Annotated in this window: 99 protein-coding genes and 3 pseudogenes (2 of these 102 running past the window's edge); 50 read left to right on the top strand and 52 right to left on the bottom strand. The window is 61.8% G+C overall.

All coding sequences use genetic code 11. The features are described 5' to 3' along the window. Positions 1-209, bottom strand: partial view of a hypothetical protein gene (locus tag IWX87_RS04910; protein WP_196862394.1) — the 5' portion only. Its footprint begins 694 nt before the window's first position; only the first 209 of its 903 coding nucleotides appear in the window; its start codon is at positions 207-209; its stop codon lies beyond the left edge, outside the window. A 913-nt stretch (positions 210-1,122) separates the two neighbouring features. After that, a complete protein-coding gene (gene mutL, locus IWX87_RS04905; RefSeq protein ID WP_196862393.1) occupies positions 1,123-3,051 on the bottom strand; it encodes a DNA mismatch repair endonuclease MutL in 1,929 nt (642 codons plus the stop codon). A gap of 270 nt (positions 3,052-3,321) precedes the next feature. Between mutL and IWX87_RS04900 the strand changes: the two genes are divergently transcribed. Both IWX87_RS04900 and IWX87_RS04895 read left to right on the top strand, forming a co-directional pair. Next, the gene (locus IWX87_RS04900) at positions 3,322-3,981 is read left to right on the top strand and encodes a DedA family protein (protein ID WP_196862392.1); all 660 of its coding nucleotides are present in this window, start codon (positions 3,322-3,324) and stop codon (positions 3,979-3,981) included. A gap of 102 nt (positions 3,982-4,083) precedes the next feature. Continuing rightward, positions 4,084-4,314, top strand: coding sequence for a hypothetical protein (locus IWX87_RS04895; RefSeq protein WP_196862391.1), 231 nt, complete (start codon positions 4,084-4,086; stop codon positions 4,312-4,314). Positions 4,315-4,705: 391 nt separating this feature from the next. Here the strand turns inward: IWX87_RS04895 and IWX87_RS04890 are convergent, their stop codons facing one another. From IWX87_RS04890 to tsaE, 3 genes are all read right to left on the bottom strand, one after another. Beyond that, positions 4,706-4,918, bottom strand: coding sequence for a glycine zipper 2TM domain-containing protein (locus IWX87_RS04890; protein WP_196862460.1), 213 nt, complete (start codon positions 4,916-4,918; stop codon positions 4,706-4,708). Between the two features lie 169 nt (positions 4,919-5,087). Next, on the bottom strand, positions 5,088-6,608 hold the full coding sequence (locus tag IWX87_RS04885) for an N-acetylmuramoyl-L-alanine amidase (protein ID WP_196862390.1): 1,521 nt from the start codon (positions 6,606-6,608) through the stop codon (positions 5,088-5,090). After that, positions 6,605-7,123 carry a tRNA (adenosine(37)-N6)-threonylcarbamoyltransferase complex ATPase subunit type 1 TsaE gene (gene tsaE, locus IWX87_RS04880; protein WP_196862389.1) on the bottom strand — a complete coding sequence of 173 codons (519 nt, stop codon included), beginning with the start codon at positions 7,121-7,123 and terminating at the stop codon, positions 6,605-6,607. The genes IWX87_RS04885 and tsaE overlap by 4 nt, the downstream gene beginning before the upstream one ends. Between tsaE and queG the strand changes: the two genes are divergently transcribed. Continuing rightward, positions 7,094-8,197 (top strand): tRNA epoxyqueuosine(34) reductase QueG, encoded by a 1,104-nt coding sequence (gene queG, locus IWX87_RS04875; RefSeq protein WP_196862388.1) that lies wholly within the window; start codon positions 7,094-7,096, stop codon positions 8,195-8,197. The two genes, tsaE and queG, sit on opposite strands and share 30 nt — an antisense overlap. A gap of 120 nt (positions 8,198-8,317) precedes the next feature. Here the strand turns inward: queG and IWX87_RS04870 are convergent, their stop codons facing one another. Further along, complete coding sequence (locus IWX87_RS04870; RefSeq protein WP_196862387.1) at positions 8,318-9,247, bottom strand: AEC family transporter; 930 nt, start codon at positions 9,245-9,247, stop codon at positions 8,318-8,320. An 87-nt stretch (positions 9,248-9,334) separates the two neighbouring features. Here IWX87_RS04870 and IWX87_RS04865 point away from each other — a divergent pair, with 87 nt between their 5' ends. Together IWX87_RS04865 and xerD are read left to right on the top strand one after the other, a co-directional pair. Beyond that, the gene (locus IWX87_RS04865) at positions 9,335-10,306 is read left to right on the top strand and encodes a tripartite tricarboxylate transporter substrate binding protein BugE (RefSeq protein WP_196862386.1); all 972 of its coding nucleotides are present in this window, start codon (positions 9,335-9,337) and stop codon (positions 10,304-10,306) included. A gap of 98 nt (positions 10,307-10,404) precedes the next feature. After that, on the top strand, positions 10,405-11,307 hold the full coding sequence (xerD, locus tag IWX87_RS04860) for a site-specific tyrosine recombinase XerD (RefSeq protein ID WP_196862385.1): 903 nt from the start codon (positions 10,405-10,407) through the stop codon (positions 11,305-11,307). 11 nt (positions 11,308-11,318) lie between these two features. Here xerD and IWX87_RS04855 read toward each other — a convergent pair whose 3' ends face one another. From IWX87_RS04855 to IWX87_RS04845, 3 genes are all read right to left on the bottom strand, one after another. After that, positions 11,319-12,602 carry a cyclopropane-fatty-acyl-phospholipid synthase family protein gene (locus IWX87_RS04855; protein ID WP_196862384.1) on the bottom strand — a complete coding sequence of 428 codons (1,284 nt, stop codon included), beginning with the start codon at positions 12,600-12,602 and terminating at the stop codon, positions 11,319-11,321. 122 nt (positions 12,603-12,724) lie between these two features. Further along, complete coding sequence (locus IWX87_RS04850) at positions 12,725-12,988, bottom strand: hypothetical protein (protein WP_196862383.1); 264 nt, start codon at positions 12,986-12,988, stop codon at positions 12,725-12,727. Positions 12,989-13,106: 118 nt separating this feature from the next. Next, positions 13,107-13,928, bottom strand: coding sequence for a ferritin-like domain-containing protein (locus tag IWX87_RS04845; protein WP_196862382.1), 822 nt, complete (start codon positions 13,926-13,928; stop codon positions 13,107-13,109). Positions 13,929-14,049: 121 nt separating this feature from the next. Between IWX87_RS04845 and IWX87_RS04840 the strand changes: the two genes are divergently transcribed. Further along, positions 14,050-14,574, top strand: coding sequence for a gamma carbonic anhydrase family protein (locus IWX87_RS04840; protein WP_196862381.1), 525 nt, complete (start codon positions 14,050-14,052; stop codon positions 14,572-14,574). Between the two features lie 237 nt (positions 14,575-14,811). Next, positions 14,812-15,780: an Hsp33 family molecular chaperone HslO gene (locus IWX87_RS04835; protein ID WP_196862380.1), complete on the top strand. Its 969-nt coding sequence runs from the start codon at positions 14,812-14,814 to the stop codon at positions 15,778-15,780. Here IWX87_RS04835 and IWX87_RS04830 read toward each other — a convergent pair. From IWX87_RS04830 to IWX87_RS04815, 4 genes are all read right to left on the bottom strand, one after another. Then, positions 15,774-16,286, bottom strand: coding sequence for a hypothetical protein (locus IWX87_RS04830; RefSeq protein ID WP_196862379.1), 513 nt, complete (start codon positions 16,284-16,286; stop codon positions 15,774-15,776). The two genes, IWX87_RS04835 and IWX87_RS04830, sit on opposite strands and share 7 nt — an antisense overlap. Positions 16,287-16,352: 66 nt before the next feature. Continuing rightward, on the bottom strand, positions 16,353-16,631 hold the full coding sequence (locus tag IWX87_RS04825; protein ID WP_196862378.1) for a septum formation initiator family protein: 279 nt from the start codon (positions 16,629-16,631) through the stop codon (positions 16,353-16,355). Positions 16,632-16,646: 15 nt separating this feature from the next. Next, positions 16,647-17,930 (bottom strand): phosphopyruvate hydratase, encoded by a 1,284-nt coding sequence (gene eno / locus IWX87_RS04820; protein WP_196862377.1) that lies wholly within the window; start codon positions 17,928-17,930, stop codon positions 16,647-16,649. 127 nt (positions 17,931-18,057) lie between these two features. After that, positions 18,058-19,758 (bottom strand): CTP synthase, encoded by a 1,701-nt coding sequence (locus tag IWX87_RS04815; protein ID WP_196862376.1) that lies wholly within the window; start codon positions 19,756-19,758, stop codon positions 18,058-18,060. Positions 19,759-19,906: 148 nt separating this feature from the next. On the opposite strand from IWX87_RS04815, the gene IWX87_RS04810 reads away from it, so the two are divergent. Both IWX87_RS04810 and IWX87_RS04805 read left to right on the top strand, forming a co-directional pair. Continuing rightward, positions 19,907-20,905 (top strand): XdhC family protein, encoded by a 999-nt coding sequence (locus tag IWX87_RS04810; RefSeq protein WP_196862375.1) that lies wholly within the window; start codon positions 19,907-19,909, stop codon positions 20,903-20,905. A 4-nt stretch (positions 20,906-20,909) separates the two neighbouring features. Then, positions 20,910-21,491 carry an NTP transferase domain-containing protein gene (locus IWX87_RS04805; protein ID WP_196862374.1) on the top strand — a complete coding sequence of 194 codons (582 nt, stop codon included), beginning with the start codon at positions 20,910-20,912 and terminating at the stop codon, positions 21,489-21,491. Between the two features lie 84 nt (positions 21,492-21,575). Here IWX87_RS04805 and IWX87_RS04800 read toward each other — a convergent pair whose 3' ends face one another. The 3 genes from IWX87_RS04800 to IWX87_RS04790 are packed head-to-tail and all read right to left on the bottom strand — an operon-like array spanning position 21,576 to position 25,497. Further along, positions 21,576-23,861 carry a xanthine dehydrogenase family protein molybdopterin-binding subunit gene (locus tag IWX87_RS04800; protein ID WP_196862373.1) on the bottom strand — a complete coding sequence of 762 codons (2,286 nt, stop codon included), beginning with the start codon at positions 23,859-23,861 and terminating at the stop codon, positions 21,576-21,578. Then, a complete protein-coding gene (locus IWX87_RS04795) occupies positions 23,858-24,928 on the bottom strand; it encodes a xanthine dehydrogenase family protein subunit M (protein WP_196862372.1) in 1,071 nt (356 codons plus the stop codon). The genes IWX87_RS04800 and IWX87_RS04795 overlap by 4 nt, the downstream gene beginning before the upstream one ends. Further along, entirely contained in the window at positions 24,925-25,497 is a 573-nt protein-coding gene (locus IWX87_RS04790; protein WP_196862371.1) for a (2Fe-2S)-binding protein, read from the bottom strand. Before IWX87_RS04790 ends, IWX87_RS04795 begins: the two co-directional genes overlap by 4 nt. Before the next feature lie 166 nt (positions 25,498-25,663). Between IWX87_RS04790 and coaBC the strand changes: the two genes are divergently transcribed. The 4 genes from coaBC to IWX87_RS04770 all read left to right on the top strand — a co-directional run bounded on the left by coaBC (position 25,664) and on the right by IWX87_RS04770 (position 28,570). After that, positions 25,664-26,947, top strand: coding sequence for a bifunctional phosphopantothenoylcysteine decarboxylase/phosphopantothenate--cysteine ligase CoaBC (gene coaBC / locus IWX87_RS04785; protein ID WP_196862370.1), 1,284 nt, complete (start codon positions 25,664-25,666; stop codon positions 26,945-26,947). Then, positions 26,947-27,351 carry a hypothetical protein gene (locus IWX87_RS04780; protein ID WP_196862369.1) on the top strand — a complete coding sequence of 135 codons (405 nt, stop codon included), beginning with the start codon at positions 26,947-26,949 and terminating at the stop codon, positions 27,349-27,351. The genes coaBC and IWX87_RS04780 overlap by 1 nt, the downstream gene beginning before the upstream one ends. Next, positions 27,348-27,794, top strand: a complete 447-nt coding sequence (dut, locus tag IWX87_RS04775) for a dUTP diphosphatase (protein WP_196862368.1) — start codon at positions 27,348-27,350, stop codon at positions 27,792-27,794. The genes IWX87_RS04780 and dut overlap by 4 nt, the downstream gene beginning before the upstream one ends. A gap of 206 nt (positions 27,795-28,000) precedes the next feature. Beyond that, a complete protein-coding gene (locus IWX87_RS04770) occupies positions 28,001-28,570 on the top strand; it encodes a glycine zipper 2TM domain-containing protein (RefSeq protein WP_196862367.1) in 570 nt (189 codons plus the stop codon). Between the two features lie 87 nt (positions 28,571-28,657). On the opposite strand, the gene IWX87_RS04765 is transcribed toward IWX87_RS04770, so the two are convergent. Further along, a complete protein-coding gene (locus IWX87_RS04765; RefSeq protein WP_196862366.1) occupies positions 28,658-29,182 on the bottom strand; it encodes a peptidylprolyl isomerase in 525 nt (174 codons plus the stop codon). A gap of 14 nt (positions 29,183-29,196) precedes the next feature. Between IWX87_RS04765 and IWX87_RS04760 the strand changes: the two genes are divergently transcribed. The 3 genes from IWX87_RS04760 to IWX87_RS04750 all read left to right on the top strand — a co-directional run bounded on the left by IWX87_RS04760 (position 29,197) and on the right by IWX87_RS04750 (position 31,468). After that, positions 29,197-30,402 (top strand): cupin domain-containing protein, encoded by a 1,206-nt coding sequence (locus IWX87_RS04760; protein WP_196862365.1) that lies wholly within the window; start codon positions 29,197-29,199, stop codon positions 30,400-30,402. 62 nt (positions 30,403-30,464) lie between these two features. Then, a complete protein-coding gene (locus IWX87_RS04755) occupies positions 30,465-30,977 on the top strand; it encodes a hypothetical protein (protein ID WP_196862364.1) in 513 nt (170 codons plus the stop codon). A 215-nt stretch (positions 30,978-31,192) separates the two neighbouring features. Continuing rightward, positions 31,193-31,468, top strand: a complete 276-nt coding sequence (locus IWX87_RS04750; protein WP_196862363.1) for a hypothetical protein — start codon at positions 31,193-31,195, stop codon at positions 31,466-31,468. A 51-nt stretch (positions 31,469-31,519) separates the two neighbouring features. Here the strand turns inward: IWX87_RS04750 and IWX87_RS04745 are convergent, their stop codons facing one another. From IWX87_RS04745 to IWX87_RS04725, 5 genes are all read right to left on the bottom strand, one after another. Then, positions 31,520-32,293, bottom strand: coding sequence for an MBL fold metallo-hydrolase (locus tag IWX87_RS04745; RefSeq protein ID WP_196862362.1), 774 nt, complete (start codon positions 32,291-32,293; stop codon positions 31,520-31,522). Positions 32,294-32,333: 40 nt separating this feature from the next. Then, positions 32,334-33,494, bottom strand: a complete 1,161-nt coding sequence (bamC, locus tag IWX87_RS04740) for an outer membrane protein assembly factor BamC (protein ID WP_370583764.1) — start codon at positions 33,492-33,494, stop codon at positions 32,334-32,336. A gap of 17 nt (positions 33,495-33,511) precedes the next feature. After that, on the bottom strand, positions 33,512-34,396 hold the full coding sequence (gene dapA, locus IWX87_RS04735) for a 4-hydroxy-tetrahydrodipicolinate synthase (RefSeq protein WP_196862361.1): 885 nt from the start codon (positions 34,394-34,396) through the stop codon (positions 33,512-33,514). A gap of 92 nt (positions 34,397-34,488) precedes the next feature. After that, the gene (locus IWX87_RS04730) at positions 34,489-35,118 is read right to left on the bottom strand and encodes a bifunctional 2-polyprenyl-6-hydroxyphenol methylase/3-demethylubiquinol 3-O-methyltransferase UbiG (protein WP_196862360.1); all 630 of its coding nucleotides are present in this window, start codon (positions 35,116-35,118) and stop codon (positions 34,489-34,491) included. A 189-nt stretch (positions 35,119-35,307) separates the two neighbouring features. Next, positions 35,308-36,549 (bottom strand): MFS transporter, encoded by a 1,242-nt coding sequence (locus IWX87_RS04725; RefSeq protein WP_196862359.1) that lies wholly within the window; start codon positions 36,547-36,549, stop codon positions 35,308-35,310. A gap of 158 nt (positions 36,550-36,707) precedes the next feature. On the opposite strand from IWX87_RS04725, the gene IWX87_RS04720 reads away from it, so the two are divergent. From IWX87_RS04720 to parC, 3 genes are all read left to right on the top strand, one after another. Further along, a complete protein-coding gene (locus IWX87_RS04720; protein ID WP_196862358.1) occupies positions 36,708-38,687 on the top strand; it encodes a DNA topoisomerase IV subunit B in 1,980 nt (659 codons plus the stop codon). Further along, positions 38,687-39,583, top strand: coding sequence for a lytic transglycosylase domain-containing protein (locus tag IWX87_RS04715; RefSeq protein WP_196862357.1), 897 nt, complete (start codon positions 38,687-38,689; stop codon positions 39,581-39,583). Before IWX87_RS04720 ends, IWX87_RS04715 begins: the two co-directional genes overlap by 1 nt. 325 nt (positions 39,584-39,908) lie before the next feature. Then, positions 39,909-42,275, top strand: coding sequence for a DNA topoisomerase IV subunit A (gene parC / locus IWX87_RS04710; RefSeq protein ID WP_196862356.1), 2,367 nt, complete (start codon positions 39,909-39,911; stop codon positions 42,273-42,275). Positions 42,276-42,398: 123 nt separating this feature from the next. Here the strand turns inward: parC and IWX87_RS04705 are convergent, their stop codons facing one another. From IWX87_RS04705 to IWX87_RS04695, 3 genes are all read right to left on the bottom strand, one after another. Then, a complete protein-coding gene (locus IWX87_RS04705) occupies positions 42,399-44,333 on the bottom strand; it encodes a hypothetical protein (protein WP_196862355.1) in 1,935 nt (644 codons plus the stop codon). Next, positions 44,333-47,281 (bottom strand): caspase family protein, encoded by a 2,949-nt coding sequence (locus IWX87_RS04700; protein WP_196862354.1) that lies wholly within the window; start codon positions 47,279-47,281, stop codon positions 44,333-44,335. The genes IWX87_RS04705 and IWX87_RS04700 overlap by 1 nt, the downstream gene beginning before the upstream one ends. A 96-nt stretch (positions 47,282-47,377) precedes the next feature. Further along, positions 47,378-47,851, bottom strand: coding sequence for a RidA family protein (locus IWX87_RS04695; RefSeq protein WP_196862353.1), 474 nt, complete (start codon positions 47,849-47,851; stop codon positions 47,378-47,380). A gap of 279 nt (positions 47,852-48,130) precedes the next feature. On the opposite strand from IWX87_RS04695, the gene IWX87_RS04690 reads away from it, so the two are divergent. The 4 genes from IWX87_RS04690 (at position 48,131) to IWX87_RS04675 (ending at position 54,113) form a co-directional block, all read left to right on the top strand. Continuing rightward, the gene (locus IWX87_RS04690) at positions 48,131-50,662 is read left to right on the top strand and encodes a DNA internalization-related competence protein ComEC/Rec2 (RefSeq protein WP_231374586.1); all 2,532 of its coding nucleotides are present in this window, start codon (positions 48,131-48,133) and stop codon (positions 50,660-50,662) included. 91 nt (positions 50,663-50,753) lie between these two features. Beyond that, complete coding sequence (locus tag IWX87_RS04685) at positions 50,754-52,280, top strand: circularly permuted type 2 ATP-grasp protein (RefSeq protein WP_196862352.1); 1,527 nt, start codon at positions 50,754-50,756, stop codon at positions 52,278-52,280. 2 nt (positions 52,281-52,282) lie between these two features. Next, entirely contained in the window at positions 52,283-53,245 is a 963-nt protein-coding gene (locus IWX87_RS04680) for an alpha-E domain-containing protein (RefSeq protein ID WP_196862351.1), read from the top strand. A 46-nt stretch (positions 53,246-53,291) separates the two neighbouring features. Beyond that, complete coding sequence (locus IWX87_RS04675; RefSeq protein WP_196862350.1) at positions 53,292-54,113, top strand: transglutaminase family protein; 822 nt, start codon at positions 53,292-53,294, stop codon at positions 54,111-54,113. A gap of 124 nt (positions 54,114-54,237) precedes the next feature. On the opposite strand, the gene IWX87_RS04670 is transcribed toward IWX87_RS04675, so the two are convergent. Then, positions 54,238-55,224 carry an MDR family oxidoreductase gene (locus tag IWX87_RS04670; protein WP_196862349.1) on the bottom strand — a complete coding sequence of 329 codons (987 nt, stop codon included), beginning with the start codon at positions 55,222-55,224 and terminating at the stop codon, positions 54,238-54,240. Between the two features lie 151 nt (positions 55,225-55,375). Between IWX87_RS04670 and IWX87_RS04665 the strand changes: the two genes are divergently transcribed. The 3 genes from IWX87_RS04665 to IWX87_RS04655 all read left to right on the top strand — a co-directional run bounded on the left by IWX87_RS04665 (position 55,376) and on the right by IWX87_RS04655 (position 57,649). Beyond that, positions 55,376-55,657, top strand: coding sequence for a hypothetical protein (locus IWX87_RS04665; RefSeq protein WP_196862348.1), 282 nt, complete (start codon positions 55,376-55,378; stop codon positions 55,655-55,657). A gap of 213 nt (positions 55,658-55,870) precedes the next feature. Continuing rightward, positions 55,871-56,209 (top strand): transposase, encoded by a 339-nt coding sequence (locus IWX87_RS04660; RefSeq protein WP_196862347.1) that lies wholly within the window; start codon positions 55,871-55,873, stop codon positions 56,207-56,209. A gap of 48 nt (positions 56,210-56,257) precedes the next feature. Further along, entirely contained in the window at positions 56,258-57,649 is a 1,392-nt protein-coding gene (locus IWX87_RS04655) for a mercuric reductase (RefSeq protein ID WP_196862346.1), read from the top strand. A gap of 396 nt (positions 57,650-58,045) precedes the next feature. Here IWX87_RS04655 and IWX87_RS04650 read toward each other — a convergent pair whose 3' ends face one another. The 5 genes and pseudogenes from IWX87_RS04650 to IWX87_RS04630 form a co-directional block, all read right to left on the bottom strand. Next, positions 58,046-59,023 (bottom strand): NADPH:quinone reductase, encoded by a 978-nt coding sequence (locus IWX87_RS04650; protein ID WP_196862345.1) that lies wholly within the window; start codon positions 59,021-59,023, stop codon positions 58,046-58,048. A 52-nt stretch (positions 59,024-59,075) separates the two neighbouring features. Further along, positions 59,076-59,441, bottom strand: coding sequence for a nitrile hydratase accessory protein (locus IWX87_RS04645; RefSeq protein WP_196862344.1), 366 nt, complete (start codon positions 59,439-59,441; stop codon positions 59,076-59,078). Continuing rightward, entirely contained in the window at positions 59,438-60,100 is a 663-nt protein-coding gene (nthB, locus tag IWX87_RS04640; RefSeq protein WP_196862343.1) for a nitrile hydratase subunit beta, read from the bottom strand. Before nthB ends, IWX87_RS04645 begins: the two co-directional genes overlap by 4 nt. Continuing rightward, on the bottom strand, positions 60,097-60,741 hold the full coding sequence (nthA, locus tag IWX87_RS04635; RefSeq protein ID WP_196862342.1) for a nitrile hydratase subunit alpha: 645 nt from the start codon (positions 60,739-60,741) through the stop codon (positions 60,097-60,099). Before nthA ends, nthB begins: the two co-directional genes overlap by 4 nt. A 130-nt stretch (positions 60,742-60,871) precedes the next feature. After that, positions 60,872-60,985, bottom strand: a pseudogene (locus tag IWX87_RS04630) (IS1595 family transposase); the annotation flags it as partial. A 171-nt stretch (positions 60,986-61,156) separates the two neighbouring features. On the opposite strand from IWX87_RS04630, the pseudogene IWX87_RS04625 reads away from it, so the two are divergent. Further along, positions 61,157-61,705 (top strand): annotated as a pseudogene (locus IWX87_RS04625) (IS6 family transposase); the annotation flags it as partial. Positions 61,706-61,903: 198 nt separating this feature from the next. Here IWX87_RS04625 and IWX87_RS04620 read toward each other — a convergent pair. From IWX87_RS04620 to IWX87_RS04600, 5 genes are all read right to left on the bottom strand, one after another. Beyond that, positions 61,904-63,922: an ATP-binding protein gene (locus IWX87_RS04620; RefSeq protein ID WP_196862341.1), complete on the bottom strand. Its 2,019-nt coding sequence runs from the start codon at positions 63,920-63,922 to the stop codon at positions 61,904-61,906. A 157-nt stretch (positions 63,923-64,079) separates the two neighbouring features. Beyond that, positions 64,080-65,183, bottom strand: coding sequence for a lytic murein transglycosylase B (gene mltB, locus IWX87_RS04615; RefSeq protein WP_196862340.1), 1,104 nt, complete (start codon positions 65,181-65,183; stop codon positions 64,080-64,082). Between the two features lie 30 nt (positions 65,184-65,213). Next, entirely contained in the window at positions 65,214-67,280 is a 2,067-nt protein-coding gene (locus IWX87_RS04610) for a DUF3488 and transglutaminase-like domain-containing protein (RefSeq protein WP_231374584.1), read from the bottom strand. Further along, entirely contained in the window at positions 67,274-68,302 is a 1,029-nt protein-coding gene (locus IWX87_RS04605; protein ID WP_196862339.1) for a DUF58 domain-containing protein, read from the bottom strand. Before IWX87_RS04605 ends, IWX87_RS04610 begins: the two co-directional genes overlap by 7 nt. 20 nt (positions 68,303-68,322) lie before the next feature. Then, complete coding sequence (locus IWX87_RS04600; protein ID WP_196862338.1) at positions 68,323-69,243, bottom strand: MoxR family ATPase; 921 nt, start codon at positions 69,241-69,243, stop codon at positions 68,323-68,325. A 41-nt stretch (positions 69,244-69,284) separates the two neighbouring features. On the opposite strand from IWX87_RS04600, the gene IWX87_RS04595 reads away from it, so the two are divergent. The 13 genes and pseudogenes from IWX87_RS04595 to IWX87_RS04535 all read left to right on the top strand — a co-directional run bounded on the left by IWX87_RS04595 (position 69,285) and on the right by IWX87_RS04535 (position 86,606). Continuing rightward, entirely contained in the window at positions 69,285-70,238 is a 954-nt protein-coding gene (locus IWX87_RS04595) for a histone deacetylase family protein (RefSeq protein ID WP_196862337.1), read from the top strand. 9 nt (positions 70,239-70,247) lie between these two features. Next, entirely contained in the window at positions 70,248-71,063 is an 816-nt protein-coding gene (locus IWX87_RS04590) for an enoyl-CoA hydratase (RefSeq protein ID WP_196862336.1), read from the top strand. Positions 71,064-71,164: 101 nt separating this feature from the next. Further along, positions 71,165-72,451, top strand: a complete 1,287-nt coding sequence (locus tag IWX87_RS04585; RefSeq protein ID WP_196862456.1) for a mechanosensitive ion channel family protein — start codon at positions 71,165-71,167, stop codon at positions 72,449-72,451. A gap of 196 nt (positions 72,452-72,647) precedes the next feature. Further along, entirely contained in the window at positions 72,648-73,397 is a 750-nt protein-coding gene (locus IWX87_RS04580; protein ID WP_196862335.1) for an electron transfer flavoprotein subunit beta/FixA family protein, read from the top strand. Positions 73,398-73,429: 32 nt separating this feature from the next. Continuing rightward, positions 73,430-74,362, top strand: a complete 933-nt coding sequence (locus IWX87_RS04575) for an electron transfer flavoprotein subunit alpha/FixB family protein (protein ID WP_196862334.1) — start codon at positions 73,430-73,432, stop codon at positions 74,360-74,362. 95 nt (positions 74,363-74,457) lie between these two features. Then, the gene (locus tag IWX87_RS04570; protein WP_196862333.1) at positions 74,458-76,248 is read left to right on the top strand and encodes an acyl-CoA dehydrogenase; all 1,791 of its coding nucleotides are present in this window, start codon (positions 74,458-74,460) and stop codon (positions 76,246-76,248) included. A gap of 321 nt (positions 76,249-76,569) precedes the next feature. Next, positions 76,570-77,523 carry a nitronate monooxygenase family protein gene (locus IWX87_RS04565; protein WP_196862332.1) on the top strand — a complete coding sequence of 318 codons (954 nt, stop codon included), beginning with the start codon at positions 76,570-76,572 and terminating at the stop codon, positions 77,521-77,523. A 128-nt stretch (positions 77,524-77,651) separates the two neighbouring features. Next, positions 77,652-78,137: an acyl-CoA thioesterase gene (locus IWX87_RS04560; protein WP_196862331.1), complete on the top strand. Its 486-nt coding sequence runs from the start codon at positions 77,652-77,654 to the stop codon at positions 78,135-78,137. 64 nt (positions 78,138-78,201) lie between these two features. Next, the gene (locus tag IWX87_RS04555) at positions 78,202-79,293 is read left to right on the top strand and encodes an acyltransferase (protein ID WP_196862330.1); all 1,092 of its coding nucleotides are present in this window, start codon (positions 78,202-78,204) and stop codon (positions 79,291-79,293) included. Between the two features lie 543 nt (positions 79,294-79,836). Beyond that, positions 79,837-81,021, top strand: a complete 1,185-nt coding sequence (locus IWX87_RS04550; protein WP_370583771.1) for an efflux RND transporter periplasmic adaptor subunit — start codon at positions 79,837-79,839, stop codon at positions 81,019-81,021. Positions 81,022-81,034: 13 nt separating this feature from the next. Then, positions 81,035-84,149: pseudogene (locus IWX87_RS04545) on the top strand (efflux RND transporter permease subunit). Then, positions 84,146-85,663: an efflux transporter outer membrane subunit gene (locus IWX87_RS04540; RefSeq protein WP_196862329.1), complete on the top strand. Its 1,518-nt coding sequence runs from the start codon at positions 84,146-84,148 to the stop codon at positions 85,661-85,663. Before IWX87_RS04545 ends, IWX87_RS04540 begins: the two are co-directional and overlap by 4 nt. 337 nt (positions 85,664-86,000) lie before the next feature. Next, entirely contained in the window at positions 86,001-86,606 is a 606-nt protein-coding gene (locus IWX87_RS04535) for a hypothetical protein (protein ID WP_196862328.1), read from the top strand. Positions 86,607-86,616: 10 nt separating this feature from the next. On the opposite strand, the gene IWX87_RS04530 is transcribed toward IWX87_RS04535, so the two are convergent. The 6 genes from IWX87_RS04530 to IWX87_RS04505 all read right to left on the bottom strand — a co-directional run bounded on the left by IWX87_RS04530 (position 86,617) and on the right by IWX87_RS04505 (position 93,185). Next, complete coding sequence (locus IWX87_RS04530; RefSeq protein ID WP_196862327.1) at positions 86,617-87,285, bottom strand: amino acid ABC transporter permease; 669 nt, start codon at positions 87,283-87,285, stop codon at positions 86,617-86,619. 87 nt (positions 87,286-87,372) lie between these two features. Then, positions 87,373-88,155 carry a transporter substrate-binding domain-containing protein gene (locus IWX87_RS04525; RefSeq protein WP_196862326.1) on the bottom strand — a complete coding sequence of 261 codons (783 nt, stop codon included), beginning with the start codon at positions 88,153-88,155 and terminating at the stop codon, positions 87,373-87,375. 124 nt (positions 88,156-88,279) lie between these two features. Beyond that, positions 88,280-89,896 (bottom strand): phosphoethanolamine transferase, encoded by a 1,617-nt coding sequence (locus IWX87_RS04520; RefSeq protein WP_231374583.1) that lies wholly within the window; start codon positions 89,894-89,896, stop codon positions 88,280-88,282. 126 nt (positions 89,897-90,022) lie between these two features. Further along, a complete protein-coding gene (gene fghA / locus IWX87_RS04515) occupies positions 90,023-90,880 on the bottom strand; it encodes an S-formylglutathione hydrolase (protein ID WP_196862324.1) in 858 nt (285 codons plus the stop codon). Positions 90,881-91,024: 144 nt separating this feature from the next. Continuing rightward, positions 91,025-92,143, bottom strand: a complete 1,119-nt coding sequence (locus tag IWX87_RS04510) for an S-(hydroxymethyl)glutathione dehydrogenase/class III alcohol dehydrogenase (protein WP_196862323.1) — start codon at positions 92,141-92,143, stop codon at positions 91,025-91,027. A 106-nt stretch (positions 92,144-92,249) separates the two neighbouring features. Beyond that, positions 92,250-93,185 (bottom strand): beta-1,6-N-acetylglucosaminyltransferase, encoded by a 936-nt coding sequence (locus IWX87_RS04505; RefSeq protein ID WP_196862322.1) that lies wholly within the window; start codon positions 93,183-93,185, stop codon positions 92,250-92,252. Between the two features lie 486 nt (positions 93,186-93,671). On the opposite strand from IWX87_RS04505, the gene IWX87_RS04500 reads away from it, so the two are divergent. Then, on the top strand, positions 93,672-94,556 hold the full coding sequence (locus IWX87_RS04500; protein ID WP_196862321.1) for a transporter substrate-binding domain-containing protein: 885 nt from the start codon (positions 93,672-93,674) through the stop codon (positions 94,554-94,556). A 287-nt stretch (positions 94,557-94,843) separates the two neighbouring features. On the opposite strand, the gene IWX87_RS04495 is transcribed toward IWX87_RS04500, so the two are convergent. From IWX87_RS04495 to IWX87_RS04485, 3 genes are all read right to left on the bottom strand, one after another. Continuing rightward, on the bottom strand, positions 94,844-95,260 hold the full coding sequence (locus tag IWX87_RS04495) for an RNA-binding S4 domain-containing protein (protein ID WP_196862320.1): 417 nt from the start codon (positions 95,258-95,260) through the stop codon (positions 94,844-94,846). Then, positions 95,261-96,670: a sensor histidine kinase gene (locus IWX87_RS04490; RefSeq protein WP_196862454.1), complete on the bottom strand. Its 1,410-nt coding sequence runs from the start codon at positions 96,668-96,670 to the stop codon at positions 95,261-95,263. 149 nt (positions 96,671-96,819) lie between these two features. Continuing rightward, the gene (locus IWX87_RS04485; protein ID WP_196862319.1) at positions 96,820-97,512 is read right to left on the bottom strand and encodes a response regulator transcription factor; all 693 of its coding nucleotides are present in this window, start codon (positions 97,510-97,512) and stop codon (positions 96,820-96,822) included. A gap of 98 nt (positions 97,513-97,610) precedes the next feature. Here IWX87_RS04485 and IWX87_RS04480 point away from each other — a divergent pair, with 98 nt between their 5' ends. The 3 genes from IWX87_RS04480 (at position 97,611) to IWX87_RS04470 (ending at position 100,786) form a co-directional block, all read left to right on the top strand. Next, the gene (locus IWX87_RS04480) at positions 97,611-98,570 is read left to right on the top strand and encodes a tripartite tricarboxylate transporter substrate binding protein (protein WP_196862318.1); all 960 of its coding nucleotides are present in this window, start codon (positions 97,611-97,613) and stop codon (positions 98,568-98,570) included. 200 nt (positions 98,571-98,770) lie between these two features. Next, positions 98,771-99,283 carry a tripartite tricarboxylate transporter TctB family protein gene (locus tag IWX87_RS04475; RefSeq protein WP_196862317.1) on the top strand — a complete coding sequence of 171 codons (513 nt, stop codon included), beginning with the start codon at positions 98,771-98,773 and terminating at the stop codon, positions 99,281-99,283. Continuing rightward, positions 99,284-100,786, top strand: a complete 1,503-nt coding sequence (locus IWX87_RS04470; RefSeq protein ID WP_196862316.1) for a tripartite tricarboxylate transporter permease — start codon at positions 99,284-99,286, stop codon at positions 100,784-100,786. A gap of 447 nt (positions 100,787-101,233) precedes the next feature. On the opposite strand, the gene IWX87_RS04465 is transcribed toward IWX87_RS04470, so the two are convergent. The 3 genes from IWX87_RS04465 to IWX87_RS04455 form a co-directional block, all read right to left on the bottom strand. After that, the gene (locus tag IWX87_RS04465) at positions 101,234-101,869 is read right to left on the bottom strand and encodes a LysE family translocator (protein ID WP_196862315.1); all 636 of its coding nucleotides are present in this window, start codon (positions 101,867-101,869) and stop codon (positions 101,234-101,236) included. A gap of 38 nt (positions 101,870-101,907) precedes the next feature. Continuing rightward, positions 101,908-103,380, bottom strand: a complete 1,473-nt coding sequence (locus tag IWX87_RS04460) for an amidase (protein WP_196862314.1) — start codon at positions 103,378-103,380, stop codon at positions 101,908-101,910. An 82-nt stretch (positions 103,381-103,462) separates the two neighbouring features. After that, a complete protein-coding gene (locus IWX87_RS04455) occupies positions 103,463-104,215 on the bottom strand; it encodes a DUF4386 family protein (RefSeq protein ID WP_196862313.1) in 753 nt (250 codons plus the stop codon). Between the two features lie 126 nt (positions 104,216-104,341). Between IWX87_RS04455 and IWX87_RS20010 the strand changes: the two genes are divergently transcribed. Further along, positions 104,342-104,632 (top strand): AraC family transcriptional regulator ligand-binding domain-containing protein, encoded by a 291-nt coding sequence (locus IWX87_RS20010; protein WP_370583761.1) that lies wholly within the window; start codon positions 104,342-104,344, stop codon positions 104,630-104,632. Continuing rightward, the gene (locus tag IWX87_RS20005) at positions 104,553-105,362 is read left to right on the top strand and encodes an AraC family transcriptional regulator (RefSeq protein WP_196862311.1); all 810 of its coding nucleotides are present in this window, start codon (positions 104,553-104,555) and stop codon (positions 105,360-105,362) included. Before IWX87_RS20010 ends, IWX87_RS20005 begins: the two co-directional genes overlap by 80 nt. 519 nt (positions 105,363-105,881) lie before the next feature. Here the strand turns inward: IWX87_RS20005 and hemH are convergent. After that, positions 105,882-106,985, bottom strand: coding sequence for a ferrochelatase (gene hemH / locus IWX87_RS04440; RefSeq protein ID WP_196862310.1), 1,104 nt, complete (start codon positions 106,983-106,985; stop codon positions 105,882-105,884). A 20-nt stretch (positions 106,986-107,005) separates the two neighbouring features. Between hemH and IWX87_RS04435 the strand changes: the two genes are divergently transcribed. Continuing rightward, entirely contained in the window at positions 107,006-107,710 is a 705-nt protein-coding gene (locus IWX87_RS04435; protein WP_196862309.1) for an HAD family hydrolase, read from the top strand. An 8-nt stretch (positions 107,711-107,718) separates the two neighbouring features. Beyond that, positions 107,719-108,351: a glutathione S-transferase family protein gene (locus IWX87_RS04430; protein ID WP_196862308.1), complete on the top strand. Its 633-nt coding sequence runs from the start codon at positions 107,719-107,721 to the stop codon at positions 108,349-108,351. 64 nt (positions 108,352-108,415) lie between these two features. On the opposite strand, the gene hpnE is transcribed toward IWX87_RS04430, so the two are convergent. The 3 genes from hpnE to hpnC form a co-directional block, all read right to left on the bottom strand. Further along, positions 108,416-109,678, bottom strand: coding sequence for a hydroxysqualene dehydroxylase HpnE (gene hpnE / locus IWX87_RS04425; RefSeq protein WP_196862307.1), 1,263 nt, complete (start codon positions 109,676-109,678; stop codon positions 108,416-108,418). Between the two features lie 135 nt (positions 109,679-109,813). Then, positions 109,814-110,656 carry a presqualene diphosphate synthase HpnD gene (hpnD, locus tag IWX87_RS04420; RefSeq protein WP_196862306.1) on the bottom strand — a complete coding sequence of 281 codons (843 nt, stop codon included), beginning with the start codon at positions 110,654-110,656 and terminating at the stop codon, positions 109,814-109,816. Between the two features lie 78 nt (positions 110,657-110,734). Beyond that, the gene (hpnC, locus tag IWX87_RS04415; RefSeq protein WP_231374581.1) at positions 110,735-111,598 is read right to left on the bottom strand and encodes a squalene synthase HpnC; all 864 of its coding nucleotides are present in this window, start codon (positions 111,596-111,598) and stop codon (positions 110,735-110,737) included. A 132-nt stretch (positions 111,599-111,730) separates the two neighbouring features. Between hpnC and IWX87_RS04410 the strand changes: the two genes are divergently transcribed. After that, positions 111,731-112,894 carry an efflux RND transporter periplasmic adaptor subunit gene (locus tag IWX87_RS04410; RefSeq protein ID WP_196862304.1) on the top strand — a complete coding sequence of 388 codons (1,164 nt, stop codon included), beginning with the start codon at positions 111,731-111,733 and terminating at the stop codon, positions 112,892-112,894. A gap of 7 nt (positions 112,895-112,901) precedes the next feature. Then, positions 112,902-114,883, top strand: the 5' portion of a protein-coding gene (locus IWX87_RS04405) for an efflux RND transporter permease subunit (RefSeq protein WP_196862303.1). Its footprint extends 1,243 nt past the window's final position; only the first 1,982 of its 3,225 coding nucleotides appear in the window; its start codon is at positions 112,902-112,904; its stop codon lies beyond the right edge, outside the window.

Raw genomic sequence — 114,883 nt, 5'->3', positions numbered from 1 at the left:
TTTTCAGGGATAGGCTGCTGCGTCACTATTTTCACTTCCAGACTTTGCTCGGTCGGTAGTGTTTTTAAATCATTAAATGAATTACTATCTAAAATGGCTTGCGGTTTTGTGTTCTGGTTTGAATCAACGAATTCACTAGCAACTGACCAAAGCAATAAAACAGAGCATGTGGCGATGATAAACTTAGAAGCACTTTCAATATGTTTCATTTTTCAATATGCTTATTAATAAATTATAAATATTTTAAGATGCAGGATAAGTGCTTTTAACTGCGGTATATTTTTGATGGCAGCCTGTTGATATATTTTTTCGAGAGTTACGAATAATATTCCTCTGCATCTTTCTTTGTTAGCTTAGCTTCTTCAGCCAAAAAGCTATACGTAACAATACGTACATTCAGGTTTTTGCGTTGCCTAGAGTTTATTCTCATACATCCTAAGCTTTTCCTGCGATGAGTATCGCGGTGAACTAGATCGAAGTCATTTTTTTCTGTGTACACCCAATCTTTCAGGCTTGGCTAATGGGCAGCGAAAAAAGTGCTGCTTGGAGAAAACGTGTAACTTAGAATCCGCATATAAATAATGGCTTGGGCGTTCTTGCCAGTTGAACCTCAGCAGTTTTTATTTGAGAAATCTCGTACAACGCTTATCTATTGCTTTAAAACAAAATTATGCTAAGTCCGCATAACTCTTCCTCAAGACGCACCAGCCGGTTGGTCTTTCAATAAAGGTGAAGCGGATCAGTTTTAGTGTCAGTACCTTCTATATTTCCAACAAGGAAATGCGCAAGGGCGTTTATCTCTATGAGATGGGTGTCTTGGTGCCCCGGGCGGAGCTGGTCGGGCTGATCCAGTCGCATCCGCCCTCTGGCAAAATTTTCACGCCTCCTCTAGCGTGGAAACCTGCTACAAGTCCATTTCATGCAGCAATGGTTCCCTCTTTCGGACTCCACTGTCAATCAGGCTTTGCACAGCCCGCTGCTTTGTCGTGAGTTTCCGCGGCTCTATCCGGCCGCCCCCCTGAGAGCACCAGTTTGAGAGTTGGCGGCTTGCGCAAAGAAAAATGATTTGGCTCTGTGCAGCTCGGGCGTAATGCGCTTATTAACGCAGGTTGTTTCTTTGTACTAGCGCCCGCGCAAGAACAGCGCGTCCAGGTTTTTGATGCTGACCTGCCGCCACGTCGGCCGGCCGTGGTTGCACTGGTCGGAGCGGTCAGTGGCTTCCATCTGGCGCAGCAGGGCGTTCATTTCTTCAATCGTCAGGTACCGGTTGGCGCGCACCGCGCCGTGGCAGGCCATGGTGCCCAGCAGTTCGTGGTGCGCCCGCTCGACCACGGTGCTGGCTTCCATCTGCGCCAGTTCGGCGAGCACGCTTCTTGCCAGTTCCACTGCATCGCCGGTTGCCAGGCTTGTCGGCACCGCCCGTACCGCCAGCGTTTTGGGTGAAAACGGCGTGATTTCCAGACCCAGCAGGGCCAGTGTGTCGCTGCAGGCCTCGGCGGTCGCCACTTCATGCGGCGTGGCGGCAAACGTTGCCGGAATCAGCAAGGGCTGGCTGGCGATGCGCGAGGCTTCAAACTGGCTTTTCAGCCGTTCATAGACGATGCGCTCGTGGGCCGCATGCATGTCAACAACGATCAGGCCCTGGCTGTTTTCGGCCAGGATGTAAATGCCCCGCAACTGCGCTAAAGCGCGGCCCAGCGGCCAGTCGCCGTGGGGCAGGGCGACCTCTTGCGGCGGACTGGATGGCTGGGGTTCGGGCGTGGCAGCGAAGGAGCTGTTGAGTGGACGGTCAGGCGCAGCGGGTGTGAGCGTGCCGGGCGGCACCGGCCACAGCGCTTCGAAGTCCGAAACGCGATTTCCGTCGTTTGCTCCGAATTTAATAGCTGGCTGCGCCCATCCCTGTTGCGCAAAAGCCTGTTTTGGATTCAAACTGAAATTCAGCGAGGGTTGGGGGGTGGCCTCGGCGGGCGTGGCGTTTGCGCTGGCTACGCCGGCGCGGGGCGCAGCCAAGGCGTCCTGCACGCCATGGCGCATTGCCTGGTGCACTTCACGGCTGTCGCGAAAACGCACCTCTATCTTGGTCGGGTGGACGTTCACATCGACCCGCGCCGGGTCGATCTCGACATACAGCGCATACACCGGCTGGCGGTGGCCGTGCAGTACGTCCTCGTAGGCGCTGCGGGCGGCATGCGCCAGCACCTTGTCGCGCACAAAACGGCCGTTGACATAGGCAAACTGCTGGTCGGCGCGTGAGCGGGCGGCGTCTGGAATGCCAGCCCGACCCCAAACGCGCACCGCTGGCTGGCCATTGGCCCGCAGCGCGCTGCTTTCGTAATGCACTGTCACCGACTGCCGGGCGAATTCGGCGCCCAGCACATCGGCCAGGCGCTGGGTGTGGGCTTCAAAACCGTCGGTGCCCTTTGGCCCTACGCAGGCGCGCCATTGCTCGACCAGTTTGCCTTCGTGCCAGATCGCAAAGCCGACATCGGGCCGCACCAGGGCATGGCGGCGTACGGCTTCAATACAGTGCGCCAGCTCGGTGGCGTCGGTTTTCAGGAACTTGCGCCGCGCCGGCGTGGCATAGAACAACTCGCGCACCTCGACGCTGGTGCCGAGCGCACGTGGCGCTGGCTTGAGTTCGCCAGTGCGGCCGTCAAGCTGCCAGGCGTGTTCGGTGTCCGGCGTGCGCGAGATCAGGCTCATGTCGGCAATCGAATTGATCGCCGCCAGCGCCTCGCCCCGAAAACCCATGGTCCCGACGGCTTCCAGGTCTTGTAGCGACGCGATCTTGCTGGTGGCATGGCGGCGCAGCGCCACAGGCAGTTCTTCCCGGGCAATGCCCAGGCCGTCGTCTTCCACCAGAATCAGCCGCACGCCACCCGCAGACAGGCGCACCGTGACCTGCGTCGCTCCGGCGTCCAGCGCGTTGTCGAGCAGTTCGCGCACCACCGAAGCCGGTCGTTCCACCACCTCGCCAGCGGCGATCTGGCTGATCAGTTCATCGGGAAGGTCACGGATGGGTCGGCGCGCGGCCAGGTCTTTAAGCGTCATGAAGCGCCAATTCTAGGCGCAGCCCAAGCTTGCATGGCCGTTCTGCCGAGGCTGAGGCCCTTAGGCGGTGTCTCGTGGAACCCTCGTCAAGAAGCGTACATAAGAGGAACATGAACGCCAACCAATGCAAACAAGTCTGATCAAAAAGCTAAATCCCTGAAGCTGTTTTTCAGAATGTCGCGCTAGTTTGTGTAGGACGGCTCTGGCCTGCGCCGCATGGCAATGTGGGCATCGAGAAAAACGGCTTGCTGACCTGTCAAAATCCTGCCCATGGAACTAGCTGCCTTTCTCATCGATTTCATCCTGCATGTCGACAAGCATCTCGAAACCTTCGTGGCCAGCTATGGCCTGTGGGTTTATGCGCTGCTTTTCCTGATCATTTTTGTCGAGACCGGCGTGGTCGTGATGCCGTTCTTGCCCGGCGATTCACTGCTGTTTGTGGTGGGCGCAATGTGCGGCGTCGGCCTGATGAGCTATCCGCTGGCCGTGGGCCTGTTGTTTGTCGCGGCGGTGCTGGGCGACCAGTGCAATTATTCGATTGGCCGGTACATCGGGCCCAAGGTGTTCCAATGGGAAGACTCGCGCTTTTTCAACAAGAGGGCGTTCAACCAGGCGCATGCGTTTTACGAGCGCTATGGCGGCGTGACCATCATCGCGGCGCGCTTCATGCCATTTTTACGCACCTTCGCGCCCTTTGTTGCCGGTATTTCGCACATGAGCCGCGGCAAGTTCTCACTGTTCAACGTCGTCGGCGCGGCCTTGTGGGTCGGCGGCATCGTCACGGCTGGCTATGCCTTTGGCAACGTGCCTTTTGTCAAGACGCACCTGGACAAGATCATCTGGGCCATGATTCTGGTGCCTGGCCTGTTCGTGCTCTTCGGTGCCTGGCGGGCACGGCGCCAGGCTGGCCGCGCGCCGGTGCAGTCTTGAGCACTGCGCGACTTTCCAGTCACCACTGGTATTGGCAGGCAGCAGACAATTCATCGCTTCGCACGCTGTTCACGGACGTTCGCGCTGCTGGCCGAAGACATCATGGCGGTGCGGACTACAGTGCTGATCTCGGTTCCGCGCATCCATGAGCGGGAGTTCGGCAAATTGCAGGAATCGCTGGCTGGCTCGGCCTTGAAGTTGCGCCTTTTCCAGGCCGCGCAGGCCGTCGGCTGGCGGCGTTTTTGCAAGGTGCAACAGGTGACGCTGGCCGACGGCAAAGGCAGCGCCTGGCCGCTTCGCTGGGGCTGGATGCCCAAGCCGACGCCAGCCTGAACCTGCCAGCCGTCCGCCGTGCGGCGCTGGACCGTGTGGCCACCCAGACACGGGACTTTGCGCTACGCCACACCCCGCGCAATCTTCCTGACGAGAGCGCCCTGGACGCTGGAAAATGCTTTGATGACGCTTACTCTTAAGCGCAAGCGAAAAAACCTGACGGCGCACCATGCCACCGAGATGGAGTCGATGTGCCCCCCTGAAAGGGGACACGGAAAGGCAGGCAGATAAACCTTTTTGGAATTACCCGTGCTTGCGGAGAAGCTTGAGCAAAAAAAGACGACTCACTGACATAGATCAGGAATCGTCTTTTTTGCTCGAGTCGCTTGGACTGCAAGCTGTTTTTGCAGCGTTACCCGAACGGGTCAGCGCTGTACTGGATTCGAAAGTCTTATTTGCGCTTGCCGACCTCATTGCCGATCAACGCACCGGCAGCCGCGCCGCCAACGGTTCCGAGAGTGCCGCCAAAGACGGCATTTCCGGCTACACCGCCCAAGACTGCGCCTGCGCCCGTGCCGATTTGTGCATTGGTGGGGTTGGTTCCACAGCCAGTCAGGGCAATCAGGGAGACGGCAGCGGCTGAGATTAAGATTTTCTTGATCATGGTTTTCACCTTTTATATTTGGATTCAGGCTGATTCACCGGGTTTTTTCGCATCGTCACATCCCGGCGCAGCCTGTGCATTGAGTTTATTCCATGCATCCAAGCCGAACTGTAGGAAGAAGCCGCCGGCCCGTGTCGTATGTAAGGTCTTCAAGCAAGTCAGCCTGTTTTTACAGGGCGCGGTTGCGCGCCAGCGGAGGATTCTTGGCAAAGTAGCGTGAAATGCCCCTCATAAGCGCATCGGCCAGCTCGATCTGGTAACTTTCGCTGCGCAACCGGACTTCTTCGGCCGGGTTGCTGATGAAAGCAGTCTCGACCAGGACACTTGGAATATCAGGCGCCTTCAGTACGGCGAAGCTGGCCTGCTCGACCCGGGGCTTGTGCAGCTTGCCGACGTTGCCGATCTCGCCCAGCATGGCGCTGCCCAGCTTCATGCTGTCGTTGATCTGCGCTGTTGTGCTCATGTCGAACATGGCCCGCATCACCTGTGCATCCTTGGCCTTGACATTGATGCCGCCCACCAGGTCGGCCGAGTTTTCCTTGTTGGCAATCCAGCGCGCTGCGCTGCTTGAGGCGCCTTTTTCGCTCAGTGCAAAGACGCTGGCGCCCTGCGGTGTTTCGGTAAAAAAAGCGTCGGCATGCAGGCTGATGAACAAGTCGGCCTTCACGCTGCGCGCCTTTTGTACACGGACATGCAAGGGCACGAAAAAATCAGCATCGCGCGTCAGGTAGGCGCGCATGTTGGGCTGCTGGTTGATGCGGTCGCGCAGGCGGTGCGCAATTTGCAGCACCACGTCTTTCTCACGCGTGCCGCCCGGGCCAATGGCGCCGGGGTCTTCGCCGCCATGACCGGGGTCGAGGGCGACGATGACCAGGCGGTCGGTCTTGTTTTCAAAATCGGGCGCGGTGTCACCCCTTGAAAAAGGTGTGGCGTCGGCCTGTGGCCTGATGGCGGGCGGCTCCACGGACGCGACCACCGGGGGCCTGACGGGGGCCGCCGGCCGCACGGCGTTGCCTGCAACACTGGTTGTCGGCGCGGCAGGCGCTACTACGGAAGGCGCGGAGGCGGCCTTGCCCGATTGCTGCGCCATCAGATTGCCCAGCGGGTCGTTGGCCTGTGCGGCAGCCTTGCCCGGTGGAGTCAGTGGCGCGGTGTTGACAGGTGCGGCAGCCACGGAGGCGGCTGGCGCGGCTGGCTTGACCGGGTCAGACAGACGTTCGGCGATCAGCGCTTCGAGCGGGTCCACCGGCTGCGCCGGGTACAGGTCCAGCACCAGCCGGTGCTGGTAGGCGGCTACGGGTGCCAGGCTGAAGACCTGCGGAAGTATCTGTTTTTTAAGGTCCATGACCAGCCGCACCACGCCGGGCGCATTCTGGCCAACGCGAATGCCCGAGATGTTCGGGTCGTCTGACTTGACCTTGGCGACCAGCTCGCGCAGCGCCGGAATCAGGTCGATGCCTTCAATGTCCACCGCCAGCCTGGGTGGCTCGTCAATGAAGAACTGGCGTGCCTTGATCTCGGTGTCGGACTCGATGGTCAGGCGGGTGTAGTCTTTCGACGGCCAGACGCGCACTGCGACGATCGAGGCGCCCCGGGCGATGTGCTGGGTGCCCAGCAACAGCACGATGCCACCCATTTGCAGCGCATGGCGGCGACTCGGACCTGCGGAGAATTTTTTCTTGTTGTTCATGCGAGTAACTCCGCCCCCGTGGGGGTATGGGCCGTCAGGGTAATGCGCCGCGATTCGTCGGGCTGCATCTCGATGGCAATCACCAGGTCGGGCCGGGGCAAATGATTTCCGGCCTTTTCCGGCCACTCGACCAGCTTGAGCCCGGGACTGGCGAATGTCTCCCGGAACCCGGCTTCTTCCCACTCATGGGGGTCATTGAAACGGTAAAAGTCAAAATGCCAGATTGACAATTCCAGATTGTGGCCCGAGTCAAGGCTTGATGCCTTCAATGTGTAAGGTTCTACAACCGCATAAGTGGGGCTTTTGATGCGCCCCTGCACGCCCAGACTGACGAGCAGGTGACGCACAAACGTCGTCTTGCCGGCACCCAGGTCGCCGTGCAGTTCAATCAGCGCCTGGCGAATTGCCGGCTTGGCGGCCAGCGCCTGAGCAAGGGATTGCGTTGCCGCCTCGTCTGGCCAGGTGATGTTTTTTACAATCAGCGGATGCCGACCTGCAATCAGTGGAACAGTCATCAATTCGTTTCTCAAATTCAAACCTGGGGGCGCGAGCTTGGATTTTCGCAAATCGGCATTGCGGATGTTGACTTGTCGTCAGCCGAAGCCGGATTATCGGCCTGGCTGGCTGCCGGATTTCATGGCAGCATGCATTACATGGCATCCCATGGCCTTAAAAGAGCGCGTCCTGCCGAATTGGTTCCGGGAACAGTCAGTGTAATCACTGCGCGAATGGACTACTTGCCAGCTGCCACCCCGCGCCAGCCCGGCCAATGGCAGGCGATGGAACTCAACCGGCTGCAGCGGCCGGGCGAAGGCATTGTCTCGGTCTATGCGCGGGGACGCGACTACCACAAGGTATTGCGCAGCCGGCTGCAAAAGCTGGCCGAGCGCATCGGCGAGCAGATGGGCCCTTTTGGCCACCGCGCCTTCACCGACTCGGCGCCGGTGCTCGAAGCCGAACTGGCGTCGCGCAGCGGCCAGGGATGGCGCGGCAAGCACACGCTGCTGCTGAACCGCGAAGCGGGCTCAATGTTTTTTCTCGGAGAAATCTATGTCGACATTGCCCTGCCGCCCAGCGCGCCGGTTACGTCCCATTGCGGCAGCTGCCAGGCGTGCATCGACATCTGCCCTACGCAGGCCATCATTGCGCCCGGCAAGCTCGATGCGCGGCGTTGCATTTCTTACCTGACCATAGAACACGCCGGCCCGATTCCGTTGGAACTTCGCCACTTGGTGGGCAACCGCATCTACGGCTGCGACGACTGCCAGCTGGCGTGCCCCTGGAACAAGTTTGCCCAGCGCAGCAGCTTGAGCGATTTCGACGAACGCCAGGGCTTGACAGGGCAGCAGCTCGTCACGCTGTTCGGCTGGAGCGAAGACGCTTTCCTGCGCCTGACCGAAGGCAGTCCGATTCGCCGCATCGGGCATGAACGCTGGCTGCGCAACATCGCGCTGGCGATGGGCAATGCTTTGAGGGGTGGCAGGGTCAGTTCGGCGGACCAGGCCAGCCTGCGCACCAGCCTGCAGGGCCGCGCCGATCACCCGAGCGACGTGGTGCGCGAGCAGGTGGCCTGGGCGTTGGGCCAATGAGTCTGCTGAAACGCCGAATAATGATAGAAAATGACGTTAGCGCAAATCAGGTATTTGTTTCTAGCTATTAAATTAATAGCGGCGAGTGTGTCTCACCCGCTAAGCTCAGTTCAGCTCAGTTCAGTTCAGCAAGCCCAGCGCGAACGGCAAGCTTGCCACACCCAGCAGCGTGGACAGCGTGACAAGGCCGGCGATGTAGCCGCCGTTGTAGCCCATGCGCGCCGCCAGCACATACGCGCTGGACGCGGTCGGCAGGCCGGAAAACGCCAGCAAAATGGTGCTTTGCACAGTGTCCAGGCCAAATGCCCGGGCCAGTCCCAGCGCCACCAGTGGCATCAGGCAATGCCTGATCGACAGCACTGCCACCGACAGGGTTTTGGCCTGTGACAGGTGGCCCAACTGCATGCCGGCGCCTGCCGTCATCAGGCCCAGCACAATGGCCGAGGCACCGAGGCGCGACAGCGTCGGCACCGACCAGTCAGGCAGGCTGAAACCCAGCAGATTTGCCGCCAGGCCCGCGGCCGTGGCCAGGATCAGCGGATTGCGTACCAGTTCACGCAAAAAGCCGCTCCCCGAATGGCGCGCCATTGGCCACACCGCCGCCATGTTGAGCAAGGGCACGCTCACGCCGATCAGTACGGCAATGAGCTGCAGCCCATGGCTGCCCGCCAGACGCTCGGCCAGTGCCAGGCCGATGAAGGAGTTAAAGCGAAAAGCCACCTGGGCGCTGGCGGCATGCTCGCGGAGGTCGATATGCTGGCGCAATCCGGGTATGTAAGGCAGGCTATAGACCAGAACAACGCCGGCCAGCCCCAGCGCCAAGCCAGCGCCAATCAGGTTGGATGTCGCCGCCAGGTCCAGCGGGCTTTTCACTATGGACTGAAACAGCAGCAGCGGAAACAAAAAATAATAAACCAGGCTTTCCACCGGACCCCATACCGTGCGATCAAGCGGCGTGTGGCGGCACAGCAGGTAACCGCACAAGATGAGTGAAAAGTCGGGCAGAAGCAGTTGGGCGTAAATCACCGGGCGAAGAATAACCGCAATCATGGGGTTTGCCCTTATGTGTATTCCACAGGTGCCTGCGCCCACGGCAGCGTTTACGATGCAGCACTGTCTTCTTCCAAGGAACTGATCATGAAACGTCGCTGTCTGCTGGCTTTTTCTGCACTTGCCCTGAGCGCTGCCTCGGGCGCCGTGCTGGCCCAGGGTTATCCGAGCAAGGTCATCAAGCTGCAGATTCCGTTCGCGCCTGGCGGCACGACCGACATCATCGGCCGGGTCATGGCCGAGCCATTGGGCAAGGCGCTGGGCCAAGTGGTGATAGTTGAAAACAAGTCCGGCGGCGGCGGCGTGATCGGTGCCACCGAAACTGCGCGTGCAGTGCCCGACGGCTATTCGCTGGGCATTGCCACGGTGTCCACCACCGCCGCCAACCCAGCCATCAACCCGAAAATCCCCTACAACCCGCTGACCGACTTCACGCCGATCATCAACATTGCCGCCACGCCCAACATCATTGCTGTGCATCCGAGCTTTCCGGCGCGCAACTACAAGGAATTCATTGCCGAGCTGAAGAAAAATCCGGGCAAATACTCGTTTGCCTCGTCCGGCACCGGCTCGATTGCCCACCTGCAGATGGAGCTCTACAAAAACCTGAGCGGCACCTTCATCACGCACATTCCCTACCGCGGCTCGGGTCCGGCACTCAATGACACGGTGGCAGGCCAGGTGCTGATCATTTTTGACAACCTGCCTTCAACCTTGCCGTTTGCCCTGCAAAAGCGGCTGATTCCCATCGTCGTGGCCGCGCCGCAGCGGCTGGCGGCCCTGCCGGATGTGCCGACCTTCAAGGAAGTCGGGCTGGAGCCGGTCAACCGCATGGCGTATTACGGCATCATCGGCCCCAAGGACCTGCCCAAAGAGGTCGTGGACAAGGTCAACGCCGGCGTGAAAAAGGCGCTCGAAGACCCGGCAGTCCGCAAGCGCATCGAGGACACCGGTTCGCTGATCGTGGCCAACACGCCCGAGCAGTTCGCCGCCCAGATCAAGGCCGAGTACGACGTGTATAAAAAAGTGGTCGAAACCTCGAACCTCAAGCTGGAATAAATCGCTTTGGCCGCCGAAACAAGCGGCTGCCTCACTGCTTGGCTGCCGACTCACGCTGTCGCGCAAGCCAGATTTCCTTTTTTTACGATCTCCACACCATGCACCCGCAAAGCCAGTCGGCTATCGACACGTTCATCGACGCCTTGTGGCTGGAGGACGGCCTGTCCCGCAATACCCTGGCGGCCTACCGGCGCGACCTGTCGCTGTATGCCGTCTGGCTCAACAGCGACGAGCAGCAGCACCGAGCGCTTGACAATTCGGATGAAGACGCTGTCAAGGCCTACTTTGCGTTCCGCCATGCGGTGACCAAGGCCACCTCGGCGAACCGCTGCCTGACGGTCTTCAAGCGCTACTTTCGCTGGGCGCTGCGTGAAAACCTGGTGGCGGTTGATCCCACGCTCAAGCTGGCGTCGGCCAAGCAGGCGCTGCGCGTTCCCAAGGTGATGTCCGAGCCGCAAGTCGAAGCACTGCTGTCAGCGCCCGACGATGACACGCCGCTCGGGTTGCGCGACCGTGCCATGCTGGAAACGATGTACGCCAGCGGCCTGCGCGTCAGTGAACTGGTCGGGCTCAAGACGTTTCATGTTGGCCTGAACGAAGGCGTGTTGCGCGTTCTGGGCAAGGGCAGCACCGAACGGTTGGTGCCGTTTGGCCAGGTGGCTCGCGAATGGATTGTTCGCTACATCGCCGAAGCGCGGCCTGCCATTTTGGGTGGCCAGCAGACCGATGACCTGTTTGTGACCAGCCACGGCCACGGCATGAGCCGGGTGATGTTCTGGAAGCTGGTGAAAAAATATGCACAACTGGCCGGCATCCATTCGCCGCTGTCGCCGCATACGTTGCGCCATGCCTTCGCCACGCATTTGCTGAACCACGGCGCCGACTTGCGCGCGGTGCAGATGCTGCTCGGCCATGCCGACATTTCCACCACCACGATCTACACCCATGTGGCGCGCGAGCGCCTGAAGGCGATTCATGCGGAGCATCATCCGCGCGGCTGAACGGCACAGGCTCAGTCGCAAGCCGGGTACATGAATTCACGGTTGAAGGGATAGGCCGACTTCGCACCCCGGATGGACTCGCCCCGAAACGGCGCTGCCGGCCGCGTCGCCAGCACCTGGTGCAGCGCAATCCAGCCCTGCTCGAAGCTCATGGCGCTGCCTGCCAGGTAGAGCCGGTAGGCGCGCAGTATCTTTTCAGCGCGTTCGGGCGGGCTGCCGGCTGCCAGCGCCTGACGCGCGTCGTCCAGGCGCGCTTCCAGCGCATCCGACCAGTCCCACAGCGTGCGGCCGTAATGGGGCCGCAGGTTTTCGGTGTCAACCATTTCCAGGCCTGAATTCGCCAGGTGGCCGAGCACTGCGCTGACATGCATCAGCTCGCCGCCCGGAAAAATGTATTTCTCAATGAAGTCGCCCATGCCCGCGCCTATTTGCCGGTGCTGCAGGTCGCCTGCGGTGATGCCATGGTTCAGCACCAGCCCGCCCGGTACCAGCAAGTGCATGATCTTGTCAAAGTAAGCGTCCATGTTGGCCTGGCCGACATGCTCAAACATGCCGACCGACGATATCTTGTCGAAGGGCTGCGTTTCGGGAAGGTCGCGGTAGTCGCGAAGTTCGATGCGCACTCGGCCTTCCAGGCCCTTGTCGGCGATTCGCTGGCGCACATGCCGGTGCTGGTTTTCCGACAGCGTGATGCCGGTTGCCTCGACGCCGTGATGCTCGGCAGCCCACAGCAGCAGGGCGCCCCAGCCCGCGCCGATGTCCAGCAGGCGCTCGCCGGGCCTGAGCATCAGCTTGCGGCAGATGTGTTCCAGCTTGGCTTCCTGCGCCTGTGCCAGGGTCATGCCGCTTTCGCGGTAATAGGCGCAGGAATAAACCCGGCGCGGGTCCAGCCACAGCCCATAGAAAGCATCTGAAACATCGTAATGGAACTGTATCTGCGCCGAATCCCGGGCGCGTGTATGGGTCGATGCAGAGTGTGCTCGGGTCATCAGGCGGGACCACCAGCGGGTGTCGCTTTGCAACGGACTGCCGGGCAGCAGCTTGAGCATGACGCCCATCACATCGCGCATGGAGCCCTCGAACTGCAGCTTGCCCTCGACATACTCTTCAGCCAGCGCGCCGATCTGCCCCGCCCTGAGACGCGCAATGCTTGACCATCGGGACAGCAACAGCCTGACCGGCGCGTCCACTGCCCCCAACTGCTGGCCCTGCGGCAAGCGCACGGCCATCTCTTCGGGCAGGCCGGCAAGAGCCGCAAGCGAGGACAAAGGACCGGATGCCAGGAACTGGGACATGAGCAACTCCTCGGGGTTGCAAAAAGTCTAGCGCGCGCCCAAGCAGGCTGCCATCACCTGAAATGCACAGGCTGCGGCTTGCGGACGCCTTCCTGCGCGTGCTTACCTGCCGAAGCAGTGCCTCAGTCGGTCAGCAGGTCGCGCATTTCATGCGCAAAGCAGCGTGACGAATTTTTCCACCGGGCCACGTCAGCGCGCAACTGCTGTATCTGGTTTTCGAGGGACTGGATGCGTTGCTGCTCGGCGCTTGTCTGGTCAAGGGTCAGCGGCCAGCTTGACAAGTCTGACTGCAACGGCGCCGCCATGCGACGCACACTGGGCCCGCTGACTTCATCGGGTTCAAAAAACCTGATTTTTGCCTTTTGGATCAGTTGCTTCATCATCATTGCGAGTCTCCCGTTTTCATTCGTCCCGTGGTTTTGCGCCGTACATTTCAAATGTATCGCGCTCCAGTCGAGCTGTGCAAAAAGCCGGTTAAGCCGTTTGGACTATGGTTGTGCACCTTCAGGCGCTGGCGTTCAACGCGTCCAGTTCAGCTTCGCTGAAACCGGCTTGACGCCTGGCCTGCAGGTTCAGCGGCCCTTTCAGGCGGGGCGCGCCGTATTGCGTTGCCAGCAGCGCATAGGTGGCCAGCGGCTCCAGTCCGCGCTGGGCGCACAGGGTGCGGTACCAGTGGTTGCCGATGGCGACGTGGCCAATTTCATCGCGCAGAATGACGTCCAGGATGCTAACTGCGCGCAGGGCCTGCGGCGTGCCGACCTTGCGCAGTTTGGCCTGCATCGGCGGCGTGGCGTCCAGCCCGCGCGCTTCCAGCGTGCGCGGCACCAGCGCCATGCGCGCCAGCACATCGCCTTCGGTTTTCCGGGTCATGTCCCACAAGCCGGTGTGCGCCGCAAAGTCGCCGTAGTCGCAGCCCAGGGTTTGCAGGTGGCCGCGCAGCAGGCTGAAGTGTTCAGCCTCTTCAGCTGCCACCCCGAGCCAGTCGAGGTAATAGGCGCGCGGCATGCCGGCAAAGCGCCAGACCGCATCGAGCGCCAGGTTGATGGCGTTGAATTCGATGTGCGTCACTGCATGCAGCAATGCGGCCAGCCCGTCCGGTGTGAAGGGCGAGCGCCGGGGCATGTTCAGGTGCAAGCGCAATTCGGGCCGCAACGGGCAACCCGGCACACCGGCAGGCGCGCTGAAGGCTTGATCGGTTGCTATTAAAAGTGTAGCTGCTTGCGAATGCAGCGCTTGCGTCAGAAGCACTTTTTGCTGTGGATCAGGCTGCAGGAGCGCTTGCAGGGCAAGCTGGCGCAGTTCGGGCGCAGGTGGCGTGGCGGTCATGCCGGGATTGTCGTTGATACGGGCAGAAGGCCAGAACCCCGGCCTGAACACGCCGCTTGTCGCTTGCCTACAATCAAAAGCCGTTTTCAACCCCGCCAAACCGCTATTGACAAGGAACCCCATGGCCATTTACCAGCTGGACGATCTGCAACCTTCCATCCACGCATCGGCCTGGGTGGCCGACAGCGCGCAGGTCATGGGCCATGTGACGCTGGCCGAGGGCAGCAGCGTCTGGTTTGGCGTGGTGGCCCGGGGCGACACCGCCACCATCACTGTGGGCAAAGGCTCCAATATTCAGGACAACAGTGTGCTGCATGCCGACGAAGGCCTGCCGCTGGTGATCGGCGAGAACGTCACCGTCGGCCACCAGGTCATGCTGCACGGCTGCACGATTGGCGACGGCTCGCTCATCGGCATCCAGGCGGTGGTGCTCAATGGCGCGAAAATCGGCAAGAACTGTTTGGTCGGCGCCGGCTCGCTGGTCACCGAGGGCAAGGAGTTTCCCGATGGCTGCATGATCCTGGGCAGCCCGGCCAAGGCGGTCAGGCAACTCTCGCCCGAACAGATCGAGGGTTTAAAAATGAGCGCCCAGCACTATATGGACAATGCCCGGCGCTACAAAGCCGGACTCAAGAAACTGGCCTGAACGGCCTCCAGAATGACATCGAGAGCGACATCCAGAACATGAATCAATTGAAAACAAGGCTATTTCCGAGCCCTTGCAGATCAGCAGGGGTTGCGAGCAGCTACAGCATATGCAGTGGCAATCAAGAGCGCGGCATCCTCATCAGCAGGGGCCGCGGAACCGGCTTTGCCGGGCCGCAGGCGCAGCGGCCCCCTCGGGGGGCCGCGCAGTACGCGAAGCGACAAGCGTGGGGGCTCCATGTCTGAACTGCATAAATTTATTTTCGACGGCCTGCCAGTTCGCGGCATGATCGTGCGCCTGACCGACTCATGGCAGGAAATCCTCAAGCGCCGCGAGGCAGCGGGTGGCTACCCGGCCGAAGTCATGCAGCTGCTGGGCGAAATGACGGCGGCCGGTGCCCTGATGCAAAGCAGCATCAGCTTCAACGGCGCGCTGATCCTGCAGATTTTTGGTGACGGCCCGGTTAAGCTGGCCGTGGCCGAAGTGCAGCCCGACCTGAGCCTGCGCGCCACCGCCACCGTGACCGGCGACGTGCCCGAGGGCAGTTCACTGAGCCAGCTGGTCAACGTGAAGAACGAAGGGCGTTGCGCCATCACGCTCGATCCGACGACCAAGTTTCCGGGTCAGCAGCCTTACCAGGGTGTGGTGCCGCTGTTTGGCGACCAGCATGAAAAAATCGAAAAACTCAGCGAGGTGCTGGAGCACTACATGCTGCAAAGCGAGCAGCTTGACACGCGTTTGATTCTGGCTGCCGATGGCAATGTGGCCGCTGGCTTGCTGATTCAGCGCCTCCCGGTACAGGGCGAGGGCAACCTCGAAGGCCAGAGGGACCGCCAGGCCAATGAAGACCAGATTGGCGTGAACGAAGACTACCAACGCATCGCGCTGCTGGCAGGAACGCTCAAGCGCGAAGAGTTGTTGACTCTGGATGTCGACACGATCCTGCGCCGGTTGTTCTGGGAAGAACCCGTTACGCGATTTGAACCGCTCAGGCCGAGCTTTGCCTGCAGTTGCTCGCGTGAACGCGTCGGCAACATGCTGCGCGGGCTGGGAACCGGGGAAATTGAAAGCATCATCGCCGAGCGTGGCCAGGTCGATGTGGCCTGCGAGTTCTGCGGCGCGCAATACGAATTCGATCCGGTCGATGCCGCGCAGCTTTTCACCAACCCGCTCCAGCAACCGCCGCCGACGTCAACAGTTCAATAAGGAAGCGCCTGCTCGCCAGACGTATCGCGGCTGGCGAGCAAGGCCGTCAGCAGCCGGTGTTCGCACTGCGGGTCACTGCACTTGTCGCACATCCAGACCCAGGGCTGGTTTTTCAAGCCGACCGGGCGTGTGGCTTGCCTGGATCGACTGGCTGCCGGCAGCAGGCTTTCCACTGCCTGCTGTGCATGGGCATGCCGCTCGTCAGCGGTGCCATACAGCACACGGTAAGAAATGGCAGCCTGTGCCAGCGCGTTGCGAATCGAACGATCGACTGTTTCATGGTTGGCTACAGGGCACGGCCCTGTCGTGCAATTCGCCAAAAAGCGTGCTTCAAGCCCTGACAGCAACACCAGGTCGAAGCCGGACAAACCTGTGGGCAGGGCATCGGCGGTGCCAGCTGTCACCAGCGTGATTTGACCGTCCAGGGCTTTTCCCGCCGGGTTCATGGCGGCGGCGAGTTCGGACAGCTGAGCCGGGCAGGCGCCCAACAGCGCAATTTTCAGCATGGCGAGGAATGTGGACGGCGCCGCCGATGAACGCAGACACCGCCCAACAGGCGTTGGCCGGGCGGCTTACTCGGTGAGCTGGACAAACATTTCATTGGGCTTGACCATGCCGAGTTCGCTGCGGGCTTTTTCCTCGACCATCCCCAAGCCTTCCTGCAGATCCTTGATCTCGGTACCCAGCTGCTCGTTGGCCGCCTGGCGCAGCTTGTTGTTCTCCAACTGATCTTCCAGGCGCTGCTGCATCTCGCGCACGCTGGGAATGCTGCCGCGGCCCATCCACAGCTGGGCCTGGAACAGCCCGAGCAGCAGGACCAGTACGGCAGGAACCAATAAGCGCTTGCCCATGGGCTGACAAATGCCTTAGCGCAGGTTGTAGAAAGCGGCGCGGCCGGGGTACACAGCGACTTCGCCCAGGTCTTCCTCGATGCGCAGCAATTGGTTGTACTTGGCCATGCGGTCCGAGCGCGACAGCGAACCGGTCTTGATCTGGCCGGCATTGGTGCCGACTGCGATGTCGGCAATCGTCGAGTCTTCGGTTTCGCCAGAACGGTGCGAGATCACGGCGGTGTAACCAGCGCGCTTGGCCATTTCGATGGCGGCGAAGGTCTCGGTCAGCGTGCCGATCTGGTTGATCTTGATCAGGATCGAATTGCCAATGCCCTTGTCAATGCCTTCCTTCAAGATCTTGGTGTTGGTGACGAACAGGTCGTCGCCGACAATCTGCACATTCTTGCCGAGGCGGTCGGTCAGGATTTTCCAGCCGTCCCAGTCGCCTTCGGCCATGCCGTCCTCGATGCTGATGATCGGGTACTTGTCAACCCAGGTGGCCAGCATGTCGGTCCATTCCTGTGCGGTGAGGCTCAGGCCTTCGCCGCTCAGTTCGTACTTTCCGTCCTTGTAGAACTCGGAAGCAGCGCAGTCCAGACCCAACGCGATTTGTTCGCCAGCGACAAAACCGGCCTTGTCGATGGCCTCCAGGATCATCTGGATTGCGGCTTCATGGTTGGTCACGTTGGGCGCAAATCCGCCTTCGTCCCCGACGGCGGTGCTGATGCCCTTGTCGTGCAGGATTTTCTTCAGCGCGTGGAACACCTCGGCGCCGTAGCGCAGGGCTTCGCGAAAGCTTGGCGCGCCCAGCGGAATAATCATGAATTCCTGGATGTCCAGGTTGTTGTTGGCATGCTCGCCGCCGTTGATGACGTTCATCATGGGCACAGGCATTTGCACCGCCGCCATGCCGCCAAAGTAGCGGTAGAGCGGCAGGCCGGCTTCCTCGGCGGCGGCACGGGCCACGGCCATGGAAACGGCCAGCATGGCGTTGGCGCCCAGGCGCGACTTGTTGTCGGTGCCGTCGAGTTCGATCAGCGTGTGGTCCAGGAAAGCCTGCTCGCTGGCATCCAGGCCGAGCACGGCCTCAGAGATTTCATTGTTGATATGGCCCACGGCCTTGAGCACGCCCTTGCCAAGGTAGCGCGACTTGTCGCCGTCGCGCAACTCGATGGCTTCACGCGAGCCGGTGGAGGCGCCTGACGGCACGGCTGCCCGGCCCATCACGCCGGACTCCAGCAGCACGTCGCATTCGACGGTGGGGTTGCCACGGCTGTCGAGAATCTCGCGGCCGACGATATCAACAATTGCGCTCATTTTTTTCCTTGGGAAGTAAAAAGAAGAAGTTTTTTCAGACAGGTTTTGGCCTACCTGAACCAAACGGCATTCGGGGCAGCGACCGGTGCTGGCGATTGCGCCCGCGCGGTCCCGCGTCCGCAGGGGTTCATGCCGATGCCACCACTTTGAGGGGTGTGGCCGCGTTTGCCGTTTGCGCCAGGCTGGCCGCATCGCGGTGTGCCAGGGTGGCAGCAATATAGGCATTGAACAGCGGATGGCCGTTCCATGGTGTCGAATTGAATTCGGGATGGAACTGCACGCCGATGAACCAAGGGTGTACCGCCTGCGGCAACTCGACGATTTCGGTCAGGTTCTCGCGCTGCGTCAGCGCTGAAATCACCAGGCCGGATTTGCGCAGCGCCTCCAGGTAGTTGACGTTGGCTTCATAGCGGTGGCGATGCCGCTCGGTCACCACGTTGCCGTAGATCTGGTGCGCCAGGGTGTTCGGCGCCACGTCGGAGCTTTGCGCGCCCAGGCGCATCGTGCCGCCCAGGTCGGACTTGGCATGGCGCGTCTTGATGGTGCCATCGGCGTCCTTCCATTCGGTGATCAGGGCAATCACCGGATGCTTGGTGGCCGGGTCAAACTCGGTGCTGTTGGCGTCCTTCAGTCCGGCGACATGGCGTGCAAACTCGATGGTCGCCACCTGCATGCCCAGGCAGATGCCGAGATAGGGAATCTTGTTTTCGCGGGCAAAGCGCGCCGCGCAGATCTTGCCTTCGACGCCGCGGATGCCAAAGCCGCCGGGCACCAGGATGCCGTCGAACGCGGCGAGGCACGACACGGTGTCGGGGTTCAGGGTTTCAGAATCGAGGTAGGTGATGCGCACCTTGGCATGGTTTTTCATGCCGGCGTGGCGCAGGGCTTCGTTCAGCGACTTGTAGCTGTCGCTCAGTTCGACGTACTTGCCGACCATGGCAATGCTGACCTCGGACTGCGGGTGCTCGGTTTCATACACCAGGTCGTCCCAGCGCTTGAGGTTGGCCGGTGGCGTGTTCAGCCGCAGCTTGTCGCAGATCAGACCGTCCAGGCCCTGCTCGTGCAGCATGCGCGGCACCTTGTAGATGGTGTCCACGTCCCACATCGAGATCACGCCCCACTCGGGCACATTGGAGAACAGCGAGATTTTCTCGCGCTCCTCATTGGGAATGCGGCGGTCGGCGCGGCACAGCAGCACATCGGCTTGGATACCGATCTCGCGCAGCTGCTTGGCGGTGTGCTGCGTCGGCTTGGTCTTGAGTTCGCCGGCAGCGGCAATCCACGGCACGTAGCTGAGGTGCACAAAGGCAGTGTTGTTCGGGCCCATGCGCAGGCTCATCTGGCGAACCGCCTCGAGGAAGGGCAGGGACTCGATGTCGCCCACCGTTCCGCCGATCTCGACAATCGCCACATCCACAGCGTCTGGCTTGTCATAACGCGCGCCGCGCTTGATGAAGTCCTGGATTTCATTGGTGATGTGCGGGATCACCTGGACCGTCTTGCCGAGGTAGTCGCCGCGGCGTTCCTTTTCCAGCACGCTCTGGTAAATCTGGCCGGTGGTGAAGTTGTTGGCCTTGCGCATCCGCGTTTCGACAAAACGCTCGTAATGGCCCAGGTCCAGGTCGGTTTCAGCGCCGTCTTCGGTCACGAACACCTCGCCGTGCTGGAAAGGCGACATGGTTCCCGGGTCCACATTGATGTAGGGGTCGAGCTTGATGAGGGTGACCTTGAGGCCGCGCGATTCAAGGATGGCAGCCAGTGAGGCTGAGGCGATTCCCTTGCCCAGGGAAGACACTACACCGCCGGTAACGAAGACAAATTTGGTCATGCCATGTACGAACCTGCAAGTTCGCTAAGGTGGTAAACGGAGATTATAGGGGTTGGCTGTCCGGCGGAGTCGGCCGCGTCCTTCACACAAAAACATCCCGCTTTGGACACACTGGAGCGCTTGTATTTGCCGAACTTTGGAGCATCAAATGGAAAGTCTGGATTTGCGCGTGCTGGCCGAGGCTCTGGACTGGCACCGCGCCGGCTGGCCGGTCACGCTGGTCACGGTGGTGCAAACCTGGGGCAGCGCGCCCCGTCCGCCCGGTGCGCTGCTGGCCGTACGCGGTGACGGCGCGGTGAGCGGTTCGGTTTCGGGCGGCTGCGTCGAGGACGACCTGATTGCACGCATCCGCTCAGGCGAGGGCGCCCACAGTGACTTCAACCGCAAGCCGTCCATGATGGCGTATGGCGTCAGCCGCGAGGAAGCGGCGCGCTTTGGCCTGCCTTGCGGCGGCACGCTGCGGCTGGTGCAGGAGTCGCTTGAAGTGACCGCCTGGGTCGAAGACGTGCTGCAGCGCACGGCCCGGCATCAACTGGTGGCGCGCACCCTGACGCTGGCCACTGGCGAGGTCACGCTCAGCGATGCCGCACGCGGCGCAGGTTTGCAGTTTGACGGCCTCACCTTGACCACGGTGTTTGGCCCGCGATGGCGCTTGCTCTTGATTGGCGCCGGCCAGCTGAGCCAGGCGGTGGCCAGCATCGCGCTGATGCTCGACTTCGAGGTGCTGGTGTGCGATCCACGCGATGCTTATCTGGTCACGCAAGACCTGCCGGGCGTGACGCGCCTGCCCGGCATGCCCGATGACGTGGTGCGCGAACTTCTGCCCGACGCACACACCGCCATCGTCGCGCTGACGCACGACCCCAAGCTGGACGACATGGCACTGCTGGAGGCGCTGACCTCTGACGCGTTTTATGTGGGCGCACTCGGTTCGGCGCGCAACCAGGCCACGCGCAAGCAGCGCCTGGCCGAGCATTTCGAACTCAGTGCGCTGGAACTGGACCGCTTGCATGGGCCGGTGGGATTGCGCATCGGCGCCCGCACGCCTGCGGAAATTGCCGTGTCGGTCATGGCGCAGATCATCGAGGTCAAGAACGCGCAGCCATTGGTGGCCCGTCCCGTCAGCGCGGCAGCGGTGCAGGGCTGAAGCCATGACCGGGCAACCCATGGTGGTCGTGCTGGCCTCCGGGCGCGGCAAACGTTTCGTGACCAGCGGCGGGAATGGCTCAAAGCTGCAGGCCCGGCTCGGCGACTGCACCGTGCTGGATCACACGCTGAGGGCAGTGCAGGCCTCGGGGCTGCCTTGGCATCTTGAAGCGGCCAGCCACCCCGGCATGGGCGACTCGATTGCCGCCGGTGTTCGCGCCACGGCAGGCAGCCCGGCCTGGCTTATCTTGCCGGGTGACCTGCCACTGGTGCAGCCGCAAACGCTGCGCCAGATCGCGCAGGCCCCGCAGTCGCTGGACGTGGTGGTGCCACTGGTGAGGACGACCCATGGAAATGGTTCGGTCAATGGCCTGCAGCGCGGCCACCCGGTGCGGTTCTCGGCGCGCTGCGGGCCTGAATTAATGCAGCTTGCCGGCCCGCAGGGCGCTGCTGCCCTGGTGCGCGCCTGGGGCGAAACGCTTTGGCCGGTACAGGACACGGGTTGCATTCTGGACATCGACACGCTGGAAGACTTGCGTCGTGCCGAGCAGTTGCTGGGTTTGAGAAAGGGTCCGTTGGCCGTCTGAATGTAATGCGGTATTTATTTTTTTGACTAAATATGCCTTTAGCGCAAGCTGCATATATGCAAGCAGCTATTAAAAAAGAAGCATTTAGTCTGGGGTCATGACCTTGTCGGGCGTCATTGGGGTGCTGCGAACACGCCGGCCGGTGGCGTGATAAATCGCATTGCAAACTGCCGCCGACACGCCAACCAGGCCGATTTCGCCCACACCCTTGGCGCCCAGGCGGCTGACGATGCGGTCGTCTTCGTCGACAAAGATCACATCAATGTCATGGATGTCGGCGTTCACCGGCACATGGTATTCGGCCAGGTTGTGGTTCATGAAGCGGCCCAGCGCGTGATCGCTGTGGGTTTCCTCATGCAGCGCCTGGCTGATGCCCCAGACCACGCCGCCCACGATCTGGCTTCGCGCCGTCTTGGCGCTGATGATCCGGCCCGCCGCGATCGCGCTGACCACCCGCGTCACGCGCACGGTGCCAAAGGCCTCGTCCACCCGCACCTCGCAAAATACCGCTGAATGCGTGGCGCGCACATAGTTTCTTTGTTTCAGGGCATTGGGCAGCATCAGGTATTTTTCATCGATGTGACTGAGCCCGGCGTGCGCCAGGATGGCGGCGAATGGCACGGCCGAGCCTGGCATCTTGATCAGTTGCAGGCACCCGTTGACACATTCGACTTCATGCGAGGCTGTCACTTCAAACGGGGAATCAGGCATGGCCCGGGCCAGTTTCCAGAGCTTTTTCTGCAGTTTCTCGCACACGCCCTCGACCGCAGAGCCAACAGTGGCGACATGCGAAGAGCCGCCTTCGACCGGCGCGAACGGCAGCGTTGAGTCGCCAAGACGAAACGTTACCTGCTCCAGCGGCAGACCCATGGCGGCGGCAGCGATCTGGCTCATCACGGTGTAGGTTCCCGTGCCAATGTCGCTGGCCGCGCTGCTGACCACGAGCCGGCCGTCCGCGTGCAGCACGGCGCCCGCGCGCGCCAGCATCTGCAGCGCATCCCAGGTGCCGGTGGCCATGCCCCAGCCGATCAGTTCATTGCCCGCTTTCATTGAGCGCGGTGCAGCCGGACGGCTGGCCCAGCCAAAGCGCTCAGCGCCCTGGGCGTAGCAGGCGCGCAGTTCCTTGCTGGAGTAGGGCAGGTTCCTTGCCGCGTCGCGCTCGGCGTAGTTTTTAAGCCGCAGCGCCAGCGGGTCCATGCCCAGGGCATACGACAACTCGTCCATCGCCACCTCCAGGGCATGCACACCGTGCGCTGCGCCGGGCGCCCGCATGTCCATTGGGCTGTACTGGTCAAGCGCGACCAGCTTGTAGTCCAGCCGCACGTTGTCGCACTGGTAGAGCTGGCCTGACCAGTTGACGACCACTTCCACGTAGTCTTCAAGCCGTGACGTTTCGGCTACCGCTTCATGCACCACGGCCTTGAGCGTGCCGTCGCGTTCGGCGGCAAGTTTTACCCGCTGCCAGGTTTCGGGCCGGTGGCCAAAGGTGAACATCTGCTGGCGCGTGAGCACCACGCGCACCGAACGCTTGAGTTGCAATGCGCCCATCACCGCCAGAATCAGCTGATACTGCGGCCGCAGGCCCGAGCCGAAAGCGCCGCCGACAAACGGGTTTTTCACTGTCACCTTGTCCTTGGACAGGCCAAACACCTGCGACACCATCCAGCGGCTGTTTTGCGCGCCTTGCGTCTTGTCGTAGATGGTCAGGTGGCCATCGTCCGAACGAATCACGGTGCTGGCGTGCATTTCCATCGGGTTGTGGTGCTCTACGCCACTGTAGAAGTCAGTGTGGATGCGCACCGGCGCGGCTTCATAGGCCGCATCGGCATCGCCCGTGGGCTTGGGCGGCGGCGAAAAGCCCGCCTTCAGCCGGCTCGGCTTGTGGCTGCGGTAGAGGTTGGCCAGCAAATTTGTATCGTGCGGCTCTTCGTCGTAGGTCACTTTCACCAGAGCAGCGGCATAGCGCGCCGCCTCGAAGGTTTCGGCCAGCACCAGCGCCACCGGTTGCCCGCTGTAAAGCACGCCATCGCTGTAAAACGGCTTGAAGGGCGAGCCAGCCGGCGCGGTCATGTCTTTGTAGAACAGGTCCAGCTTGCGCGTCTTGGGCCGGTGCTGGTGCGACAGGATGTCGAGCACGCCGGGTACGGCGCGCGCTTCGTCCAGGTGCAGGGCGGTGATGCGCCCCTTGGCAATGGTGCTGTTCACCACCACGCCATACGCCATGTCGGGAGCGCTGTGTTCGGCGGCATAACGCGCCTGGCCCGTCACCTTGGCCGGGCCATCGATGCGCGAAATCGAATCGCCCTTGGCCACCAGACCTGTGCCGGGTTCGGCCACCGGCTGTACGTCTTCCTGTAGCACTGCGTTCATGGCACATCCTTCGGGTTGTCGTTATGGCCTGTATTTGTCACGGTGCCCGCAAGCGCCGTTTCCAGCGCCCGCACCACGGCACGCTGTGCCATCGGAATCTTGAAGGCATTGCTGCCCGGCCCGACACCCTGCGCCTTGGCGCCGCGCAGCAGATGGTCAGCAGCCTGTGCAAATGCAGCCGGACTGGCGGGCTGGCCCACCAGCAGCGCCTCGGCTTGCGGGTCTCTCCAGGGTTTGTGCGCCACGCCGCCCAAGGCAATGCGTGCCTCTTTTACCAAACCGTCAGCATCAATGTCCAGCGCCGCAGCCACTGACACCAGCGCAAACGCATAGGAGGCCCGGTCGCGCAGCTTGAGGTAGGCTGAATGCGCCACAAAGCCCGGTGAAGGCGCGGGCAGGTCTATCGAGGTGATCAGCTCGTCGTGCGCCAGCGTGGTATCCCTGTCGGGCTGCTCGCCCGGCAGGCGGTGAAATTCGGCCATGGGAATAGCGCGGCCGCCGCGCGGCGACTGCACCTGCACCACGGCATCCAGCGCGCGCAGCGCCACGCACATGTCCGACGGGTGCGTGGCAATGCACTGATCGCTGGCTCCCAAAATTGCATGCAGGCGCGCCAGCCCGCTGATGGCCGGGCAACCGCTGCCGGGCTCGCGCTTGTTGCACGGTACGCCGGTGTCATAAAAATAATAGCAACGCGTGCGCTGCAGCAGGTTGCCGCCGTTGCTGGCCATGTTGCGGATCTGCGCCGAAGCACCGGCCAGAATGGCTGCGCTGAGAAGCGGGTAGCGACTGGCGACCAGCGGGTGGTAGGCGGTGTCGGCATTTCGTGCCAGTGCACCCAGGCGCAGGCCGCCGTCTGGCAGGGCGTCGATGCCGCTTAGCGACAGCGGATTGATGTCCACCAGCCGCGCCGGACGCATCACGTTTTCCTTCATCAGGTCGAGCAGATTGGTGCCGCCGGCAATAAATTTGGCAAAGCCTGCCGCCGTGGTGGAACCGGGGCCAGAGCCAATCTGTTCCAGTGCAGCATCGACGGCATTGGCGGAAGAAAAAGAAAAGTTGTTCATGCTGGCACCGCCCCGACCACGATAGGTGTCTTCGCCGTGGCGGGTGCACTGGCCGGCCGAGCGCCCAGCGCGACGACGCTCACAGCCTGTACGATTTGCGGATACGCGCCGCATCGGCAAATGTTTCCGCTCATCAATTCGCGAACCTGGTCCGGCGTCTTGGCGTGACCTTCGTTGACAAGACCCACAGCCGAGCACAGCTGGCCCGGCGTGCAATAGCCGCACTGAAAGGCATCATGGTCAATGAAAGCCTGCTGCAGCGGATGCAACTCCGGACCGGCCACCAAGCTGGCCAGGCCTTCGACGGTGGTGACCTCGCGGCCGTTTTGCATCACCGCCAGTGTCAGGCAGGCATTGATGCGCCGGCCATCGACCAGCACCGTGCAGGCGCCGCACTGGCCGTGGTCGCAGCCTTTCTTGGTGCCGGTGAGCTGCAGCTTGTCGCGCAACAGGTCCAGCAATGACACCCAGGCCTGCACTTCCAGCTGGTGATCCTGCCCATTGATGCGCAACCCGACGGTGTGCTGGGAAGGTCCGGCCAGCGCGGCCGAAGGGGGGTTGTCAGCCATGGCAGGCTCCTTGTGGTGGGGTTTTAACCGCAATGAAGATCATGAAAATGAATGCTAGAGCGCTGCCATCGGCCCGATTGAAAGCTGTGATACCGCCCGGATGTCAGACAAGGCCGCATGGGACAGGGCGCTTTGGCGCTCTGCGGGAACTGCTACATTGCCTGCCATGACATATCAAGCCAATACGCCGGGCAGCCACGAATCCACTGAGCTGGTCGGCAAACATATCGTGCTCGGGCTGTCGGGCGGCATTGCCTGCTACAAATCGGCCGAATTGTGCCGGCTGCTGGTCAAGGCGGGTGCCACGGTCCAGGTGGTGATGACCGAGGCGGCTGCCCAGTTCATCACGCCGGTCACGATGCAGGCCCTCAGCGGCCGGCCGGTCTATATGAACCAGTGGGACGGTCGCGAGCCGAACAGCATGGCGCACATCAACCTGTCGCGCGAAGCCGATGCGGTCCTGATTGCGCCGTGCAGCGCCGACTTTATCGCCCGGCTGGTCCAGGGCCGGGCCGACGAACTGCTGAGCCTGATGTGCCTGGCACGGCCTATCGGCACCGTGCCATTGCTGGTCGCACCGGCCATGAACCGCGAGATGTACGCGCATCCGGCCACACAGCGCAACCTGGCGCAACTGGTGCAGGACGGCGCCACGGTGCTGGGCGTCGGCACGGGTTTTCAGGCTTGTGGCGAAACCGGCGACGGCCGAATGCTGGAGCCGGGCGAACTGCTTGAAGACCTGATTGCCTTTTTCACACCCAAGGTCTTGTGGGGACAGCGCGTGCTGGTCACGGCCGGACCGACCTACGAAGCGATTGACCCGGTGCGCGGCATCACCAACCTGTCGAGCGGCAAGATGGGTTTTGCCATCGCCCGCGCAGCGCGCGAAGCCGGCGCCGAGGTCACGCTTGTGGCCGGGCCGGTCAGCCTGGCCACGCCGCGCGGTGTCACGCGAATCGATGTGAAATCTGCATCAAATATGCACTCTGCGGTTACTGGGCATTTGCAGTCAGCTAGTATTTTCATAGCAACGGCGGCGGTGGCTGACTGGCGGCCGACCGACCCTTCGTTGCAGAAAATCAAGAAGGACGGCTCCGGCCAGACGCCGCAGCTGGTTTTCATCGAAAACACCGACATCCTGGCCAGCGTGGCCTGCTCGCCAGCAGCGCAAGCGGGCCAGCTGTTTTGCGTCGGCTTTGCGGCCGAAAGCCATGACCTGCTGGAAAACGCGCAGGCCAAGCGCTTGCGCAAGCAGGTGCCGCTGCTGGTAGGCAACATCGGCCCCGACACTTTTGGACAGGACGACAATGCCCTCCTGCTGGTCGACGCGCAGGGCAGCATTGAATTGCCACGGGCGTCCAAGCGCTCGCTGGCGCGGCAGCTGATCATCGAAATAGCCCGACGGATGCAAACCCATGTGTCCGCCGGGCAGCACATCACGGCCCCGTGATGCAGCCCTCGAATACTCCGCCTGACGGAGACTTTGTTCGCTACATCGACCGCCTGACGGCCGCCCAGGCGGTGGCCAGGAGTAGGCCAGTGGCTGGCGCGCCTGTAGCGGTTCCGGGTTTGCCGCCAGTGGTGCAGGGGCTGAAATCCGGTACGCGTATTCCTTTTATGCGGCATGTCAGATGGGCCTTCGTCCTGTGGGTTGCCACACAAATCCTGGGCCGTTTCGTTCCCGGTGCCGGCTTTTTGTTCATTCCGATGCTGGCGGCGTATGCCGCCTGGCTTATCTATCGCTTGCGATCACAGCCGCCGGGCACTTTCGTCAACAAAATGGCTGCGCTGGCCAGGCGCGCTGCCGAAGACGCCCGAAAAGCACCCTCAACCTTTCCCAAAAACAAGCCATGAACATCGACATCAAGATCCTCGACCCGCGCCTGCAAGGCAATTTGCCCGCCTACGCCACCCCCGGCAGCGCCGGCCTGGACCTGCGTGCCTGCCTGGACGCGCCCCTGACTTTGGGCGCCAACCAATGGCAGCTGATTCCAGCCGGAATGGCGATTTACCTGCACAACTCCGGCTATGCCGCAATGATCCTGCCGCGTTCCGGGCTGGGCCACAAGCACGGCATCGTGCTGGGCAACCTGGTCGGGTTGATCGACAGCGACTACCAGGGCCAGCTCATGGTCAGTGCCTGGAACCGCAGCGACGTGCCCTTCACCATCGAGCCCATGGAGCGCATCGCCCAACTGGTGATCGTTCCGGTGGTGCAGGCGCAATTCAGGGTGGTGAGCGAATTCGTCGCCACCGAGCGGGGTGAGGGCGGTTATGGCTCAACAGGTAAAGCTTGATCAGGCGCTGCAACTAATCCAGCGCATGCGGGTCTGTCCTATTCAAGTTGATTGTCTTGCCCGACGCAGGTTAAGGTTTGGACCTGACCTGAAACACAAGCACTTTCATTTCAAATCAATACTGCAGATTCCTTTACGCTTGGCTGAATTCAAAAACAAAAGCCTAGTCAGGAAGAAAAATCAATGACACTTTCCAGGAGAATTTTATGCAACGTACATCCCGCTTTGTTTCAATAACCGCTTCAGTGCTTGTTCTCGCCGGTCTGGCCGCCTGCGGCACCGTACCCATGGACAATCAGGGCCAGGTGTCGTCGTATCCGGCACCAACATACCCCGGACAAACCCAGTACCCCGGACAGAGCCAGTACCCCGCGCAAACCCAGTATCCGGGGCAAACCCAGTACCCAGCTCAAAACCAGCAAGGCAATTACTCGGAATATGGCCGTGTCAACAACATCGAGGTGTTCCAGGGACAAGCGCAAGCGCAAACTCCCGGCCTCGGCGCAGTTCTGGGTGGTGTGGCCGGCGCGGTAGTTGGCAGCCGGTTCGGCGGCGGCAGCGGCCGCGACTTTGCCGCGATCGCTGGCGCTGTCGGCGGTGCGGTGGCCGGCAATGCCATCCAGAACAACAACCGAAGCCCCAACGTCAGCCAGACCTACCGAGTCACTGTCCAGCTGGACAACGGCGGCGCGCGCGCCTATGACGTGCCAGCCACCGGCGAGTTGCGCATTGGCGACCGTGTCAGGATCCAGAACAACCAGCTGTTCCGTTACTGATCCGCAGGCGTCCTGACGCAAAAGCGGCGCTGCAGTCTGATCTGCAGCGCCGCTTTTTTTTAGGCGAGTAGAGCGCTGCGGTGCTTTTCAATGCAGCGTGTCATTGCCGGATGCCGTGGGCTCCAGCTTGAAGAAACCGGTGCCCAGCGAACCCTGGCCGATTTCTGACGCAGTGGCTTCGCGCACCGATTCGACCTTCAGCGCCAGCCGGATGGCAATGCCGCCCAGTGGGTGGTTGCCGTCCAGCACCACATGCTCGGGGTAGATGTCGGTCACGGTATAAATGTGTTCGGCTGGAATCTGCGCGGTGGCGCCTGACGGCATGGCCGCGCCGTCAAACGTCATGCCTTCTTCGAGTTCGACCGGAAAAATGCTGCGCGGCTCAAGAAACACCCGGTTTTCGTCGTAGTCGCCAAAGGCGTTTTCTGGCTCCAGGTGCAGCTCCAGAGTGTCGCCGGTCACATGGCCAAGCAGGGCTTCCTCGATGCTGGCCAGCAGGTCATTGCCGCCGAGCAGGAACTCGACCGGCTCATCGAGTTCGTCCAGCACATCGCCCAAAGTATCTTTCAGCGTCCAGGTCAGGGCAACGACGCATTGCGGGGTGATTTTCATCCGACAATTGTCCCATGGATGTCAATCAGCCCCTCTCCCTTCTCGCCGGCCTTACGCCGGCCCAGTTCATGCGCCGCCACTGGCAGAAAAAGCCCCTGCTGGTGCGTCAGGCCATTGCCGGCTATCAGCCTTTTCTCAGCCGCGCGGCGCTGGCCAAACTCGCTGCCCGGGAAGAGGTCGAGTCGCGCCTGATCGTCCAGAAGGATCAGGGCTGGACATTGAAAAAAGGACCGTTTGCCACCCGGAGTCTGCCTCCGCTTGGCCAGCCAGGCTGGACTTTGCTGGTTCAGGGGGTGGATTTGCATGAGCCTGCCGGACATGCGTTATTGCAGCAGTTTCGTTTCGTTCCCGATGCGCGCATGGATGACCTGATGGTCTCGTTTGCCACCCCGGGCGGCGGTGTGGGGCCGCATTTCGACAGTTACGACGTATTTTTATTTCAGGCCAGCGGCCGCCGGCGCTGGAAAATCGGCAAGCAGAAAGACTTTTCACTGCAGCCGGGCATGCCGCTCAAAGTCCTGCAAAACTTTGAAGCGGACGAGGAATTCGTGCTGGAAGCCGGCGACATGCTCTACCTGCCGCCGCGTTATGCCCATGACGGCATTGCCGAGGCCAGCATCGGGCTGGACGGAAAACCCGATGAGTGCATGACCTATTCAATCGGTTTTCGCTGTCCGGTGCAGGGCGAGCTGACCTCTGACCTGCTGCACCGGCTGGCTGAAATGCGAGAAGACGCCGCCCAATCGGTTGACGAAGAAAACCAGAGCGCGCGCGCTGTACCCCCGCGCATGTACCGCGACCCCGCGCAGCCTGCCACCGAAACGCCAGCTGCCATGCCCGTCGGCTTGGCGGATTTTGCCCGCCAGGCGGTGCTTGAAGCTTTGAAGGACCCGATAGCGCTGGCGTGCGCGCTGGGCGAATCCATGTCCGAGCCGAAACCGGGCATCTGGTTTGACGAGCCCGAACAGGCCTGGGATGGTGAAGCCGCCAAGGCCGGCCAGACTGGCATTGCGCTGGATGCGCGTACCCGCATGATGTACGACATTGATCACATCTTCATCAATGGCGAAAGCTACCGGGCCAAAGGCGCCGATGCTGCCTTGATGCAGCGCTTGGCGAACCAGCGCCAACTGGCGGCAACCGATTTGCGCAAGGCAAGTCGAAGCGCCATTGCCTTGCTGGGCGACTGGCATGACGCAGGCTGGCTTGAGCAGAAATAACAATCGGTTTCAGGCAAGGGTTGAAGACTTGAATTTCTGCTGAACACAAGGAGCCAGTCAGCATGACATCTGCACAAGCAGGCGCAGCACCTTTACTGCTGCACGAAGGCCGCTTCAGTGGCCGCAGCGAATTCGCAGAACTGGTTCGCCAGGCCCTGGCGGCGGCGGCGGCGCATGGCTGGCGTGAAATGATCTGGTGTGATCCGGACTTTGCCGACTGGCCACTGGGCGAGCGGGTGGTGGCGCAGGCGCTGAATGACTGGGCAGGAAGCGGCCGCAAGCTCACCTTGCTGGCTGATCATTACGATGCCATTGTGCGCAAGCATGCGCGCTTCGTCACTTGGCGGCGGACCTGGGCGCATGTGGTCGAGTGCCGCAAGAGTGGTGCGGCTTCGGCAGGCCACCTGCCCAGCGTGTTGTGGAGTCCGGTATGGGTGTTTGAACGGCTGGACAGCCCGCACTGCACAGGCGTTGCCGGGGTGGACCTAACCCGTCGCAGCACTTTGAAAGAGCGCATCAACGAACACCTTTTGGCCAGTTCAGCGGGATTTCCCGCAACTTGTCTGGGTTTGTGAGTGTGGTTTTCCAGTTGCAGGCCGACATCTGTCCGCTTATTTTGAGCGATTAAGGGTTTTCATGCTTGTGCTCTGCAGCATATAATTTGAGGCTGGGTAGAAAGAGCTCGAGTCCTTTCCTCACAGGTCAGGACATTGCTTGAATTTTTTGTTTGAGCCTGAGTTTTGACAATTTCCGGAAATTGTTTTCTTAAATATCATCAAGGATCGTAAAAATGAACAAGTCCCTCGTACTGGCCGCCATCGTTGCAGCTGTCGCACTGGCCGCCTGCGGTAAAAAAGAAGAAGTCGTTGCTCCTGCACCTGCTCCTTCCGTCGTTGTGGTTCCTGCAGAGGCTCCTTCTGCTGCCGCCGCCGCTGCAGCCGCCACCGGCGCCGCTTCCGCCGCTGCTGACTCTGCCAATGCAGCTGTGAGCGCTGCTACCGACGCTGCTTCTGCTGCAGGCAGCGCTGCTATGTCTGCCGATACTGCTGCATCCGCTGCAAAGTAAGACTTCCTGATTTCTAAAAAGCCGCCTCCGGGCGGCTTTTTTCATGGCGCATCAAAACTGCAGCCAAGGTGTGCCACTGGCCGGATCGGCCACCAGAATGTCGCCCGGCAGGCAGCCCAAAGCGCTTGAAAGCACGTCTTGGACCAGGCAAGGATGGTTGTTTTTGGCACTCAGATGCGCCGCTACCAAATGCTTTAAACCGCCATGGGTCACGGCACTGGCAATGGCGGCTGCGGCTGTATTCGACAAATGACCATAGTCGCCGCTCACGCGCCGCTTCAAAAAATGGGGATACGCCGACTGGTCCAGCAGTTCGGTATCGTGGTTTGATTCCAGCAGCAAAGCATGGCAGGTTTGCAGGTGCGCGATCACATGCGGCGTTGCATGGCCCAAGTCGGTCAGGATGCCCAGCTTTGACGAGCCATCGTTACAGCTGAGCTGCAGCGGCTCGCGGGCGTCATGCGGAACAGTGAACGGCATGACTTGCAGGCCGCCCATGTCAATCGCCCTGGCATCCCGCGCAATATGCAGCAAGCCGTCAAAGTCAGGGGAACCGATGGCCGAATACGTGCCCTGACTCATCCATACCGGTATCCTGTAGCGCAGCGCAAGTGCGTGTGCGCAGCCAATGTGATCACCATGCTCATGGGTGATGAACACCGCATTGATGTCTTCGGGCTGCAATCCGGACTGGGCCAGGCGAAAGGTGAGTTGCCGGATCCCCAGGCCGCAGTCCACCAGCAGGCGAAAGGGCAGCAATCCGCCAGACTCCACCACCGTGGCGTTGCCGCCGCTGCCGCTGCCCAGACTCTTGAATCGCAACACTGCCGGTCAGCTGCCTGCGGGTTCGCCGTTTTGACCGTTCTTACTTCAGGTCGTCGGCAATCACGCGGACGATGCGCTGGGCATTGGCGGATGAGTCGGGTGTTCCCTGTTCATTGAGCACAGAAACCGTGGACTTTTCACCTTCGCCCTTGACCGAAATACGGTATTTCAAGGGCATGACGGCTGCAGGCGAGCCGCTGAAGAGCTTGCTGAAAAAGCCAGGTTCGCTCTTGTTGGCGGTCGGCTCGACATAACGCACGAAGTAGGTGCCCTGGCTGCGGTCACGGTCTTCGACGGTAAAGCCGGTGCGGTCCAGCGCCAGACCGACCCGGCGCCAGGCGCGCTCAAAGCCTTCATCGATCTGCACCACGGGCAGGTTGTTGACCATGGCAATACGCGAGGTCTGTCTGGTGGCACCGGCGGCAACCAGTGCCTTGGACTGCTCCTGCGTCACGCCCAGCTTGACCATCAGGCGGCGCAAGAACTCTGCTTCGAGTTCAGGATCGCTCTCGCGCGGCTGCCAGATTGTTCCGTCGCCGCCAGCCGAATTGCCGCCGGCCTTGGCGCCCGTGACAATTTCTTCCATGCCGCGGTGGCTGACATAGATTTCGGTTCCGCCGTCGGGGCGGCGCTCCAGGCGGGTGCGAAATTTGTCGCGCTCGCCGGTCGAGTACAGACTGTCAAAAACTTTTCCCAAGGCATTGCGGATGAAGTCCTGCGGAAGCTTGGCACGGTTTTCCGCATAGTCGGTTTCCATGATGCCGAGGTTTTCCTGGTCTTGTGCCAGCAGGAATCCGTTTTCAAGCCAGAAATCGCGCACCGGCGTCCAGAGCTTGTCTGCCGAGCGGTTGACCACCAGCCAGCGCTGATTGCCGGCTCGCTCAATACGCACATCGCCCACTGCGGCGGCCGCCGTGGTGACGCTCTGCGTCGGCTGGGCGATCTGGTAGCTGCTGGCGCTGACGGCCGTGCCCGGCACCACATAGCGGGTGTCACGGCTGAGTTGCGTCAGGTCGGGCGGTATGTCGAGCGAAGGGCCTTTGGTACCACTGGTCTTGTAATCGATGCGTTCGCCTTCCATGGTGTCGCGGATGGTCGAACAGCCTGCCAGCAGGCTGGCGGCAACCAGCGCGGAAAGAGCAGCTGCGCTGCGGGCTTTGCGCAGGGCTGGGCGCTGGGGGAATCTCGGCAATGTCTTCACGTGGGGTCCCTTAAAAATCAGATCAGGCCGCAAGCGCGCAAGGCGTTCTCGACGGCAGCTTCGTTGCTGGATTCAAGCGGTGTCATGGGCAGGCGCAGCGTGTTGCCACACAGGCCCATGCGGGCCATGGCCCATTTGACCGGGATCGGATTGGCTTCGACGAACAGGTTGCGGTGCATTGGCAAGAGCCTGAACTGCAACTCCATGGCCAGCCTGACGTTGCCAGCGATGGCCGCCATGCACAACTCGTGCATGAGCCGGGGCGCGATGTTGGCGGTCACGCTGATATTGCCCTGGCCACCGCAAAGCATCAGCGCCACGGCTGTCGGGTCGTCGCCAGAGTACACGGAAAAGCCCTTGGGTACTTCCTTGATCAGCCACTGGGCACGCTCGATGTTGCCGGTGGCTTCCTTGATGCCGACAATGCCGGGCACTTCGGCCAGGCGCAGTACGGTGGCATGCGCCATGTCGGCGACGCTGCGGCCGGGCACGTTGTAGAGCACCGTCGGCAGGTCGCCCACGGCCTCGGCAATCGCCTTGAAGTGCAGGTACTGGCCTTGCTGCGTCGGCTTGTTGTAATACGGAACCACCTGCAACTGGCAGTCGGCGCCCACCTGTTTGGCGAACTTTGCCAATTCGATGGCTTCAGCGGTGGAGTTGGCGCCGCAACCCGCCATGATCGGCACCCGCTTGGCGGCCTGCTCGACCGAAACGCGGATGATCTCGCAATGCTCCTGAACGTTCACTGTTGGCGATTCGCCGGTGGTGCCGACCACGCCGATGCAGTCGGTGCCCTCGGCGATGTGCCAGTCAACGAGTTTGCGCAGCGTGGGGTAGTCAACGCTTCCGTCTTCATGCAAGGGGGTTGCCAGAGCAACAATGCTGCCAGTAATGGGGTTCATGTCGTGCTTGTAACGTCGTGGCTGGTGTGATGAAGCGGCTTCAAGGCGCTCAAGGCCGACCCAAAAAGCCAAATATGCATTCTACCCAGAGCTCAGGAAAGTGGGTACCTGGGCGGGCCGGACGCTGTCACCGGCAGCACCCCGCCTGAATACATTGCATCCATCACTTCCCGGACAGCGGCGATGCGCTGAACAAAACGCGGCTTTTCCCCGTTGGGGCCTTCGAGAAAGCCCTCTTCAAAGGCGACGATACGCAGCGTGCGACAGGTCTCCAGCAGTTCGCCAGGACGCAGCAGAAAGTCAGGCCTTGAGGGTTTTCCCACCGTCTCGTTGCCCTGCGTAAAGGTTTCGTAAATCAGCACACCGCCGGGCGCCAGGCTGTCCAGCAGGGTCGGCATCAGCGGACGCCACAGGTAATTGGCCACCACCACCGCATCGAACTGGCGGCCCGCAAAAGGCCAGGGACCATTTTCAATATCGGCCACCATGGCTTCACAGGCATGCGAAGGAATTGCTATGGATTCAATCGCGGCCTGCGACCGGTCCACCAGCACGACCGGGTGATTTTGCTGATGAAACCAGCGCGCATGGCGGCCATGGCCACAGGCCACGTCAAGCACCACACCGCCCGGAGTGACCAGATGCGACCAGCGCTGCACCCAGGAAGACGGCGCTGCTGCGTCTGCATGAAAAGTGTCGGAATCCGGTTTTTTTACTATCATTTATGTAGCTGTAAACGCATGTCCTGCTTTCGCAAAAGGCTTAAAAAGCTTGAAATTTTAAAAAAGCCTTAAAAACACGACCATACCTGGTCGGCCAGTGAGATCAGGAACTCTGGCCGCGTGTAGAGAGAAAACACGCCCAGCGATACCGCGATGGCCAGGCTCCACAGCACGGCTTTGCGCAGCATCTCAAGCGCCCTGCACCAGGCCACCCGGGCTGACCCGGTGAATCGGTGTTTCCCGGACCGGCAGGTTGATGAGCGCGGCGAGCACGCCCAGCACGATGGCGATGTACCAGACAATGTCGTAGCTGCCGGTGCGGTCATACAGAAAGCCGCCCAGCCACACGCCCATGAAGGAGCCAATCTGGTGGCTGAAGAAGATAAAGCCGCTGAGCATTGACATGTGCTGGATGCCGAAAATCTGCGCCACCACCGCGTTGGTCGGCGGAATCGTCGAGAGCCACAGCAAACCCATCAGGCTGGAAAAAATATAGACGCTGGCCGGGCTCAGCGGCGCGGCGATGAACACGCTGATCACGATGGCGCGCGAGAAATAGATCGTCGCCAGGATCTTGCGCTTGGCGATTCGCTGGCCGAGCACGCCCGCCGCGTAGGTGCCAAACACGTTGAACAGGCCGATCAATGCCAGCGCGTAGCCGGCCACCTGCGGCGACAGCCCCTTGTCCTTCAAATAGCTGGGCATGTGGACGCCGATGAAGACCACCTGGAAGCCGCAGACAAAGTAGCCCGCCATCAGCATCTGGAAGCTCGGGTACTTCAGCGCCTCGCGCAGCGCCTGGCCGATGCTCTGGTCACGCCTGGCAGGCACGCCGCCTGAAAAACCGTTTTCGCGCAAGCCCAGCGCCACGGGCACGATCAGCAGCACGGCGCCGCCCAGCACCAGCAGGGCCGTCTGCCAGCCCAGTGTGCTGATCAAAAAACCCTCGGTGGGCACCATCAGGAACTGGCCGAACGAGCCTGCAGCTGCCGCCACGCCCATGGCCCATGAGCGCTTGTCCGCCGAAATATTGCGGCCGATCACGCCGTAGATCACCGCATAGGTGGTGCCCGCCTGGGCCGCGCCAATCAGCACGCCGGCGGTCAGCGTGAACAGCAGGCCGGTTGGCGACAGCGCCATGCCGACCAGGCCCAGGGCGTACAGCACCGCGCCGCCGGCAATCACCCGGAACGCGCCGAAACGGTCGGCCACCATGCCGGCAAAGATACCGAAGATGCCCCAAGACAGGTTCTGCACCGCAATCGCAAAGGCAAAGGTTTCGCGTGTCCAGCCCTGCGCCTGGGTGATGGGCTGCAGCCACAGGCCAAAGCCATGCCGGATGCCCATCGACAGCGTGACGATGGCCGCGCCACACGCCAGAACCTGGAACATCGACAGTTTTTGGGGGGACGAAAGCGCGCTTGAAGTCATGAACAGACTTTAACGACAATGCCTTACAGAGACTGTCGCCTGAGCAAAATTTGACCGGTTCAATCTTTGGGCACGGAAATGGCCGGACTCAAAGGCTGTATGTTCGTACAGCTGATCAAGCCTTCCCCGTCTACAATTCAGACAACACCTGAACACCCATGGCCGACAAAAACATCATTGCTCCTCCCGCTTATTCCGAAAGCTCGATCCGCGTCCTGAAGGGCCTGGAGCCCGTCAAGCAGCGCCCGGGCATGTACACCCGCACCGACAATCCGCTGCACATCATCCAGGAAGTGCTCGACAACTCGGCCGACGAGGCGCTCGCCGGGCACGGCAAGAAAATCAAGGTCACGCTGCACACCGACGGCTCGGTGACCATCGAGGACGACGGGCGCGGCATTCCTTTTGGCTTGCACCCCGAAGAGCAGGCGCCGGTGGTCGAGCTGGTGTTCACCCGACTGCATGCCGGCGGCAAGTTCGACAAGGGCAAGGGCGGCGCCTACAGCTTTTCCGGCGGCCTGCACGGCGTCGGCGTCAGCGTGACGAACGCGCTGTCGACCCGGCTTGAAGTGACGTCCTACCGCGAAGGAAAGGTCGCCAGCCTGGCGTTTTCCGGCGGCGACGTGATCGAGCCGCTGGTGCTGCGCAAAAACGAAGGCGGCGACCGTAAATCCGGCACCACGGTGCGCGCCTGGCCCGACGCCAAATACTTTGAATCGCCGGCGCTGCCAATGGCCGAGCTGACGCACCTGCTGCGCAGCAAGGCGGTGTTGATGCCCGGCGTGACCGTCACGCTGACGAACGAGAAAACCAGGGACGTTCAAACCTGGGTTTTCAAGGGCGGCCTGCGCGACTACCTGATGCAGACCCTCACCGCCGATCCGGTGATCCCGATGTTCGAGAACGAAGGCTTTGCCGACAATGCGCACGAAACCTTTGCCGAAGGCGAGGGCGCCAGCTGGTGCGTCGCTTTCACTGAAGATGGTGCGCCGGTGCGCGAAAGCTATGTCAACCTGATCCCGACCAGCGCCGGCGGCACGCATGAAAGCGGGTTGCGCGACGGCCTGTTCACCGCGGTCAAGAGTTTCATTGAATTCCATTCGCTGCTGCCCAAGGGCGTGAAATTGCTGCCCGAGGACGTGTTTGCCCGCGCCAGTTATGTGTTGAGCGCCAAGGTGCTGGACCCGCAGTTCCAGGGCCAGATCAAGGAACGGCTGAATTCGCGCGATGCGGTGCGGCTGGTCTCCAGCTTCGTGCGCCCGTCGCTCGAACTCTGGCTGAACCAGCATGTCGATTACGGCAAGAAGCTGGCCGAACTTGCCATCAAGGCCGCGCAGACGCGCCAGAAGGCCGGCCAGAAGGTGGAAAAACGCAAGGGCTCCGGCGTGGCCGTGCTGCCTGGCAAACTGACCGATTGCGAAAGCAAGGACCTGGCGAACAACGAAGTCTTTCTGGTCGAGGGAGATTCGGCTGGCGGCAGCGCCAAGATGGGCCGCAACAAGGAAAGCCAGGCGGTGCTGCCACTGCGCGGCAAGGTGCTCAACACCTGGGAAGTGGACCGCGACCGGCTGTTTGCCAACACCGAAATCCACGACATTGCAGTCGCCATCGGCGTCGACCCGCATGGACCGAACGACACGCCGGACCTGAGCGGCCTGCGCTACGGCAAGGTCTGCATCCTGTCAGACGCCGACGTGGACGGCTCGCACATCCAGGTGCTGCTGCTGACGCTGTTTTTCCGGCATTTCCCCAAGCTCATTGAAACCGGCCATGTGTATGTGGCGCGCCCGCCGCTGTACCGCGTCGATGCGCCGGCGCGCGGCAAGAAGCCGGCGTCCAAGGTTTATGCGCTGGACGAAGGCGAGTTGACCGCCATCCTGGACAAGCTGCGCAAGGACGGTGTGCGCGAAAACGCCTGGAGCATCAGCCGCTTCAAGGGCCTGGGCGAAATGAGCGCCGAGCAGCTCTGGGACACCACGCTCAACCCCGACACGCGGCGCCTGCTGCCGGTGCAACTGGGTAACCAGGATTTCTTGCAGACCGAAAGCCTCATCACTAAACTCATGGGCAAGGGAGAAGCCGCAGCGCGTCGCGAGTTGATGGAACTGCATGGAGACGCTGTGGATATTGATATTTAATGACCACTGATCCGTTACCTGACGCATTTCCCGCTGCTACAGCACCACCCCGAAAAACGCTGCGCACGCGTGCGAGTCTCCTGGCAACGCTGGTGCTGCTGGCCTTGTATGCCGCTCCGGCGCAGGCTGACATCTGGGGTTATGTGGACGAGGACCGGATTCCGCATTTCGCCTCCAGCCGCCTGGACGAGCGCTACGAGATTTTCCTGCGCGACAGCATCGAGCCGTACCGCGTGATGGCGGCCCCTCGCAAGGCGCAGGAGAGCGCAGTGGAGCCGATTGCCGCACCTGCGGTGGCCAACGTGGTGGTGCTTTCGCCCAAGATGGAGGCTTTTTTCGAACGGTCGCCCAGCTACAAAGCAGTGAGTCCGCTCTTGCGCGAAGCCTCCAGCAAGCATGGCATCGACTATTCACTGCTCAAGGCGCTGATTGCCACCGAGTCCGGCTTCAACACCTTTGCGGTGTCGCCCAAGGGCGCCGTGGGCCTGATGCAGCTGATACCGCCGACCGCCCAGCGCTATGGCGTCACCGCTGGCAAGGATGGCTCGATTGAGAAAAAGCTGACCGATCCAAAAACCAACATCCGGGCGGGCGCGCGTTACCTGGCCTATCTGATCAACATGTTTCCGGGTCGGCTCGAATTGGCGCTGGCTGCCTACAACGCCGGTGAAGGCGCCGTGCAACGGGCAGGCAACCGGATTCCCAATTACCCCGAAACCCAGAACTATGTGAAGACCGTCATGCAGCTCTACAGCGGCTTGACGCCGCCTGCGTTGAAAGCACCGCTTGGGCGGGTGCATGTGGAGCTGACGGGTACAAATGGCGGACGCGCCAGCCTGCCAACGCTGGGCGAGTCAGCTTACCCGCTGTCGCGCGTTGGGCTTCCCCGCGAGTAGCCGCTGGTGTCAGCGCACGAATCAGGTTTCCTGCCGGAAGATCGCAGGCTTAAAAAAAAGCCGTGCAATTTCACACATCAAGCCTTCACAATTAGCGTCAGGTTACTTTTGTTGCATTAAGTGGCTGGCTGGAAATTCCGGCCTTGCCACCCATCTCTATTCCTGTTTTTCCATTTCCACATCATCTGGCCCGGACGTTCTTTTGCCTGGCTTTTAATGCCTTGTTTGCGGCTTCGCGTCTAATCCCGGATGGATCTGAAAAGGACCATGCTTGCGCCTGGTCCTTTTCCAATGCTTGACCACTCACTGACTGATTACAAAAACCATGGATCTTTTCACGCCTGATGCTGAACTGCCGACGCCTGCCGCGCCTGACGAAGACTCGCTGGCGTCCTATGCCCAGCGCGCCTACCTTGAATATGCCCTGAGCGTCGTCAAGGGCCGGGCGCTGCCCGATGTCTGCGACGGCCAGAAGCCGGTCCAGCGGCGAATTCTCTACAGCATGGCGCGCATGGGCCTGGCCTTTGGCGGTCCGAACGGCGCGACCGGCGCCCGGCCTGTCAAGTGCGCGCGTGTGGTCGGCGACGTGCTGGGCCGCTTTCACCCGCACGGCGACCAGGCCGCGTATGACGCGCTGGTGCGCATGGCGCAGGACTTTTCGCAGCGCTACCCGCTGATCGACGGCCAGGGCAATTTCGGCTCGCGCGATGGCGACGGCGCCGCCGCGATGCGCTACACCGAAGCCCGGCTGGCACGCATCACCACGCTGCTGATGGACGAGATCGACGAAGGCACGGTCGATTTCATCCCCAACTACGACGGCTCGACCGAGGAGCCGCGCCAGTTGCCGGCGCGTCTGCCGTTCACATTGCTCAACGGCGCCAGCGGCATTGCCGTCGGACTGGCGACCGAAATCCCCAGCCACAACCTGCGCGAGGTGGCCGATGCCTGCGTCGCCCTGATCAAAAACCCCAAGCTGACCGAAGAAGAGTTGTATGCCTTGATCGCCGGCCCCGACTACCCCGGCGGAGGCCAGATCATCTCCAGCAGCGCCGAGATTGCGGCGGCCTACCGCACCGGACGCGGCTCGCTAAAAGTGCGCGCGCGCTGGAAGATCGAGGAACTGGCACGCGGCCAGTGGCAGCTCGTCGTGCAGGAACTGCCGCCCGGCGTCAGCACCCAGCGCGTGCTTGAAGAAATCGAGGACATCACCAACCCCAAGATCAAGCTTGGCAAGAAGGCGCTCAGCCTGGACCAGGTTCAGCTCAAGCAGGCCGTGCTGGCGGTGCTTGACGTGGTGCGCGACGAATCGAGCAAGGACGCCGCCGTGCGCCTGGTGTTCGAGCCCAAGACCAGCCGCACGCCCCAGGCCGAACTCATCAACACACTGCTGGCGCACACCAGCCTGGAGAGTTCTTCGCCCATCAACATGACCATGATCGGTCTGGACGGCCGGCCGACGCAAAAGTCGTTGCGCCAGATGCTCAACGAGTGGATCGCCTATCGCCAGACGACGATTGAAAAGCGCTCGCAGCACCGGCTCGACAAGGTGCTGGCGCGCATCCACATTCTTGAGGGACGACAGATCGTCCTGCTGAACATTGACGAGGTCATCGCCATCATCCGCCAGTCGGACGAGCCCAAGTCGGCGCTGATCGAGCGTTTCGCTTTGAGCGACCGGCAGGCCGAGGACATCCTGGAAATCCGTCTGCGCCAGCTGGCGCGGCTCGAAGCCATCAAGATCGAGCAGGAACTGAAAACCTTGCGCGACGAGCAGGGCAAACTCCAAGACATCCTGGGGAATCCGACAGCGCTGCGCCGGCTGATGACCAAGGAAATTGAAGCGGATGCGAAACAGTTCGCCGACCCACGCCGCACGCTGATCCAGGCCGAGAAAAAATCGGTGCTGGAAGTCAAGGTAGTGGACGAGCCGGTCACGGTGGTGGTCAGCAGCAAGGGCTGGGTGCGCGCGCGTGGCGGCCACGGCCATGCGCCCGCCAGCTTTGCCTTCAAGGCCGGCGATGCGCTGTATGGCACGTTTGAATGCCGCACGGTTGACATGCTGCTGGCCTTTGGCAGCAATGGCCGGCTGTATTCGGTGCCGGTGGCGCTGCTGCCCGGTGCGCGCGGCGACGGCCAGCCGGTCACGACGCTGATCGAACTGGAGTCAGGCACGCAGTTGCTGCACTACTTTGCCGGTCCCCTTTCGGCCATGCTGCTGCTGTCGAGTTCGGGCGGCTATGGTTTCCTGGCGACGGTGGAAAACATGGTGTCGCGCAACAAGAGCGGCAAGGCTTTCCTCACGCTGAATGAGCGTGAGGGTGGGAGCGAGACGATCTGCCGTCCGTCGCACGTCAAGGGCACGTCGGGCAGCCAGCCGGTGACGCCCGCCACGCACGTGGCCTGCGCCTCGACGGGCCAGCGCATCCTGACCTTCGACATCGCCGAGATCAAACAGATGGAAAAGGGCGGACGCGGCCTGATGCTGATTGACCTGGAGGGCACGGACGCGCTCGCTGGCGCTGCGGCTTACACCCGCAGTGTGCGCATTGAAGGCATCGGGCGCGGTGCCAAGGCACGCGAGGAAACGCTGGAAATCCGCAGCCTGAACAACGCGCGCAGCGTGCGCGCGCGCAAAGGCAAGTCGGCCGACCTGGGCTTCAAGCCGACGGGAATTGTCCGGGTTGAGTGATGAAATAGCCTGTTTGCGCAATAGGGGCGGGCGCAAGCAGCTATTTATTTAATAGCGAATGTCGCGCTGGGCGTTGCAACGCCGCCAGCGCTTGCCGGAAAACGCGTGTCCGTTGGCGCCAGATCAATGCCCGCCATGCACCAATGCAAAAATCCCCGGAAGCGGCAGCCAGCGGTTGCCTGCCAGTTGCCAGTATTTCTGACCGCAGGTGGTGGCGAAAAACGCCCGCCGCCGTTCCAGCCGGCCGGCGCCGACAACGTTCTTCAGCACCACGTAGCGAATATCGCCGGTCGGCCCGAGGATCACCGTCGAGCCGCCGTAATAAGTAAAGGCCGGCCCTTCTGCCGAGGCGCGCACATGGCGTTCCTGGGTGATTTCGGCGATCAGGTCAAAGACGATCTGCCCGTTCGGCCCGGCGCGCCGTGCCGAACGGATCGATTCGACGCAGGGCAGGCCGACCGTGTCGCCATCCAGGCGCGCATCGTCATTGGCCACCAGTCCGAACTCTTCCAGCCGGCCGGGGCGCGTGACGTAGTGGCCGAGCATGCAGGCCTGGCGGTGCAATTCGTCCAGCCCGGCGGCATTGGCCGGGTCGCCGCTGAAGCGCAGCGCCGCGAAATCGAGCCCGGCTACCGGCGGCAGTTCCATCCGGGGCCGGCGCCAGAGCAGCGCGTCCTGCGACAGGTGGTTCGCCGTGCGCGGGTAGATGTCGCGCCGCCAGAAGGCGTCGATCAGTGCGCCCCGGTAGTCCCACGGGTCGTCGGGCACCAGGTCGTAGTCGGCGGTGATCATGGCGCGCAGGTAGTCGCCGAAGGTCATGCCGACCGGCGGGCAGTAGTCGATGGCGCGGATGCAGATGCCCAGGAACTGGCTGGCGAGCTTGCTGGCGCGCTCGGCCAGGATGGTCTGCAGGTCGTGCGGGAGTTCCCCCGGCGGCAGCACGCCGCTGCCGCCGGTGGCCAGGCGCACGAAGCGCTCGGTGCGGCGCTGGTAGACCTGCACGAACGCGTCGAACACGGCACTGACCAGCACCGTGCCGAGCTGGTGTGCCTCCAGCCCGGGCTGGTAGCGGGTCGGGTTGCCGGTGTCTTTCTCGACCGCGCTGCGCAGCGGGCCGTTCTGTCCGGTGGTGTGGCCGAACTCGCCAGCCAGCTCGGTCAGCAGATCGGCATGCTGCAAAGCGCCCTTGCTGCGCCGGATCGCGGCCAGCACGACTTCGGCATAACTGAAATGCTGGAAGATGGCGACCAGGTCGGCGAAGGCTTCATGGAATGCGACCACGTCGGCGTTGGTCGGCACGATGAAGTGCGCGCGCAGCCCGTCGAGCAGCGCATGCGTCACCTCGTGCACCACGATGTCGTGCGACAGGCAGGTGAAGACATAGCCGCCCGGCATGGTGCGCTTGGTCGGCCTGTCACTGGCCGGGAAATAGCCAAAACGCAGCTCGCCGGTGGTGATGCCGTTTTCATAGTAGGCGTTTTTCGCCTGGCCGTGGTGCGGCCTGAGCACCAGCCGGGCCGGCGTTTTGCCGTCGCCAAAGCCCCAGCCCAGGTTGCGGCCCAGCGCCGTCTTGAAGGTCGAATAGACATTGCTGCAGACGGCATAAACCATCTGGTGGTGAAAGCCCGGGTCCGAGGGCGAGGGGTCGTAGCCGTCGGTCATGAGCACCTTGCGGTCTTCCAAGTCCGCTTCCCGGTAGTGAATGCCCAGCTGTCCGTCGTTGGGATCGACCTCGAACAGCTTGCCCACCGGACCGGGCGCCAGCGGTTCATACGGGACGTTGAGCGTCGCGATCGAGCCTTCAAGCCGCGACACCGACGGATCGACCGTGTAGATGCGCAGCGGACGGTAGAGCGGGTCGCCGTGCTGGCGTTCATAGGGCGTGACCAGCGGCTGGCGCACGCCGGTTCCGATGGCATAGTCCTGGCCTTCGCCGGGATGGCGGCTGGCGGCCTGCGGTACGGCCAGGCCACCGCCTTCGTCGCGGCTGGCGGCATCGGCGGCGACGGCCTCGGTGGTCGTTGCCGTTGCCGCTGCCGCTGCAGGCTCGGACGCCATCAGCGCCGGCCCGGCGGGAGCGCTTTCACGGCCTGGGCCAGCTCGTTCACGGCTTGCAGCAAGGCGCTGTCGCCGAGGGCTGCCGCCATGGACGATGGTCCGCTGGCGGGCGCACGGCTGCCTGCGGCCAGCGGCTGAAGGAAGGCGCCCTGGCGTGCGCCTTCGGCGCAGTCCAGCATCGGTGCCTGGCGCGCCGCGCTGCCAAACTCGGCCAGCACGCGGCGCAGGAATTCCCCGTTGCTCAGGCCCTCGATGCCGGCGGCCAGCACCTTGGTGGCGCGCTGGGTGAAATCGCCGTTGCCGCCGCTTTCCAGCGCGACCTGGTGGTCCAGGCAGGCTGAGAACTTCACGTCGCGCATCGCTTGCGGGCCGCCGCTGCTCAGCGCCCGGGTGGCGCTGCGCGACTGCCGGCGAAAGCGCTGGTGCGCCTCGGCGATGTCGGGCGTCATCCTGACGAAGCGCGCCTTGGTGTCGGGCGGCATGGCGGTTTCGCCGGGCGACAAGCCGACGGCGAAACGGCTGTTGGTGCCGGAATGGCAGCAGTCCATGAAGCAGGTCATGTTCACGCCGTCGGGAATGCGGCCGAACAGCCCGGCAATGTCGTCGTCGATGTACAGCGCCCCGCTGGCAAAGTCCACCGGGCACAGCGCCTCGTCGATGGCGTCGTCCTCGTCGCCGTTCAGGTCGGGCACCTGCGTGCCGTGGCCAGCGTACTGGAAGACGATCACGTCGCCCGGGCGGCATTCGCCGACCAGCCGGTTCAGTTCGCGGTCCAGCGCGGCGCGGCTCGCGTCAAGGTTGACCAGCAGCCGGGTCTCGAAACCGAGACCGGCCAGGGTGCGCGACCAGTTGCGGGCATCGTTGACGCAGCCGGCGAGCCGGTGCTCGGGTGCCGGGTAGTCGTCAATGCCGACGCACAGCGCCACGCGCCGGCTGCCAATACTGGTGCTGGTGCTGCCAGCCGGGGTGGCCGGCACCGGCGTAGCCGTGGGCAGCATGGCGTAGGCAGCGCCGGACGCCCCGGGCAGTGCGCTGAAACCGAACTCGGCCGGCCAATCCACCTCTTCTATCCAGGGCCGCGATGGGCTGCGGGTGACCGGGAACGCGGCGATGTCGGCCGCGTCGGGCTGGTCCAGGATGCGCCGCACGACGCTGTTCATCGTCGGCGCGTCGTCGTCGAAGCCGCCGTGCGACAGCGACTGGCTGGCTGAGAGGCCGGTGTCGCCCGGCGTGGGCGACCAGACCACGGCCGAAGGCGTTGGCGATGCGCCTGCCAGGCCAAACAGGCGTTTCAGGTCGGCATCGCCGCGCAGGCTTTCCTCCAGCCCGAGGATTGGCGTGGCGCGCCGGTCTTCCAGCGCGTTGAAGATCAGGTAGAGCAACGACTTGCGGTAGATCTGCGCGCAGTTGTCCTTGCGCTCGAAGTCCCTCTGCATGGTGTAGAGCGTCAGCGACTCGGCCGCGCGGCCCGGACCGACGTGCTGCAACAGGTGCTGGCGGAAGGTGTCCACGCGCACTGCCGGCGCCAGGAAGTGCGCGGTCTTGAAGCCCGGCACGCCCAGGCCGTGCGCCAACGGCAGGAAGTGGCTGTGAAAGATCGAGCCTGCGCTGTGGCCGACGGCATGCAGTTCGATCCGGTCAGCATGGTCGTCACACAGCGCCTTGAGCTTGGTGGCGACGTAATGCGCGCCGCCGCCGGTGTCATCGCTGGCCACCGGCGCGTCCATCGCATGCTCGGCGCTGGACTTCATGCCGCCCCAGATGCGTGGCCCCTGCAGTGCGCGCGCGCCGATCTCGACCAGCGGGTCGGTGGTGAAGTCGGCCAAGTCCCGCGCAAGGGCGCGGCTGCCCTGCCGCGCGCGGCCGAGCAACTGGCCGATGGTCTCGAAAAAGCCGGTTTCCCAGATGAAGTAGACGGGATAGATGCCGTTGCGCCGCCACCAGTCGATGTGCTTGTGGGCAATCTGCAGGCCGCTGGATTCGGACACCAGCCCGCCATGCGCGTAGAACAGCAGGCGCAGCTTTTGGCCGGCCGGCAGTTCGCTGATCGCCTGCGGCAGGTGCTGCTCGAAGATCGCGTCGATGTCCCCGGGCGTCGAGGCCGCCTCGCCTTCGCCCGACAGGCGGCCGGCGCGCAGGTTCACCAGGTGAGGCCGCATGGCGTTGAGCGCCGCCGTGCCCAGGCCCGCGTCACGGCTTTGCCGGACAGGGCCCGATGCGTCCCCGGCATCGCCACGGGCCCCCGCGCGGCCTGCGGCGGCGGCCTGGCCGGTTTCCTCCTCGTCATGCGACAGCTCGGCATCGCCGGGCTCGCCGGCATTGTCAAGGGTGCGCGACAGCGAGCGGATGGCCTCGGCGACGAAGCGGTCGGTTTCATCGGGGAAGGGCTGGGGCTGGTCGGCGCCGCGCGTGGCACTGGCCTGCATGTCCTGACGGATGGCCTCGACCTCGGCCAGGATGTCGGCAAAGACCAGCGAACCGCCGGGGCATGACTTGGGCGACATCGAGTTGTGAAAGCGCAGCGTGCTGGCCGGCAGGTGAAAGCGCGACTGGACCCCCGCCACGACCCGCAGCGCGGTGTCCTTTTGCGCGCCAGCGAACGGGTCGCGCCCCGGGTCGAAGTCGCCGATCATCTCGAACATGAACGGGCCGAAGGCCTTGTTGCCGTTGTGCCCGGCGGCGCTGGCCGGCGGCAGGTTCCAGTTGCGCCCCAGCCAGACCATGCCGTCGGGGTCGATGGTGATGTGCTGGGCAATGTCGCTCCAGCCGTTGACCTGCGTGTGGTGGCGCCACATCGAGACAATCGTGTCGTGACCGCGAAAGTCGGCATGCCGGGGCCGCCAGGTGTGGTGCATGTGCACCGCGTCGATTTTCCGGGTGAAGGGAAATTTCTGGAGAAGCTGCTCGAACTGGTCCGGCGACAAGCGCTGGAAAGTGGGTGTCGGCATGGCGCGCCCCTTTAACGAGTGGGCAACCACTCTACACCCGCAGGGGTGCGCTTTCAAGCTGGACAGGCGCCGCCGGCGCGGCGAATGGGCGGCGGGTCAGTCCACCTCGGCAATCAGCTCGATCTCGACGCAGGCGCCGAGCGGAATCTGCGCCACGCCAAAGGCGCTGCGCGCATGCTGGCCGGCGTCGCCGAACACCTCGGCCAGCAGTTCGCTGCAGCCGTTGGTGACCAGGTGCTGTTCGGTGAAGTCGCCGGTCGAGTTGACCAGGCTCATGACCTTGACGATGCGCCTGACCTTGCCTAGGTCGCCCCCCACGGCGGCCTGCAGCGTACCCATCAGGTCGATGGCGATCAGGCGGGCGGCCGCCTTGCCTTCGGCGGTCGTCACGTTCTTACCCAATTGGCCGACGATGACCTGGCCGTCCCGCTTGGGCAGATGGCCGCTCAGGAACACCAGGTTGCCGGTGCGCACGAAAGGCACATAGGCGGCGGCCGGCGCGGCGACATCAGGCAGCGTGATGCCCAGGGACTTGAGCTTGGCATAGACGGGATGGGTGCTGTTGGTCATGGTGATGGGTTTGTAGGTGGATGAAGGGGAAAAACAAGGCGGGTGCTTCGCCTGCGCGGAAAATTCGGGGTTCTCAATCCTGCGAATGAAATAACAGGTCAAAAAGGGTGTTTGCGCCCTTTCCATAAGCATATGTTGCTATGAATAGAAAAGCACTGGCGGCCCCGTTGTCTTGGCATGTTAACGCACTGGAGTTGCGCCCTTGAAGCGATGTAATCTCTGCCATGGGCCGGATTTTTCAAGCTGGCGCTTGCCTGCCGTCCGTCCAGAAAGACACCCTTGCGTTCTTCTATTGCCACCGGCCGTGCAGGCTTCGGGCCTGCGCTGGCGGGTCTGGTTGCGGGCGTGGCCTGGCAGTTGCAGCAATCCGCGCTGTGGCCTGCCGACCGTTATGCCGCATTGGTGGCACTGGCGCTGGTGTTGGCCGCTGGCGGGTACGCCTTCAAGGCAAGACGGCTTGAACGACCAGTTCATCGCATGGCCGGGGTGCTGGTGTTTTGCATGGCTGTTCTATTGGGCTTTGGCCTGACCGGCTGGCGAGCCTGCGCGTTCCAGGCAACGGCGCTGAATCCGTCGCTGGAAGGCCGCGACATTGACGTGACCGGCACCGTGCTGGCCATGCCGCAGATTGGCGAGGATGCGGTTCGGTTTCGTCTGGAGGTTGATGCGGCCCGTCTTGGCGGCCAGACGGTGACGTTGCCGCCGCAGATCATGCTCGGCTGGTATTCGGGTTTTGCCGGACGCGAGACGAAAACATCGTCGGCAGAAATCAGCGATCCTTCAGAACAGATGCTGGAGCTGCAACGCCAGCCGCAGCCCTTGCGCGCCGGCGAGCGCTGGCAGATGACGGTGCGACTCAAGGCGCCCCATGGCAATAGCAACCCGCACGGTTTCGACTACGAACTCTGGCTCTGGGAGCAAGGCATCCAGGCGACCGGCTACGTACGCGCCGGGCCGCACGATGCGCCACCGCTCAGGCTGTCCAGCGACTGGCGCCATCCGGTGGAACGCGCCCGCCAGTCGGTTCGCGAGGCGATTTACCGGCAAGTGGACAACCGGCAACTGGCCGGCGTGCTGGCCGCGCTGGTGGTCGGCGACCAGAACGCCATCGAGCGCGCCGACTGGGACGTGTTTCGCGCCACCGGCGTGGCCCATCTCATGAGTATCTCGGGGCTGCATATCACGATGTTCGCCTGGGTGGCGTCACTCCTGATCGGCAAGCTGTGGCGCAGTTCGGTGCGGCTGACGCCGCGTCTGTGCCTGGGGCTTCCGGCCAGCAGCGCCGGCGCGCTGGGCGGGCTGCTGCTGGCAGCGCTGTATGCCCTGTTTTCGGGGTGGGGCGTGCCGGCACAGCGGACCATCTGGATGCTGGCCACGGTGGTGGTGCTGCTGCGCCAGGGCAGCCGGCAGTGGCCCTGGACGCACACCTGGCTGCTGGCCATGGCGGTGGTCGTCATGCTTGACCCGTGGGCCTTGCTGCAGGCGGGATTCTGGCTGTCGTTTGTGGCTGTTGGGGTTCTGTTTGCTACAGATTCAGGGAGTAAAGGGGCAGGCCATGAAAGCGGAGAACCCGCTTTTCATTCAAGATTCCTGCCCTGGTGGCTGCACCGGACACTCTCAAGCCTGTGGCGCGGCGCGCGTGAACAGTGGGTGGTCACGCTGGCGCTCACGCCCTTGTCGCTGCTGCTGTTCAACCAGGTGTCGCTGGTTGGCCTGCTGGCCAATGCCGTCGCCATTCCATGGGTGACGCTGGTCGTCACACCGCTGGCGTTGGCGGGTGTCATTTATGCACCAATATGGGAGGTGGCTGCCTGGGCGGTCGGGCTGCTGGCCTTGTTTCTTCAGGGACTGGCTGGCTGGCCGATGGCCTCGGTCAGCGTTGCCGCAGCGCCCTTGTGGTGCGCGCTGGCTGGCGTGCTGGGCGGCGCGTTGATCGCCCTGCGCCTGCCCTGGCACTGGCGCCTGCTCGGCGTTCCGCTGCTGCTGCCGGTGCTCCTGTGGCAGCCGGCCCGCGTCGCGCCGGGCCAGTTCGAATTGCTCGGGGCCGACATCGGCCAGGGCAATGCCGTGCTGGTGCGCACCGCCAGCCACAGCCTGCTGTACGACACCGGTCCGCGGTTTTCACGCGAAAGCGATGCCGGCCACCGGGTGCTGGTGCCGCTGCTGCGGGCGCTGGGCGAACGCATCGACATGCTGGTGCTCAGCCACCGTGACAGCGACCACACCGGCGGTGCCCCGGCCGTTCTGGCAATGCAGCCGCAGGCCAGTCTGCTGTCTTCCATCGAGGACGGCCATGAACTGCAGGCCCTGCGCCCGTCAACGCGCTGCATCGCCGGCCAGCGCTGGACGTGGAGCGGCGTCGATTTCGAGGTGCTGGCGCCAGCGGCTGGCGACTACGAGGTGAAAAACAAGTCCAACGCCATGAGCTGCGTGCTGCGCATTTCCAACGGCGTGCAGACGGCCCTGCTGGCCGGCGACATCGAAGCGCCGCAAGAAGCCCGGCTGGTGGCCGGCGATCCGGCGCGGCTGAAGGCCGATTTCCTGCTGGTGCCGCACCATGGCAGCAAGACCTCGTCCAGCCCGGCCTTCCTGGATGCCGTGCAGCCCCGGCTGGCGCTGGCCCAGGCGGGCTACCGCAACCGCTTCGGCCATCCGGTGGCCATGGTGGCGGCGCGCTACGACGAACGCGGCATCCGGCTGGTGCGCTCGGCGGCGTGCGGTGCAGCGACCTGGCAGAGCTGGGAGCCAGCGCTGCTGACCTGCCAGCGGCAGGCGCAAAAACGCTATTGGCAGCCCCAGGAGGGGATTTAAATATCTTCCGGCCTACATTGGCGTGGCGCATTACTTGCTAAGCTATAAAAAAATATTTCATCATTGCAAACCCAGACGGAAATTCAAGTTTATGAGCCCACCGATGTTTGACGAGATGAATGCCAGCCCGACCAGCGTGCGCAAACATTACCAGGGTTACCAGCGCTGGCTGGCGCAGCAACCGGCCGACGTCATGCAGGCACGCCGCGCCGAAGCAGAAATGATTTTTCGCCGGGTCGGCATCACATTTGCCGTGTATGGCGACAAGGACGAGGACGGCTCGGGCACCGAGAGGTTGATCCCCTTCGACCTGATTCCCCGCATCATTCCGGCGCACGAATGGGCGTCGATGGAAAAGGGCCTGGTCCAGCGTGTCACCGCACTCAACCGCTTCATCCACGATGTCTACCATGACCAGGAAATCATCAAGGCCGGTCACATTCCATCCGAGCAGATTTTTCAGAATGCGCAGTTCCGCCCTGAAATGATCGGTGTCAACGTGCCAGGCAATATCTACTCGCACATCAGCGGCGTCGACATCGTCCGCGCCCCCAATGCCCAGGATGAGGGCGAATACTACGTGCTGGAGGACAACCTGCGGGTGCCCAGCGGCGTCAGCTACATGCTCGAAGACCGCAAGATGATGATGCGGCTGTTCCCCGAGTTGTTCAGCAAGAACCGTGTTGCGCCGGTCGAGCATTACCCCGATTTGCTGCTGGAAACCCTGCGCGCCATGGCGCCGCCGGCCACCGCCGAACCGACGGTGGTGGTGCTGACGCCCGGCATGCACAACTCGGCCTATTTCGAGCATGCCTTCCTTGCCCAGCAGATGGGGGTTGAGCTGGTCGAGGGCCTGGACCTGTTCGTCAAGGACAATTTCGTTTACATGCGCACCACGCGCGGTCCGCTCCGTGTCGATGTCATCTACCGCCGCGTGGATGACGACTTCCTCGACCCGCTGGCCTTTCGCCCCAATTCGACGCTCGGCTGCGCCGGCCTGCTCAATGTGTACCGCAGCGGCAACGTCGCCATTTGCAACGCAATCGGCACCGGCGTCGCCGACGACAAGTCGATCTACCCGTACGTGCCCAAGATGATCGAGTTCTACCTGGGCGAAAAGCCCATCCTGAAAAACGTGCCGACCTTCATGTGCCGCAAGCCGGAAGACCTGAAATACACCCTGGCCAACCTAAAAGACCTGGTGGTCAAGGAAGTCCATGGCGCTGGCGGCTACGGCATGCTGGTGGGGCCGGCGGCGACCAAGGCTGAAATCGAGGATTTCCGGCGCGCCATCATCGCCAATCCGTCGGGCTACATTGCCCAGCCGACGCTGAGTCTGTCCACCTGCCCGACTTATGTCGAAAGCGGCGTGGCGCCGCGCCACATCGACCTGCGTCCTTACGTGCTGAGCGGCAAGGACGTGCAGATGGTGCCCGGCGGCCTGACGCGTGTCGCGCTCAAAGACGGCTCGCTGGTGGTCAATTCGTCGCAGGGCGGCGGCACCAAGGACACGTGGATTCTGGAGGCCGAAGCCAGCGCTTTCTTGCCGCCAGAGACGCCCTCCCAATCGCAGTCTCAATCGCAATCCGTCACCGTCACTGTCGCCGAAGGAAGCTGAACATGCTGTCACGAACTGCCGACCACCTGTTCTGGATGTCCCGCTACACCGAACGCGCTGAAAACACCGCCCGTCTGCTCGACGTGAATTACCAGACCTCGCTGCTGCCGCAGTCCACCGCCGATGTGCAGACCGGCTGGCGCGGCCTGCTCAGCATCAGCGAACTCAAGCCCGCCTATGCGGCGCGTTATGGCGAGAGCATCAATGCCCAGGATGTCATGGACTTCATGGTGCGTGACGAAAAAAACCCCTCCAGCATCGTTTCATGCCTGAAGAACACGCGCGAGAACGCCCGTGCCGTGCGTGGCACGCTGACGACCGAAGTCTGGGAAACGCAGAACCAGACCTACCTCGAAGTCATCCGCATGCTGCGCGCCGGCGACTTCGAGCGCGACCCGGGCAAGTTCTTTGAATGGGTGAAGTTTCGCTCGCACCTGTCGCGCGGCGTGACCACCGGCACCATGCTGCAAGACGAGGCATACCATTTCTTGCGCGTCGGTACCTTTTTGGAGCGCGCCGACAACACGGCCCGGCTGATCGATGTGAAATTCCACGCCATCCAGAGCGACTTTCCCACCGTGGCCGGCGAGGAGGAGCAAGAGCATGATTTCTACCACTGGAGCGCCATCCTGCGCAGCGTTTCGGCTTTCGAGGTGTACCGCAAGGTGTACCGCGACGTGATCAAGCCCGAACGGGTGGCGGAACTGCTGATCCTGCGCCCGGACATGCCGCGCTCGCTGCTGGCCTGCCTGAACGAGTTGATCACCAACCTGTCGATGGTCACCAGCGACCCGCTCAGCGAAACCCAGCGCCGCGCCGGCAAGCTGCGCTCGGACCTGCAGTACGCCCGCATCGACGAAATTCTGTCCGCTGGCCTGCATGCCTTTTTGATGCAGTTCCTGGACCGCGTGAACGAACTTGGCGCGCACATCAGCCGCGAATTCCTGGTTCCGGTGACACGTTGAGCACGCTGACCACGGCGCCTGCCGCAACCCCAGAAAAGGCCTTGGCATGAAGCTGCACATCAAGCACACCACCGACTACCGCTACACCGAGCCGCTGCGTTATGCCCTGCAGACGCTGTGGCTCACGCCGCTGACCGGCCCGGCGCAAACCGTTGACTTCTGGAGCCTGGGCGCGCCCGAGGAACTGTTTCCCCAGACCGACGCGTTTGGCAACAGCATCCATTCCTATACGTTTGTCGGCGAGGTGGCGGACAACGTGCGCTGGAGCCTGGTGAACGCCGCCGGCGTGGTCGAGACCCTGGGTGTTGCCGAATTCACCGACGCGCAGACCATGCCGCTGCCACAGCTTTACCTGCGCGAGTCGCCTCTGGCCCGTCCGCATCCCAGCCTGGCCGAGTTCGGCCGCCGCTTCATCACGTCCCCGGCGCCTGAAGGAAAAACCGATTTACAAGCGATTTTGGCCTTGGCCGCAGGCGTGGCGGGCGCTGTCAGCTATCAAAAAAATAGCACCAACGTTAACACCACCGCACTGGAGGCTTTCGAGGCTGGCGCTGGCGTGTGCCAGGACCAGGCGCATGTGATGGTGGCCATCTGTCGCAGCCTGGGCATTCCGGCGCGCTATGTCAGCGGCTATTTCTACGCCGCCAACGAGCCCGATCTGGCCAGCCATGCCTGGGCCGATGTCTGCCTGGACGTGGCGGGGCGGCGCTGGGTCAGCATTGACGTAACCCACAGTTGCGTGATTGACAAGCGCCATGTGCGACTGGCGATGGGCACCGACTACAGCGCCTGCCCGCCGATCAAGGGCGTGCGGCACGGCGGCGGCGAGGAATCCATGACCGTCAGCATCACCATCGAGCCGGCCTGAGCCTGGCCCTTGCACAAACTCCGCTTACACGCATGTTCCTGGGGATGAGAAAAAGATGGTTATGCCAGCGGCTGATGCAGGCCGTCAACAGCTGATAACGCCGCAGGCTGAGCCCGTCAAACGGTCAGGCCGCCAGATCGACCCGCACCCGTCCGCGCACCTGGCCCGCCAGCAGGCGCGGCGCCAGGGCAGCCACCGCCTCCAGGGCAATGGTTTCGGTATTGGCTTCAAGCACATCGGCAGGCAATTCGCGCGCCAGCCGTTCCCAGGCCATCAGGCGCTTAACCATGGGCGCCTGGACGCTGTCAACGCCGGCCAGCGTGATGCTTCGCAAAATGAAGGGCGCCACACTGGCCGGAAAATCCATGCCCTGCGCCAGACCACACGCCGCCACGGTGCCGCCATATTTCAGGCTGGCGCAGACGTTCGCCAGCGTGTGGCTGCCGACGCTGTCCACGGCGGCGGCCCAGCGTTCCTTTTGCAGCGGCTTGCCGGGTGCGCTGAACGTGGCGCGGTCGATTATTTCGCTGGCGCCGAGCTGTTTCAAATGCCCGGCCTCGCCCATCCGGCCGGTCGAAGCATGCACTTCAAAGCCCAGGCCGGCAAGCAGCGCGATGGCAATGCTGCCCACGCCGCCGTTCGCGCCGGTCACCAGCACCGGGCCGGCTGCCGGCGTGACGCCCCGTTCCTGCAAGGCCATGACGCACAGCATGGCCGTGTAGCCGGCCGTACCGATGGCCATGGCCTGGCGCGCCTCCATGCCGGGCGGCATCGGCACCAGCCAGTCGGCCTTGACGCACGCCTTTTGCGCCAGCCCGCCCCAATGGCTTTCGCCGACGCCCCAGCCGTTGAGGATGACCGCGTCACCCGGCTTGAATCGCGCATCCCGGCTTTCGGCCACAGTGCCGGCAAAGTCAATTCCCGGCACCATCGGGAACTTGCGCACCACCGGCGACTGGCCGGTGACGGCCAATGCGTCCTTGTAGTTGACGGTCGAATACGCCACGTTGACCAGCACCTCGCCTTCGGGCAATTGCGCCTCGTCCAGTGAAGTGATGTCGGCGAGGGTGGCGCCTTCAGGGGTTTTGGTCAGCAACAGGGCTTTGAACATGCGATTTCCTTTGTCTGGGTGATTGAATTCTTGGCTTGAACGCACAAACATCGTAGCGCGTCAAATAGAGCGGCTCCGTGCTGACGAGCAAAAGCGCTGAGGGAACCCGTGCGAAAAAGTGTGGTCTAGGCGCGATTTGGAGGCAAGCATCATGTCTTGGCGAAAAGGGCAAGCGTATGGGCAGGATCTGCGGGATCGGGTTCTTGCCGCACCGGGATGGCTTCGGGAGGTTGCTGAACGCTTTGGCGTCAGCGCTTCCTATGTCTCACGAGCGCGTTCGCGCCTGAGCCGGCCAGGCCAGGCCAGGCCAGGCCAGGCCAGTGCGGGCGCACAGCGCAATCATGTCCCGCTGCGCTTGGGCGCGCTGAAGGCGTCGCTGCTGGCGCAGGTGGCCTTGGTGCCCGAGCAGACGCTGGTGCAGTTGTGCCAGTGAGTCAAGGCCTAGCACGGCATTGCAGTCGGGCCGACGACCATGGGCAAGACTTTGGTCCGGTCGGGGCTGACGCTAAAAAAAACACGCTGCACGCTAGAAGAGCAAGAACGTGCCGACGCAGCCCAGGCCCGCGCGGACTGGCGCGCACAACAATCTGCGCTGGCGACGGCCGGGCGGCTGGTTTTTCACGATGAGACATGGGCGACAACGAACATGGCCCCGACGCGGGGCCGTTCGCCCCGGGGAGAACGCTGCCTGGGGCATGCGCCATTTGGCCACTGGGACACCACGACGTTTGTCTGCGCGCTGAGCCAGGACGGGCTGCTGGCGCCGCTGGTGCTGGACGGGCCGATCAACGGGGCGGCATTTGTGGCCTGGGTGGAACAGTTTTTGGCACCCGAACTGCGCGCCGGCGACAGCGTGGTGATGGATAACCTGCGCTCGCACAGGTGGCAGGTGTCAAAGCGGCCATTGAGGGCGCGGGCGCTGCGCTGCGTTACCCGCCGCCGTACTGAGGTTGCCCCATCACGCGATAACCTTAACCTGTACTGAGCGAAAGCTGGATTTTTTGTTTTAAAGTCAAGGCTTTGGGAGCATTGCATGAACAAGAACAAGCCCGTCATCGAGTTCGACGTCGTTGTGATCGGCGCCGGCCAAGCAGGTCCTAACCTTGCCATGACGCTGGCTGGACGCGGCGAGAAGGTTGCCTTGATAGAAGGGGGACTGGTCGGTGGTTCTTGCGTCAATCACGGCTGCACGCCGACCAAGACCCTACGCAAAAGCGCCCGGGTCGCGTATCTGGCAGGTCGTGCTGGCGACTTTGGTATCCAGGCCGGAAAAATCGAAATCGGCTTCGCGGCCGCTATGGAGCGGATGCAGCAGCGGGTCGACGAATCGCGAGCCGGGCTGGAAAAATCGATCACCGGGCAAGACGGCCTGACCTTGTTGCGGGGCTGGGGCGCCTTTGTGGGCCAAGCCGGTGACCGGTTCGAGCTGACTGCCGGGGACCAAGCGCTGCGGGCCGCGCGGGTTTTCCTCAACACCGGCACCCGCGCGCTCATTCCGCCGCTTCCGGGCATCGATGACGTGCCGCATCTGGACAACGTCAGCTTGCTCCAGCTTCGCGAGCTTCCGCGCCATCTTGTCATCATCGGCGGCAGTTACATCGGTCTCGAAATGGGGCAAATTTTTCGCCGGCTCGGCAGCGAAGTCACCGTGATTGAGGCCGGTCCGCGCATCACCCGCCATGAAAACGAGGCTGTTTCAAAGGCGATCACCGAAATGCTGCTGGAAGAAGGCATCAATTTTCACACCGGCAACGAGGTTGAGCAGGTGGAAAACACTTCCGATGCCGGAATCGCCGTGACAGTGGGCGGACAGCGGATCGCAGGCTCGCACCTTCTGGTTGCCACCGGGCGCAGCCCGAACACCGAGCGCCTTAACTTGGCGGCGGTCGGGGTCAAGACCGACGAACGCGGCTTTGTACCCACCGATGGCAAGCTTCAAACCAATGTGCCAGGCATCTGGGCGGTGGGGGACATCAACAAGCGCGGTGCTTTCACACACACCAGCTACCAGGATGGACAAATCGTGCTGGCCAATCTTATGGGCGGCGCACGCTCCGTTGACAGCCGGGTATCGACCTACGCGATGTACACCGATCCGCCGCTGGGCCGGGTCGGCCTGTCGGAGGACGAAGCTAGAAAGTCGGGCCGCGCTACGCTGGCAGCGAATTATCAGATGAAGGACGTCAGCCGGGCCAAGGAGGAGGGGGAGACCGCGGGTTTGATGCAGATATTGGTGGACGAGCAAAGCGAAAAGATCGTCGGTGCGTCGCTGCTGGGGTTCGGCTGCGACGAGGTAATTCAGGTGATCAGCAGTTTCATGGCCACCGGCGCCCGTTACCAGCTACTGCGCGATGCCTTGCCAATCCATCCCACGGTCGCCGAATTTCTGCCCTTCCTGCTGGACAAGCTCGAGCCGCTGAAATAGTGTCCCGAGACTGATGCTCTGAACATGAGCAGCACCGCCTGTATGGATTTTGTTGTCATAAATGCCCAAAAGCAGGACTTTCTCTTGCACGGCTGATGCGGTTGGATTGTGGTTTCGCATCAACCCAAAGCAAAGCAGGTAGATGGCGCAGATGCGCTATCTCGAACGCGTTTACCCATCCACGCAGAGCTGAGTCAGGTCTGGGAAACTCTGCTGAGGATGAGCATAAGCCACACTGCGAGCAACAAATTGCGACTGTTCGTTATGTAGTGACCAGCACTGGGAAAAATGGCAAACTGGGCAGCCGTTGTTGGGGCCTTGAGTTGTCGTGGCTGTGAGAAATTCACGTATTTTCCCAAAGGCGATGCTAAATTTGATCAGGCTGCAAGCCCCTCGTCACATCACAATTTGCACGCTTCCAATGGTCGCACCGTTCTCAACTGCTTCGTGCGCCAAAGCGATTTCATCCAGACTGAAGGTGGCCCCGATTTTGTGTGCCAGCGAGTTCGACTCCAACATTGCCATCAATTTTGCTGTGATGATTTCACGGTCTGCGTCCTTCAGGTCGTAGACGAGAAATGCATTGATTTCAAAGGAGCCGAACAGCATGGCGCGAAAGTCGACTGGAATTGCGCCAACGCTATTCGAGCCGTAGGTGACCAGCGTGCCATGAGCCTTCAGTACGCCCTGGCCTAAAAGCCCAGCCGTTGAAGCAAAGTCCATATCAATAATTCCATCAACGCCATAGTCGGCTGTAATTTGCTTGATCCTCTGCGCGATGGCTTCGGTTTTGTAATCCAGAACGTGGGCCGCACCGCCCTCGCTGGCATGCGACTTTCGGTGGGCTGAACCGGCTGTTCCAATCACGGTTGCGCCATGCAATACAGCCAATTGCGTGATGTAGTTCCCGACCACGTTGCCTGCGCCGGTAACCAGCACGGTTTTACCCTTCAGCGAACCCGCCAGATGCACTGCCTGCAAGGCTGTCAATACCGGGATGCCAAGGCATGCTGCCACTTCAAAGTCAACCTCCGGTGGGAGCGCAACAGCCTGTGACTGGGGAAGGGCGATGAATTCAGCCGCAGTACCCATGGGCCGCTGCCATTGACCATTCCATAGCCATACGCGCTGGCCAACCCGTTCCTGGGCAACTCCCTCCCCCACTGAATGGATAACACCCCCGCCGTCGCTGTGCGGGACAATGAGTTCAGCATTCACAGGGCGACCCTGGCGGGACTTCACATCGGACGGATTGATGCCGGATCGGTATATCTTCACCAACACTTCACCGGGACCAGGTTTTGGCGTGGGCAATTCACCTACCACCAGCACGTCGCGTGCCGTCCCATTCTTCGTGTACCAGGCTGCCTTCATTTGATATCCTTTGTCGGTGTGATCAGAGTTCGGTCAAGGGCATGACCCGCATTCAGGACTTGAAGTCCAGTTCCCGTAATTCAATCGGTCGTCCATGCGGTGTCCGGTCTGCCGCATGGTCCCAAGCCTGCTGGTAACGCTTAAGTTCGGCATCAGTGCTGAGTTGCTTCGTCGTCACCAGGCTTTCCAATGCCGCCAGCCAATGGTGGTAATAGGTGTCACCCAGATCTGGATCGCCTTGGGCCTGCGCGAGCGCAATATGCTGCGACAGGGCCTGCGCCCACTCGCTCCAGGTGAATAGACCTCGTTCATGGAGCGAGATCGTCATTGCAAAGGCTTGGGCTTCCCACGGTTCGCGAAACACCGGGCCGTTGACATCCTTGGGCTGCCCGGACAGAAGGTGGGTTGGCGCATTCATTGCGTCCGCTCCAGGTAGGGTTCCCATGCATCGACGTACACCGTCAAGCCAGGATCGGCCTCCTGCCCCCACAAAGTAGTGCCTTCAAAAGCGACGCTGTAGAGCCACTGCGGCTGTTCACCCAAGCCCTGGGCGTTGGTGTCTGGAAAGACATGCACGGCCCGAACGGCCGCGATGCGCCCCGCTTTGCCTCGCGCATAGGCGGGTAGCCGTGTGTGGTGATCTGCCAGACCTTCAGAAGTGCGCACACAGTCACCTACAGAAAAACTGGCAGGACTTGCCGCAGACCGCTCGGTAGGCGCACCTCTGGCCAGCACACCGGCCACCATTGGTGCGACGAGAACCTTTTTTACTGGAAGTGCAGGGGACAGCATGTGGCCTGCCTGGATTTCTTCGGCGGTGACAAGCCCTCGCTCTGTCAAGAGTTTGCACAGGCCATTGAGCCATATCTGGTAGTAGCTCAGCGAAAGGTAGTTTGGCAGTGTTTCCCTTGCGCTACGGCTCATGTCAATGTTCCATGAACCCGTAGAGCCCATGGCCAAGGTCAGGGCAAACGCACTGGCTTCCCAAGTGCCATGAAACATAGGCTCGTTTGATTCCTTCAGAACAGGTCCCATGCCGGTTTGACCACCCAGATCAGCAAAGCTTTGGTAGTTCATGGTTTGACTGCCGGTGCCGCAGGCAATCCAGTGCCGATCATGGCGTCTCGAGTTACCCACGCCGCCAGCTCGTCTTCTTGCAGGTGAACAGTTTCGGCAGGGCGTAGAGGAACGACCAGGTAACGTATTTCCGCCGTGGAATCCCAGACACGGATTTCAGTCGATTCGAGGAGCGTGACGCCAAAGTCTGACAAGACGCCGCGTGGATCTTTGACCGCCCGCGAGCGGTAGGGCGCACTCTTGTACCAAACCGGCGGCAGTCCTAAAACGGTTACTGGATAACAGCTGCAAAGGGTGCAAACCACCATGTTGTGGACACTAGACGTGTTTTCAACCGCAACCATGTGCTCGCCTTGGCGGCCTGTGTATCCAAGTGAGGCGATAGCCGCCGTGGCGTCTTCCAGCAGCCATTCGCGGTAAGCTGGATCCATCCATGCCCTTGCCACCACGCGAGCACCATTGCGCGGACCAATCTTGTTTTGGTAAGTGTCGATCAGGACATCCAGGGCGTCAGGATCTACATACCCCTTTTGGGACAGCACCGTTTTCAATGCAAGCACCCGGGTTTCGGTTTCGCTGAGATCGCTGTGATCATCGGCGTTATGGTCGTGGTCGTGGTCGTGGTCGTGGTCGTGAGTCATCTCGAAATGCTATACGAATTCGCGATGTTCGTCTCAGATTATGCCAAGCCGGCTTTGCCACCGAAGCAACATCAATGATATGGCTTCTAGCCGCCAGCTTGTATAAACGCCAAGCCGTCCACAGCAAAGGCTATGTCACCGTTAAATGTGGAAATTTCTCCAGGGCCATCGCCAGAATGCCTTCCCGTGAGTTGGCATGATGAGTGTCCAAGCAGCGGAACCACCCCGGGTAGTTGTCCGTATGCGGTCAATTAACCGCGTACCTTGCGCCATCGGCGCGGGTGTAATTGGAACGGCGAAAGTGCGTTGGCTGACCGCTGCTCAGCGGCCGGGCAATGCGAGTCGCCAGGGCAGTAGCGCCTCGTAGTCCTCTGCCGTTTGCGCGCCAGGCAAGGCGGTGAGCAATGCAGTATTTGTCGACCATTCTTCGATCAACCGCTGGGGAATCGGATTTCTGCCCTTGCTGGAAAAACTTTTTCGCAAACACAAACGCCCGGTGGACGCCAGTTGGCGCATGGACGAAACTTATAACAAGGTCAAAGGCGCCTGGAAATACCTGTATCGTGCGGTGGACAAGGAGGGGAAAACGGCCGACTTCCTACTGACGGTCCGGCGCGACAATGCCGCAGCCCTGCGGTTTTTTGACAAAGCCATGAAGGCCAGCGGTGTTCCCGAAAAGGTCACGATGGACAAGAGCGGCGCCAACAAGGCGGCCATGGATGAGATCAATGCTGGAAGTGAAACGCCGGTCATCGTGCGGCAAGTCAAATGCCTGAACAACATCGCCGGGCAGGACTGCCAACAGATGCTCAACTTCAAGTCATTTCGGGCTGCCAGAAATGTCCTGGCCGGCATCGAACTCATGCACAAGATCCGCAATGGTCAGCTCTTGCTGGAAGGCTGCAGCGAGCTGTCTTTTGCCGACCAGTTTTATGCATTGGCAGGACAAATCAGTTCCGTTTGAGGAATTGGCATGCGTTCCTGCGCCAAGCTCGTTCATCAGCCGGCAACGCGACAGATGGCCTGGTCGTCCCACCTACACCGCTGGTGTTGACGTGAGGCAACAACCCATCTCAGGGTGGGACCTCGCAGCAACGGCATCAATGTGCCAAAGTGGAGATTGTTCGCAACCACTTCAAACCTGGAGGCCCCGCCATGAAATCTACCGCACAACTGCCTGTACCCTGGGCAGGGAAAAGAAAAAAATCGCCCCCAAATCGGGCGCTGACTCAGCCCAGATGTTTCCTCCGTGGCGCACGATGATGCGGTTCACCGTGGCCAGCCCGATACCTGTTCCGGGAAAGTCCACCACTTCATGCAAACGCTGAAATGGCTGGAAGAGCTTTTCGGCATAGGCCATGTCAAAGCCAGCGCCGTTGTCCTGCACAAAAAAAACCGTGTTTCCTGCGGCATCCAGTTTTTGGCCGATGCTGATCTGGGCTTCGGCTAGTTTCGAGCTGTACTTCCATGCGTTGTTCATCAGGTTTTCCAGCACCAACCGCAGCAATCCAGCATCGCCGTGCGTCTGCAGGCCCGACTCAATGTTGAACGTTGTCTTGCGCTCCGGCTGACGCGCCTGCAAGTCCTTGGTAATGCTGCTGGCCAGCGCCGACAAATTCACCGGCTCATACCGAATTTGCGTATTCGCGACCTGCGCCAGCATCAGCAGGTCGGCAATCAAGCGCTCCATCTGCGCTGCACCATCCTGGATTCGCGACAGGAAATACAGCGCTTTGTCGTTGTCGCTGCCCGTCAGCTCTTTGGCCAGCAACCGGCTGAAGCCGTCAATGGTGTTGAGTGGTGAGCGCAGGTCATGCGACACCGTATAAGAAAACGTTTCGAGTTCCCGGTTTGCCGCGAGCAAAACAGCTTCGTGGTTCTTGATATCGGTGATGTCGGAAATATGGCCGTGCCACAGGGTGCTGCCATCGTCCATTTTTTCGGGCTGCGCGTGACCTGCCAGCCAACGTACGCCTCGGTGTGGGTGGTTGAGCCGGAACTCATGCTGCCAAGGTTGCAGGGTGCGGGCAGATTCAGCGATGGAGGCATCTATCGCCTGTTGATCCTCCGGGTGCAGGTTGACAAGCAATGCTTTTGCATTTTCACGAACCTGCGTCACTGTGACGCCGTAAGTATTCAGAACACCTTGGCTGGCATAAGGCACCGCCGAGTGGCCATCCGCAAACAGGCGGTACTGGTAAATCATGCCCGGTACATGCTGAGAGAGTTTTTCCAGCAGTTCATGGCTGGCGCGCAGGCGCATCTGGTTTTCAAAAAGCGCCTGTAACGCCTCTTCCTTTTTCCTTGTGGTACCCAGCAGGCTCCACCCCATGAGCAGTGTCACCAGTGTCACCGCACTGGCCATGAGCAGTATCTGGCGCTGCTGCTGGTGCACTGATTCCAGCATTTCAGCAACACTGGGGCCAATGACGACGCTCAGCCCGTAGTTTGGTAAACGAACGTAGCTGAGCAAGCGCTCGACACCATCGGCTTGGGAAATGCGACGAAAGTTGCCCTGCAGGGGGGCGCCGGGATCTGCATAGGGTGAAGGATTGATGGTCTTGCCAACGTACTGGTCCTGCTTGCTGGAGCGCAGCATGACCTCGCCCGAGTCACGCACCATGCTCGCCACGCCATAATTTCCCAATCTGGCCTGTTCATAGAAGTTAACGAAATAATCGGGGTTGACCGAAATCACCATCACACCGACAAACCGATCCTTGTCGAATATTGGCCGGCTCAACTGGATGGACCATTTGCCGGACACCCGGCCCTTGACCGGACTGCTGACAAAGAGCTTGTCCTGAAGGCCAGCCAGATGCACCTTGAAATGTTCACGGTCACCCAAAAAAGACGGTGCCTTGGGCATTCCCAGGCTGCTGTAGCTCAACCATCCCTGGGCATCAATAATGGCGATCTGGAGGATCATTTCGCCCAGAAAATCACGGTACGCCTTGACATCTTCTTGCAGTTCAGCGGGATGACCGGTCGAAATTTTGCGCAGTTTAAGCAGGGCGTGGTCTACGCTGCGAAAGGTGGCTGTCGTGTGCTGCGCGAACAGCAAAGCCAGTGTGTCAGTCTGCTGGCGACTGTTTTCGATTTGCCGGTTTTCGGAGCGGGCGTGGTTCCAGGCCACTGCTGACCAGAGCACCGCCAGCAAACACGCTAGCAGTAAGGCCAATTTGGGGCGGAGACTTGATTTTTTCCATGAATTCAATTTTTCACCATATTTGTTACTACGGTGATGATATTTTACAAAATTGAGTGAAATTTTCCTGAAAGCATCACCATGCGCACAATGTGAGCAAAAAGTCGCAATTACCGGCCCGCCTAAAAGCTTAGCGACCGGTGCCCCTGTCCATCGCCTGCGCCACTTCGCGCCCCAGTTCGATCACCGACATCGCGTAATAACTGCTCCAGTTGTAGCGTGTGATGACGTAGAAGTTCTCGGTGCCCGCCACATAGCTCGGGGCGTCGGGGCCGTTGAGCAACTCGACCAGCGCCAGCGGGCCTGGGTGCTGCAGCGCCGGGCCTTCGAGCACCGCGCCCTTGGCCGTGAAGCTGGCCACGCCGAAGGTCGGCAGGATGTCTGGCGCCATCAGCGCGTCCATGTCAAGGCGGGATGCGTCAAAATTCACCGGGTAGTGCGTCGGCATGCCGGGCTGCCAGCCGTAGGCCTTGAAGTAACTGGCGACCGAGCCGATCACGTCGGCCGGGCTGTTCCACAGGTCGATGCTGCCGTCGCCGTCGAAGTCCACGGCGTACTTGGCCTGGCTGGACGGCATGAACTGGGGCATGCCCATGGCGCCGGCATAGCTGCCCAGGGGTTGGAAGGGGTCGGCATCGCGGCGGCTCTCCATGGTCAGGAATTGCTCGATCTCGCCCTTGAAATAGTCGCTGCGCTCCTTCGCGCGCGCATGGCTGGACGGGTAATCGAAGGCCAGCGTGGCCAGCGAATCCATCACCCGGAAGCTGCCGGTGTTGCGGCCGTAAATGGTTTCCACGCCGATGATGCCGACGATGATCTCGGCCGGAACGCCGTACTCGGCTTCGGCGCGCGCCAGGGTGCGGCGGTTGGCCTGCCAGAAATCGACCCCGGCGCGAATCCGGACCGGGTCGATGAAGCGGCTGCGGTAGGCGCGCCAGTTTTTCACGAAGGTTTTCGTCGGCGGCTGCATCAGCCGCGACACGGTCGGGTTGAAGCGCGACTGGCCGATGGCTTGCCGCACCCACGCGGGGTCGAGGTTGCGGCGGCTCGCCAGGTCGTCGGCAAACAGCATCGCGTCCTCGCGGGTGGCGTACAGCGCGCCCTGCGCCTGCGCGGCTCTGGCGGGAGGTTTGTTTTTAGAGGATTTTGCAGCTTCAGCGCTTGTCAGGCATGCGCTTGCAGCTATGAAAAAAATAGCAAGCCTGAATTGGGGAGAACGGGTTTGAATGGACATGCGGGAAAGTGAATAGGCTGAAGGCGGATTTTAGGCAGGCCAGCGCAGACGGCTGTATTGCTGGCGGAGCTGGCCCAGCTGGCGGTGCAGCGTCTGGACCGGGGCTGGCGTTGTTGCAATCGGCTTCGTGGTGGCACCGGGCAAAGGGCTGCTGGCGGCATAGCGCTGCATTTCCAGCTGCATCAGCCAGTCATGCAGCGCTTGCCCCGAGGGGCCGTATTTTTGCAGCACCTGCCGGGCTAACTGGCGCGGCGACGTGGCCGGCGTGCTGTCGATGCCGGCGCGGGCCAGCCGCTTGCGCGCCTGCTCCAGCAGCCGGAGCCACGGGTCGTGCTGGCTGCGTTCCCACCACGTCCAGCCGACGCCGGCCAGGCTGGCCAGCACCACGGCGCCGATCAGCAGCGTGGCCAGGTCTTCCCAGCCGGGGGTTTCAAAGCCGATGTCTTTGAGCAAGTTCAGCTGCCGGCCCTGGGTGTAGTTGAGCACCCACTGGGACCAGCCGTTGTTGACCGCTTCCCAGGTGGCGCGCACGCGGGCCGACAGGTTGGGGCTGAAATTGCCGATTGCCTGCGCAACCGCGCTGCGGGGCGGGGTCAGTCGCTGGAAGGTGCCGGTGCGTCCGGGCGCCACGGCCGAGGTCGGATCGACGCGCGTCCAGCCGCGTCCGGCCTGCCAGACTTCGGCCCAGGCATGGGCGTCGCTTTGCCGCACTACCCAAAAACCGTCCACGGCGTTCATCTCGCCGCCCTGGTAGCCGGTGACGAGGCGCGCCGGTATGTCGAGCGCGCGCATCAAAATCACAAAACTCGACGCAATGTGCTCGCAAAAGCCTTCCTTGCGGTCAAACCAGAACTCGTCGGCGGTGTCCCGGCCATAAATACCAGGGTCCAGCGTGTAGCTGTAGCCGCCCGTGCGCAGCCGGTCCATCGCCACCTGCACCAGTGCAGCGGCGTCGGCCTGGGCATAGCGCGGGTCGCGCCGCAGTTCAGCCGCCAGCGCCAGCGTGCGCGGGTTGAAGCCCGGCGGCAGGTCTAAAAACTCCTGCAGCCCCAGCACCTGCTGCGCCGGCCCATGGCTGAAGTTCGGGTAACTGACGGCCTTGTAACGAACCAGGTCGGTGATGGGCCGGTTTGTCAGCCACTGCAGGTCGTCCTGCATCACCGTGCGGTAGCCGGGCAGCACCGGGCTTTGCGCCGCCGCTTCGAGCAGGAACAGCCAGGGCCGGTTGGTCGGCTGCAGCGTGACTTCATAGGGCACGGGCTGGCCGGACACCGCCAGATCGGCGGGCAGGGCGTAGCGCTCCGGCAGGCTGGCGCGCAAGGGCAGCCACTGCCGGCCGTCAAAGCTGGACAGCACCGGGCCCCGAAGGTACAAATCACGCTGCGGCGGCGTCTCGCCCTCGAACTTGATGCGCATCGCCACGCTGTCGTCCAGCGCCAGCGTGGCGATGCTGCCGACTTCCATGCTGGCGCTCAGGCCGCTGCGCCCGGTCATGGTATCGCTGGGCATGCCCCACAGCGGCGCCATGCGCGGAAACAGCACAAACAACACCACCATGATGGGCGCGCCCAGCAGCGCCATGGTGCCAGCTGTCCTGGCGGCCTGCACCAGCGGCGGCTTGCCGACCGGCATGTGGGCATTCACCAGCGCCGTCAGCAGGCCGAGCAGGCCAATCACCATGCTGACGGCGGTCAGCAGCGACTGCGAATAAAAGAAGTTGCTCAGCATGCAGAAAAAGCCGAGGAAAAAGACCACGAAGGCGTCGCGCCGGGCGCGCAGCTCCAGGGTCTTGAGCGTGATCAGCACCACCAGCAATGTCACGCCGGCGTCGCGGCCCAGCAGCGTGCCATGGCTGACATAAGTCGCGCCCAGCGTCAGCGCCAGCAGCAGCAGCAGCCAGCGCTTGGCGGGCAGGGCGCGGGCATCCAGCGCCAGCCAGCCGCGCCACAGCAGCACCGCGCCACTGCCCAGGCTGCACCACAGCGGCAGGCGGCCGGCCTGCGGCAACAGTACCCAGGCAATCACGGCCAGCAGGAACAGCGTGTCCCGTCCGTCGCGCGGCAGGCTTCGCAGTGTGGCCAGCCCGGGCATCAGCATGTGGCCAGCGCTTCCAGGCAATGCCGCTTGTGCGCTTCGCCGCTGGCTGGCCGGATGTCGCCAGCGGTCAAGCGCAGGCCATACTGCATGCCCAGCCGGTCGGCCTGCAGCACCCAGGCGCAGAGCCGCGACAACTGGCGTTCCAGGTCGGGCGGTCCGGCCTGGCGGATGTCGAGCCACAGTTCATGGCGCTGCGCCTGCTGGGTGTCGCGTACCACCATCCCAACGTTTTCACTGGCCTGGTCGCCGGCCTTGGCGGCTTTTTTCCAGAGCACGTTTTTCAGCGGATCGCCACGCCTGTAACCACGCACGCCGTCGAATTCGCCGCTGCTTTGCGCGCGCGCTGCATCGCCTGCGCCCTGGGCGCGCGGCTCACCGGGCGGCAAGGGCGGCGGGCTGGCCTCGGGCGCGGGGTAGACCATGACCTGCGCGGCGGGTCGCCAGACCGTCCAGACCCGGAAGGTGCCCAGCGGAAAACGCGTTTCGGCCGTCAGCGTCGGCAGGCGGTGCAGGCCGCGCCGCTGTGGCGTGAAGGCCACCTGCACCAGGCTGCTGCCCTGCGCCGGCACGTCGGTCCAGGCCCAGTGCCGCCCGGCGCCTGGCTGGCCGTCAACCGCCTGCGGGTCCAGCAAGCTCAGGCCGATGCCGTGGCGAACGGATCGCCGCGTATTCGTGAGTTTGATGTCAAAAGCGGTGCTGGCGCCCGCGTAGTGTGCGTTAGGCGCTATCAAATTCATGGCAAGGCCACGCAGCGTACCGTGGCACACATGCATGCCGACCAGCGCCGTGCCGGCCAGCAGAAAAGTCAGCAAGTAGCCCAGGTTGAGCTGGTAGTTGATCGAGGCGACCAGCAGCACCGCCAGTGTCAAAAACAGCAGCATGCCGGCGCGCGTCGGCAAAATATAGACGGTTCGCTGCGTCAGCGTCACGCTGTCGGCCAGCGGCAGGCGGGATTCAAACCAATGTCGAAGGCGTGTCCTGACAAACGACAGCGGCTTGGGAAGAGCGGCGAACGCGGCCATGAAAAGATCCAGCCTCCGCGTCAAGGCAGCGGCACGGCGTCGAGCATGGCGCGCACCTGTTCGACCGCGCCCCGCCCGGCACTGCTCACCGGCACCAATCGGTGCGCGGCGGTTTGCGGCAGGATGGCGGCAATGTCGTCCGGCGCGACGTAATCCCGGCCGCTCAAAAAGGCCTGCGCCTTGGCCGCCCGCATGATGGCAATGCCGGCGCGCGGGCTCAGCCCCTGCAAAAACCAGTGGCCCGAACGGGTCGCGGCAATCAGGTCCTGAAGGTAATTGAGCAGCGGCTCGGCGGCATGCACCTGCTGGACCAGTTGCTGCAATTCCAGCAACTCGTGCGGCGCCAGCATGGCCGGCAGGGTATCTAGCATCTCGCGCCGGTCTGCGCCCTTGAGCAGTTCGCGTTCGGCGGCGCGGTCAGGGTAACCCAGAGAAATCCGCATGTGAAAACGGTCAAGCTGCGACTCGGGCAGGGCGTAGGTGCCGAGCTGGTCATGCGGGTTTTGCGTGGCAATGACAAAAAACGGCAATGGCAGCGGGCGCGTCTGGCCTTCGATCGTCACCTGCTTTTCTTCCATGGCCTCCAGCAGGGCGCTCTGCGTCTTGGGGCTGGCGCGGTTGATTTCGTCGGCCAGCAAAACCTGCGCAAACATCGGCCCGGGGTGGAACACGAAGCTTTCCTTTTGCCTCTCGTAGATCGACACGCCTGAAAGATCGCTGGGCATCAGGTCGGCGGTGAACTGCACGCGTGAAAACTGCAGCCCGAATGAGCGCGACAGCGCATGGGCCAGGGTGGTTTTGCCGACGCCCGGAACGTCTTCAATCAGCAGGTGGCCGCCCGCCAGCAAGCAGGCCACGCAGTCGCTGACCTGGGCGGTTTTGCCCACAATCACCGTGTTAAGCTGATTCAGCAACGCCTTGAGTTTTTCTTTCACATGCATGCTTTGAACGATAACGTAATTTTTAACATGATTTACTCGTCATGAACAAAACCGGCTATTTCACCCACCCGGATTTCTTGAAGCATGAAATGGGGCCGGGCCATCCCGAATGCCCCGAACGGCTTGAGGCGATCGAGCGCCAGCTTCAGGCGTCCGGCCTGGCCGATTCGCTGGAACGCCGCGACGTGCCGCTCGCGGCCATCGGCGACATCGAGCTGGCGCATGACCGCATGCTGGTGGCGGCGATTCGCGGCTTGGGTCAGCAGCTGGCCGACGACATCGTGGCTGGCGGCCCGAGCCATGTGCAGATCGACCCCGACACCATGATGAACGTCCACACCTGGACGGCTGCGCTGCGCGCAGCAGGTGCGGCCATTGCAGCCACCGACAGCGTCGTGGCGGGCGAAATAACCAACGCCTTTTGCGCCGTGCGGCCGCCCGGCCACCATGCCGAGCGCAGCAAGGCCATGGGATTCTGCTTTTTCAACAATATCGCCATTGCCGCCAAGTACGCGCTGGAGCGCCACGGCCTCAAGCGCGTGGCGATTGTCGATTTCGACGTGCACCACGGCAACGGCACCGCCGACATCATTCAGGGCGACCCGCGCATCCTGATGGTGAGCTTTTTCCAGCATCCGCTGTTTCCGTTCAGCGGTGCTGACAGCGATGCACCCAACATGCTCAACCTGCCGGTGCCGGCGAATACCCGGGGCATGGACATTCGCGAAATGATCGACATGATGTGGATTCCCCGGCTGGAAGACTTCAAGCCGCAAATGATCTTCATCAGCGCCGGTTTTGATGCCCACCGCGACGACGAACTCGGCCAGATGAACCTGAACGAACAGGATTTCGCCTGGATCACCGCACGTATCAAGCAGGTTGCCGACCGCCATGCCAAAGGCCGCATTGTGTCGTCGCTGGAGGGCGGCTACAGCCAGGGTGCGCTGGGCCGCAGCGTCGAGGCACATCTTCGCGTGCTGGCTGATTTATAGGAGTTTTTCATGCGTGTTATTTCCACGGCCGACGTTTCTTCGCCGCTGCTGCATACCCGCGACGCGCGCGGCGTTCACCACCTGGTCTTGAACCGGCCGGCCGCTTTCAACGTGCTGGGCGAGGACATGCTGGCCGCATTGCAGTCGGCGCTTGACGCCATTGCGCTCGACGAATCGGCCCGCATCGTGGTGCTGTCAGCCCTCGGCAAGGCCTTTTGCGCTGGACACAACCTCAAGGAAATGCGTGCCCAGCCGGAAATGGCCTATTACCAGAAGCTGTTTGCCCAGTGCAGCCGCATGATGCTGTCGATCCAGAAGTTGCCGGTGCCGGTGATTGCCCGGGTGCACGGCCTGGCGACGGCCGCCGGTTGCCAGCTGGTGGCACAAAGCGACCTGGCCGTGGCGGCCAGCGGTGCCAGCTTTGGCGTCAACGGCATTGACGTCGGGCTGTTCTGCGCCACACCCAGCGTGCCGCTGGTGCGAAACATCCCGGCCAAGCAGGCCATGGAAATGCTGCTGACTGGCGGCTTCATCAGCGCCGACGAGGCCTGTGCGCGGGGGCTGGTCAACCGCGTCGTGCCGCTGGAAACACTTGACGACGCGGTGGAAAACATGGTTCAGGCTATTCTTGCCAAACCGCGTGAAGCCGTCGCCATGGGCAAGGCGCTGTTTTACCAGCAGCGTGAAACCGGCATTGAAGCGGCCTACCAACTGGCCGGGCAAAGCATGGCCTGCAACATGATGCACCCCGTTGCGCAAGAGGGCGTGCTGGCCTTTATCGAGAAACGAAAACCGCAGTGGCCAGTGCCGACGCCAGCGCTGTGAGTCTGTCCCAGGTGGCTTCTTCGCTTCCTTCGACTTCATCTCCTGCTTCTTACGTATCTGCGCCTGCGCCGATTGACAGCCTGGACGCCTGGCTGCGCGCCATGACCCAGCCCAACGCATTGATTGAACTGGCATCGCTGGTGGCCTGCGCGCTGCTTGCCTGGCTGGCGGTGCGCTTGCTGAACCGGACGCAGCATGCGCAAAACGACGCGTCCATCCTGTTTGGCCGGCGCATTGTCGATGGCGTGCTGTTTCCGCTGTTGCTCCTGGCCCTGGCGTATGTGGCGCAAACCCTGCTGGCGCAGCTGTTTCCGCTGGCACTGTTCAGACTGGCGATTCCGGTGCTGCTGGCGTTGGCCGCCATACGCCTGAGCGTCAAGGTGCTGCAGGTCGCTTTCAAGAACGCGCCGGTGGTTCGGGCGCTGGAGCGTACCTTTTCCTGGCTGGCCTGGGCGCTGATGGTGCTTTGGGTCAGCGGCCTGCTGCCGATCATTCTGGACGAACTGGACGGCATCAAATGGAAGGTTGGCGGCTCGCTGCTGTCGGTGCGCGCCTTGCTTCAGGGGGCGCTAACGGCCGGCGTCGTGCTGCTGATCACCCTCTGGATCTCGTCGGCGATTGAAAGCCGGCTGCTGCGCTCGGCCACTGGCGGCGAGCTGTCGCTGCGCAAGGCGGTGAGCAATGCCACGCGCGCGACGCTGATGTTCGTCGGCTTGCTGCTGGCGCTGTCGTCCGTCGGCATTGACCTGACGGCGCTGTCGGTGCTGGGCGGCGCCATTGGCGTTGGCGTGGGTTTTGGATTGCAAAAGCTCGCTTCGAACTATGTGAGCGGCTTTGTCATGCTGGCAGAACGCAGCGTGCGCATCGGCGACAACATACGCGTTGACAACTTTGAAGGTCGCATCACCGACATCAATGCTAGGTACACCGTGGTGCGCGCGCCGTCCGGGCGCGAATCCATCGTGCCGAACGAGATGTTCATCATCAACCGCATCGAAAACCTGTCGCTGAGCGATACCCGGGTGCTGCAGTCCACCGTGGTATCGGTCGGCTATGGCAGCGACGAAGAACTGGTGATGCGCCTGCTGACCGAAGCGGCGCTGGGGCAGGAGCGCGTGCTGCCAGAGCCGGCGGCGGGGGTCAACCTGACCAATTTTGGCGCCGACGGCCTCGAATTCACGCTGAACTACTGGATTTGCGATCCTGAAAACGGCATGCAGAACGTGCGCTCTAAGGTCAATCTGGCCATCTTGAAATCCTTGCGCGCCCACCATATCGAGATTCCCTATCCGCAGCGGGTGATTCACACCCCGGCAAACCTGGCCGCCGGCACAGGCCAGGCGACATCGTTACCGGATGCCGGCAAAGCCCTGCCGGTGCCTGAATGACGGCTAACAAAACAAGTGCTTTAATTTGAAGCAGGATGACCCCTATAATTAAATAGAACGGTCGTTCTTTTTTACTTCTGCGGCAAGATATGCATTTATTTCGCAGGATGACCGCATGGCACACTGGATGCCCGGTTATAGAATATATAAGTTACGTTTACGTCAACGTCAATCAACATTTTTTGGAGCCACCGTCATGAAAATTCTGGTCCCCGTCAAACGCGTCGTCGATTACAACGTCAAGGTCCGCGTCAAGAGCGACGGCTCGGGCGTTGACATCGCCAACGTCAAGATGAGCATGAACCCGTTTGACGAAATCGCCATCGAAGAAGCCGTGCGCCTGAAGGAAAAGGGCGTGGCCACCGAGGTCATCGCCGTCTCCTGCGGCGTGCTGCAGTGCCAGGAAACCCTGCGCACCGCCATGGCCATCGGCGCCGACCGCGCCATTCTGGTCGAAACCGCAGAAGAGTTGCAGCCGCTGGCCGTGGCCAAGCTGCTCAAGGCATTGGTAGACAAAGAGCAACCCCAGCTCGTCATCCTCGGCAAGCAGGCCATCGACGACGACTGCAACCAGACCGGCCAGATGCTGGCCGCGCTGCTCGGCTGGGGCCAGGCCACCTTTGCCTCCAAGGTCGAAGTCGCTGACGGCAAAGCCAACGTCACGCGCGAAGTCGATGGCGGCCTGGAAACGCTGTCGCTCACGCTGCCGGCGATTATCACCACCGACCTGCGCCTCAATGAGCCGCGTTACGTCACGCTGCCCAACATCATGAAGGCCAAGAAAAAGACGCTTGAAAACGTCAAGCCCGCAGACCTGGGCGTCGATGTGGCGCCGCGAATCAAGACCCTGAAGGTCAGCGAGCCGCCCAAGCGCAGCGCCGGCATCAAGGTGGCCGACGTGGCCGCCTTGGTGGACAAGCTCAAGAACGAAGCCAAAGTCATTTAACAATTTCACTGACCAAACGGAAGTAAAACCCCATGACCTCTTTAGTCATTGCAGAACACGACAACGCCAGCATCCGGCCTGCCACCCTCAACACCGTGACCGCAGCCAGCCAGTGTGGCGGCGACGTGCATGTGCTGGTAGCCGGTAAAGGCGCTCAGGCCGCCGCCGAGGCTGCCTCCAAAATAGCCGGCGTTTCCAAAGTCATCCATGTCGAAGGCGAACACTTCGCCCACGGCCTGGCTGAAAACATGGCGGCGCAGGTGGTCGGCATGGCCGAAGCCTATTCGCACATCCTGTTTCCGGCGACGGCGTCGGGCAAGAACATTGCCCCGCGCGTGGCGGCGCTGCTCGATGTCGGCCAGATTTCCGACATCACCAAGGTTGATGCTGCTGACACCTTCGAGCGCCCGATCTACGCCGGCAACGCCATTGCCATCGTGCAAAGCCTGGACGCCACCAAAGTCATCACGGTGCGAACCACCGGCTTTGATGCAGCAGCTTCTACCGGCGGCTCGGCCAGTGTCGAAACGCTGGACGGCGTGACCGACAGCGGCAAGTCGAGCTTTTTGGGTGCTGAAATCGCCAAGAGCGACCGCCCCGAACTGACCGCCGCCAAGATCATCGTCTCCGGTGGCCGGGCACTTGGCTCGAACGAGAAATTCCATGAAGTGCTGGAGCCGCTGGCCGACAAGCTTGGCGCTGCACTGGGTGCTTCGCGCGCAGCCGTCGATGCCGGTTACGCACCGAACGACTGGCAGGTCGGCCAGACCGGCAAGATCGTTGCGCCACAGCTGTACGTCGCCATTGGCATTTCAGGCGCCATCCAGCACCTGGCCGGCATGAAGGACTCGAAGGTCATCGTCGCCATCAACAAGGACGCCGAAGCACCGATTTTCGGCGTGGCCGACTACGGCCTGGAAGCCGACCTGTTCAATGCCGTACCGGAACTGACTGCCGCGCTGTAAGCCGGAACCTGTCAAACAGGCGTCTTTGTGGACGCCTTTTTTTTATCTGAACTGCCTGGGTTGCCGGGCAACTGTTGGTTTTTTGGAGAAAAGAAATGAGCTACAAAGCGCCGCTTAAAGACATGCTGTTTGGCATCCAGCATCTGGCCAACATTGAACAAATCGCGCAGATTCCGGGGTTCGAAGACGCCGGGTTCGACACCGCGCAGGCCGTGCTCGAAGAATGCGCCAAATTCAGCGAAGGCGTGCTGTCGCCGCTGAACTGGGAGGGCGATAAAAATCCTTCGAGCTGGAAAGACGGCGTCGTCACCACCACGCCCGGCTTCAAGAACGCCTTCAAGCAATACGCCGAAGGCGGCTGGCAGGGCCTGCAGCACCCGGCCGATTTTGGCGGCCAGGGCCTGCCCAAAACCATCGGCGCGGTGTGCGGCGAAATGGTCAACTCGGCCAACATGAGCTTTGCGCTGTGTCCGATGCTGACCGACGGCGCCATCGAGGCGCTGCTGACGGCCGGATCGAGCGAGCTGAAAGCGGTTTACCTTGAAAAGCTGGTCAGCGGCGAGTGGACCGGCACCATGAACCTGACCGAGCCGCAGGCCGGCTCTGACTTGGCCGCCGTGCGCACCCGCGCCGAGCCGCAGGCTGACGGCAGCTACAAGGTGTTTGGCACCAAGATCTACATCACCTACGGCGAACACGACATGGCCGACAACATCGTCCATCTGGTGCTGGCCCGTGCCAGTGGCGCACCGGAAGGCGTCAAGGGCATCAGTTTATTTGTCGTGCCGAAATTCATGGTCAATGCCGACGGTTCGGTGGGCGCACGCAACGACGTGCATTGCGTCAGCATCGAGCACAAGCTGGGCATCAAGGCGTCGCCCACGGCCGTGCTGCAGTTTGGCGACCACGGCGGCGCGGCCGGCTTCATCGTCGGCGAAGAAAATCGCGGCCTTGAATACATGTTCATCATGATGAACGCCGCGCGTTACGCCGTCGGCGTGCAGGGCATTGCCATTGCGGAACGGGCATATCAAAAAGCCGTGGCCTTCGCCAAGGACCGCGTGCAAAGCCGCCCGGTCGATGGCTCCATCAAGGCCAGCGCCGCCATCATCTACCACCCCGACGTCAAGCGCATGCTGATGACCATGCGCGCCTACACCGAAGGCTGTCGCGCCATGGCCACCGTCGCCGCCGCTGCCTACGACGCCGCGCACCAACACCCGGATGCCGATGTGCGCAAGCAGAACCTGGCCTTCTATGAATTCATGGTGCCGCTGGTCAAGGGCTACAGCACCGAGATGAGCCAGGAAGTCACCTCGCTGGGCATTCAGGTGCATGGCGGCATGGGCTTTATCGAGGAAACCGGTGCTGCGCAGTATTACCGCGACGCCCGGATTTTGACAATCTACGAAGGCACGACCGCCATCCAGGCCAATGACCTGGTGGGCCGTAAAACCGTCCGCGACGGCGGCCAGACCGCCAAAGGCATTGCCGCCCAGATCGAAGCCACTGAAGCCGAATTGCGGGAACAAGGCAGCGACGACGCACTGGCTGTGGCCAAACGCTTGAGCGCCGCGCGCGAAGCCTTTGTCGATGTGGTCGAGTTTGTCGCCGCCAACACCCGGGGCGAGCCCAATGCGGTGTTTGCAGGCAGCGTGCCTTACCTCATGCTGGCGGGCAATGTGGTCGCCGGCTGGCAAATGGCGCGCTCGCTGCTGGTGGCGCAAGCGCAATTGGCTCAAGGCGTCGATGCGTCGTTCATGCAGGCCAAGATCACCACCGCCCGCTTTTACGCCGACCACCTGCTGACCAAAGTGCCCGGCATGCGCGACAGCATCGTCGAAGGCGCCGACAGCGTGAATGCGCTGGCCCTCGACGCGTTTTAAACGCGGGTAGTTTTTGCTACTGAATGCATAGCTGACTGCGTAAGCCAGTCGTGCGCAAAAGCCTTATTTTTCTTAAAAATCGCAACCACTCAAGCCGCTTTTCAGGTTAATGCGCAACAACAGGTTTTGATGTTATCTCTGCCTCTTCTGTCATCCCGGGCTCGACCCGGGATCCATCCCTTCTCTACAGCGGGGGGCATGGATAGCGGATCCCCGGATCGAGGCCGGGGCAGGCTCAGTCCGCAATGACAAAAGTGAATGCGAACAGCTTCGAGCGACCTGAGTGGTTGCAAAAAATAAACAATGACAACGGAGAACACCATGTCCAGACTTCCCGGCGCCCTGAACCATTTGCCACTGCCCATCATCGGCTCGCCCCTGTTCATCATCAGCAACCCCACGCTCGTCATCGAGCAATGCAAGGCGGGCGTCGTCGGCTCTGTACCCGCCCTCAATGCGCGCCCCGCCGCGCAGCTTGAAGACTGGCTGGCCGAGATCACCGAGACGCTGGCCGCCTACAACCTGGCGAACCCGGACCAGCCAGCCGCGCCGTTTGCAATCAACCAGATCGTGCACAAGTCCAACGACCGGCTGGAACATGACCTGGAAATGTGCGCCCGCTTCAAGGTGCCCATCATCATCACCTCGCTGGGCGCGCGCGAAGACCTGAACCAGGCCGTACACGGCTGGGGCGGCGTGGTGCTGCACGACATCATCAACAACAAGCATGCCCACAAGGCGATTGAAAAAGGCGCCGACGGCCTGATTGCCGTGGCCTGCGGCGCAGGCGGCCATGCCGGCGTGAAAAGCCCGTTCGCCCTGATCCAGGAAATCCGCCAGTGGTTCGACGGCCCGGTGGCGCTGTCGGGTTCGATCTCGACCGGCGGCGGCGTGCTGGCCGCGCAAGCCATGGGGGCCGACTTTGCCTACATCGGCTCGGCCTTCATCGCCACCGAAGAAGCCCGGGCGTCAGACGCCTACAAGCAGGCGATTGTCGAAAGCAATTCCGACGACATCGTCTACAGCAACCTGTTTACCGGCGTGCACGGCAACTACCTCGCCCCGTCCATCCGCGCCGCCGGCATGGACCCCGACAACCTGCCCGAAAGCGACCCCAGCAAGATGAACTTCGGCGGCGACAAGAGCAAAGCCTGGAAAGACATCTGGGGCTGCGGCCAGGGTATTGGCGCGGTCAGCAAGGTGCAAAGCACGGCTGATTTTGTGGCGCAGTTGAAGCGGGAGTATGAAGAGGCGCGGGCGCGGTTGTTGGGTTGACTGAGCGCTGATAGGGAAGGGTTTTGTCTTTGGGGGCGGATAAGTCGGTAGTGCTTATTCGCCGGTTTTTCGAATCCAAACACAGTAATCACCTGTAACATCGCGCTTTCCATTTTCCAACGCCCTGCATGTCCCTCCCCAATCACCAACTCAGCATGACCGTGCTGATGACCCCCGACATGGCCAACTTTTCCGGCAATGTCCACGGCGGCACCATTCTCAAATTGCTCGACCAAGTGGCGTATGCCTGCGCCAGCCGCTACGCACGCGAGTACGTTGTCACCCTGTCGGTCGATCAGGTCATGTTCCGCGAGCCGATCCATGTGGGCGAGCTGGTGACATTTTTGGCGTCGGTCAACTACACCGGCAACACGTCGATGGAAGTGGGCGTGAAGGTGATCACTGAAAACATCCGGGGCCAGAGTGTGCGGCATGCCAACAGCTGCTTTTTCACCATGGTCGCCGTGGGCGAATACGGCAAGCCAAAAGCCATTGCGCCGCTCGAACCCGAAACGCCTGACCAGATTCGCCGTTACGCCGACGCCAAAATCCGCCGCGAGCTGCGTCGGGAGTTTGAACTGCGGCGGCAGGTGTTGACCGCCAAGCCCGCGTGAACGCTGTTTTTATTGCCCGGCGCCTGCGCCCATCTGAACCCGCGCGCCAGCGTCTGCTGGCCTGATGGGCCGGCCTGTTCACCTGCGTCAACCCGGCATTGACGCGCTCAAGGGGCTGGCCTGTGTGCTCATCATCTGGCACCACCTGGCTTTTTACGGGCCGATGTCGGATGTGCTGTATCCCCATGCGCCCGCGCTGACCGACTGGCTGTATGACTACGGCCGCATGGCCGTTCAGGTGTTTCTGGTCATAGGCGGCTTTCTGGCGGCCAGGTCGCTGGCGCCGCAAGGGCAGGCGACCTATGCGTCGCCGGGCCGCTTGATGGCGCGCCGCTACCGGCGGCTGGTGCTGCCTTATCTGGTGGCGGTGGCGGCGAGCGTTGCCGTGGCGGCGCTGGTGCGCCCGTGGTTTGACCATGCGTCGCTGCCATCGGCGCCGACGCTGTTCCAGTTGCTGGCGCATGGGCTGCTGCTGCAGGACCTGCTGGCGTTTGAAGGCTTGTCCGCCGGCGTCTGGTATGTGGCGATTGATTTCCAGTTGTTTGCGATGGCGGTGCTGCTGTTCAGCCTGTCGCGACGGCTGGAGCGGCGCTGGCCGGGCTTGCTGGTCTGGCCGGTTGCGCCGGGGCTGATGTTGACGGTGATCGTTTGCGCAGCGTCGTTGTTCCTGTTCAACAACCACAGCCGCTGGGACACGGCCGGGGTGTATTTCTTTGGCGCTTATGGCTTGGGCATGCTGGCTTTCTGGGCCGCAAATTCAGGTCGGCGTCGGGAGTGGCTGCTGGGCATCGGCTTGCTGGCCGGCAGCGCGTTGCTGCTGGATTTCAGGGGACGGCTGCTGGTGGCGCTGGTCGTGGCGTTCGGGCTGGTGTTCTTGCAACGCATGGCTTCAGGGCCAGGCGCGCCACGCTGGCCGCAGCGGCAACTGGCCAGACTGGGGCAAATGTCGTATTCAATTTTCCTGATTCACTTTCCGGTCTGCCTGCTGGTCAATGCGGTGGTCAGCCAGTTTTGGCCTGCGGATTTGCTGGCCAATGGGGCGGGTTTGCTGGCGGCGTTTGCACTGTCGTTGGGCGCGGGCCGTGTGTTGTACCGAAACGTTGAATCCAGGGCTTCGCTGTATTCCTTCCGGTTCAAATTTCGCTTTGCGGCCTGATGCGCCGTGCAATGCAATAAATTCAAGTAAAAAATGCCATTTGCGCATGCTGGACGGGAGCAAGAAGCTATTTAATTGATAGCTTTAAATCGTTGTACATGTCAGCTTTAGCGCTGCCTCCCGCGCCAGACGGTATAAATCGGTCGCCATTGGCAAGCCGCATGGATGCCAGCCGTTCCCGGACAGTTTTGTCGGGCAGCCAACACAATTTGGGCCGCAATGCCGGGTTCGAGCCATGACAATGCGCGCGAAGAGCTGAAGCAAAAGAAATAACCTCAAAAATCAACGGTGAGCCAACACGGGAGATTACATGGGATCATTAAAATAGCCGGCGATAGCACCCGGCGCGATGACCCCCAGGAATCGCAGCATTCAATATTCCTCCAGCCTTGGAGGGCAGGGTGATTCCCGGCAAAACTCATTTCTTTTGTGTGGAACCTTTTCCTTTTCCGCGCTGACTGCCGGACCTCTAACTTGCTTCAATCTTCACGCTTTCCCAAACCCCGCTCGCTCCAGTCCACCACGTGTTGCTGGCGCCCTGTTGTGGCCGTGCTGGCACTGGCCGGCGCACTGACGGCTTGTTCTGACAAGGCGGCAGCTCCCGCACCGTCCGGCCCGGTGGAGGTTGGCGTCGTCACGCTGCAGCCCGAACGCCAGACCATCACCACCGAATTGCCTGGCCGTACCAGTGCCTTTTTAAGCGCCGAAATCCGCCCGCAGGTGGGCGGCATCGTGCAAAAGCGGCTGTTCACCGAAGGCGCGCTGGTCAAGGCGGGCCAGGTGCTGTACCAGCTCGACGCCGCCAGCTACCAGGCGGCGCAAGCCAGCGCGCAGGCTTCGCTGGCCAAGGTCCAGGCGGCCGTGGGCGCTGCCGAGGCAACGGCCAGGCGCAATGCCGAACTGGTAAAGATCGACGCCATCAGCCGCCAGGTCGACGACGACAGCCAGGCCGCTTTGGTGCTGGCGCGTTCCGACGTGGCCGTGGCCAGGGCGGCGGTGGAAAATGCGCGCATCAGCCTGAGCTACACGCGCATCGTTGCCCCCATTTCAGGGCGCACCACCACGTCCAGTGTCACGCCAGGCGCGCTGGTGACGGCCAACCAGGCGGCGGCGCTGACCACGGTGTCGCAGCTTGACCCGCTGTATGTCGACGTCACGCAGTCCAGCACTGAAGTGCTGCGGCTGAAAAGTGACATGGCCAGCGGACGTTTCCAGCGCAGCGATGCTGCTTCAGCACGCATCACCCTGAAATTCGAGGATGGCAGCGTTTACCAACATCCTGGCAAACTGCAGTTTTCCGGCGTCAACGTGAACCCGGGCACTGGCGCTGTCACCCTGCGCGCCGTGGTGCCCAATCCCCAGGGCTTGCTGATGCCGGGCATGTATGTGCGCGCGGTGCTGGAGGCTGGCGTGAACGAGCAGGCCCTGCTGGTGCCGCAGCAAGGCGTGACCCGCGACGCCACCGGGAATGCCAATGTGCTGCTGGTCGACAAGGACAACAAGATAGAACGCCGACGCATCAAGGTGGATGCGGCCGTGGGCAGCCGTTGGCAGTTGGTCAGCGGACTGGTGGCGGGCGACCGTGTCGTGGTGGATGGCCTGCAACGCATCAAGGCGGGCGACACGGTCAAGGCAATCGAGGTGGTGACGAAAGCTTCCGGCGCCGGTTCTCCAGAAGCAGCGCAAGCGGTCATGCCTGCAGCGTCCGCTGCATCCGGCGCGCGCTGAGGATCTGGTCACCATGGCTCATTTTTTCATCAACCGTCCCATTTTTGCGTGGGTGCTGGCCATCGTCATCATGCTGGCTGGCGCGCTATCGATCAGCACACTGCCGGTCGAGCAATACCCCGACATTGCGCCGCCGCGTGTTTCCATCAACGCAAACTACAACGGCGCTTCGGCCGAAGCGGTTGAAAACTCGGTCACCCAGGTCATCGAGCAGCAACTCACCGGGCTGGACAACCTGCTCTACATGGAGTCGAGCAGCGATGCCTCGGGCCGCTCGCGCACCACGCTGACCTTCAACCCGGACACCAACACCGACGTGGCCCAGGTGCAGGTGCAAAACAAGCTGCAGCAGGCGTTGTCGCGCCTGCCGGAGGCGGTGCAAAACAGCGGCGTGAGCGTGACCAAGGGCGGCAGTGAATACTTCATGGTCATCTCCTTCTCCTCGGCTGACCCCAGCATCACCCAGGTGGACATTGGCGACTACCTGACCAGCAATCTGGTGGATGTTCTTGGCCGCATCGACGGGATCGGCGACGTGCGCATGTTTGGCACCAATTACTCCATGCGCATCTGGCTTGACCCCGCCAGGCTGGAGAAGTTTGCCCTCATGCCCTCGGACGTGCGCGTGGCTATCAATGCCCAGAATGCCCAGGTTTCGGCGGGCCAGCTGGGCACGCAGCCGGCTAAAAACGGTTGAAGAGTTCAACAACGTATTGCTCAAGTCAAGCCCTGACGGCGCCGTGGTAGTGCTCAAGGACGTGGCCCGCGTCGAACTGGGCGCAGACAACCTGTCAACCACCGCACGCCTGAATGGCCAGCCGGGCGCCGGCATTGGCCTGGTGCTGTCCGATGGCGCCAATGCAATGGCCGTCGGCGATGCGGTGAACGCCAGGATTGCACAATTGCAGCCCTATTTCCCGTATGGGCTGGTGCCCTTCGTCAGCTCGGACTCCACGCCTTTTGTGCGCGCATCGACCAAGGCCGTGCTGGTCACACTGGTGGAAGCGATGATTCTGGTGGTGCTGGTGATGTTCGTTTTCCTGCAGAACTTGCGTGCCACCCTGATTCCGGCCATCACCGTTCCGGTGGTGCTGCTGGGCACCTTTGGCGTGATGGCGACAGCGGGCTATTCGATCAACGCGCTGACCATGTTTGCCATGATTCTTTCCATCGGACTGCTGGTGGACGATGCCATCGTGGTGGTGGAAAACGTAGAGCGCGTGATGAGCCAGGAAGGCCTGTCGCCGAAGGAGGCAACGCGCAAATCGATGAGCGAAATCACCCCGGCGCTGGTGGGTATCGGCCTCACGCTGTCGGCGGTGTTCATTCCCATGGCGTTTTTTGGCGGCTCGACCGGGGTGATCTACCGCCAGTTCTCCATCACCATCGTGTCGGCCATGGCGTTGTCGGTGTTTGTCGCGCTGACGCTGACACCGGCCCTGTGCGCGACCTTTCTCAAGCCGGTTAAAAAGGGCCACCACACCGCGCATGAGGGCACGCAGCGCAAGGGCTTGCTGCGCCTCAGCGACCGTTTCTTTGGCGGATTCAACCACCACTTTGACCGCAGTGCCGACCGCTACCAGGGGCTGGTGGGCAAGCTGATGCGGCGCAGCAAGCGCATGGTCGTGGTGTTTTTGCTGTTGTGCGCCGTTGTGGCCGTGATGTTCGCGCGATTGCCAACGTCATTTCTGCCCAATGAAGACCAGGGTTTTGTCAGGGTGCAGATCAGTTTGCCGTCGGGCGCTTCGGATGCGCGTTTGCAGGTCGTGATGGCCGAGGTGCAGAAATACTTTGGCCAGCAGCCCGATGTCATCAGTTTTTACTCAATCACCGGTCTGGGCGGGGACCAAAGCTCGGCCCGCGGATTTGTTCGGCTGACCGACTGGGGTGAACGCCACCGGCCCGAGCAGTCGGCGGACGCCATCGCGCGCAAGGCGACGCAGGAGCTGAAAGTGATCCGCGATGCGCGCATCTTTGTGAGCCTGCCGCCGGCTGTGCGCGGCTTGGGCTCGGATGCAGGCTTCAACTTCCAGCTCAAGGACTTGAATGGCCTGGGCCATCAAGCCCTGATCGACGCCAAGGACAAGCTGCTTGCGCTGGCGCAAGACCGTCCTGAAATAACCAGTATGCGCAGCAACAACCTGGATGACAGGGCGCAGTTGAGCGTCATCATTGACGACCGCAAGGCCGCCGCGCTGGGCTTGTCCGCAGCCGACGTGAACAACGTGTTGTCCAGCGCCTTGGGCGGTGCTTACATCGACGATTTCCTGAACAATGGCCGCGTCAAGCGCGTTTACATCCAAGGCGATGCGCCTTACCGGATGCTGCCCAAGGACATCGGGCCCTGGACGGTTCGCAACAAGCAGGGCGAAATGGTGCCGTTCTCTGCCTTCAGCCAGACGAAATGGACCTTTGGTTCACCCCAGCTGCAACGCTACAACGGCAGCCCGAGCTACGAGTTCGTGGGCAGCGCCGCGCCTGGCGTGAGCACCGGGGTGGCGATGGATGCGATTGAAGTCATCATGAAGGAAATGCCGACGGGCATTGGCTACGAATGGACAGGCGCGTCTTACCAGGAACGCTTGTCGGGCGCGCAAGCACCGATGCTGTACGCCATTTCCATCCTGTTCGTGTTCCTGTGCCTGGCGGCTTTGTACGAAAGCTGGAGCATCCCGCTGGCGGTGATTCTGGCCGTACCGCTGGGCATTCTGGGTGCCTTGGTGTTCACCGGCACGCGCGGCTTGTCCAACGACGTGTATTTCCAGGTGGGCTTGCTGACCACCGTGGGGCTGGCCTCGAAAAATGCAATCCTGATCGTTGAATTTGCCACCCAGCTGCAAGCGGCCGGACGCAACGTCTTTGACGCCACGCTGGAATCGGTTCGCATGCGTCTGCGGCCGATTTTGATGACTTCGCTGGCCTTTGGCTTCGGTGTGTTGCCGCTGGCCATTGCCTCAGGCGCCGGGGCGGGCGGTCGACAGGCGATTGGTACGGCCGTGCTCGGCGGCATCATTTTCTCTACCGCCCTGGGGATTTTCTTTGTGCCGGTGTTCTTTCTCCTGATTCGCGGTTTCTTTTCAAGGCGTTCGGCTGAAAAGGCCGCCACTCCACCGGAGACTGCCGCATGATGCGCTTTGCTATTCCGGCCCGGCGTGGCGTCGCACTCGCCGCCATCGCCACACTCGCCGGTTGTGCCAGTCTGGCACCCGCCTACGAAAGCCCGGCATTACCCGTTCCGGCCACGCTTGACGACAGCGCGCTGGTCATGCCCGATGGCGAAGCGCTGCCGGGCTTGTCCACGCTCGGCTGGAACGACTTTTTGCAAGCGCCCCGGCTGCGCGAAGTGGTGACGCTGGCCTTGGAGAACAACCGTGACCTGCGGATTGCGGCCTTGACGATAGAAAAAGCGCGTGCCCAATACGGCATTTCGCGCGCCGACCTGTTTCCGTCTGTCGATGCCAGCGGCGTTGGCAGCCGCAGCCGCTCCCGGGGTCAGGACCAGAGCAGCAGTGGCAATGCCTCGTCAATCCGCACCCAGTACAGCGCACAGCTTGGATTCAGCAGCTACGAAATCGATTTTTTTGGCCGGGTTCGCAACCTCAATGACGCTGCCTTGCAGGAATTCTTTCGGACGGCAGAAAACCGCCGCAGCGTGCAATTGAGCCTCGTGGCCGAAGTCGCCAATGCCTGGCTCACATTGGACGCCGATGGCCGGCTTTTGCAACTGGCGCAAGACACCTTGCGCAGCCGCCAGGCTTCGTTTGACCTGACAAAGCGCAGCCACGCGCTGGGTGCCAGTTCGGGCCTGACGCTGGCGCAAGCCCAAACCACAGTGGATTCCGCCCGCGTTGAGGTGGCCGCATACACCCGTCAGGTGGCACGTGACCGCAACGCCCTGGCCTTGCTGGCAGGCGCGCCGGTGCCGCCAGGGATGCTGCCGGACGGGGCAATGCAAGTCGCGCCAGAAACGCAGACCGTTGACCGGCTCAAGGCCACCCCGGCGGCTATGCTGCTGGCGGTGCCTGCCAACCTGCCGTCTTCAGTGCTGCAAAACCGTCCCGATGTGCAAGCGGCCGAATACACGTTGCGCGGCTCCTATGCCAGCATTGGCGCCGCACGCGCGGCGTTTTTCCCCGGTATCAGCTTGACGGCATCGGCCGGCACGGCCAGTTCGGGCCTGGCGGGCCTGTTTGGCAGCGGCAGCGGCATTTGGAGCTTTGTACCGCAGATCCGGCTGCCGATTTTTGATGCCGGCCGCAACCGTGCCAACCTGCAAGTGGCTCAGGTGACGCGTGACACGGCGCTGGCGCAATACGAGAAAACGCTGCAAACCGCATTTCGCGAAGTGGCCGATGCGCTGGCTGACCGCGCCACGCTGGGCGAACGCCTGGCGGACCAGCAATCGTTACGCGACGCCACTCAGCGCGCCTTCACGCTTTCACAAGCCCGCTACAAGCTCGGTGCCGACAGTTACCTGCCGGTGCTGGACGCCCAGCGCTCGCTTTACAGCGCGCAGCAAACCCTGATCGTCCTGGCGTTGTCCGAGCAGGTCAACCGCATCACGTTATACAAGGTGTTGGGCGGCGGCTGGTACGTGGAGGCCGCGGCGCAGGGCGCGGCTATCGCGTCACCCGCCCCGTGAAGCCGATGGCGTGTTGAAGCACGGCGCGCTTCAGCCGCCATGTGCGTCGAACTTTCAACGACCTGTCGGGTCAAATGGCGGTTTTCAACCACGTTTTTCGCCACGCGGCCGATCACGTTGATGACCTGGGGCAGCTGGGGCGGGGCTGGTGGTTTTTATCCATAAAAAAACCATCTGGATTGGCGCACAAAATATGCGTCAAGTCAGTGCCCTGACGGCAACGCGACAATCCGGGCCAGTTTTGCTGCCCGAAAACACAGGGTGACTACACTTCCGTATTCGCTTTGACGCTTTCCATTCTTCTAATCTTTCCAATTTTTCCGAAAAAACCGTACCCATGGATATTTTTATGCTGACGATGTTTGTCGCCATCGCCGCGCACATGCTCAAGTCGAAATACCAGCGCGGGCGCATTGCCTTGCTGGGCAGCCATCTCGGGAAATACCAGATTGAAAAACAGATGGAAAGCCTGACGGACGGTTACTTGCGCGCATTGGGCGAGACGGACTTGATACGCCGGGAACAGATCTGGCATCTGCAAGACGCCACCGAAGCGTCGCTGTGCGACCAGCTCAAGCGTTTTGTGGCCGATTTTTCCAAACTTGACGAAGAGCAAACACGCGTCAGCAAGCTGCCGATGGCCATTCCGTTTGCCGACAAGCTGTTTCCCGCCATCACGTTTGACCTGCGCAAGGCATTGGCCATTCATGCGCAAGGCATCACACTCGTGGCCACCAATACCGACCAGAGAAGCCCCCGGGACAAGGCCTATACCCTGAGCGCCGAGTTGTTTTTGCTGCAACACACCTGCCACTGGTTCTGCAAATCCAAAATTGTGGCGTCTGCCCGCATGCTGGGCCGGCAAAAAACATCCTATGAACAGGTGCTGGCGGCGGTGGCGCCCGAAACGCGCCGGGCGTACAACAGCCTGGTCGGCGCTTGAGCATGCCAGGTCAGCGCAAGTAGCTCCGGTTCAGGAGGGTTTCAAGCTTTTTCTGCAGGGTTTCAAAAAAGGCGCTCATGGCCCAGTAAATGGCGGCGGCCGCCAGATAGAGTGGAAACGGCTGGAAGGTGGTGGCAATCACTTCCTTGGTCGCCAGCATCAACTCGCCCACGGCAATCACCGACACCAGCGAGGTGTCCTTGATGAGGCTGATAAGGCTGTTCGACAGGCTGGGAACCGCCAGTCGCAGGGCTTGCGGGCCAATCACATAACGCATCGCCTGGGTTTGCGTCAGCCCCAGACTGAGGGCCGCATTGGTCTGGCCATGCGTCACGCCGTTGATGGCGCCGCGAATCGTTTCAGACAGGTAGGCGCCGACATTCAGGCTGAGACTCAAAATGCCCGCGCTGATCGGATCAAACTGGATACCGATGCTGGGCAGGCCAAAATAGATCACAAACAGTTGCACCAGCAGCGGTGTGCCGCGCATGCAACTGACATAAAGCGCGGCGAACTGCGACAGCAGCGGCACCTTGGCCAGTCGCGTGATGGCCACCAGCGTGCCAATGATGGCGCCGAAAAAAACCGATGCCACGGCCAGTAGCAGCGTCCACAGCGCGCCTTTGAGCATCAGCGGCAGGGCGTCCTGAAGCAAGCCGGTCAAACCAGTGATATCCATAAAGCTCTCCACAATTAAAAAACCCGGCGTCGCGCCGGGTGGGGGTCTGGCGCCTGCCGTAAGTGGCGGCGCGTGGCGGGACGGAAGTTACTTGGCGACTGGCGGTTTGCTCACGTCGCGGTCAAACCATTTGTTCGACATTTTGGCGAAACTGCCGTCGGCCTGTAAATCGGCCAGCGCCTTGTCGATGGCGGCCTTGAACTGCGGGTTACCCTTGACGAAAGCAATGCCGGATTTTTCCAGTTCCCCGACGGGTGCGCCGGGTTTGAGCGGCAGTTTGGTTTTCTTGACGATGTAGGGAATCAAGAGGCTGTCGTTCAGCGCGGCATCAATCCTGCCCAACGCCAGATCCTGCAAATACTCGGGCGAACCGGGATAGGTCCTGATGTCAATGCCGCCGACGGCCTTGGCGACTTCTGAAAAATTGGTGCCCTGGCCCAAACCAAGTTTTTTGCCCTTCAGGTCAGCCAGCGTCTTGAATTCGCGCTTTTCGTCCTGGCGAATGATGAGCTGTGGGCTTGAAATGGTGTAAGGCGTGGAGAAGTCGAAGGTTTCCTTGCGCTTGTCGGTGATGCCGACCTGGTTGATGACCACGTCGTATTTTCCCGCCTGCAAGCCGGCCAGAATGGCGCTCCATTCGCTGGTGCTGAAATCAGCCTTGACGCCCATTTTTTGCGCCAGGGCATTTGACAGCTCGACTTCAAAACCCGCCAACTGGCCGTTTTCCTTGTAATTGAACGGCGGATAAGTGCCTTCCAGCGCTACTTTGAGGGTGCCGCGCTGCTTGACGGTGTCAAGCAGATCAGCCGCTGTTGCGCTCAATGCCAGTGACAAAAGAAGTGTGGAAACCAGTGTTCTACGGATATTCATATGCTTATATTGAATAAATAGTTGTTAATTCAGACGTTAATCGAATAATAAACTGACTTTCCCAAATATGATTTTAAATCCCATAAACCCTACAGCCAATCAGGGCAGGCATTGATCGGCGGCGCTACGACTGGCCGCAATGTGCATAGATGTCCAGCGCTGGCGTGTAGACGCGGGTCTGCACATTCATCAGGCCCAGCACCGAATGAAAATAGTTGTCGTGGCTGACCGGTGCGTCAAGCTGCTGTTTGAGGCAGGCAGTGGTGATCTTGCTGCGCTGCTCGAAGCCGGGCGACAGCCAGGTGATCCAGGGCACATGCTTTTGCACGTCGGGCGCGACGCTGTAGGGCATGCCGTGCAGGTAAATGTTGTTTTCGCCCAGTGACTCGCCGTGATCAGCCACATACAGCATTGCAGGCGATGAGAGCGGCTCCTGCGTCTTGAGCCACTGGATGCTGGACGCCAGCAGGTGATCGGTGTACACGATGCTGTTGTCGTAAGCATTGATCAGCCCTTGCTGTGTGCAGCTTTGCAGGGCGTTGTCAGTGCATTCGGGCAGGAATTTTTTGAAGGCGGCTGGCGACCGCTTGAAATAGGCCGGGCCATGGCTGCCCATCTGGTGCATCACGACTACCACGCCCTTGGCCCGGCGCTCGGCGGGCAGCGCGGCAATGCGCGCGTCCAGGTCTTTCAGCATGACCTCGTCGAAGCATTCATCACCGTCGCACAGGCCGGGCACTTTCAGCTGGCTGGTGTTGACATTCGGAACACGGTCGCAAACGCCTTTGCAGCCTGACTGGTTGTCGAGCCAGAGCACGGCCAGCCCCGCATGCTGCAGCACGTCCATCAAGCCCTCGTAATTGGCCGGGCGCGATTCGTAGTTTGCCCGCCCGAAATTGGAAAACATGCACGGTACCGAGGCTGCCGTGCTGGTGCCGCAAGACCAGGCGTTGCGCTGGCTGGCAATGTTTTCTTTGGACAATTCGGACGTGGTGGGGCGGCTGTAGCCGTTGACCGCGAAATTCACGCTGCGCCCGGTTTCGCCCAGCACCAGCAGGAGCAGTGGCGGCTTGGCCTGTGCGGTGTAGGTGGCGCCGAGCGTGGCGTCTTCGCCCAGCGGCAGGATGGCCGATTCGTTGCGCTGAAACGGCTTGGCCGCCACCAGGCCCAATGCGTAAAAAGAATTGAGCGGATTGATCAGGTAGCGCACCTGGGGATAGTTGCGCATCACCGAGGCAATACTTTGAAAGAAAAGCACCAGCACCATGACCAGCAGGGCACAACTCGCCAGCAGTGCGACCAGGTTGGAGACCGCCTGGCGCGTCGGGTTTTGCAGCCGGATGTGCTGGCGCCACAGCAGCACGCAGGGCAGCACTGCCAAGACCAGCACGGTGGCCAGCAGACGCCAGTTCAACAGGTCACGCGTTTCGCGCATATCGGTCTGCAGGGCGTTGACCAGCATCGACTTGTCGATGACAACACCATAGGCCATCATGAAATAGGCGCCGAAAGCCGCCGAGACGCAAAACAGCATGATGACCGGCTTGAGCGTCCAGCGCCAGGCGAGCAGGCTGAGCAATCCAGCCGTCGTCAACCCGATGACCAGCGCAAGTGCGATGCTGACTGTGAACGCCTGACTGTTGCTCAAGTCGGGCAGCCGGGCCAGCGTGCGCCACAGCGCCACGTTACAGACCGTGGCAAGCCAGAAGCTGGCAAGTACAACCACCCAAACCGGCCGCATGCCGGCTGGCAGCGCTTTTTCATTCAGGGCAAGGGAACGAGGTGAGAAAGGAGTAGGTGGTTTGGCAGGATCAGGCAGGTGCAGCGGCATAACGCGGCATTTTACGAGACCAAACTTAGCTTCGCCTTAATGGTTCAACTGGCCGGCGTGATGCCTCAGATGATCGTCCATGAAGGTGGCGACGAAGTAGTAGCCGTGGTCGTAGCCGGCATGACGGCGCAGCGTAAGGGGCTGGCCGACTGCGGCACAGGCCGCTTCAAACAGGTCCGGATGCAACTGGTCCGGCAAAAATTTGTCGCCCAAACCCTGGTCAATCAAGATGCCGCCAGGGCAGGGCGCGCTGGTACTTTTCCGCATCAGCGCGCTGGCATCGTGGGCCTGCCACTGCGATGTGTCGGTGCCCAGATAGCCGGTGAACGCTTTTTCGCCCCACGGGCATTGGCTGGGTGCACAAATCGGCGCAAAGGCCGACACAGACTTGAACAGGCCCGGATGGCGCAGCGCCAGGGTCAAGGCGCCATGTCCGCCCATCGAATGGCCAAAGATGCCGATGCGCTCGGCGTTAATCGGCAACACGGCCGTTAGCAAAGGCAGCAATTCGGCCGTGAGATAACTTTCCATACGGTAATTTTCCGCCCAGGGCGCTTGCGTGGCATCGAGGTAAAACCCGGCGCCCAGGCCGAAATCCCAGCTGTCGGATTCACCCGGCACTTGGGCGCCGCGCGGGCTGGTGTCGGGTGCAATCAGCGCCAAGCCCAGTTCGGCGGCCAGGCGCTGGGCGCCCGACTTGGTCATGAAGGTTTCTTCGTTGCAGGTCAGGCCCGCCAGATACAGCAGCGCGGGAACCGGGCCTGTTGAGGCTTGCGGCGGCAAGAACACCGAGAACTTCATCGGCAGGCCGATTTCGCTGGACACATGCTGGTAAAAGCACTGTTTGCCGCCAAAGCAGGCGTGCTCGTTGATCAATTCGAAGGGTGTTGTCATGGACTTTTCAGTTCAATCAAAGGCTGCCAGCCGGGGCGGCCTTCTTCTTTGCAAGCAGGGGCCGCGGGACTGGCTTTGCCAGACCGCAGGCGCAACGGCCCCCTCCGGGGGGCAGCGAACCACAGGAAGTGGGGAACGTGGGGGCTAGTACAGCACGACGCCGCGAATGGATTCGCCACTTTTCATCAAGTCAAAGCCCTTGTTGATGTCTTCGAGCGGCATGGTGTGGGTGATCAGGTCGTCGATGTTGATCTTGCCTTCCATGTACCAGTCGACAATTTTTGGCACGTCGGTCCGGCCGCGTGCGCCGCCGAAGGCCGAACCTTCCCACTTGCGGCCGGTGACCAGCTGGAAGGGACGGGTTGAAATTTCAGCGCCCGCTTCAGCCACGCCAATGATGATGCTGCGGCCCCAGCCCTTGTGCGTGCATTCAAGCGCCTGGCGCATCACCTTGGTGTTGCCGATGCACTCGAAGCTGTAATCCGCGCCGCCGTCGGTCAGCTGCACGATGGCATCGACGATGTTGCCGCCAGCCGCCTCAATCGCCTTGGGGTTCAAAAAGTGCGTCATGCCGAACTTGCGGGCCATCGCCTCGCGCTCGGGGTTCAGATCGACGCCGATGATCTTGTCAGCGCCGACCATTTTGGCGCCCTGGATCACATTGAGGCCAATGCCGCCCAGGCCAAACACCACGACATTCGCGCCAGCCTCGACCTTGGCGGTAAACAGCACCGCGCCAATGCCGGTGGTGACGCCGCAGCCGATGTAGCAAACCTTGTCGAACGGCGCGTCCTTGCGGATCTTGGCCAGCGAGATTTCGGACGCGACGGTGTAGTTGCTGAAGGTCGAGGTGCCCATATAGTGAAAAATGGGCTTGCCGTCGAGGCTGAAGCGACTGGTGGCGTCGGGCATCAGGCCCTGGCCCTGGGTGCCGCGAATCAGCTGGCATAAATTGGTCTTGCGCGACAGGCAGAACTTGCACTGGCGGCATTCGGGCGTGTAGAGCGGAATGACGTGGTCGCCTTTTTTGAGCGACGTCACGCCGGGGCCGACATCGACCACGATGCCCGCGCCTTCGTGGCCCAGGATGGCCGGAAAGATGCCCTCCGGGTCGGCGCCCGAGAGCGTGTAATAGTCGGTGTGACAAATGCCGGTGGCTTTGATCTCGACCAACACCTCGCCGAACTTCGGACCTTCCAGGTCAACGGTTTCAATGGTCAGGGGCTGGCCTGCTTGCCATGCGACGGCGGCTTTTGTTTTCATGGGGTTTGGGTCTGCTGCACAGAGCGTGTGGGGAAAGACTTGGCACTATAAGCCAGACTGCGCATCCGGGTTGGCGGGTGCCAGGCCCGGCCTTGCGTTCTTGCGCCTATATGCCAACCATCTCGGCAAGCACCCTGGCGCGAACCGGCGCTGCCGGGTCATTGGGGAACTTGCGCCCGAAGAAGGCAGGCGATGCCTTGAGCTGCTCGATGTCTTCTGCCTCGAACAGGCGCGGGTGCGATTGGACATAGTGCTGGAAACAGTGGTTCATCGGCCCTTTGGTCAGTTGCAGATGCATCAGCAAGGTGGGCAGCACGATTTCCTCAGGCAGGCACAGGCGGCTGAAATAGTCTTTTATCTCGGGGCGCCCAAACAGGGCAACCATTTCAGCCACGACATGCCGGCGTGCGCCGAACCAGGTCGTGCCGTAATAGGGGCGAAAATTTTCGTCAAAAATGTGATTGGCGATGGATTTCTGTCCGATTGACTTGGTGCACTGAAGCGCGAGCCATGACAGGGGATTTCTTCGATCGCCACTGCGCAGCCAGATTCCAGCTTCTTCGCGCCTGCCCTGTGAGGCGCCGAAGTACACGTTTGACAGGCGCCTGGCCACCCGAAACCGCAATGACATGTCGGGCAGCAATGCCCTGTAGCCGATCGACATCAGCGCATCCTGGTCGCCCAACACGTCAACACAGTCGAAATGCGCATCGGCAGGGCCCGAAATATGCACTTCAAACTTTTCCATCGGTTTGATCGGCAGGCACGAGGGGCTCAACAACTGAAGGTAGTCAAAATCAAGGTTGTGCAGCGCGAACTGCATTGAATGAAAGATCGCTTCGACAAAGCTGAAGAGACCCCAGCCCGTGCGCTTGGGATCGGGAACAAAGACAACATTCGGAGCGCACAGCGAAAACACGGGTGTCTGGTGAAAATCATGGTGCACCAGAACGGTATGCGGTGCCAGGGCTCTGGCAAGCTGATCGACCGTTTCCGGCTTGCTGACAGCGGACATCACAAGAAAAACAATAGTTGGTTTCATCTTTTCTGCTTGTGGGTGATTCTTGGCCAATGGTGGGTCTGCTGCCGCTTGTGTATTTCAACTTTCAAGGCCGCAGTGCGTTCTTTTCCATCAGACGTTTCACGGGTGGATTTCAATGTTCGCCCGACCTTTGAGGAATTGCCGAACGCCTGAGATGATCGTGATTGCTGTCAATTCAGTCAATCTGGCAAACGGACTAATGAATTGCTGCAGTCATCGTTGACACGTGGCAAGACGCGTGATGGCTGCTGCCGCTCCTCTTGGGGCGTGCGCTGTGCACAGTTGAAAGCCGCAGCTCTGCACGCAGTTGTTGGTTAATGCATTGCGGCGGTTGTGTCAGGCGTCCGGTCAGGTCTGGGCTTGGGTAAACCATAGGCTTGCACGACAGGTTTATGGTCAAAATCAGCGTCACTCATCTGGGTTGCTTGTTGTGGAAAATTTTTTCCTGACACGCAAGCGCCCTTTACTTTCTTGAAAGATAAAAGCATGACACCCTCGATCCTCATGACCGCCGTTTTGCTGACCTTCGGTCTGGCCTCTGGCACCAGCGCGCAGACCCTTCAGAAAATCAATGAAAGCAACAAGATCACCGTGTCTTACCGCGAGGCGTCGGTGCCGTTCAGCTACCTGATCGGCTCGTCCAAGTCGGTCGGATTTTCAGTCGAACTGACCGATGCCATCGTGGACGACGTGCGCAAGAAGCTCAACAAGCCCAATCTTCAAGTTGCCACCATGCCGGTAACTTCGCAAAACCGAATTCCATTGCTGGTCAACGGCACCTATGACATCGAATGCGGATCGACGACCAACAACACCGCCCGGGGCAAGGATGTGACGTTTGCCATCAACCATTTCTACACTGGCACGCGTTTGCTGACCAAGAAAAGCTCGGGCATTAAAAACTATGCCGACTTGGCCAAAAAAACGGTGGCCAGCACCACCGGCACCACCAACGCGCAGGTGATGCGCAAGTACAACGCCGACAACAACCTCGACATGCAACTGATCCTCGGCAAGGACCATGATGATTCGCTGCTTCTGGTGGAAAACGACCGCGCCCTGGCGTTTGCCATGGACGACATCCTGCTGTTCGGCCTGATGGCCAACTCCAAGAATCCTGCGGCGCTGGAAGTGGTGGGTGATTCATTGCAGGTCGAGCCCTACGCCTGCATGCTGCGCAAAGACGACCCGGAATTCAAGAAGCTGGTCGATGGCACCATCACCCGCCTGATGAAGTCGGGCGAATTCGAGAAGCTGTACACCAAGTGGTTCATGTCGCCGATTCCCCCCAAAGGCGTGAACCTGAACCTGCCCATGAGCCAGCAGCTCAAGGCCAACCTGAAGGCCATGAGCGCCGCACCGGCGATGTAGTTTCGAAACTGCCCGGGTCGCAGGAAACTTGCCGTGTTCTATTCTGTCGTTGCGGACCTGATCCGCAATCCATTCACCCGCTGAACACAATGCATGGTTCCCGGGTCAAGCCCGGGATGACAGAAGAGGCGGGATGACAGAAGAGGTGCAATGACAGCAATACCTGATATGCGCGTAAACCTGAAAAGCGAACTGAGTGGTTACATATTTTTGATTAAAAAGCCTTCTTGCGCAATGGGAACGTGCGCAAGCAGCTATTAAAAAAGTAGCAATTAACGGGTGATCGGCTAACGGTCGGCCGAGGCGCTCCAGCGGTTGTCCCAGTCCTTGCCTTGGGCCTTGTCCATGCTGCGGCGGTCGCGCTTGGTGGGACGGCCGTGTTCCAGCGTGCTGGCGGGGTCGCTGGTCAGGTGCCGTTGTTCGGCAGCCTGCGCCTTGAGCGCCAGGCTTTCCGGGGTTTCCTCATAAAGCTGCTGCGCCACCGGCGCCGGACCGCGCTGGCTGCTGATGCCGCGGACCACCAGCGTGCGGACAAGCGTTCCCTGCCGCAGCGCCACGGTGTCTCCCGCCTTGACTTCGCGCGAAGGCTTGGCTTCGAGGTCATTGACGCGGACGCGTCCCTTATCGATTTCCTCCACGGCGAGCGAACGCGTCTTGTAAAAGCGTGCGGCCCAGAGCCATTTGTCGATGCGCAATTTTTCCATTCATCTTTCTCCTGATTTCATATTCTGGACCAGTGGCAGTCGCACCGTGGCATCAAGGCCCATCACCCTGCCATGTGCAAGCCGATTTTCCAGTGCGATGCTGCCGCCCAGCGCCTGTACGATCTCCAGGCAGATGGCCAGTCCCAGGCCGGAGCCGTGGGGAACGTCGCCGGCCGAAAAGGGCTGGTAGAGCCGCGCCGCCAGCTCGTCCGGAATGCCGGGGCCGCTGTCGCTGACGCTCAAGACCACCCGGCCGGCCTCGCAGGCGGTGCGCACCGTCAAGTTTCCGCCCGGCGGCGTGTGCTTGATGGCGTTGTGCAGCAGGTTGCGCGTCAGCTCGCCCAGCATCCATTCATGCGCCTGGACGCGTCCGGGCTGCGTCTCGATGCCGAAGTCGATGTCCTTTTCGGCAATCAGCGGCGACAGGTCCAGCGCCACCTGCCGCGCCACCTGGGCCAGGTCAATGGCCTGCGGGTCGGGCTGCTGGCGCAATTGCTCGACCTTGGCCAGCGCCAGCATCTGGTTGGCCAGCTGCGTGGCGCGGTCCACCGTCTGGCTGATGTCGGCCAGCGCCTCGTTCGCGTCCAGGTCGCCGCGCAGCGCCGACTGCACCTGCACCTTGAGCACCGCCAGCGGCGTGCGCAGCTGATGCGCGGTGTCGCGCACGAAGCGCTTCTGGTTTTCCAGCAGGTGCTGCAGCCGGCCCATCACCTGGTTGGTGGCATCAACCAGCGGCAGCAGTTCGCGCGGCGCATCGCGCGCGTCAATGACGCTCAGGTCGCCTTCGGCCCTGGCCTGAAGTTCGGCGCTGAGCCGGCGTACCGGCCGCGTGGCGCGCTGCACCACGACCACCACCACCAGCGCAATCACGGCCAGCAGCAGCGCCTGTCGCCACAGCGTGTCGAACAAAATCTTGCGCGCCAGAGTGGTGCGCAGTTCCAGCGTTTCCGCCACCTGGATGACGGCCATGCCCCGGCCTTTGGAACTGGCGACCGGCTGCAGCAGCACAGCGACGCGCACCGCGTCATCGCCAAACACATCGTCATAAAAATCCACCAGTGCAGCATACGGCGGCTTGGCCGGAATGCGGCCGCGCCAAAACGGCAGTCCGGCAAAACCCGACACCATTTCGCCGTCCAGGCTGGACACGCGGTAGAACAGGCGGCTCTGGTTGTCGGCCTCGAAGGCTTCCAGCGCGGCATACGGGACGGCAACGCGCAACACGGACAGCTCGTCGTAGCCGGTCACGTCGAGCTGCTCGCCAATTGATTTGGCCGAAGCGAGCAGGGTGCGGTCATAGGCGGTGTTGATGGCGCTGAACGCCTGGTTGTACAGCCCCACGGTGTTGACGATGACCAGCAGGCCGACGGGCAGCAAGATGCCTAAAAGCAGGTATCGCCTGAGCGAGATAGCCCCCACGCTTGTCGCTTCGCGTACTGCGCTGCCCCCCAAGGGGGCCGTTGCGCCTATGGTCCGGCGAAGCCGGTTCCATGGCACTGGCTGGTGTGAAGTAGCCCCTGCGCTGGCCGGTTCGTTTGCTGTGCTGTCTTTATCCTGGCTCACGCATCGACCTTCAGCAGGTAACCCAGGCCGCGCAGCGTGACCAGCGTCACGCCGGTCCCCATCAGTTTCTTGCGCAGCCGGTAGACGACCACTTCGACCGCTTCGTACTGCACTTCGGCTTCGCCCGGAAACACCAGCTCGAACAGCTTTTCCTTGGACACCGCATGGCCGGGCTTGACGATGAGCGCCTGCAGCAGCGCCAGTTCGCGCGGCGTGAGGTCCAGCACCAGGCCATGGTGGTAAATGGCGCCACTCTCTTTTTCATAGCGAAGTGTGCCCGCCAGATAGGCGGTAGAGCCTGATTCGGTATGTGATGCAGGGCGGCGGCGGACCAGCGCACGCAGCCGCGCCTCCAGTTCGTCCAGGTCGAAAGGCTTGGGCAGGTAGTCATCGGCCCCTGTGTTCAGGCCGATGATGCGGTCGCCCACCGTGCCGCGCGCCGTCAGGATCAGCACTGGCGTGGCCAGCCCCTGGCGGCGTGCCTGCGCCAGCACCTGCAGGCCGTCGAGGCCCGGCAGGCTCAGGTCAAGTACCACCACGTCGGGCTGGACGGACGTCCATTGCGCCAGGGCCAGCCGGCCGTCGGTGCAGGCGAACACCTCGATGCCGCGTCGGCCGAGCGTGCGCTGCAAAGCGGTCTGCATCGAGGCGTCGTCTTCAATCAACAGCAATTTCAGAGTCGAAGTCATGGCCCGGACATTAGCACTTTCCCCTAGGTTTCAAGACAGCCGTTTGACAGCCACGGCATGCATCATCAAGGGGTTCATTCCACTACAAGGAGACATTCATGCGTCGCGACACTTTTTTGAAATCCATGGCGGCCCTGGCGGCTGCGGGTGCCTTTCCACTGTCGGCCTTTGCCGCTGCCAATGTCAAGATGATGGTGCCGGCCAACCCCGGCGGCGGCTGGGACACCACCGGTCGGGCGCTGGGCAAGGCACTGGTCGATTCGGGCGCGGCCGCCACCGTGAGCTATGACAACAAGGGCGGCGCCGCCGGCGCGCTCGGCTTGGCGCAGTTTGTCAACGGCAGCAAGGGCGACCCGAACGCCCTCATGGTGATGGGTGCGGTGATGCTGGGTGGACAGATCACGGGCAAGCCGCCCGTCAGCCTGAGCCAGGCGACGCCGATTGCGCGCTTGTCGAGCGAATACAACGTATTCGTGGTGCCGGCCGATTCACCTTTCAAATCGATCAAGGAAGTGGTCGAGCAGCTGAAGAAAGACCCGGGCAGCGTGAAGTGGGGCGGCGGCTCGCGCGGCGCCACCGAGCACATTGCCGCCGCCATGATTGCCCGCGAGGTCGGCGCCGATCCGGCCAAGATCAACTACGTCGCCTTCCGGGGCGGCGGCGAAGCCACGGCGGCCATCCTGGGCGGCAACGTGACCATCGGCGGCAGCGGCTACAGCGAATTTGCCGAGTACATCACCACCGGCAAGATGCGTGCGCTGGCGGTGACGTCCGAAGCGCGCCTGCCGGGCGTGAACATTCCGACGCTCAAGGAACAAGGCATCAACGTGGTGATCGGCAACTGGCGCGGCGTGTATGGCGCGCCCGGCATCACGCCGGCCCAGCGCCAGGAACTCACCGACATGGTCCTGAAGGCCGTCAAGTCCAAGAGTTGGCTCGAAGCTTCCCAGAAAAACAGCTGGACGCCTGCCGTGCTGAGCGGTCCGGCTTTTGATAAGTTTGTCGATGACGACTTTGCCGCCTTGCGCGCCACCATGGTGAAGTCCGGGATGATCTGAGGCCGCAGGCTGCTACCTCCTGTGATTTTTCAAGGAAAAAAGGGAATGCCGCTTTGCTGCGTTGCGCTCCCGTTCTTCCCTTTCGCCGGTGCCTGCTCCATGCAGCGCGGGTGCGACCGCCGCAAACCGGTTGTTTGTGCAATAGCTTCCATTCCGGTCAACTTTTCGTGCGCCGAAGATATCCCAATTGGTAACAAGTGATGACCACTCCCAAAAATACATACCCGCTCCAGACGCTGGTTGGCGTCGGCGTGCTGCTGATCGGCCTCGGTCTGGCCGCAGGCGCACTCACCATCCCGTCGGCGGCCGGTTACGGCGGCGTCGGCCCCAACTTTCTGCCCTGGCTGGTGGCCGTGTCGCTGCTGGTGTGCAGCGGCTTCATCATCTGGGAGTCGCGCTCGGGTGGCTTTCGGGCGATGGACGAATCCGCTGACGGCCCCCGGCCCTACTGGCTGGGCTTTGCCTGGATGTCGGCCGGGCTGCTGGCCAATGCCGCGCTGATCACCACCATCGGCTTTATCTTCAGCTGCACGCTGTGTTTCGTGCTGGCAGTCCAGGGCCTCAAAGGCGCGGAAGGCCGCAACGACCGCGGGGCTGCGGCCATGCTCAAGGACACGCTGATCGGCATGGCCATTGCCGCCCCGGTGTTCTGGATGTTCACCCAATTCCTGGCCATCAACCTGCCAGGCCTGACCTCGACGGGATGGCTCTAAATGGATATCTTCAACCAGCTGCTGCAGGGCTTTGCCACGGCGGCCACGCCCATCAACCTGATCTGGTGCTTTGTCGGCTGCGCGCTGGGCACGGCCATTGGCGTGCTGCCCGGCATCGGGCCGGCCGTGGCCGTGGCCATGCTGCTGCCGATCACGGTCAAGGTCGAGGCCACGGCATCGATGATCTTTTTTGCCGGCATCTACTATGGCGCCATGTACGGCGGCTCGACCACCTCAATTTTGCTGAACACGCCGGGGGAAACCGCCAGCATGGTCACGGCCATGGAAGGCAACAAGATGGCCAAGAGCGGCCGTGCCGGCGCGGCGCTGGCCACCGCCGCCATCGGCTCGTTCGTGGCCGGCACGATTGCCACGGTGCTGGTCACGCTGTTCGCGCCCATCGTCGCCGACCTGGCGGTCAAGCTCGGGCCGCCCGAATACTTCATGCTGATGCTGCTGGCCTTCACCACCGTGAGCGCGGTGCTGGGCAAAAGCACGGTGCGCGGCATGACGGCGCTGTTCATCGGTCTGGCTGCCGGCCTGGTCGGGCTGGACCAGATTTCGGCGCAGGCGCGCTACACCGGCGGCGTTCCCGAACTGCTCGACGGCGTCGAGATCGTGCTGGTCGCCGTCGGCCTGTTTGCCGTTGCCGAGGCCATGTACGCAGTGCTTTATGAAGGCCGCATCATCGATACCCAGAACAAGCTGAGCCGGGTCCACATGACCCGGCGCGACTGGCGCCGTTCCTGGCCAGCCTGGCTGCGCGCCACGGCGATAGGCGCGCCGTTCGGCTGCATTCCGGCCGGTGGAACGGAAATCCCGACCTTTCTGAGCTATGCAGTCGAGAAAAAGCTCGCCAAGGGCGAAGACAAGGCCGAGTTTGGGACGCAAGGCGCCATTGAAGGCGTGGCCGGCCCGGAAGCGGCCAACAATGCCACCGTCACCATGGCCATGATTCCGCTGCTGACCCTGGGAATTCCGACGTCGAACACCACGGCGATTTTGCTGGGCGCATTCCAGAACTATGGCATCCAGCCCGGCCCGCAGCTGTTCACCACCTCGTCGTCGCTGGTCTGGGCCTTGATCGCCTCGCTCTACATCGGCAACGTGATGCTGCTGGTGCTCAACCTGCCGATGGTCGGCCTGTGGGTCAAGCTGCTGAAAATCCCGAAGCCTTACCTCTACGCCGGCATTTTGATTTTTGCCACGGTTGGCGTGTACGGCATGCGCCAGAGCGCGTTTGACTTGTTCCTGCTGTACGGCATCGGCGTCCTGGGCGTGGTCATGCGGCGTTTTGACTTTCCAACCGCGCCGGTGGTCGTCGGCATGATCCTCGGCCCTCTGGCCGAAGCGCAGTTGCGCAACGCGATGTCGATCGGCGAGGGCAGCGCCATGGTGTTTTTGCAGCGCCCGGTGTCACTGATCCTGTTGGTGGTGGTGGTGTCCGTGCTGGTGCTACCGCGCCTGTTCAAACGCTGGGCTGGACGGCGAAAACTAGCTTGAATAGGCTGAAAATCGGCATTAAAAATGGCTTTTTCGCTTGTGGCACGGGCATAAGCAGCTATTGAAAATATAGCGGCTTGCGACGTTGAATACGCTCGATTGCCTTATGGCGCGATGGAGTGTTTTCGGTGCAGCGTTTGCTGACAGTGACATTTGCCGCCTTGGCATTGACAGCCTTTGCTTTTCTTGAAGCGGGTGACTGCTTTGCAGCGGGAGCGGTCAATCATGTTTGACGTTTGAGCGGCATGGATGGGCCAGTTCCTGCCGTTCGCGAATGTCGGCTAGGAGATACCGAGAATGATCCACTTGCTGGGCTAGGTTTTAGCTCTGTGATTTCCGCTGCGGGCTGGAAGCCGACTTTACCGGCGCTCCGAAGCAGTCACTCAAATGGCAGGTTAGCGTTGGAGGCCAGGCGCAGCCGCAGGCTGTCCGCCCTGGGCCGACCCGTCAGGCTCCACTAGTTGACCTCCGTGCGGCAAGCAAACCTATGCCTGCAGTCCCCAGCAGCGATCCGCAAGTACGGTTGAATATCTGCTGTCGACGAGGCTCCGAGAACCATTTTCGCAGATGGCTTCCCATATATGCGTAAGCTGCAATCGCAATCCATTCCAAACCCAGAAAAAGCGCACCAAGCACAGCAAACTGTGGTCCCGCAGGCTTTGAAATATCTACGAACTGAGGAAGAAATGCAGTGAATATGAGGATGGCCTTTGGATTACCCGCCGCAACCAGAAATTCTTGGCGTGCAAGTGAAAAAATGCTTTGCCGTGAGCCAGTATGTTTAGTATTTTCGTCGGCGGGAGCGGCCCTCCATAACTGGAACGCAAGGTAGAAAAGATACGCGGCCCCGACGACCTTGACTGCGTAAAACAAAATCTCCGAGGCCTGAAGGACGGTGGCAAGACCTGCTGCAGCAATGGCGATCATGCCGACGAAGGCGATGAGGCGACCGACTCCAGCGACTGACGCGGACCAAAAACCATAGCGAGTCGCATTTGACACGGAAAGGAGGTTGTTTGGGCCTGGTGCCATGTTCAGAGCGAAGCACGCGGGAACAAAAAGAAGAAGAGCATCAATGGACATGTTGTGCTTTGTGTGTGGTCTAACGTCGAAGGTAACGCTTATTGCAGTGGGTAGTGGAACTTATCCGCGTAGGAGTCCAGCACCTTGGCTACCTGGAGCAAGCGCCGGTCACTGTAGCACTTGCCGGCCACCTGGATGTTGACGGGAAGACCGGATTGGCCCAGGCCGATGGGCATGGAAACCACCGGACTGTTGGTGGTTGAAAAGACAGTCGTGTACGACTGGGTGGCGACGTAGTAATGGATGTCCGCACCATCCACTTGCAACGGCTGGTTGTATATCTTGAAATCGCCAAGCTTCTTGCTGTGCGCATGGTGCCTGAACGCGGTGGTCGCGCTGACGGGGCACAACCAAGCGTCGTATTCCGAGAGAAAGTTGTCCATCTTGGTGATGTACTGGCTTTGCAGCTCAAACGCTTGCATCAGCTTCTTCACAGAAGTTGGACCCACAATTTTTCTTTGCATAGGAATATTTTTCAAAGTGCCTTTCGAGAACAGATGACCGATGGAGCGCTTCAAATTCGACATGTCGTAGTTGCCTTGCGCCCCCACAAAACTACCCCAGGTTTCCCAGATTTCGTTGTAGTCCATTCCTTGCGGTTCAACCTTGTGGACGGTGGCACCCACTTGAACCAATGTCTTCACAAAGGCATGCAGTTTGTCTTTGATCTCTGCACTGACCGGAACCCCACCAAAGTCATCGGTCCATGCAATTTTGAGCTTGGAGATGTCGACACTTCCGCCCATGTCAGCCAGCAGCGGCGCGACATTTCTGTCATGGGATGTCGGTTGCGTCAGCACGTCCAACGCCAGTGCCAGATCATCGATCGAACGCGCCAGCGGCCCAGCAACGGCCAGCGTGCGGTAGCCATTGATCTCGCCGGGGAGCGGGACGATGTGTCCTTCGAACGAGACCACGCCATGCGTCGGTTTCAATCCATAAACGCCGCAAAAGCTCGCAGGCAAACGAATAGAGCCCGCCAGGTCACTGCCCAGCGAAAGAGATGTCATGCCGGTTGCCAGCGCAGTGGCGCACCCACCACTGGAGCCGGCGGGTGTGCGCTCGACATCCCACGGATTGTTGGTCTTGCCGAAGATGGGGTTGTCCGTTTGCATGTCCATGGCCAGCGTGGGCGTATTGGTCCTGCCAATGATGATCGCGCCAGCGTCTTTCAGAAGCTCGACCGCCACCGCATCGGTATCGGGGATGTGGTCCTTGAGCGGGAGGTAACCCGCAGTGGTGCGTGAACCCTTGACGCGATAAGTGTCTTTGATCGTGATCGGAACCCCATGCAGTGGGCCACAAGGTTTACCAGCGCGCTTGGCTTGATCTGCCTGGTCTGCTTGCGCTAGAGCCTGCGCCTCGTGGAGCGTCACTATGGCGTTGAAGGTGGGGTTCTGCTTTTTGGCTTGCGCCAGAAATGCCTCGACAGTTTCCCGAGCAGTGACTTCGCCGGAACGAATCATTGCGGCAAGTTGGCTGGCCGAAAGAAAATTGAGTGATGATTTCATGAATGCTCCATTGATTCTGGATAGGGTGCGGGGTAAATTGAAAGTAGCGTTGCTGGCTGCGGCACGGATCGGAAGGCGATGTTCATGCTCGAGTCTCCAATCGTTGGGGCGGTAAGGCCAGCCCGGGAGGGCTCGGCCGGTGCCGTGCCAGCGCCACCCCAAGTACAAGCATCCAAATCGGCAGCACGACGTTGTTGAGCGCTGCGATAGGCTCGACCCATGTGATGACGTTGCGCAGCATGGCCAGGCCGCCCAGCAGGCTGGCCGACGCGCCGGCCACCATGAGCCAGCGCCGTCCAGAGGACGCCGCGCGGGTGAGCACTATGGCAGCGCACAGGAAAAACGAGTTCAGGAACAGCTCGCCCAGAAACTCGCCGACGAAGTTGCCGAGGTAGCTGTTGGAAGCGGCGAAGACCACAGTGATGGCCTCACGCGCGCCGGGGGACGCATCAGCGTAGGCTAGGGCTAGTTGCCAGTGCAAGCTCGGCCAGCGAAGCAAACCCGCCATCATGGCGGCGGCACTCAGCAAAGCACAGATCAAGGCCACCATGGCGGTCAGCGGCGCTGCATGGCGCCCGGCGGCATAGACCCCCATTGCGGTCGGCAAGAGCAGCAACGGGATCAATCCGTACAGCACCCAGACCGCGCGTCCGCCAGACCCTAGCGCAAGCAGCTGCGGTAACACCTGCGCGGCTGGCAGGTCCAGCACATCGGGGTAGCCGAAGCTGCGCGCCAGCACCATGAAGACGGCGGAGAACAGCAGCGTCGCGGCGATCAGCGAGCCACCGCCAAAGACAGTCGCTGCTCGCAAAAAATCATCTGAATCACGATTCACCATATACTCCTTGGACACCTTGAACGGCGTGACGTAAGTGTCCAGTGAGCCGGTCCGATCAGCAATGACGGGACGCGCCACCGACTTGACCCGTTGCGCCAGATTTCTTTCCTGGATGGAGCCCCGATGCGCGAGGCTACGATTGCGACGTCGCTTCTGATCGACTTTCTCGGTTTTCTTGGCCGTCGAGGATTAGCAGCCGAAACGGTCTTTCGGGCAGCGCAGATCGACCCCTCTTGGGTCGACGACCCCAATTCACGTGTCCCCGCTGCGGCAATGGAACGGCTGTGGGCCGCGGCGGAGCAACTCACCGGCGACGCCGACCTAGGCCTGCACAGTGCACAGTGCAGAGGTCTACAACCCTGGCGCGTTAAGCATCGTCGGCTACGTGATCCTCAGCTGTCGGACGGCCGGTGAAGCGCTGGAGCGCCTTGCACGTTATGCGCCGTTGCTGAACGAGGGTCTGCAGGTCAAGGTCGAACACAAACAGGACACGACGATCTGCCGGTTCGGCGCGGCGGACGACCTCGGCAGCTACCTGCGTCGCTCACCCCGCCAAGTCATCGAGACCGTGGCTGCTGGCATCGTGCTCACGCTCGGGCGGGTGGCGACGCGGCCCCCGGTGCCGATCGCCGTGACCTTTCAGCATGCCGCGCCTGCGTCTATTGCCGAGCATGCGCGGCTGCTGGGCCCCGTGGTCCGTTTTGATCAACTCGAGAACGCAGTCGTGTATTCCACTTCGGCGCTGGCGGCAGGTATGCTGTCAGCCGATCCAGCGCTGCTGGAGGTGTTTGAGGGGGACGCCCGGCGTCGCCTCGAACAACTCAAATCACACGGCACAGTGAGTGGCCGGGTGCAAAGCATCGTCGGTGCGCGCCTGAAGGGTGAAGTGCCAAGCCTGGCCGTAATTGCCTCAGAACTGGCGATGAGTGAACGATCGGTTCAGCGCAGCCTCACCGAGGAGTCCACCTCTTACCGTGAAATCGTCGACGAGGTTCGCAAGGACCTGGCGCTGTCTCACCTGTCGAGGCCTGGCGCCACGGCCGCCGACGTGGCATTCCTGCTAGGGTTCTCTGAACCCAGCGCATTCACACGTGCGTTCCGCCGCTGGACCGGGTCGTCGCCCTCCCAATTCAGGTGCGCTTAAGACTACGACTCAGTGCGCATAGCTACTATGGCATTCAGTGCGCGCAGGAGCGGCGGGTTGATTGCACGGCAAGTTGTGAAGCAGGAGGGAGCCTCCTCAGCCACCAAGCTAAAGTGGCCCGTGCACGCATACCGGCTTGACGTAAACCTGACCGCCGTGGCTTACCGCTCCTGGCCCGGTCCTGAAGTTCATCCATGCATCACCAATGACTGGAATCGCGGCAATCCGGACCGCCGTTCCGGTGGCAGCGCAGCTCAATCGGATGACTGCTTTGTGGCGATGAGTCCAAGAGTCTGAAATTCCGCTTTGTCGTCGGAAACTGCCCTTCGATCTGAAACCTTGAATGACTGGAATCAGTCTGAACCAGCCCTTCAGTTGGTGATGCTCAATCAGCCGGCATTGGCTGACCGCAACCACAGCGAATCAGCACATTGCTTCCATAAAAATCAGCACCTGTCCAAGAAAAAAAGTGCAAGTAGCTATTAAAAAAATAGCAATAAAAAATCCGTTCCGGGTTTTTTATTGCCTGGCGCCAAGCGCCAAGGCAGCTGCACGAGACGCCGCGAGTTTGTGTGCATCGCGTGCCTCCCCGGTGTCCCAGCCGCCCATGTGCCGGATGGCAATGTCACTCAAGGCTGCGAGCCACCGGGGGCTGTCGTTCAGGCAGTCGATGTAGCTGAAGGTTTTGCCGCCCGCCTCCAGGAAGGCGTGGCGCGCCTCCATCGAGATTTCTTCCAGCGTTTCCAGGCAGTCGCCGGTGAAGCCGGGGCAGACCAGGTCAACGCTTTTCAAGCCCGACTGCGCCAGCTTGACCAGTGTCGGCTCGGTGTAGGGCTCGAGCCATTTGGCCTTGCCAAAGCGCGACTGGAAAGTCAGCTGCCAGCGGTCCTTGGCCAAGCCAAGGTTTTCGGCCAGCAGACGCGCGGTCTTGTGGCATTCGCAGTGGTAGGGGTCGCCCAGCATCAAGGTGCGCTCGGGCACGCCGTGAAAGCTCATGACCAGCTTGTCGGCCTGGCCGTTGAGTTTCCAATGCTGGCGAATCTTTTCAGCCAGCGCGTCGATGTAGCCCGGGTCGTCATGGTAGTTGTTGATGAATCGGAACTCGGGAATGCGCCGCACCTTCGCCGCCCAGGTGTAGACCGCGTCGAACACGCTGGCCGTGGTGGTGCCGCTGTACTGCGGATAGGCCGGCAGGATCAGGATGCGCGTGACGCCGTCAGCTTTCAGCTGGTCAAGCTGCGAGGCAATCGACGGGTTGCCGTAGCGCATCGCATAACGCACCTCGACCGGGTGGCCGCGCTGGCCCAGGTAACCGCGCAGCATGACCGCCTGTTTTTCAGTCCAGACCTTCAGCGGCGAGCCTTCGGGCAGCCACACGCTGGCGTACTTGGCAGCCGATTTTTTGGGCCGGGTGCGCAGAATGATGCCGTGCAGGATCAGCATCCAGATGGGCTTGGGAATCTCGACCACCCGCGCATCGCTCAAAAATTCGCCCAGGTAGCGGCGCAGTGCCGGTGCGGTGGGCGCATCGGGCGTGCCCAGGTTGCACAGCAGGATGGCGGTGGTGGCGAGGGCCTTGGGCGGTGCGCCGTGGGCATACGAAGGCTCGGTTGCAAATGACATGCGGTATTCTCGCCTAAGCCATGCTCGATTTAACCCCCATCAAAGCCATCACCCTAGACCTGGACGACACACTCTGGCCGATTTGGCCGACTATCGAAAAAGCCGATCTTGCGTTGCATGACTGGCTTGTCCAGCATGCCCCGCAGACGGCGGCGCTGCTGGCCCAGCCGGCGGTGCGCCACGAGATTCGCGAGCATGTCAACGGCCTGTATCCCGAACTCCGGCACGACCTGAGCACCTTGCGCACCCGGGCCATCCGGCTGGCGCTTAGCCGCAGCGGCAACGACCCAGGCCTGGCTGAAGCGGCGTTCGAGGTGTTTTTTGACGCGCGCCACCAAGTCACGCTGTTTGACGATGCGCTGCAGTCGCTGCAGTTTTTGTCGCGCCGGATGCCGCTGGTGGCGTTGTCCAACGGCAACGCCGACGTTCACCGCATCGGCATTGGCTCGTATTTCACGGCCAGCCTGAGCGCCCAGCAGTTCGGCGTCGGCAAGCCCGATCCGCGCATTTTTCATGCGGCGGCCAGCGCGGTCGGTCTGCAGGCGCACGAGGTGCTGCATGTGGGCGACGACGCCGAGCTCGATGTGCTGGCGGCGCTTGACTGCGGCATGCAGACCGTCTGGGTGAACCGCTCCGACCATCCCTGGGCGCATCGTGCCCAGCCGCACGAAATCGTGACCACGCTCACCGAACTGTGCGCTTTGTTCCCCCTTGAGCCCCACTGAAAGCCGACATGACCTTGAAAATCTATGGCACGGCGGCTTCCCGCGCCGCACGCCCCCTGTGGGTGGCGCAGGAACTGGGTCTTGCCTATGAGCACATCGCCTTGCCCTACGTGGGCGGCGCCACGCGCACGCCCGAGTTTTTGAAGGTCAACCCGAACGGACGCATCCCGGTAGTGGACGACGACGGCGTGCTGGTCTGGGAGTCGATGGCCTGCACGGTCTACCTGGCCGAGCGTTTCCTGAGCCCCAACGGCCTGTCGCTGGCGGCACGCAGCCATGCCGAGCGCGCCGAGATCCTGCGCTGGACCTTCTGGGTCGTGACCGAATGCGAAAAGGACGCGCTGATTTTCCTGATGCACGCCATGCTCATGCCGCCGGAGCGCCGCAAGCCGCAACTGGCCGAGGAATCGCTCAGGCACCTGGCGGGTCCGTTGCGCATTCTGGACCAGCATTTGCAGGGCCGCCCCTGGCTTGCCGGCGACCGCTTCACCGTGGCCGACATCTGCGTGGCTTCGGTGATTGCCTGGGTCGAAGGCGCCAGTGAGCTGATGGCGCAATGCCCGCAGGTGCGCGACTGGCTGCAGGGCTGCCTGGCGCGCCCGGCCTTCCAGCAGGTCCGTTATATGGCGCAAAGTGCCTGAAGCGCTTGTCCAGAAAGCACGCATAGCTATTAATTGATGAGTGTCTGGCCCTGCTGCCAGTGGTTCAGCACACGCTTCGGGCAGCCTCAAGTCCGGAGCGCACGGCGCCTTCCAGCGTGGCCGGATACGGGCCCGCCATGTAGTCGCCGCACGCCAGCAGGCCGTTGGCGATCTGCTGCGCCGGACGTTGCAAGTCTGGCGTGCAGGCGAAGGTGGCGCGTTTTTCGACAATCGTTTGCACCGGCTTCAAATCCTTCAAACCCAGATGACGCGCGGCCTGCGCCAGAACTTGCCCTGTCAGCGTGGCGCTGTCGCCGGAGCTGGCGCTGATGACAAAGGCCAGCAGACCGGCCGGGCCACCGAACTGCGCCCGGTCAAAGACGAACTGGGCGGGTTCATCCGCGCTGGCATGCAAGGCCAGCATCGGATGCGCCAGGCTGGCGCTGGCGCCATAGGCATAAACCGTGGTCAGCGCTTCATGCGTCAGGCTGCGTGCCTTCGCCATCCATGCGTCGGCGGCAACCCCGCTGCCTTGTACCAGGCGCGCCGCTTCAGCCAGCGGGCAGGCGAGCAGGACGCTGTCGAAGATTTCGCCGTCCACCGTCCACTGAGGGCCCGCTGGCAACAGCGACTGAACCCGCACCCCCAGCCGCTGTACGCCCCCGCGCACCGCCAGCCAGGCCAGCGCCGCATCGGGCAGCATGGCGCTCAGGTCTGTGCGCGGCAGCAGCAAATTCGATCCGCCGCTTTGCGCAAACAGCGCATCGCGCATCACGCGCAGGAACACCTGCCCGCAAGCGCGTTCGGGCGGGGTGTTCAGTGCCGAGACACACAGCGGCTCGATCAGCCAGGCCATCGGGCCGGGCGCCAGGTTGCGGCACAAGTCGCTGACAGATTGCCCGGGCGGACAGGTGAAGCCGCCCAGCCGCCAGCCCAGCGCCACCTTGAACAACGACAGCTTGTCGGCCCATGACCAGCCGCTGGCGGTCAATATGCCTGCGAAGGCGTCCAGCGGCGCCGGCCAGTCGGGCAGGGCCAGGCCGCTACCGTCCGGAAAGCGCATGGTCAGCGGCAGGCGAAGAAAGGACGCCGCCGCATCGACACCCACATCCTTCATCAGCTGCAGCGTCTGGGCATAGGCGCCGATCAGGATGTGCTGGCCGTTGTCCAGCGTGACAGGCAAACCATTCAGCGTCGCCATGACGCGCCTGGCACGGCCGCCAGCGATGCGCGAAACCTCAAAAATCGTGACTTGGTGACCGAGCCGCGTGGCCTCGACCGCAGCAGCGCACCCAGCCCAGCCAGCGCCGATGATGGCAATGTTCATTTAACCAAATGCCTGGCAGCAAACGCCGGCCTATACCAGCAGGGGCCGCGGAACCGGCTTCGCCGGGCCGCAGGCGCAGCAGCCACCTCGGGGGGCAGCGAACTACACGAAGTGGGGAGCGTGGGGGCCATATAACTAAACTACTTTGCCGAAAGCCTGCGTTTTCCAAGCCAGCCAGAACTTGCGCAGCGGCGTCAGGCTGACGCGCTGGTGCAGCACCTGGAAGTTGTCGGCGGCGATTTCGCGCAGCAGCGTGCGGTAGATGCTGGCCATCATCAGGCCCGGTTTTTGCGCACGGCGGTCGGCATCCGGCAGCAGCGCCAGCGCTTCGTCGTACAGGCGCAGCGCGCGTTCGGTCTGGAACTTCATCAGCGCGCTGAAACGGTCCGAATATTCGCGCTTCAACACTTCGTGCGCCTTCACATCGAACTGCTGCAGTTCATTGACCGGGAGGTAGATGCGACCGCGCATCGCATCTTCGCCGACGTCGCGGATGATGTTGGTGAGCTGGAATGCCAGGCCCAGCTTGTGCGCATACGCCGTGGTGGCGTCGTCGGTCTGGCCAAAGATGCGCGCCGCCACTTCGCCGACGATGCCGGCCACCAAGTGGCAGTAGCGCTGCAGCGCCGGAAAATCCAGGTAGCGGTTTTGCGACAGGTCCATCATGCAGCCGTCGATGACCGCCTGCAGATGCCGCGCCTCGATGCCGTAGGTGGCGGTCATCGGCATCAAGGCTTTCATCACCGGATGTGTCGGGTTGCCGGCAAACGACTTGGCCACCTCGCCCTGCCACCAGCCCAGCTTGGTATGCGCCACGCCGGGGTCGGTGACTTCATCGACCACGTCGTCGATTTCGCGGCAGAACGCGTAAAAAGCGGTGATGGCTGCGCGCTTTTCCGTCGGCAAAAACAAAAAGGCGTAATAAAAGCTGCTGCCGGAAGCGGCAGCCTTTTCCTGGACATAGTTCTCTGGCGTCATGCGCGGGATTGTCGCAGGCTGAAACGGCGGATTTGCTGCAGCAGGGGATACAAGGTTAAAAGCATCGGGGCTATATCCTTACATCCATAGAGCGCGCCAGCCCATCACGACCACATCCCATGCGCCAAGCTTGGGCCGCCGCCTCAGCGTGTCAAAGCCCTGTGCCTCGATCTTTTCCAGAATCCTCAGGCCGCCCTGGACCACCAGGCGCAGCTCCCAGCCGCCGCGTCCGGGGACCTTTTTCACCAGTTTTGAACCTTTTCGCATCATGGCGCCCGCCTGGCGTGCGTTGTCAGCTATTAAATTTAAAGTATTTTGGTGGCTTTCCAACCTCAGCAACTGCGCCTCATCGACGCCATTCGCGGCCCAGCTGACGGCGGGCAAATAAATCCGTCCACGCGCAATATCCTCCCCCAGGTCCTGCCAGAAGTTGATCAACTGCAATGCGCTGCAGATGCAGTCGCTTTGCGCCAATGATTTGGCATCGTTCACGCCGTACAAATGCAGCAGCAGCCGGCCGACCGGATTGGCCGAGCGGCGGCAGTAGTCCAGCAGTTCGGCCTGACTCGCATAGCGCTGCTTGACCACGTCCTGCTCGAAAGCACTCAGCAGGTCGGCCAGCAGAGGCACCGGCAAATCGAACTGCCGGATCACCGGGCCGAGCTGCCCGAACACCTCTGCCCAGCGGGGCGAAGGCGGCAAGCCGGCGGCGGTCGCCATCAGGTCGGCGCGGTAGGCGGCCAGGTCGTCCAGCCGGGTTTGCGGCAGCGCGTCGCCTTCGTCGGCAATGTCGTCGGCGATGCGGGCAAACCAGTAGATGGCGGCGATGGCTGGGCGCAAATGTGGCGGACACAGCACCGTGGCCACCGGAAAATTCTCGTAATGGCTGACGCCTTGCAGGCTGGCGGGGTGCGCAGAAGAAGAAGTGGGGCCTGGATTCATGCGCTGGATTGTCGCTTGACAAGATTTTGCATTTCTCATAGATTACTAACCGATTAGTCAGTAGCACTTGACCGATGCCGCTTTGCACCAGACTGCCCGGACGCGTCCGGACCCTTTTCCCACCAGCCCATCATGAATAAAACCGTTGTTTCCCTGGCAGGCGCCGCCTTGCTGCTGGTCGCCTGCTCACGGCCCGCGCCGCCCGAGGAGCCGGTTCGCGCCGTAAAGGTCATCACCGTCGGCACCAGCGCCTATGCCCCCAGCCGGGAATATGCCGGTGAAGTCCGTGCCCAGGTCGAATCCCGGCTGGGTTTCAGGATTGGCGGCAAGCTCGTCAAGCGGCAGGCTGAACTCGGCCAGCAGGTCAGGGCCGGACAGGTGCTGGCGCAGCTCGACCCACAGGATTACCGCCTGGCCGCCGAGGCAGCTCGCGCGCAGGTAGCCGCTGCCGCCACCAACCGCAACCTGGCCGCCGCCGATTTCAAGCGCTACCAGGCGCTGAAGGATCAAAACTTCATCAGCGGCGCCGAACTGGAGCGCCGTGAGGCGACCCTGAAGGCCGCGCAGGCGCAACTGGAGCAGGCTCAGTCGCAGTCGGCGGTGCAGGGCAACCAGACCGGCTATGCGGTGCTGACGGCCGATGTGTCCGGCGTGGTGACGGCAGTGGAGGCCGAGCCGGGCCAGGTCGTCGCCCCTGGCGCCACCGTGGTACGCATTGCCGCCGATGGCGTGCGCGACGTGGTGTTTTCTGTGCCTGAGGACAGGGTGGCCGGCATCAAGACGGGCGCGCCGGTTCGCATTCGCGTCTGGGCGCAGGGCACCGAGCTGCTAGGTGCGGTGCGCGAGGTGGCCGCCAGCAGCGACCCGGTGACGCGCACGTACCCGGTCAAGGTGTCGATCGAGGGCAAGGCACCGCCGCTGGGCGCGACGGTCTATGCCATTCTGGACAGCGGCGCTGCCACCGGCACGCCGGTCATCAAGCTGCCCACCAGCGCCTTGCGCCAGGAGGGCAATGCCACCGCTGTGTGGGTGCTGGACAAGTCCAGCATGACGGTCAGGTCGCAGGTCGTCCAAGTGGCCACCGCCGATGGCAATGAGATCGTGGTCGGCGCTGGCCTGACGCCGGGCATGCTGGTGGTCAGCGCCGGCGTGCATGTGCTGTCGCCCGGTCAGAAAGTCACTATTTATGAATCAAAACTCCCTTCTGCGCAAGCAGGGCGGGTGCAAGCAGCTCCTGATTCAATAGCAAAGCCGGTATTGGCTGCGCCAGCGGCGTCTGCTTCCGGCGCGAAGTGAGGCCGGTATGACGCAACCGATCCAAGACCACGCCAATGACGTGCGCCCCCAGCCTTCGGAGCGCTTCAACCTGTCGCGCTGGGCGCTGGAGCATCCGGCGCTGACGCGCTATTTGCTGCTGGTGCTGATGGTGCTGGGCTTTTCGGCCTACTTTCAGCTTGGGCAGGACGAAGACCCGCCTTTTACCTTCCGCGCCATGGTGGTGCGCTCCTACTGGCCGGGCGCCACCGCGCAGCAGGTGGCCGAACAGGTCACCGACAAGCTCGAACGCACGCTGCAGGAGGTACCTTATGCCGACCGCATCCGCAGCTATTCCAAGCCTGGCGAGTCGCAGATCATCTTCCAGATCAAGGACTCGTCCAAGGCCAGCGAAGTGCCCAATGTCTGGTATTCGGTGCGCAAGAAGATTGGCGACATGCGAGGCACGCTGCCGGCCGGCGTGCAGGGGCCGTTTTTCAACGACGACTTTGGCGATGTCTATGGTGTGATCTACGCGCTGGAGTCCGACGGCTTCAACTACGCCGAACTCAAGACCTTTGCCGACGACGTGCGCCAGCAACTGCTGCGCGTGCCCGATGTCAGCAAGGTCGAGCTGTTTGGCGTGCAAGACGAAAAGGTTTTCATCGAGGTGTCGCAAAAGCGCCTGGCCACGCTGGGGCTGGACCTGAACCAGGTGTTGGCGCAACTCGGCCAGCAAAACGCGGTTGAGTCGGCGGGCAGCCTGCAGACGCCGCTGGATGTGGTGCAGGTGCGCGTCGCCGGCCAGTTCGAGGCGATTGAGCAATTGCGCGCCATGCCGATTCGCGGCAGCTCGGGCCGGCAGTTCCAGCTTGGCGACATTGCCGACGTCCGGCGCGGCTATGTCGATCCGCCAGTGGTCAAGGTGCACCACCAGGGCCGGGAAGTGATTGCGCTGGGCGTGGCCATGACCAAGGGAGGCGACATCATCCGGCTGGGCAAGTCGCTGGAAAAACTCTCGGCCGGTCTGGAGCGCAGCCTGCCGGCGGGCGTCAGGCTGGTCCACATGCAGGACCAGCCCAAGGCCGTGGCCAGTTCCGTGAACGAGTTTGTCGGTGTGCTGATCGAAGCCGTGCTGATCGTGCTGGCGGTGAGTTTCATCAGCCTGGGCCTGCACAAGCGCCCTTTTCAAGGACCGGGCCAGCTGCCGTTGTGGAAGCGCTACTACATCGACATCCGGCCGGGGCTGGTCGTGGGCATCACCATTCCGCTGGTGCTGAGCCTGACATTTCTGGCCATGTGGTACCTGAACATCGGCCTGCACAAGATTTCGCTGGGCTCGCTGATCATCGCGCTCGGGCTGCTGGTCGATGACGCCATCATTGCTGTCGAGATGATGGTGCGCAAGATGGAGGAGGGCTATGACAAGGTGCGCGCTGCCACCTTTGCCTACGAGATCACCGCCATGCCGATGCTGACCGGCACGCTGATCACCGCCGCCGGCTTTTTGCCAATCGGTCTGGCCAAATCCGTGACTGGCGAATACACCTACGCGATTTTTGCCGTCACGGTGATTGCACTGGTGCTGAGCTGGATTGTGTCGGTGTACTTTGTCCCCTACCTGGGCACGCTGCTGCTCAAGCCGCCGCCGCATATACAGGACGTGAACCAAACTCAAGCCGGCCATGACAGCCCGCATGAAATGTTCAACAGCCCGTTCTACAACACCTTTCGCCGCACGGTGAACTGGTGCGTGGAACACCGATGGCTGACGATTGGCGCCACGGTGCTGATTTTTGCGCTGGGCATTGTCGGCATGGGCCGGGTGCAGCAGCAGTTCTTTCCGGATTCGAGCCGGCCCGAGATCATCGTCGACATCTGGTTCCCTGAAGGCACCTCGTTTGCCGCCAACGCAACAATTGCCAAGCGCGTCGAGCAGCGCCTGATGAAGGAAGAGGGCGTCACCACCGTCAGCACCTGGCTGGGCTCGGGCGTGCCGCGGTTTTACCTGCCCATGGACCAGGTGTTTCC

It is taken from the genome of Polaromonas sp. CG_9.7, from assembly GCF_015752205.1.
GTDB lineage: Bacteria > Pseudomonadota > Gammaproteobacteria > Burkholderiales > Burkholderiaceae_C > Polaromonas.
The sequence above is the reverse complement of the archived record's forward strand: the minus strand, read 5'-3'. Positions and strand labels throughout refer to the sequence as shown.

Coding starts and splice junctions, on each gene's coding strand:
- nthA (WP_196862342.1), bottom strand. CDS start 60,741: ATGACTCACGACCACGACCACGACCACGACCACGACCATAACGCCGAT.
- IWX87_RS04535 (WP_196862328.1), top strand. CDS start 86,001: ATGGATATTTTTATGCTGACGATGTTTGTCGCCATCGCCGCGCACATG.
- IWX87_RS04530 (WP_196862327.1), bottom strand. CDS start 87,285: ATGGATATCACTGGTTTGACCGGCTTGCTTCAGGACGCCCTGCCGCTG.
- IWX87_RS04750 (WP_196862363.1), top strand. CDS start 31,193: ATGAACAAGTCCCTCGTACTGGCCGCCATCGTTGCAGCTGTCGCACTG.
- IWX87_RS04720 (WP_196862358.1), top strand. CDS start 36,708: ATGGCCGACAAAAACATCATTGCTCCTCCCGCTTATTCCGAAAGCTCG.
- eno (WP_196862377.1), bottom strand. CDS start 17,930: ATGAGCGCAATTGTTGATATCGTCGGCCGCGAGATTCTCGACAGCCGT.
- IWX87_RS04540 (WP_196862329.1), top strand. CDS start 84,146: ATGATGCGCTTTGCTATTCCGGCCCGGCGTGGCGTCGCACTCGCCGCC.
- IWX87_RS04585 (WP_196862456.1), top strand. CDS start 71,165: ATGACCCAGCCCAACGCATTGATTGAACTGGCATCGCTGGTGGCCTGC.
- IWX87_RS04835 (WP_196862380.1), top strand. CDS start 14,812: ATGTCTGAACTGCATAAATTTATTTTCGACGGCCTGCCAGTTCGCGGC.
- IWX87_RS04505 (WP_196862322.1), bottom strand. CDS start 93,185: ATGAAACCAACTATTGTTTTTCTTGTGATGTCCGCTGTCAGCAAGCCG.
- hemH (WP_196862310.1), bottom strand. CDS start 106,985: ATGTCATTTGCAACCGAGCCTTCGTATGCCCACGGCGCACCGCCCAAG.
- queG (WP_196862388.1), top strand. CDS start 7,094: ATGCCGACCTGCAATCAGTGGAACAGTCATCAATTCGTTTCTCAAATT.
- IWX87_RS04765 (WP_196862366.1), bottom strand. CDS start 29,182: ATGAAAATCACCCCGCAATGCGTCGTTGCCCTGACCTGGACGCTGAAA.
- IWX87_RS04715 (WP_196862357.1), top strand. CDS start 38,687: ATGACCACTGATCCGTTACCTGACGCATTTCCCGCTGCTACAGCACCA.
- IWX87_RS04560 (WP_196862331.1), top strand. CDS start 77,652: ATGTCCCTCCCCAATCACCAACTCAGCATGACCGTGCTGATGACCCCC.
- dapA (WP_196862361.1), bottom strand. CDS start 34,396: ATGAACCCCATTACTGGCAGCATTGTTGCTCTGGCAACCCCCTTGCAT.
- IWX87_RS04510 (WP_196862323.1), bottom strand. CDS start 92,143: ATGAAAACAAAAGCCGCCGTCGCATGGCAAGCAGGCCAGCCCCTGACC.
- IWX87_RS04555 (WP_196862330.1), top strand. CDS start 78,202: ATGGGCCGGCCTGTTCACCTGCGTCAACCCGGCATTGACGCGCTCAAG.
- tsaE (WP_196862389.1), bottom strand. CDS start 7,123: ATGACTGTTCCACTGATTGCAGGTCGGCATCCGCTGATTGTAAAAAAC.
- IWX87_RS04480 (WP_196862318.1), top strand. CDS start 97,611: ATGCGTCGCGACACTTTTTTGAAATCCATGGCGGCCCTGGCGGCTGCG.
- IWX87_RS04465 (WP_196862315.1), bottom strand. CDS start 101,869: ATGTCCATTGATGCTCTTCTTCTTTTTGTTCCCGCGTGCTTCGCTCTG.
- IWX87_RS04825 (WP_196862378.1), bottom strand. CDS start 16,631: ATGGGCAAGCGCTTATTGGTTCCTGCCGTACTGGTCCTGCTGCTCGGG.
- fghA (WP_196862324.1), bottom strand. CDS start 90,880: ATGACAACACCCTTCGAATTGATCAACGAGCACGCCTGCTTTGGCGGC.
- IWX87_RS04600 (WP_196862338.1), bottom strand. CDS start 69,243: ATGCATGTGAAAGAAAAACTCAAGGCGTTGCTGAATCAGCTTAACACG.
- IWX87_RS04590 (WP_196862336.1), top strand. CDS start 70,248: ATGCGTGTTATTTCCACGGCCGACGTTTCTTCGCCGCTGCTGCATACC.
- IWX87_RS04800 (WP_196862373.1), bottom strand. CDS start 23,861: ATGAACGCAGTGCTACAGGAAGACGTACAGCCGGTGGCCGAACCCGGC.
- IWX87_RS04870 (WP_196862387.1), bottom strand. CDS start 9,247: ATGATTGCGGTTATTCTTCGCCCGGTGATTTACGCCCAACTGCTTCTG.
- IWX87_RS04900 (WP_196862392.1), top strand. CDS start 3,322: ATGGAACTAGCTGCCTTTCTCATCGATTTCATCCTGCATGTCGACAAG.
- IWX87_RS04495 (WP_196862320.1), bottom strand. CDS start 95,260: ATGGAAAAATTGCGCATCGACAAATGGCTCTGGGCCGCACGCTTTTAC.
- IWX87_RS04410 (WP_196862304.1), top strand. CDS start 111,731: ATGAATAAAACCGTTGTTTCCCTGGCAGGCGCCGCCTTGCTGCTGGTC.
- IWX87_RS04610 (WP_231374584.1), bottom strand. CDS start 67,280: ATGCTGATGCCCGGGCTGGCCACACTGCGAAGCCTGCCGCGCGACGGA.
- xerD (WP_196862385.1), top strand. CDS start 10,405: ATGCACCCGCAAAGCCAGTCGGCTATCGACACGTTCATCGACGCCTTG.
- IWX87_RS04670 (WP_196862349.1), bottom strand. CDS start 55,224: ATGTTCAAAGCCCTGTTGCTGACCAAAACCCCTGAAGGCGCCACCCTC.
- IWX87_RS04645 (WP_196862344.1), bottom strand. CDS start 59,441: ATGAATGCGCCAACCCACCTTCTGTCCGGGCAGCCCAAGGATGTCAAC.
- IWX87_RS04700 (WP_196862354.1), bottom strand. CDS start 47,281: ATGCCGACACCCACTTTCCAGCGCTTGTCGCCGGACCAGTTCGAGCAG.
- IWX87_RS04855 (WP_196862384.1), bottom strand. CDS start 12,602: ATGTCCCAGTTCCTGGCATCCGGTCCTTTGTCCTCGCTTGCGGCTCTT.
- IWX87_RS04575 (WP_196862334.1), top strand. CDS start 73,430: ATGACCTCTTTAGTCATTGCAGAACACGACAACGCCAGCATCCGGCCT.
- coaBC (WP_196862370.1), top strand. CDS start 25,664: ATGACATATCAAGCCAATACGCCGGGCAGCCACGAATCCACTGAGCTG.
- IWX87_RS04890 (WP_196862460.1), bottom strand. CDS start 4,918: ATGATCAAGAAAATCTTAATCTCAGCCGCTGCCGTCTCCCTGATTGCC.
- IWX87_RS04885 (WP_196862390.1), bottom strand. CDS start 6,608: ATGAACAACAAGAAAAAATTCTCCGCAGGTCCGAGTCGCCGCCATGCG.
- hpnE (WP_196862307.1), bottom strand. CDS start 109,678: ATGAACATTGCCATCATCGGCGCTGGCTGGGCTGGGTGCGCTGCTGCG.
- IWX87_RS04695 (WP_196862353.1), bottom strand. CDS start 47,851: ATGACCAACAGCACCCATCCCGTCTATGCCAAGCTCAAGTCCCTGGGC.
- hpnD (WP_196862306.1), bottom strand. CDS start 110,656: ATGACGCCAGAGAACTATGTCCAGGAAAAGGCTGCCGCTTCCGGCAGC.
- IWX87_RS04805 (WP_196862374.1), top strand. CDS start 20,910: ATGACCGGGCAACCCATGGTGGTCGTGCTGGCCTCCGGGCGCGGCAAA.
- IWX87_RS04470 (WP_196862316.1), top strand. CDS start 99,284: ATGGATATCTTCAACCAGCTGCTGCAGGGCTTTGCCACGGCGGCCACG.
- IWX87_RS04605 (WP_196862339.1), bottom strand. CDS start 68,302: ATGGCCGCGTTCGCCGCTCTTCCCAAGCCGCTGTCGTTTGTCAGGACA.
- hpnC (WP_231374581.1), bottom strand. CDS start 111,598: ATGAATCCAGGCCCCACTTCTTCTTCTGCGCACCCCGCCAGCCTGCAA.
- IWX87_RS04580 (WP_196862335.1), top strand. CDS start 72,648: ATGAAAATTCTGGTCCCCGTCAAACGCGTCGTCGATTACAACGTCAAG.
- dut (WP_196862368.1), top strand. CDS start 27,348: ATGAACATCGACATCAAGATCCTCGACCCGCGCCTGCAAGGCAATTTG.
- mltB (WP_196862340.1), bottom strand. CDS start 65,183: ATGTCCATTCAAACCCGTTCTCCCCAATTCAGGCTTGCTATTTTTTTC.
- IWX87_RS04500 (WP_196862321.1), top strand. CDS start 93,672: ATGACACCCTCGATCCTCATGACCGCCGTTTTGCTGACCTTCGGTCTG.
- nthB (WP_196862343.1), bottom strand. CDS start 60,100: ATGAACTACCAAAGCTTTGCTGATCTGGGTGGTCAAACCGGCATGGGA.
- IWX87_RS04680 (WP_196862351.1), top strand. CDS start 52,283: ATGCTGTCACGAACTGCCGACCACCTGTTCTGGATGTCCCGCTACACC.
- IWX87_RS04525 (WP_196862326.1), bottom strand. CDS start 88,155: ATGAATATCCGTAGAACACTGGTTTCCACACTTCTTTTGTCACTGGCA.
- IWX87_RS04565 (WP_196862332.1), top strand. CDS start 76,570: ATGTCCAGACTTCCCGGCGCCCTGAACCATTTGCCACTGCCCATCATC.
- IWX87_RS04460 (WP_196862314.1), bottom strand. CDS start 103,380: ATGAAATCATCACTCAATTTTCTTTCGGCCAGCCAACTTGCCGCAATG.
- IWX87_RS04650 (WP_196862345.1), bottom strand. CDS start 59,023: ATGAAGGCAGCCTGGTACACGAAGAATGGGACGGCACGCGACGTGCTG.
- IWX87_RS04790 (WP_196862371.1), bottom strand. CDS start 25,497: ATGGCTGACAACCCCCCTTCGGCCGCGCTGGCCGGACCTTCCCAGCAC.
- IWX87_RS20010 (WP_370583761.1), top strand. CDS start 104,342: ATGCGCGAGGCTACGATTGCGACGTCGCTTCTGATCGACTTTCTCGGT.
- IWX87_RS04725 (WP_196862359.1), bottom strand. CDS start 36,549: ATGACTTCAAGCGCGCTTTCGTCCCCCCAAAAACTGTCGATGTTCCAG.
- IWX87_RS04840 (WP_196862381.1), top strand. CDS start 14,050: ATGGCCATTTACCAGCTGGACGATCTGCAACCTTCCATCCACGCATCG.
- IWX87_RS04730 (WP_196862360.1), bottom strand. CDS start 35,118: ATGATAGTAAAAAAACCGGATTCCGACACTTTTCATGCAGACGCAGCA.
- IWX87_RS04845 (WP_196862382.1), bottom strand. CDS start 13,928: ATGACCGCCACGCCACCTGCGCCCGAACTGCGCCAGCTTGCCCTGCAA.
- IWX87_RS04675 (WP_196862350.1), top strand. CDS start 53,292: ATGAAGCTGCACATCAAGCACACCACCGACTACCGCTACACCGAGCCG.
- IWX87_RS04780 (WP_196862369.1), top strand. CDS start 26,947: ATGCAGCCCTCGAATACTCCGCCTGACGGAGACTTTGTTCGCTACATC.
- IWX87_RS04685 (WP_196862352.1), top strand. CDS start 50,754: ATGAGCCCACCGATGTTTGACGAGATGAATGCCAGCCCGACCAGCGTG.
- IWX87_RS04660 (WP_196862347.1), top strand. CDS start 55,871: ATGGCCCCGACGCGGGGCCGTTCGCCCCGGGGAGAACGCTGCCTGGGG.
- IWX87_RS04485 (WP_196862319.1), bottom strand. CDS start 97,512: ATGACTTCGACTCTGAAATTGCTGTTGATTGAAGACGACGCCTCGATG.
- IWX87_RS04665 (WP_196862348.1), top strand. CDS start 55,376: ATGTCTTGGCGAAAAGGGCAAGCGTATGGGCAGGATCTGCGGGATCGG.
- IWX87_RS04430 (WP_196862308.1), top strand. CDS start 107,719: ATGACCTTGAAAATCTATGGCACGGCGGCTTCCCGCGCCGCACGCCCC.
- IWX87_RS04655 (WP_196862346.1), top strand. CDS start 56,258: ATGAACAAGAACAAGCCCGTCATCGAGTTCGACGTCGTTGTGATCGGC.
- IWX87_RS04755 (WP_196862364.1), top strand. CDS start 30,465: ATGACATCTGCACAAGCAGGCGCAGCACCTTTACTGCTGCACGAAGGC.
- IWX87_RS04830 (WP_196862379.1), bottom strand. CDS start 16,286: ATGCTGAAAATTGCGCTGTTGGGCGCCTGCCCGGCTCAGCTGTCCGAA.
- IWX87_RS04435 (WP_196862309.1), top strand. CDS start 107,006: ATGCTCGATTTAACCCCCATCAAAGCCATCACCCTAGACCTGGACGAC.
- IWX87_RS04475 (WP_196862317.1), top strand. CDS start 98,771: ATGACCACTCCCAAAAATACATACCCGCTCCAGACGCTGGTTGGCGTC.
- IWX87_RS04810 (WP_196862375.1), top strand. CDS start 19,907: ATGGAAAGTCTGGATTTGCGCGTGCTGGCCGAGGCTCTGGACTGGCAC.
- IWX87_RS04795 (WP_196862372.1), bottom strand. CDS start 24,928: ATGAACAACTTTTCTTTTTCTTCCGCCAATGCCGTCGATGCTGCACTG.
- IWX87_RS04865 (WP_196862386.1), top strand. CDS start 9,335: ATGAAACGTCGCTGTCTGCTGGCTTTTTCTGCACTTGCCCTGAGCGCT.
- IWX87_RS04595 (WP_196862337.1), top strand. CDS start 69,285: ATGAACAAAACCGGCTATTTCACCCACCCGGATTTCTTGAAGCATGAA.
- IWX87_RS04520 (WP_231374583.1), bottom strand. CDS start 89,896: ATGCGGCCGGTTTGGGTGGTTGTACTTGCCAGCTTCTGGCTTGCCACG.
- IWX87_RS04770 (WP_196862367.1), top strand. CDS start 28,001: ATGCAACGTACATCCCGCTTTGTTTCAATAACCGCTTCAGTGCTTGTT.
- IWX87_RS04570 (WP_196862333.1), top strand. CDS start 74,458: ATGAGCTACAAAGCGCCGCTTAAAGACATGCTGTTTGGCATCCAGCAT.
- IWX87_RS04895 (WP_196862391.1), top strand. CDS start 4,084: ATGGCGGTGCGGACTACAGTGCTGATCTCGGTTCCGCGCATCCATGAG.
- IWX87_RS04815 (WP_196862376.1), bottom strand. CDS start 19,758: ATGACCAAATTTGTCTTCGTTACCGGCGGTGTAGTGTCTTCCCTGGGC.
- mutL (WP_196862393.1), bottom strand. CDS start 3,051: ATGACGCTTAAAGACCTGGCCGCGCGCCGACCCATCCGTGACCTTCCC.
- parC (WP_196862356.1), top strand. CDS start 39,909: ATGGATCTTTTCACGCCTGATGCTGAACTGCCGACGCCTGCCGCGCCT.
- IWX87_RS04850 (WP_196862383.1), bottom strand. CDS start 12,988: ATGATGATGAAGCAACTGATCCAAAAGGCAAAAATCAGGTTTTTTGAA.
- IWX87_RS04705 (WP_196862355.1), bottom strand. CDS start 44,333: ATGGCGTCCGAGCCTGCAGCGGCAGCGGCAACGGCAACGACCACCGAG.
- IWX87_RS04760 (WP_196862365.1), top strand. CDS start 29,197: ATGGATGTCAATCAGCCCCTCTCCCTTCTCGCCGGCCTTACGCCGGCC.